111 protein-coding genes, 8 tRNA genes, 1 pseudogene and 2 riboswitches (2 of these 122 only partly in view) are annotated in these 110866 nt (G+C 65.4%); of the genes and pseudogenes, 53 read left to right on the top strand and 67 right to left on the bottom strand.

What is annotated here, in order from left to right; genetic code table 11:
* The 6 genes in view from ACWGQ2_RS07315 to ACWGQ2_RS07290 are tightly spaced (at most 52 nt apart) and all read left to right on the top strand, a layout consistent with a single transcriptional unit that may run on beyond the window.
* Window positions 1–2286: the 3' portion of an aerobic carbon-monoxide dehydrogenase large subunit gene (locus tag ACWGQ2_RS07315; RefSeq protein WP_452015780.1), read on the top strand. The gene continues 105 nt to the left of window position 1, outside the view; the window shows 2286 of its 2391 coding nt (coding positions 106–2391); the start codon falls outside the window, past its left edge; its stop codon occupies window positions 2284–2286.
* Between the two features lie 8 nt (window positions 2287–2294).
* The gene (locus ACWGQ2_RS07310) at window positions 2295–3242 is read left to right on the top strand and encodes an XdhC family protein (RefSeq protein ID WP_452015778.1); all 948 of its coding nucleotides are present in this window, start codon (window positions 2295–2297) and stop codon (window positions 3240–3242) included.
* Window positions 3226–4140: an AAA family ATPase gene (locus ACWGQ2_RS07305; RefSeq protein WP_452015776.1), complete on the top strand. Its 915-nt coding sequence runs from the start codon at window positions 3226–3228 to the stop codon at window positions 4138–4140. The genes ACWGQ2_RS07310 and ACWGQ2_RS07305 overlap by 17 nt, the downstream gene beginning before the upstream one ends.
* Complete coding sequence (locus ACWGQ2_RS07300; protein ID WP_452015774.1) at window positions 4137–5372, top strand: vWA domain-containing protein; 1236 nt, start codon at window positions 4137–4139, stop codon at window positions 5370–5372. The genes ACWGQ2_RS07305 and ACWGQ2_RS07300 overlap by 4 nt, the downstream gene beginning before the upstream one ends.
* Window positions 5362–6246 (top strand): SRPBCC family protein, encoded by an 885-nt coding sequence (locus ACWGQ2_RS07295; RefSeq protein WP_452015772.1) that lies wholly within the window; start codon window positions 5362–5364, stop codon window positions 6244–6246. The genes ACWGQ2_RS07300 and ACWGQ2_RS07295 overlap by 11 nt, the downstream gene beginning before the upstream one ends.
* 52 nt (window positions 6247–6298) lie before the next feature.
* Window positions 6299–7483 carry an XdhC family protein gene (locus ACWGQ2_RS07290; RefSeq protein ID WP_452015770.1) on the top strand — a complete coding sequence of 395 codons (1185 nt, stop codon included), beginning with the start codon at window positions 6299–6301 and terminating at the stop codon, window positions 7481–7483.
* Here ACWGQ2_RS07290 and ACWGQ2_RS07285 read toward each other — a convergent pair.
* Together ACWGQ2_RS07285 and ACWGQ2_RS07280 are read right to left on the bottom strand one after the other, a co-directional pair.
* Window positions 7428–8522: a DNA alkylation repair protein gene (locus ACWGQ2_RS07285; RefSeq protein WP_452015768.1), complete on the bottom strand. Its 1095-nt coding sequence runs from the start codon at window positions 8520–8522 to the stop codon at window positions 7428–7430. The two genes, ACWGQ2_RS07290 and ACWGQ2_RS07285, sit on opposite strands and share 56 nt — an antisense overlap.
* Before the next feature lie 55 nt (window positions 8523–8577).
* The gene (locus ACWGQ2_RS07280; protein WP_452015766.1) at window positions 8578–8910 is read right to left on the bottom strand and encodes a hypothetical protein; all 333 of its coding nucleotides are present in this window, start codon (window positions 8908–8910) and stop codon (window positions 8578–8580) included.
* A 336-nt stretch (window positions 8911–9246) separates the two neighbouring features.
* On the opposite strand from ACWGQ2_RS07280, the gene ACWGQ2_RS07275 reads away from it, so the two are divergent.
* Window positions 9247–9684, top strand: a complete 438-nt coding sequence (locus tag ACWGQ2_RS07275; RefSeq protein WP_452015764.1) for a hypothetical protein — start codon at window positions 9247–9249, stop codon at window positions 9682–9684.
* Here the strand turns inward: ACWGQ2_RS07275 and ACWGQ2_RS07270 are convergent.
* Window positions 9681–10349 carry an MBL fold metallo-hydrolase gene (locus ACWGQ2_RS07270; RefSeq protein WP_452015762.1) on the bottom strand — a complete coding sequence of 223 codons (669 nt, stop codon included), beginning with the start codon at window positions 10347–10349 and terminating at the stop codon, window positions 9681–9683. The two genes, ACWGQ2_RS07275 and ACWGQ2_RS07270, sit on opposite strands and share 4 nt — an antisense overlap.
* Window positions 10350–10635: 286 nt before the next feature.
* A riboswitch (cyclic di-AMP (ydaO/yuaA leader) is annotated at window positions 10636–10809 on the top strand.
* Between the two features lie 3 nt (window positions 10810–10812).
* On the opposite strand from ACWGQ2_RS07270, the gene ACWGQ2_RS07265 reads away from it, so the two are divergent.
* Window positions 10813–11748 (top strand): LysM peptidoglycan-binding domain-containing protein, encoded by a 936-nt coding sequence (locus ACWGQ2_RS07265; protein ID WP_452015760.1) that lies wholly within the window; start codon window positions 10813–10815, stop codon window positions 11746–11748.
* Between the two features lie 355 nt (window positions 11749–12103).
* Window positions 12104–12616, top strand: a complete 513-nt coding sequence (locus ACWGQ2_RS07260) for a CarD family transcriptional regulator (RefSeq protein WP_452015758.1) — start codon at window positions 12104–12106, stop codon at window positions 12614–12616.
* Window positions 12617–12726: 110 nt separating this feature from the next.
* On the opposite strand, the gene hrpB is transcribed toward ACWGQ2_RS07260, so the two are convergent.
* Complete coding sequence (hrpB, locus tag ACWGQ2_RS07255) at window positions 12727–15369, bottom strand: ATP-dependent helicase HrpB (RefSeq protein WP_452016074.1); 2643 nt, start codon at window positions 15367–15369, stop codon at window positions 12727–12729.
* A gap of 149 nt (window positions 15370–15518) precedes the next feature.
* Here hrpB and ACWGQ2_RS07250 point away from each other — a divergent pair, with 149 nt between their 5' ends.
* Window positions 15519–16433, top strand: a complete 915-nt coding sequence (locus tag ACWGQ2_RS07250) for a macrolide 2'-phosphotransferase (RefSeq protein WP_452015756.1) — start codon at window positions 15519–15521, stop codon at window positions 16431–16433.
* Between the two features lie 27 nt (window positions 16434–16460).
* Here the strand turns inward: ACWGQ2_RS07250 and ACWGQ2_RS07245 are convergent, their stop codons facing one another.
* The 3 genes from ACWGQ2_RS07245 to ACWGQ2_RS07235 form a co-directional block, all read right to left on the bottom strand.
* Window positions 16461–16943, bottom strand: coding sequence for a hypothetical protein (locus tag ACWGQ2_RS07245; RefSeq protein WP_452015754.1), 483 nt, complete (start codon window positions 16941–16943; stop codon window positions 16461–16463).
* Between the two features lie 87 nt (window positions 16944–17030).
* Entirely contained in the window at window positions 17031–18209 is a 1179-nt protein-coding gene (locus tag ACWGQ2_RS07240) for a sensor histidine kinase (RefSeq protein WP_452015752.1), read from the bottom strand.
* Between the two features lie 68 nt (window positions 18210–18277).
* A complete protein-coding gene (locus ACWGQ2_RS07235) occupies window positions 18278–18946 on the bottom strand; it encodes a response regulator transcription factor (RefSeq protein ID WP_452015750.1) in 669 nt (222 codons plus the stop codon).
* Between the two features lie 99 nt (window positions 18947–19045).
* On the opposite strand from ACWGQ2_RS07235, the gene ACWGQ2_RS07230 reads away from it, so the two are divergent.
* Window positions 19046–19729 (top strand): TetR/AcrR family transcriptional regulator, encoded by a 684-nt coding sequence (locus tag ACWGQ2_RS07230; RefSeq protein ID WP_452015748.1) that lies wholly within the window; start codon window positions 19046–19048, stop codon window positions 19727–19729.
* Entirely contained in the window at window positions 19713–20456 is a 744-nt protein-coding gene (locus ACWGQ2_RS07225; RefSeq protein ID WP_452015746.1) for an SDR family NAD(P)-dependent oxidoreductase, read from the top strand. The genes ACWGQ2_RS07230 and ACWGQ2_RS07225 overlap by 17 nt, the downstream gene beginning before the upstream one ends.
* A 6-nt stretch (window positions 20457–20462) precedes the next feature.
* Here ACWGQ2_RS07225 and ACWGQ2_RS07220 read toward each other — a convergent pair whose 3' ends face one another.
* Genes ACWGQ2_RS07220 through ACWGQ2_RS07205 form a run of 4 tightly spaced genes read right to left on the bottom strand, consistent with a single transcriptional unit; the run spans window position 20463 to window position 23554 of the window.
* Entirely contained in the window at window positions 20463–21539 is a 1077-nt protein-coding gene (locus ACWGQ2_RS07220; protein ID WP_452015744.1) for a sulfate/molybdate ABC transporter ATP-binding protein, read from the bottom strand.
* Window positions 21539–22384, bottom strand: a complete 846-nt coding sequence (locus ACWGQ2_RS07215; RefSeq protein WP_452015742.1) for an ABC transporter permease — start codon at window positions 22382–22384, stop codon at window positions 21539–21541. The genes ACWGQ2_RS07220 and ACWGQ2_RS07215 overlap by 1 nt, the downstream gene beginning before the upstream one ends.
* On the bottom strand, window positions 22371–23147 hold the full coding sequence (modA, locus tag ACWGQ2_RS07210; RefSeq protein ID WP_452015740.1) for a molybdate ABC transporter substrate-binding protein: 777 nt from the start codon (window positions 23145–23147) through the stop codon (window positions 22371–22373). The genes ACWGQ2_RS07215 and modA overlap by 14 nt, the downstream gene beginning before the upstream one ends.
* A complete protein-coding gene (locus ACWGQ2_RS07205; protein WP_452015738.1) occupies window positions 23144–23554 on the bottom strand; it encodes a TOBE domain-containing protein in 411 nt (136 codons plus the stop codon). Before ACWGQ2_RS07205 ends, modA begins: the two co-directional genes overlap by 4 nt.
* Window positions 23555–23671: 117 nt before the next feature.
* On the opposite strand from ACWGQ2_RS07205, the gene ACWGQ2_RS07200 reads away from it, so the two are divergent.
* A complete protein-coding gene (locus ACWGQ2_RS07200) occupies window positions 23672–24469 on the top strand; it encodes a putative protein N(5)-glutamine methyltransferase (protein WP_452015736.1) in 798 nt (265 codons plus the stop codon).
* Here ACWGQ2_RS07200 and ACWGQ2_RS07195 read toward each other — a convergent pair.
* The 3 genes from ACWGQ2_RS07195 to ACWGQ2_RS07185 all read right to left on the bottom strand — a co-directional run bounded on the left by ACWGQ2_RS07195 (window position 24466) and on the right by ACWGQ2_RS07185 (window position 27934).
* Entirely contained in the window at window positions 24466–25800 is a 1335-nt protein-coding gene (locus tag ACWGQ2_RS07195; protein ID WP_452015734.1) for a pyridoxal phosphate-dependent aminotransferase, read from the bottom strand. The two genes, ACWGQ2_RS07200 and ACWGQ2_RS07195, sit on opposite strands and share 4 nt — an antisense overlap.
* 80 nt (window positions 25801–25880) lie before the next feature.
* Window positions 25881–27308, bottom strand: coding sequence for a YhgE/Pip domain-containing protein (locus ACWGQ2_RS07190; protein WP_452015732.1), 1428 nt, complete (start codon window positions 27306–27308; stop codon window positions 25881–25883).
* Between the two features lie 158 nt (window positions 27309–27466).
* Window positions 27467–27934 carry a MarR family winged helix-turn-helix transcriptional regulator gene (locus ACWGQ2_RS07185; RefSeq protein ID WP_452015730.1) on the bottom strand — a complete coding sequence of 156 codons (468 nt, stop codon included), beginning with the start codon at window positions 27932–27934 and terminating at the stop codon, window positions 27467–27469.
* A 118-nt stretch (window positions 27935–28052) separates the two neighbouring features.
* On the opposite strand from ACWGQ2_RS07185, the gene ACWGQ2_RS07180 reads away from it, so the two are divergent.
* A complete protein-coding gene (locus tag ACWGQ2_RS07180) occupies window positions 28053–28373 on the top strand; it encodes a hypothetical protein (protein WP_452015728.1) in 321 nt (106 codons plus the stop codon).
* A gap of 21 nt (window positions 28374–28394) precedes the next feature.
* On the opposite strand, the gene ACWGQ2_RS07175 is transcribed toward ACWGQ2_RS07180, so the two are convergent.
* A complete protein-coding gene (locus ACWGQ2_RS07175) occupies window positions 28395–28877 on the bottom strand; it encodes a GNAT family N-acetyltransferase (protein WP_452015726.1) in 483 nt (160 codons plus the stop codon).
* 186 nt (window positions 28878–29063) lie between these two features.
* Here ACWGQ2_RS07175 and ACWGQ2_RS07170 point away from each other — a divergent pair, with 186 nt between their 5' ends.
* Window positions 29064–30929, top strand: a complete 1866-nt coding sequence (locus ACWGQ2_RS07170) for an ABC transporter ATP-binding protein (RefSeq protein WP_452016072.1) — start codon at window positions 29064–29066, stop codon at window positions 30927–30929.
* Between the two features lie 59 nt (window positions 30930–30988).
* Here ACWGQ2_RS07170 and ACWGQ2_RS07165 read toward each other — a convergent pair whose 3' ends face one another.
* Both ACWGQ2_RS07165 and ACWGQ2_RS07160 read right to left on the bottom strand, forming a co-directional pair.
* The gene (locus ACWGQ2_RS07165) at window positions 30989–31495 is read right to left on the bottom strand and encodes a MarR family winged helix-turn-helix transcriptional regulator (protein WP_452015724.1); all 507 of its coding nucleotides are present in this window, start codon (window positions 31493–31495) and stop codon (window positions 30989–30991) included.
* A complete protein-coding gene (locus tag ACWGQ2_RS07160; RefSeq protein WP_452016070.1) occupies window positions 31492–33204 on the bottom strand; it encodes an MDR family MFS transporter in 1713 nt (570 codons plus the stop codon). Before ACWGQ2_RS07160 ends, ACWGQ2_RS07165 begins: the two co-directional genes overlap by 4 nt.
* Before the next feature lie 266 nt (window positions 33205–33470).
* On the opposite strand from ACWGQ2_RS07160, the gene ACWGQ2_RS07155 reads away from it, so the two are divergent.
* On the top strand, window positions 33471–34892 hold the full coding sequence (locus ACWGQ2_RS07155) for a cryptochrome/photolyase family protein (RefSeq protein WP_452015722.1): 1422 nt from the start codon (window positions 33471–33473) through the stop codon (window positions 34890–34892).
* Between the two features lie 2 nt (window positions 34893–34894).
* Here the strand turns inward: ACWGQ2_RS07155 and ACWGQ2_RS07150 are convergent, their stop codons facing one another.
* On the bottom strand, window positions 34895–35965 hold the full coding sequence (locus ACWGQ2_RS07150; RefSeq protein WP_452015720.1) for a tartrate dehydrogenase: 1071 nt from the start codon (window positions 35963–35965) through the stop codon (window positions 34895–34897).
* A gap of 192 nt (window positions 35966–36157) precedes the next feature.
* Here ACWGQ2_RS07150 and ACWGQ2_RS07145 point away from each other — a divergent pair, with 192 nt between their 5' ends.
* Both ACWGQ2_RS07145 and ACWGQ2_RS07140 read left to right on the top strand, forming a co-directional pair.
* Window positions 36158–37789 (top strand): SLC13 family permease, encoded by a 1632-nt coding sequence (locus tag ACWGQ2_RS07145; protein ID WP_452015718.1) that lies wholly within the window; start codon window positions 36158–36160, stop codon window positions 37787–37789.
* Window positions 37782–39158 carry an LssY C-terminal domain-containing protein gene (locus ACWGQ2_RS07140; RefSeq protein WP_452015716.1) on the top strand — a complete coding sequence of 459 codons (1377 nt, stop codon included), beginning with the start codon at window positions 37782–37784 and terminating at the stop codon, window positions 39156–39158. The genes ACWGQ2_RS07145 and ACWGQ2_RS07140 overlap by 8 nt, the downstream gene beginning before the upstream one ends.
* Here the strand turns inward: ACWGQ2_RS07140 and gap are convergent.
* Entirely contained in the window at window positions 39127–40137 is a 1011-nt protein-coding gene (gene gap / locus ACWGQ2_RS07135) for a type I glyceraldehyde-3-phosphate dehydrogenase (protein WP_452015714.1), read from the bottom strand. The genes ACWGQ2_RS07140 and gap overlap by 32 nt on opposite strands.
* Window positions 40138–40237: 100 nt before the next feature.
* Between gap and ACWGQ2_RS07130 the strand changes: the two genes are divergently transcribed.
* From ACWGQ2_RS07130 to ACWGQ2_RS07120, 3 genes are all read left to right on the top strand, one after another.
* Entirely contained in the window at window positions 40238–41476 is a 1239-nt protein-coding gene (locus tag ACWGQ2_RS07130) for an ROK family protein (RefSeq protein WP_452015712.1), read from the top strand.
* Window positions 41477–41513: 37 nt separating this feature from the next.
* Complete coding sequence (locus ACWGQ2_RS07125) at window positions 41514–42605, top strand: winged helix DNA-binding domain-containing protein (protein ID WP_452015710.1); 1092 nt, start codon at window positions 41514–41516, stop codon at window positions 42603–42605.
* Window positions 42606–42703: 98 nt separating this feature from the next.
* Entirely contained in the window at window positions 42704–43441 is a 738-nt protein-coding gene (locus ACWGQ2_RS07120) for an SDR family oxidoreductase (protein WP_452015708.1), read from the top strand.
* 58 nt (window positions 43442–43499) lie between these two features.
* Here ACWGQ2_RS07120 and ACWGQ2_RS07115 read toward each other — a convergent pair whose 3' ends face one another.
* The 6 genes from ACWGQ2_RS07115 to ACWGQ2_RS07090 all read right to left on the bottom strand — a co-directional run bounded on the left by ACWGQ2_RS07115 (window position 43500) and on the right by ACWGQ2_RS07090 (window position 50045).
* Window positions 43500–43994: a flavin reductase family protein gene (locus ACWGQ2_RS07115; protein ID WP_452015706.1), complete on the bottom strand. Its 495-nt coding sequence runs from the start codon at window positions 43992–43994 to the stop codon at window positions 43500–43502.
* Window positions 43995–44019: 25 nt separating this feature from the next.
* Window positions 44020–45330, bottom strand: coding sequence for an NtaA/DmoA family FMN-dependent monooxygenase (locus ACWGQ2_RS07110; RefSeq protein ID WP_452015704.1), 1311 nt, complete (start codon window positions 45328–45330; stop codon window positions 44020–44022).
* A gap of 44 nt (window positions 45331–45374) precedes the next feature.
* Complete coding sequence (locus ACWGQ2_RS07105) at window positions 45375–46904, bottom strand: sugar ABC transporter ATP-binding protein (protein ID WP_452015702.1); 1530 nt, start codon at window positions 46902–46904, stop codon at window positions 45375–45377.
* Window positions 46901–47905: an ABC transporter permease gene (locus tag ACWGQ2_RS07100; protein WP_452015700.1), complete on the bottom strand. Its 1005-nt coding sequence runs from the start codon at window positions 47903–47905 to the stop codon at window positions 46901–46903. Before ACWGQ2_RS07100 ends, ACWGQ2_RS07105 begins: the two co-directional genes overlap by 4 nt.
* Window positions 47902–49035 (bottom strand): sugar ABC transporter substrate-binding protein, encoded by a 1134-nt coding sequence (locus tag ACWGQ2_RS07095; RefSeq protein ID WP_452015698.1) that lies wholly within the window; start codon window positions 49033–49035, stop codon window positions 47902–47904. The genes ACWGQ2_RS07100 and ACWGQ2_RS07095 overlap by 4 nt, the downstream gene beginning before the upstream one ends.
* A 302-nt stretch (window positions 49036–49337) precedes the next feature.
* Complete coding sequence (locus tag ACWGQ2_RS07090; protein ID WP_452015696.1) at window positions 49338–50045, bottom strand: GntR family transcriptional regulator; 708 nt, start codon at window positions 50043–50045, stop codon at window positions 49338–49340.
* A gap of 169 nt (window positions 50046–50214) precedes the next feature.
* Between ACWGQ2_RS07090 and ACWGQ2_RS07085 the strand changes: the two genes are divergently transcribed.
* Complete coding sequence (locus tag ACWGQ2_RS07085) at window positions 50215–50706, top strand: NADPH-dependent FMN reductase (RefSeq protein ID WP_452015694.1); 492 nt, start codon at window positions 50215–50217, stop codon at window positions 50704–50706.
* Here the strand turns inward: ACWGQ2_RS07085 and ACWGQ2_RS07080 are convergent.
* On the bottom strand, window positions 50703–51176 hold the full coding sequence (locus tag ACWGQ2_RS07080) for an NUDIX domain-containing protein (protein WP_452015692.1): 474 nt from the start codon (window positions 51174–51176) through the stop codon (window positions 50703–50705). The two genes, ACWGQ2_RS07085 and ACWGQ2_RS07080, sit on opposite strands and share 4 nt — an antisense overlap.
* 215 nt (window positions 51177–51391) lie before the next feature.
* Between ACWGQ2_RS07080 and ACWGQ2_RS07075 the strand changes: the two genes are divergently transcribed.
* Both ACWGQ2_RS07075 and ACWGQ2_RS07070 read left to right on the top strand, forming a co-directional pair.
* Window positions 51392–51532, top strand: a complete 141-nt coding sequence (locus tag ACWGQ2_RS07075; RefSeq protein ID WP_452015690.1) for a hypothetical protein — start codon at window positions 51392–51394, stop codon at window positions 51530–51532.
* Window positions 51519–52133 carry a polysaccharide deacetylase family protein gene (locus ACWGQ2_RS07070; protein ID WP_452015688.1) on the top strand — a complete coding sequence of 205 codons (615 nt, stop codon included), beginning with the start codon at window positions 51519–51521 and terminating at the stop codon, window positions 52131–52133. Before ACWGQ2_RS07075 ends, ACWGQ2_RS07070 begins: the two co-directional genes overlap by 14 nt.
* Window positions 52134–52145: 12 nt before the next feature.
* Here the strand turns inward: ACWGQ2_RS07070 and ACWGQ2_RS07065 are convergent, their stop codons facing one another.
* Entirely contained in the window at window positions 52146–52973 is an 828-nt protein-coding gene (locus tag ACWGQ2_RS07065) for an SDR family NAD(P)-dependent oxidoreductase (RefSeq protein WP_452015686.1), read from the bottom strand.
* Window positions 52974–53055: 82 nt separating this feature from the next.
* On the bottom strand, window positions 53056–54024 hold the full coding sequence (locus ACWGQ2_RS07060; RefSeq protein ID WP_452015684.1) for a bile acid:sodium symporter family protein: 969 nt from the start codon (window positions 54022–54024) through the stop codon (window positions 53056–53058).
* An 86-nt stretch (window positions 54025–54110) separates the two neighbouring features.
* On the opposite strand from ACWGQ2_RS07060, the gene ACWGQ2_RS07055 reads away from it, so the two are divergent.
* Complete coding sequence (locus tag ACWGQ2_RS07055; protein WP_452015682.1) at window positions 54111–55049, top strand: 5'-3' exonuclease; 939 nt, start codon at window positions 54111–54113, stop codon at window positions 55047–55049.
* A gap of 6 nt (window positions 55050–55055) precedes the next feature.
* Here ACWGQ2_RS07055 and ACWGQ2_RS07050 read toward each other — a convergent pair whose 3' ends face one another.
* On the bottom strand, window positions 55056–56006 hold the full coding sequence (locus ACWGQ2_RS07050) for a zinc-binding dehydrogenase (RefSeq protein ID WP_452015680.1): 951 nt from the start codon (window positions 56004–56006) through the stop codon (window positions 55056–55058).
* Between the two features lie 186 nt (window positions 56007–56192).
* On the opposite strand from ACWGQ2_RS07050, the pseudogene ACWGQ2_RS07045 reads away from it, so the two are divergent.
* A pseudogene (locus ACWGQ2_RS07045) lies at window positions 56193–57368 on the top strand (MFS transporter); the annotation flags it as partial.
* Here the strand turns inward: ACWGQ2_RS07045 and ACWGQ2_RS07040 are convergent.
* Complete coding sequence (locus tag ACWGQ2_RS07040) at window positions 57306–57467, bottom strand: hypothetical protein (protein WP_452015678.1); 162 nt, start codon at window positions 57465–57467, stop codon at window positions 57306–57308. The pseudogene ACWGQ2_RS07045 and the gene ACWGQ2_RS07040 sit on opposite strands and share 63 nt — an antisense overlap.
* Window positions 57440–57524: transfer RNA gene (locus ACWGQ2_RS07035), tRNA-Leu, on the bottom strand. The genes ACWGQ2_RS07040 and ACWGQ2_RS07035 overlap by 28 nt, the downstream gene beginning before the upstream one ends.
* A gap of 130 nt (window positions 57525–57654) precedes the next feature.
* On the opposite strand from ACWGQ2_RS07035, the gene ACWGQ2_RS07030 reads away from it, so the two are divergent.
* A complete protein-coding gene (locus ACWGQ2_RS07030) occupies window positions 57655–58260 on the top strand; it encodes an ANTAR domain-containing response regulator (protein ID WP_452015676.1) in 606 nt (201 codons plus the stop codon).
* 69 nt (window positions 58261–58329) lie between these two features.
* Here the strand turns inward: ACWGQ2_RS07030 and pyk are convergent, their stop codons facing one another.
* The 11 genes from pyk to hisI all read right to left on the bottom strand — a co-directional run bounded on the left by pyk (window position 58330) and on the right by hisI (window position 73361).
* Entirely contained in the window at window positions 58330–59841 is a 1512-nt protein-coding gene (gene pyk, locus ACWGQ2_RS07025) for a pyruvate kinase (protein WP_452015674.1), read from the bottom strand.
* A gap of 110 nt (window positions 59842–59951) precedes the next feature.
* A complete protein-coding gene (locus tag ACWGQ2_RS07020; protein ID WP_452015672.1) occupies window positions 59952–61409 on the bottom strand; it encodes a glutamate synthase subunit beta in 1458 nt (485 codons plus the stop codon).
* Window positions 61402–65988: a glutamate synthase large subunit gene (gene gltB, locus ACWGQ2_RS07015; RefSeq protein WP_452015670.1), complete on the bottom strand. Its 4587-nt coding sequence runs from the start codon at window positions 65986–65988 to the stop codon at window positions 61402–61404. Before gltB ends, ACWGQ2_RS07020 begins: the two co-directional genes overlap by 8 nt.
* Window positions 65989–66245: 257 nt before the next feature.
* Window positions 66246–67298 (bottom strand): prolipoprotein diacylglyceryl transferase, encoded by a 1053-nt coding sequence (lgt, locus tag ACWGQ2_RS07010; RefSeq protein ID WP_452015668.1) that lies wholly within the window; start codon window positions 67296–67298, stop codon window positions 66246–66248.
* Between the two features lie 2 nt (window positions 67299–67300).
* Window positions 67301–68101 (bottom strand): tryptophan synthase subunit alpha, encoded by an 801-nt coding sequence (gene trpA / locus ACWGQ2_RS07005; RefSeq protein WP_452015666.1) that lies wholly within the window; start codon window positions 68099–68101, stop codon window positions 67301–67303.
* A complete protein-coding gene (gene trpB, locus ACWGQ2_RS07000) occupies window positions 68098–69450 on the bottom strand; it encodes a tryptophan synthase subunit beta (protein ID WP_452015664.1) in 1353 nt (450 codons plus the stop codon). The genes trpA and trpB overlap by 4 nt, the downstream gene beginning before the upstream one ends.
* Window positions 69451–69524: 74 nt before the next feature.
* Window positions 69525–70358 (bottom strand): indole-3-glycerol phosphate synthase TrpC, encoded by an 834-nt coding sequence (gene trpC, locus ACWGQ2_RS06995; RefSeq protein WP_452015662.1) that lies wholly within the window; start codon window positions 70356–70358, stop codon window positions 69525–69527.
* The gene (locus ACWGQ2_RS06990) at window positions 70359–70649 is read right to left on the bottom strand and encodes an HGxxPAAW family protein (protein ID WP_452015660.1); all 291 of its coding nucleotides are present in this window, start codon (window positions 70647–70649) and stop codon (window positions 70359–70361) included.
* Window positions 70650–70748: 99 nt separating this feature from the next.
* Window positions 70749–71366: a Trp biosynthesis-associated membrane protein gene (locus ACWGQ2_RS06985; protein ID WP_452015658.1), complete on the bottom strand. Its 618-nt coding sequence runs from the start codon at window positions 71364–71366 to the stop codon at window positions 70749–70751.
* A gap of 1 nt (window position 71367) precedes the next feature.
* Window positions 71368–72948 carry an anthranilate synthase component I gene (locus tag ACWGQ2_RS06980; protein ID WP_452015656.1) on the bottom strand — a complete coding sequence of 527 codons (1581 nt, stop codon included), beginning with the start codon at window positions 72946–72948 and terminating at the stop codon, window positions 71368–71370.
* Window positions 72949–72977: 29 nt separating this feature from the next.
* Window positions 72978–73361 carry a phosphoribosyl-AMP cyclohydrolase gene (hisI, locus tag ACWGQ2_RS06975; RefSeq protein WP_452015654.1) on the bottom strand — a complete coding sequence of 128 codons (384 nt, stop codon included), beginning with the start codon at window positions 73359–73361 and terminating at the stop codon, window positions 72978–72980.
* Between the two features lie 90 nt (window positions 73362–73451).
* Between hisI and ACWGQ2_RS06970 the strand changes: the two genes are divergently transcribed.
* Both ACWGQ2_RS06970 and ACWGQ2_RS06965 read left to right on the top strand, forming a co-directional pair.
* A complete protein-coding gene (locus ACWGQ2_RS06970; RefSeq protein ID WP_452015652.1) occupies window positions 73452–74096 on the top strand; it encodes a TIGR03085 family metal-binding protein in 645 nt (214 codons plus the stop codon).
* 41 nt (window positions 74097–74137) lie between these two features.
* The gene (locus tag ACWGQ2_RS06965; RefSeq protein ID WP_452015650.1) at window positions 74138–74464 is read left to right on the top strand and encodes a hypothetical protein; all 327 of its coding nucleotides are present in this window, start codon (window positions 74138–74140) and stop codon (window positions 74462–74464) included.
* A gap of 54 nt (window positions 74465–74518) precedes the next feature.
* Here ACWGQ2_RS06965 and hisF read toward each other — a convergent pair whose 3' ends face one another.
* The 3 genes from hisF to ACWGQ2_RS06950 all read right to left on the bottom strand — a co-directional run bounded on the left by hisF (window position 74519) and on the right by ACWGQ2_RS06950 (window position 76495).
* Entirely contained in the window at window positions 74519–75289 is a 771-nt protein-coding gene (gene hisF, locus ACWGQ2_RS06960) for an imidazole glycerol phosphate synthase subunit HisF (protein WP_325789802.1), read from the bottom strand.
* Window positions 75290–75298: 9 nt separating this feature from the next.
* Entirely contained in the window at window positions 75299–76141 is an 843-nt protein-coding gene (gene hisG, locus ACWGQ2_RS06955) for an ATP phosphoribosyltransferase (protein WP_452015648.1), read from the bottom strand.
* Window positions 76142–76231: 90 nt separating this feature from the next.
* A complete protein-coding gene (locus ACWGQ2_RS06950) occupies window positions 76232–76495 on the bottom strand; it encodes a phosphoribosyl-ATP diphosphatase (protein WP_325789804.1) in 264 nt (87 codons plus the stop codon).
* A gap of 120 nt (window positions 76496–76615) precedes the next feature.
* Between ACWGQ2_RS06950 and ACWGQ2_RS06945 the strand changes: the two genes are divergently transcribed.
* The 4 genes from ACWGQ2_RS06945 (at window position 76616) to ACWGQ2_RS06930 (ending at window position 79768) form a co-directional block, all read left to right on the top strand.
* Window positions 76616–77473, top strand: a complete 858-nt coding sequence (locus tag ACWGQ2_RS06945) for a CPBP family glutamic-type intramembrane protease (RefSeq protein ID WP_452015645.1) — start codon at window positions 76616–76618, stop codon at window positions 77471–77473.
* 111 nt (window positions 77474–77584) lie between these two features.
* Window positions 77585–78007 carry a nuclear transport factor 2 family protein gene (locus ACWGQ2_RS06940; protein ID WP_452015643.1) on the top strand — a complete coding sequence of 141 codons (423 nt, stop codon included), beginning with the start codon at window positions 77585–77587 and terminating at the stop codon, window positions 78005–78007.
* Between the two features lie 37 nt (window positions 78008–78044).
* Window positions 78045–78650, top strand: a complete 606-nt coding sequence (locus ACWGQ2_RS06935; RefSeq protein WP_452015641.1) for a DUF1349 domain-containing protein — start codon at window positions 78045–78047, stop codon at window positions 78648–78650.
* A gap of 572 nt (window positions 78651–79222) precedes the next feature.
* Window positions 79223–79768 (top strand): hypothetical protein, encoded by a 546-nt coding sequence (locus ACWGQ2_RS06930; RefSeq protein WP_452015639.1) that lies wholly within the window; start codon window positions 79223–79225, stop codon window positions 79766–79768.
* 16 nt (window positions 79769–79784) lie between these two features.
* On the opposite strand, the gene ACWGQ2_RS06925 is transcribed toward ACWGQ2_RS06930, so the two are convergent.
* Window positions 79785–81032 (bottom strand): MFS transporter, encoded by a 1248-nt coding sequence (locus tag ACWGQ2_RS06925; RefSeq protein WP_452015637.1) that lies wholly within the window; start codon window positions 81030–81032, stop codon window positions 79785–79787.
* 103 nt (window positions 81033–81135) lie between these two features.
* Between ACWGQ2_RS06925 and ACWGQ2_RS06920 the strand changes: the two genes are divergently transcribed.
* Window positions 81136–81945: a MerR family transcriptional regulator gene (locus ACWGQ2_RS06920; RefSeq protein ID WP_452015635.1), complete on the top strand. Its 810-nt coding sequence runs from the start codon at window positions 81136–81138 to the stop codon at window positions 81943–81945.
* Between the two features lie 94 nt (window positions 81946–82039).
* Window positions 82040–82864, top strand: a complete 825-nt coding sequence (locus tag ACWGQ2_RS06915) for an SDR family oxidoreductase (RefSeq protein WP_452015633.1) — start codon at window positions 82040–82042, stop codon at window positions 82862–82864.
* 35 nt (window positions 82865–82899) lie between these two features.
* Here the strand turns inward: ACWGQ2_RS06915 and ACWGQ2_RS06910 are convergent, their stop codons facing one another.
* On the bottom strand, window positions 82900–83205 hold the full coding sequence (locus tag ACWGQ2_RS06910) for an EthD family reductase (protein WP_452015631.1): 306 nt from the start codon (window positions 83203–83205) through the stop codon (window positions 82900–82902).
* A 188-nt stretch (window positions 83206–83393) separates the two neighbouring features.
* Here ACWGQ2_RS06910 and ACWGQ2_RS06905 point away from each other — a divergent pair, with 188 nt between their 5' ends.
* Window positions 83394–84761, top strand: coding sequence for an MFS transporter (locus ACWGQ2_RS06905; protein ID WP_452015629.1), 1368 nt, complete (start codon window positions 83394–83396; stop codon window positions 84759–84761).
* 12 nt (window positions 84762–84773) lie between these two features.
* On the opposite strand, the gene ACWGQ2_RS06900 is transcribed toward ACWGQ2_RS06905, so the two are convergent.
* Complete coding sequence (locus tag ACWGQ2_RS06900) at window positions 84774–85778, bottom strand: NAD-dependent epimerase/dehydratase family protein (RefSeq protein WP_452015627.1); 1005 nt, start codon at window positions 85776–85778, stop codon at window positions 84774–84776.
* Window positions 85779–86080: 302 nt separating this feature from the next.
* Here ACWGQ2_RS06900 and ACWGQ2_RS06895 point away from each other — a divergent pair, with 302 nt between their 5' ends.
* Complete coding sequence (locus ACWGQ2_RS06895; protein WP_452015625.1) at window positions 86081–86332, top strand: hypothetical protein; 252 nt, start codon at window positions 86081–86083, stop codon at window positions 86330–86332.
* Between the two features lie 28 nt (window positions 86333–86360).
* On the opposite strand, the gene ribH is transcribed toward ACWGQ2_RS06895, so the two are convergent.
* From ribH to ACWGQ2_RS06860, 7 genes are all read right to left on the bottom strand, one after another.
* Window positions 86361–86843, bottom strand: a complete 483-nt coding sequence (ribH, locus tag ACWGQ2_RS06890; protein WP_452015623.1) for a 6,7-dimethyl-8-ribityllumazine synthase — start codon at window positions 86841–86843, stop codon at window positions 86361–86363.
* 28 nt (window positions 86844–86871) lie between these two features.
* The gene (gene ribA / locus ACWGQ2_RS06885) at window positions 86872–87504 is read right to left on the bottom strand and encodes a GTP cyclohydrolase II (RefSeq protein WP_452015621.1); all 633 of its coding nucleotides are present in this window, start codon (window positions 87502–87504) and stop codon (window positions 86872–86874) included.
* Window positions 87501–88136, bottom strand: a complete 636-nt coding sequence (gene ribB, locus ACWGQ2_RS06880) for a 3,4-dihydroxy-2-butanone-4-phosphate synthase (protein WP_452015619.1) — start codon at window positions 88134–88136, stop codon at window positions 87501–87503. The genes ribA and ribB overlap by 4 nt, the downstream gene beginning before the upstream one ends.
* Complete coding sequence (locus tag ACWGQ2_RS06875; protein ID WP_452016068.1) at window positions 88133–88783, bottom strand: riboflavin synthase; 651 nt, start codon at window positions 88781–88783, stop codon at window positions 88133–88135. The genes ribB and ACWGQ2_RS06875 overlap by 4 nt, the downstream gene beginning before the upstream one ends.
* Before the next feature lie 10 nt (window positions 88784–88793).
* Window positions 88794–89852, bottom strand: a complete 1059-nt coding sequence (gene ribD, locus ACWGQ2_RS06870; RefSeq protein WP_452015617.1) for a bifunctional diaminohydroxyphosphoribosylaminopyrimidine deaminase/5-amino-6-(5-phosphoribosylamino)uracil reductase RibD — start codon at window positions 89850–89852, stop codon at window positions 88794–88796.
* Window positions 89853–89854: 2 nt separating this feature from the next.
* Window positions 89855–90538 (bottom strand): nicotinamide riboside transporter PnuC, encoded by a 684-nt coding sequence (gene pnuC / locus ACWGQ2_RS06865; RefSeq protein WP_452015615.1) that lies wholly within the window; start codon window positions 90536–90538, stop codon window positions 89855–89857.
* 104 nt (window positions 90539–90642) lie between these two features.
* A riboswitch (FMN riboswitch) is annotated at window positions 90643–90789 on the bottom strand.
* A gap of 106 nt (window positions 90790–90895) precedes the next feature.
* Window positions 90896–92488 carry an ABC-F family ATP-binding cassette domain-containing protein gene (locus ACWGQ2_RS06860; RefSeq protein ID WP_452015613.1) on the bottom strand — a complete coding sequence of 531 codons (1593 nt, stop codon included), beginning with the start codon at window positions 92486–92488 and terminating at the stop codon, window positions 90896–90898.
* Between the two features lie 136 nt (window positions 92489–92624).
* Here ACWGQ2_RS06860 and ACWGQ2_RS06855 point away from each other — a divergent pair, with 136 nt between their 5' ends.
* Window positions 92625–93455, top strand: a complete 831-nt coding sequence (locus ACWGQ2_RS06855) for an SMP-30/gluconolactonase/LRE family protein (protein WP_452015611.1) — start codon at window positions 92625–92627, stop codon at window positions 93453–93455.
* On the opposite strand, the gene rpe is transcribed toward ACWGQ2_RS06855, so the two are convergent.
* From rpe to ACWGQ2_RS06825, 6 genes are all read right to left on the bottom strand, one after another.
* A complete protein-coding gene (rpe, locus tag ACWGQ2_RS06850; protein ID WP_452015609.1) occupies window positions 93439–94110 on the bottom strand; it encodes a ribulose-phosphate 3-epimerase in 672 nt (223 codons plus the stop codon). The two genes, ACWGQ2_RS06855 and rpe, sit on opposite strands and share 17 nt — an antisense overlap.
* A 14-nt stretch (window positions 94111–94124) precedes the next feature.
* Window positions 94125–95609, bottom strand: coding sequence for an RsmB/NOP family class I SAM-dependent RNA methyltransferase (locus tag ACWGQ2_RS06845; RefSeq protein WP_452015607.1), 1485 nt, complete (start codon window positions 95607–95609; stop codon window positions 94125–94127).
* Window positions 95606–96535 carry a methionyl-tRNA formyltransferase gene (gene fmt / locus ACWGQ2_RS06840; RefSeq protein WP_452015605.1) on the bottom strand — a complete coding sequence of 310 codons (930 nt, stop codon included), beginning with the start codon at window positions 96533–96535 and terminating at the stop codon, window positions 95606–95608. Before fmt ends, ACWGQ2_RS06845 begins: the two co-directional genes overlap by 4 nt.
* Window positions 96536–96543: 8 nt before the next feature.
* Window positions 96544–97116, bottom strand: coding sequence for a peptide deformylase (def, locus tag ACWGQ2_RS06835; RefSeq protein ID WP_452015603.1), 573 nt, complete (start codon window positions 97114–97116; stop codon window positions 96544–96546).
* Between the two features lie 76 nt (window positions 97117–97192).
* Complete coding sequence (locus ACWGQ2_RS06830) at window positions 97193–98083, bottom strand: cytochrome (protein ID WP_452015601.1); 891 nt, start codon at window positions 98081–98083, stop codon at window positions 97193–97195.
* Window positions 98084–98180: 97 nt separating this feature from the next.
* Window positions 98181–98255 (bottom strand) — tRNA-Val (locus ACWGQ2_RS06825).
* A gap of 176 nt (window positions 98256–98431) precedes the next feature.
* Between ACWGQ2_RS06825 and ACWGQ2_RS06820 the strand changes: the two genes are divergently transcribed.
* The 7 genes from ACWGQ2_RS06820 (at window position 98432) to ACWGQ2_RS06790 (ending at window position 99465) form a co-directional block, all read left to right on the top strand.
* Window positions 98432–98505: transfer RNA gene (locus ACWGQ2_RS06820), tRNA-Gly, on the top strand.
* Window positions 98506–98544: 39 nt separating this feature from the next.
* Window positions 98545–98618, top strand: a tRNA-Cys gene (locus ACWGQ2_RS06815).
* Window positions 98619–98644: 26 nt separating this feature from the next.
* Window positions 98645–98716 (top strand) — tRNA-Val (locus ACWGQ2_RS06810).
* Window positions 98717–98750: 34 nt separating this feature from the next.
* Window positions 98751–98824: transfer RNA gene (locus ACWGQ2_RS06805), tRNA-Gly, on the top strand.
* Between the two features lie 48 nt (window positions 98825–98872).
* Window positions 98873–98944: transfer RNA gene (locus ACWGQ2_RS06800), tRNA-Val, on the top strand.
* Between the two features lie 34 nt (window positions 98945–98978).
* Window positions 98979–99052 (top strand) — tRNA-Gly (locus tag ACWGQ2_RS06795).
* Window positions 99053–99207: 155 nt separating this feature from the next.
* On the top strand, window positions 99208–99465 hold the full coding sequence (locus tag ACWGQ2_RS06790) for an antitoxin (RefSeq protein ID WP_452015599.1): 258 nt from the start codon (window positions 99208–99210) through the stop codon (window positions 99463–99465).
* A 75-nt stretch (window positions 99466–99540) separates the two neighbouring features.
* On the opposite strand, the gene zapE is transcribed toward ACWGQ2_RS06790, so the two are convergent.
* Window positions 99541–100596, bottom strand: a complete 1056-nt coding sequence (gene zapE / locus ACWGQ2_RS06785) for a cell division protein ZapE (protein WP_452015597.1) — start codon at window positions 100594–100596, stop codon at window positions 99541–99543.
* A gap of 144 nt (window positions 100597–100740) precedes the next feature.
* On the opposite strand from zapE, the gene ACWGQ2_RS06780 reads away from it, so the two are divergent.
* The 3 genes from ACWGQ2_RS06780 to ybaK are packed head-to-tail and all read left to right on the top strand — an operon-like array spanning window position 100741 to window position 102699.
* Entirely contained in the window at window positions 100741–101646 is a 906-nt protein-coding gene (locus tag ACWGQ2_RS06780) for a sulfurtransferase (protein WP_452015595.1), read from the top strand.
* Window positions 101647–101685: 39 nt separating this feature from the next.
* A complete protein-coding gene (locus ACWGQ2_RS06775; RefSeq protein WP_452015593.1) occupies window positions 101686–102189 on the top strand; it encodes a SufE family protein in 504 nt (167 codons plus the stop codon).
* A gap of 3 nt (window positions 102190–102192) precedes the next feature.
* Window positions 102193–102699 (top strand): Cys-tRNA(Pro) deacylase, encoded by a 507-nt coding sequence (gene ybaK, locus ACWGQ2_RS06770; protein ID WP_452015591.1) that lies wholly within the window; start codon window positions 102193–102195, stop codon window positions 102697–102699.
* Here the strand turns inward: ybaK and ACWGQ2_RS06765 are convergent.
* The 5 genes from ACWGQ2_RS06765 to ACWGQ2_RS06745 form a co-directional block, all read right to left on the bottom strand.
* A complete protein-coding gene (locus tag ACWGQ2_RS06765; RefSeq protein ID WP_452015589.1) occupies window positions 102696–103184 on the bottom strand; it encodes an FBP domain-containing protein in 489 nt (162 codons plus the stop codon). The two genes, ybaK and ACWGQ2_RS06765, sit on opposite strands and share 4 nt — an antisense overlap.
* A 434-nt stretch (window positions 103185–103618) precedes the next feature.
* Window positions 103619–105538, bottom strand: a complete 1920-nt coding sequence (locus tag ACWGQ2_RS06760) for an HNH endonuclease (RefSeq protein WP_452015587.1) — start codon at window positions 105536–105538, stop codon at window positions 103619–103621.
* Between the two features lie 411 nt (window positions 105539–105949).
* On the bottom strand, window positions 105950–106486 hold the full coding sequence (locus tag ACWGQ2_RS06755) for a hypothetical protein (RefSeq protein ID WP_452015585.1): 537 nt from the start codon (window positions 106484–106486) through the stop codon (window positions 105950–105952).
* Window positions 106487–106693: 207 nt separating this feature from the next.
* Window positions 106694–107077: a DUF1304 domain-containing protein gene (locus ACWGQ2_RS06750; protein ID WP_452015583.1), complete on the bottom strand. Its 384-nt coding sequence runs from the start codon at window positions 107075–107077 to the stop codon at window positions 106694–106696.
* A gap of 134 nt (window positions 107078–107211) precedes the next feature.
* Window positions 107212–108459, bottom strand: a complete 1248-nt coding sequence (locus tag ACWGQ2_RS06745) for an alpha/beta hydrolase (RefSeq protein WP_452015581.1) — start codon at window positions 108457–108459, stop codon at window positions 107212–107214.
* A gap of 94 nt (window positions 108460–108553) precedes the next feature.
* Between ACWGQ2_RS06745 and ACWGQ2_RS06740 the strand changes: the two genes are divergently transcribed.
* The 5 genes from ACWGQ2_RS06740 to ACWGQ2_RS06720 all read left to right on the top strand — a co-directional run.
* A complete protein-coding gene (locus ACWGQ2_RS06740) occupies window positions 108554–109045 on the top strand; it encodes a hypothetical protein (protein WP_452015579.1) in 492 nt (163 codons plus the stop codon).
* Between the two features lie 100 nt (window positions 109046–109145).
* Window positions 109146–109586, top strand: coding sequence for a peptide-methionine (R)-S-oxide reductase MsrB (msrB, locus tag ACWGQ2_RS06735; RefSeq protein ID WP_452015577.1), 441 nt, complete (start codon window positions 109146–109148; stop codon window positions 109584–109586).
* 146 nt (window positions 109587–109732) lie between these two features.
* Window positions 109733–110056 (top strand): ferritin family protein, encoded by a 324-nt coding sequence (locus ACWGQ2_RS06730; protein ID WP_452015575.1) that lies wholly within the window; start codon window positions 109733–109735, stop codon window positions 110054–110056.
* Between the two features lie 49 nt (window positions 110057–110105).
* Window positions 110106–110567, top strand: coding sequence for a hypothetical protein (locus ACWGQ2_RS06725; protein WP_452015573.1), 462 nt, complete (start codon window positions 110106–110108; stop codon window positions 110565–110567).
* Window positions 110564–110866, top strand: partial view of a hypothetical protein gene (locus ACWGQ2_RS06720; protein WP_452015571.1) — the beginning only. It continues 723 nt past the right edge of the window; the window shows 303 of its 1026 coding nt (coding positions 1–303); it begins with the start codon at window positions 110564–110566; its stop codon lies beyond the right edge, outside the window. Before ACWGQ2_RS06725 ends, ACWGQ2_RS06720 begins: the two co-directional genes overlap by 4 nt.

The following is a 110866-nucleotide window of genomic DNA, read 5'->3' as shown; positions in this document are numbered from 1 at the left end:
CGCGGACGTTACGTGGACGACATCACCCTGCCCGGAATGCTGCACGGAGCCATCCTCCGTTCTCCCCTTGCCCACGCGCGGATCGTGTCCATCGATCCGTCCGAAGCGCTGGCGCATCCGAAGGTCCGGGCGGTCATCACCGGAGCCGACCTTGAGGGGCTGAACCTGGCCTGGGCGCCCACCCTCTCCGCGGACGTCCAGGCAGTGCTGGCCACGGACAAAGTCCGGTTTCAGGGCCAGGAGGTGGCCTTTGTTGTGGCAGAAGACCGCTATGCCGCCCGTGACGCCCTGGAACTGATCGAGGTCGAATACGAACCGCTGCCGGTAGTCATCGACGCCCGCCGGGCCCTGGACGCGGATGCCGCAGTGGTCCGTGATGAAATGCCGGGTCGCACCGACAATCACATCTTCGACTGGGAAGCCGGAGACTCCGCCGAAACCGACGCAGTGTTCGCCGCCGCCGATGTGGTGATTGAGCAGGAAGTTATTTATCCGCGCGTCCACCCGGCACCGATGGAAACCTGCGGGGCCATCGCGGACTTCGACCCGGTGGACGGAAAGCTCACGCTGTATGAGACCTCCCAGGCCCCGCACGCCCACCGGACCCTGTTCGCGATGGTTGCCGGGATCCCCGAACACAAAATCCGGGTCATCTCCCCGGACATCGGCGGCGGCTTCGGCAATAAAGTGGGCATCTACCCCGGGTACATCCTGGCCGTGGTCGGATCGATCGTTACAGGCAAGCCGGTCAAGTGGATGGAGGACCGTTCGGAGAACCTGATGTCCACGTCCTTCGCCAGGGACTACATCATGAACGGGCAGATAGCAGCCACGGCGGACGGCAAGATCCTGGGCCTGCGGACCAGCGTGCTGGCCGACCACGGAGCATTCAACGCAACCGCTCAGCCCACCAAATACCCTGCAGGCTTCTTCCACATCTTCACCGGCAGCTATGACCTGCAGGCGGCGCACTGCAAAGTAACGGGTGTCTACACCAACAAGGCGCCCGGAGGGGTGGCCTACGCCTGCTCCTTCCGGGTCACGGAAGCCGTCTATCTGGTGGAACGGCTGGTTGACATCCTGGCCCAGCGGCTGGACATGGACCCGGCGGAGCTGAGGCGAAAGAACTTCATTCAGCCCGACCAGTTCCCCTACGCCAACAAAACCGGCTGGGAGTACGACTCCGGGAACTACGAACCGGCCCTGGCCAAGGCACTGGACATGGCCGGCTACGACGAGCTCCGGCGGGAACAGGCAGCCAGGCGCGAACGCGGCGAACTGATGGGAATTGGTATTGCCTTCTTCACCGAGACCGTCGGCGCAGGACCCCGCAAACACATGGACATTGTTGGCCTGGGCATGGCCGACGGCGCTGAACTGCGCGTGCACCCGACCGGGAAGGCGGTGGTCCGCCTCTCCGTGCAGAGTCAGGGGCAGGGACACGAAACCACCTTCGCGCAGATTGTTGCCGAGGAACTCGGAATCCCGCCCGAAGACATCGATGTGGTGCATGGGGACACTGACCAGACGCCGTTCGGACTGGGCACCTACGGCAGCCGGTCCACTCCGGTCAGCGGCGGAGCCGTTGCCCTGGTCTCCCGCAAGGTGCGGGAGAAGGCCCGGCTGATTGCCGCAGCCATGCTGGAAACCAGGCCCGAGGACCTGGAATGGGAGAAGGGCCGGTGGTTCGTCAAAGGCGACCCGTCAGCTTCCAGAACAATGTCCGAAATCGCCATGGCGGCGCACGGCACCATGGAACTGCCCGACGGCGTCGACGGCAACCTGGATGCCGAAGTCACCTATGACCCGCCCAACCTGACCTTCCCCTTCGGCGCGTATATCTGTGTGGTGGATGTGGACCCCGGTACCGGACGCGTAAAAGTCCGCCGGTTCATCGCCGTCGACGACTGCGGCACGCGCATCAACCCGATGATCATCGAAGGCCAGCTGCACGGTGGGCTGGCCGACGGCGTGGGCATGGCGCTGATGGAGTTCATTGAGTTCGACGCCGAGGGCAACAACCTGGGCGGATCTCTGATGGACTACCTCATCCCCACCGCCATGGATGTTCCGGACTGGGAAAGCGGGCATACCGTGACCCCGTCGCCCCACCACCCGATCGGCGCCAAGGGGGTCGGCGAGTCAGCGACCGTGGGTTCGCCGCCGGCGATTGTGAACGCCGTCGTCGACGCATTGGCGCCGTTCGGCATTACGCACATGGACATGCCCTGCACACCCGCCCGGGTCTGGGAGGCAATGCAGGGCCGCCCGCAGCCCCCAATCTGAGGATTCCCATGGAAACGCTTCCAGCAGACCCGGATGCCCGCGCCCGCAGGCTCGAGGAGCTTTGCCTTCCGTTCGTGCGGGCCACGGTGGTGCGGGCCGAGCGGCCCACAAGCGCCCGGCCCGGTGACAGTGCGCTGCTCGACGCCGACGGCGCCCTGTTTGGTTTTGTGGGCGGTAACTGTGTCCAGGGGTCCGTCCGCAAATACGGACTGCAGGCTCTGTCCGCCGGAAATCCGTTGCTCCTCCGTGTGCTGCCCGGTGAACCTGGAGCAGCCGCCGGCGAGGGTGCGGTCGAAGTCCGGAACCCGTGCCTGAGTGGAGGAGCCGTGGAAATTTTCCTGCAGCCGGTCCTGCCGCCGCCACACGTGCTGGTGGTGGGAGACACACCCGTAGCCCACGCGCTCAGTGCGCTTGGCGCATGCCTGGACCTGAGAATCACCCTTCGCCCGCCCGGAGAAGCTGAACCGGTTGCCGCAGACGCGGCGCTGGTCGTGGCCTCCCACGGAACCGGGGAAGAAGCGGCACTGGAAGCGGCGCTCCGGGCCGGGGTGCCCTACGTGGCGCTGGTTGCCAGCCATAAGCGCGCCGCAGAAGTGCTGGCCTCCCTCGACGTCGATCCGGACCAGCGGGGCCGCGTCCACTCGCCCGCCGGGTTGGCCCTTGGTGCGCGGACACCGGCCGAAACGGCGCTGTCCATCCTGGCTGAGTTCACGGCTCTGCGCTCGGAACAGGCAGCTGATGCAGTTTCCGCAGAGGACTCCGGAACCGCGCCCACCCCGGCAGGCGGGAGCTCGGACAACGCCGGCCAGGCGGTAGACCCGGTCTGCGGCATGACCGTGGAGATCGGTGCAGCGACTCCCCGCGCCGACGCCGGCGGAGTCACGTCCTACTTCTGCTGTCCCGGCTGCCGGGCGGCCTTCCAACGGGACCCGGACCGGTATGCAGCCGTTTCCTGATACGGCAGGCATCTCTGCCGCCGAACCCTATCCGGACCCGGAAGCACTGGCCGGTGCTTTGGAACAGCTCGATTACCTGGCCGATCCGGGCCTGGCTACAGCGCTTTTCCTGGCCCTGGGCCTGCCGCAGCCGATCCTTCTGGAAGGCGAACCCGGCGTAGGAAAGACCGAGGCAGCCAAAACACTGGCTCTCCTGCTGGACACGCCGCTGTACCGCCTGCAGTGCTACGAAGGCATCGATGCAGCCGAGGCACTTTACGAATGGAACTATCCCCGGCAGCTGCTGCGCATCCGGGTTGCAGAGTCGGGAGGCGCAGGTATCCGCGAAGAGGACCTCTACTCCCCCGAGTATCTGCTTCGCAGGCCCATCCTCCAGGCGCTGGAACACCCGGGACCCCGGCCTGCCGTCCTACTGCTTGATGAGATTGACCGGGCAGACGCAGAGTTCGAAGCGTTCACCTTCGAGCTCCTTGCCGAAGCAGCCCTGAGCATCCCGGAGCTGGGCACGGTCCGTGCACAGCATCCGCCCATCATCGTCCTGACGTCCAACCGCACCCGCGAGCTGCACGACGCCCTGACCCGCCGGTGCCTCTACCACTGGATTGACTACCCCGCCCCGGAACGCGTAGCCGAAATCATCCGCCGCCGGGTCCCGGCGTCCTCCGCCCCGCTGGCCCTTGAAGCTGCCGAAGCGCTTCGCCGGATGCGCAGCCTGGATCTGGCCAAACCTCCCGGGATTGCCGAAGCCGTCGACTGGGTTTCCGCCCTATCCCTGCTGGACATAGCGCACCTCAGTGCGGATACGGTCCAGGCAACACTCGGCATGGTCCTGAAGAACCGTGAAGACCTGGATACCGTGGCTGCCCGTGGCCCGGCCTGGCTGGCAGGACAGCCGTGACGGCCCCGGTGCAGGGAAACCCCGCCATCGAGACGGCAGCTTTTTCGGCCGGGCTGGGAAGCGCGCTGCGGCGGGCCGGCATCGGGATCCCGCCGGATAAGACCGTTCACCTGGCCCGGGCTCTTGCTCTGGTTCCTCCCTCCTCCCGCAGCCGCCTGTACTGGACCTGCCGCGCCGTACTGCTTAGCCGGGCCGAACAGGTGCCGGTGTTTGACTCCGTGTTCTCCGCGCTTTTCGACGGGATGCTGGACCCGGCCGATACCCGCGGCGAACAGAACGCTCCCCCTCCGGTGGGCTCCGAACCCCGTGCCCGGACGGCACAGGAAACTGCCACCGCACTCTCAGGCACGGAGATGGCATCCAGACTCCACCCTGTCCTTCCGGGCACCGGCGATTCCTCCGGGCAGGACACAGACGCCGTCCTGCTGACTGCCTCAGCGGAGGAGTCGCTCCATGCCAAGAACTTCGCCGGTCTCACCCGGGACGAACTGGCGGATATCAGTGCGCTGGTGCGCAGGATTGTGCTGGCCACTCCGCGCCGGCTTACCCGCCGCACCCGCCGCAGCCCGCACGGCGGGACCCTTGACCTGCGCCGGACCACCCGGGCAGGTTTACGCTCCGGCGGGACTGCCTGCCGTCTGGTAAGGACAGAACGTACGACGGCGGCCCGCAGGCTGGTGCTGCTGTGCGACGTGTCCGCCTCGATGTCGGCACATACACAGGTTTTCCTCTCCCTGATCCAGGGCGCAGTGGGCAGCTCGAATGCTGAGGCCTTTGTGTTCTCCACTGGAATCTCAAGGCTGACACGGCAGCTGGGCGGCCGCAGCGCCGATCGGGCACTGACAGCAGCAGCGGGCAGTACGGCGCACTGGGACAGCGGAACGCTTCTGGCCCGCAGCCTGAAGACATTCCTGGATGACCATGGACGCCGGGGCATGGCCCGGGGCGCCGTCGTCGTCATCTTTTCCGACGGCTGGACCCAGGACGAGCCCGTCGACGTCTCCGCGCAAATGGCACGGCTCCGCCGGCTGGCACACCGGATTGTCTGGGTAAACCCGCGGAAGGCGGCGCCTGGCTTTGAACCCTCTGCCGGCGGCATGGCAGCCGCCCTTCCTTTCTGCGACGCGTTCACCAGCGGACACAGCTATGACTCGCTGACAGAACTTCCCCTGACCCTTGCCGGCACACACCGCCACCAACCCAGAAGAACAGGACTAGCCCATGGACATTGACAGCACGTTCACCGTCGACGCCCCGCCCGCGGAGGTGTGGGAAGCCGTCATGGACTTCGAGTCCGTAGCCGGCTGCATCCCGGGCGCGCAGATCCTCAACAAGCTCAACGACGACGCCTACCAGGTGGGGATGAAGGTTAAACTCGGACCGGTTTCTCTGCAGTACCGGGGCCAGCTGAACGTGCTGGAACGCGACGCCGCGGCGCGCCGGGCTGTGCTGCAGGGCAGCGCCAAGGAAGTCCGGGGCCAGGGAACCGCACAGGCCACGGTGATCCTGAAACTTGAGCAGGCCGGAGAGGGCACCCAGGGGCTGGTCAGCGCCGACATCGGCCTGTCCGGCAAGGCGGCGGCCATGGGTAAAGGCGTGATTGGAAGTGTTACCGAGCAGATGATGGCCGTGTTCGCCGAGAATCTTCAAGCCATGGTCAATGCCAGGTCTGCGGGCTCCGGACCGGCCGGCGGCGCGCAGACCGTTCCCGTCCCCGACACAGTGTCCGGTGCCGCGCAGACTCCGGTCCCCGGCGGTCCGCACACCGGAGGTTTCCCGGGGCCGGACGGCGACGCAGGCCACACCGGCCCGGATCCGGCGGGCAGGCCGGCGGCACAGCGAACTGCTGCCGCCGCACAGCCGGCCGGCACCGCACTGGGCGTGAAGGATCACCGGGAGGCACCGGTGCCGCCACCCCTGCCGCGTCCAGCCATGCAGTCTCCGCCGACCGCGGCGGCAGAAGTCCAGGGGCTCGACGGGCTGGCGCTGATGCGCGGGGTGGTGGGTGAACAGCTGCGCCAACCGGCCGTCCAGCTCTGGCTGTACAGCGCCGTCGCCTTTGCCGCCTACCATCTGGGCAGGCGTGCAGCGCGCCGATCGGCCTGATCGGCCTGATCGGCGGAACGGACCAGTTTGCGATTAAGGAGCAGCACAACCCATGGATGAGGTCCTGACAACCCTGCTGGCCGAGTGGGAGGCCGGCCGGACCGCTGCCCTGGGCACTGTGGTGCGGACCATGGACTCGGCCCCCCGTCCGCCGGGCGCCCAGATGCTGGTAACCGCTGCGGGCACCGTCATCGGCTCGGTATCGGGCGGCTGCGTGGAAGGGGCCGTGTATGAGCAGTCCATGGACTGCATCGGCGGCGCAGGGCCGGTTCTTGCCCGTTATGGCGTAAGCGACGATGATGCGTTCGCCGTTGGCCTCACCTGCGGGGGCACGATTGAGGTCTTCATCGAGGCACTTCCGCCCGGAAGCCGCGCGGTACTGGGTCCGGCCGCGAACGATATCAGCACCGGTGAACCAGTCGGCGTGGCAACGGTGATCGAGCACCCCGATCCCGGGCGGCTGGGCCGGAAGATGGTCATCCTCCCGTCAGGGACCCGCGGTTCCCTGGGAAGCGCCCGCGCTGACCAGGCGGCCGCAGATGATGCGCTGGGCCTGCTGGCTGCCGGACGCAGCGCCGTACTGACCTACGGGCCGGAGGGAGAACGGCTGGATACTGGAATGAGTGTGTTCCTGAACGCCTTTGCCCCGCCCCCGCGGATGCTGGTCTTCGGTGCCATCGACTTCGCTGCGGCACTCTCCCGGCTGGGATCATTCCTGGGTTACCGCGTTACCGTCTGCGACGCACGGCCTGTCTTTGCAACGCCGGCACGTTTCCCGGCGGCGGACGAGGTGGTTGCCTCCTGGCCGCACCTTTACTACCGGGACGAGCTGCAGGCGGGACGGATCGACGGCCGCACGGTGGTCTGCGTACTTACCCATGATCCAAAGTTCGACGTCCCGCTCCTGGCGGAGGTCCTGGCCGGACCGGCGGTTGCCTATGTGGGGGCCATGGGTTCCCGGCGCACGCACATCGACCGTACAGAGCGTCTGCTGGACGCCGGGGTGAGCCCTGAAGCGCTTGCGGCGCTGCGCAGCCCCATCGGGCTTGATCTGGGCGCGCGGACACCGGAGGAAACTGCCGTGTCAATCGCGGCGGAGTTTATTGGTGAGGGATGGGGCGGGACGGGCCTTCCACTGCGCCTGCTGGAGGAGCGCATCCATCATGACGGACCCGGTCCGCTTACGGTTCCGGCAGCCGGACTTCAAAGGCCAGGGCGCCGTGCCGAATCCCGTTGACCTGCAGCTGCAGCTGATGTGCCCCGGCATAGTGACGGCGGGTGGTCATTTGATGGAAGGCATGCGAGCCGGACAGTGCGCGGGCTTCACCCGGTGCCAGTTCAAGAACTGTGAGCTTGAAGACCGCCGGGACTGTTCTGCCGTGCGCTTTGACGTAGTGCACCACGTAGTCCACGGCAAGCCTCGCCGTCGAACTTCCCGTGTTCCTCAGGGTGAAGCTGAACTGGAGCTTTCCCGGAAGGGTGACTACGGGCGTCGGGGTGGAAAGGCCCTGGACTTCCACGTCCGCGGGCGCGAAGCCCAGCAGCTCAAGGGCACCGGGATGAGCTTTCTTGACCAGGGTCCGGAGGCTGTGACGGACGAGCCGCGCCGTCGCGGGGGCCGGGTCCGACAGCCAGCGGGCAGCCGTCTGCACGGTGACCTCGGGGGCATGGCGTGAGATGTCATTCAGGTGGTTCGCCACCGACCGGCGCACGTCCTCGCTGGGATCATCGCGGAGGGCGTCCAGGATAGGCAGGGTCGCGTCCGGGTGCTCCAGCAGCCAGGGCACACGAATTGCCCAGGGAAGGTAAGGCCGGGTGCCCTCGCTGGCCAGCCGCCGAACCGCTGGATCTGCATCCTGCGCCCACGTCTGGATACGGGCCAGTGCGCGTACCGGATCCGCTGCCAGGAGCCGGCGGATGGCGAACTCACTGGTAAGGCGGGGTGTAAGTTCAGCGAGCAGGTCGAGGGCGTCGTCAAAGTCGACAGACCCTGAGCCGGCCAGGGCCAGCGTGACAGCCGATTCGGTGACCGGCCACATCATCCACCCCTTGAACTGCGGGTCTGCCAGGGCAGCCCGGTAAGCGGCTGCCGCTTCCTGGTACGCCGGATATGCGTGGGTCAGTGCCTGGGCCAGAAGGTCAGTCCGCGCGCGGAGCGAAAGCGGCTCGAGCGCCGGCACCGCCGTGAGGAGCTGGGCGAGCCCGGGGGCGGGAGCGGCCGCAGTCAGGCTGCGGTGCAGGCCTGCAACTTCAGCCGGACCCAGCAGATTATCCATGGCACCCATGCTGTCCCCCGCCGTTGTCTGTGCCGGGATTCCCCGGGTTCACAGATTACAGGTTCGCATCGGTGTACCGGCCGCGCTCACTGGTGACGGCACTGGGTGTGCGTCCGGCAGGGCCGAAGGAAGCCGTGTAGCTGTCTACTGCGGCCGCAGAGTGCCGGTGACCCGTGCCGTCGAACCGGGCGGTGTATCCCCAGCCCGCGGCAGGACGGACCGTGTGCTGCTCGGTGGAACGCGGGTGGCCGTAGGCAGCCACATAGTTTCCGCCCAGGGCCGCCCGGCGGGCCGGCAGGGCACGGGTTTCACGGGCGGCGTTGTGGTTCGCGCCGGAGTCCTGGCCCTCGATGGTGAGGGTCGCGGCGATAGTCGTGGTGTCGAACATTGTTCTCCTAAAGGAAGGGTGGGCAAGGCAGCCGGGCAGCACTGAGTGCGCCGGCGCTTTGGCGGCGTTGCAAAAAGTCGGAGCAGCCGGCTCGGAGCCAGGCTGCGGAGGTCCGCGGTTCCCTGCGTGGGAAGCCTGCATGGACGCTGATGCCGAACGGAAGCCGTTCGGTGCTGATAAAGACTCTAGCAGTTATTCTGAGTCATTCATAAAAAGGAGGATGTCGGCTTCGTCTCAGCCTGCTTACTGGAAGCTCCCACCGTCCACTCCTGCCGCCTCGAAGGTGGCGGGACCGGCTGCACAGCGGGCAGCACCTGCGGCGATACAGTTGAGGACATGAGCACCACCCCCGCGCGGACCCGCAGGTCTGTCTTCTTCCTTATTCCGCTGGGCGCGCTGGCAGGCATGGCACTGGCCATGCTGAACTTCCAGCTGAGCTATGCCTCCACCGTTGAGCCCGGGGAGCTGGCAAGCTACGTCTTGTGGACTCTGATCGGCGGTGCGGTGCTGGGCGGGTCCTTTGCCTGCCCGGCTGCCGCCGGAGCCTATCTCAGTGCCGTTTCCGGAAAGTCCGCACGCTTCTGTGCCGGCCTGGCGGGTGGAGCATTGGCGCTCTGCTGGCTGCTCTATGCCGGCGTTTCTGCTTCCGGAGGCAGCCCGGTGACGTGGCTGCTGCCAGCTGCAGCTGTTCTGACGACGGCAGCCGGCATGTGGTTCGTCTGGCTCGTGGCGAGGAACCGAAGCCCGCAGTCCGGCGCAGGATCCGAGCGCTAGCCTCCGTAGGGTCCACCAATAAGGCGTACCAGCGCGCTGGTTGGTGAGGGAATTTCCGCACCGTGGGCAAACAGAATGCGGTCCGGGGCCAGTGCAGCGATGCGCTCCAGGGAATCCTCTGCGCGCGAAGCATCAGAGGTAAAGGCCGCCGGGCTGCGGACAACTTCGGCGTGAACTGTTGCGGCGGCGTCGCCGATAAAGAGCGTTCCGGTACCTTCGTGGAAAATGCTGACATGCCCTGGAGTGTGGCCCGGGGTCGCGAGGATTTGCAGGTCCTGCACAGTGTCCCCCTCCTCCAGGGGCTGCACTTTGCGGGGCGAACGAATGTCCGGTGAGTCGGGACCTCCGGCATAGATGGATGCCAGCGGCGCCTGCTCGGCAATAGAAAACAGTGATCCGATGTGATCCATGTGCAGGTGCGTCAGGACGATGTCCCGGACATCCGCAAAGCTGCCCCCGAGCGCATCAACAGCGTCCGCAATCGCAGCAGCGGCGTCAGGCATTCCTGTGTCAATGACCACAATGCCGGCGGGTTGAGCGACGGCATAGCAGCGCACGTCCGAAATCATAGGTTCCGGGCCGGCTAGACCGGCTGGAATACTCATCTCGCGGACAATTTCCTCAATGGGCAGACGGGGTGTTCCGCTGCTTGGTTCCTGGGCCACGACCGCTCTCCTTCGCCGGAATGCAGGGATTTAAGCGTAGTCCTGCGGAGGCAGCCGCGTCCCGGTTCGGCGGCAGAATTCTGTCTCGGGAGACCAGGCCGAACCCTTTGCCAGTCGGGATACGGGTGGGACCCCTGAGTAGGAAATCGACAGGGGGCTGTCAAATAGCACGGGTGACCTACTCAACACAACGGCAACACGGCGCCGTTACCGAATTGCAATCAAAAAGAGATTGCTGTTAGTGTCCTTGGCATGCCGCAAACCTGATGCGGCGCCCCAGGCTCGTTACCTAACTCTGCCGCTTGCCTGGGGTCCCTTTTGCACTACGACGGCAGGGGCGGGGGAACCAATTTTTTGGGTCCTTTGAATCCTTGGGGTTAAGCCGACCGGATGAGACCGGCGGCCGGGTGACTCCCATCCGAACCCGACAGCTCACCTCGCAGGTATAGGGAGAGGTAATACCTTGTCTTCTAAGAATCGCGGACGTCACTGCGCAGAGTCCAGCATCTGGACCACCATCGCAAAAGCAGCACCCGGCAAAGCCCGCTCCGTCACCGGCACCGCAGCAGCGGTTGTAGCAGGCTCCGGCCTGATGTTCGGTATGGCAGCTCCGGCTCAGGCCAGCGCAGTCATCAACGAGACCCCGGCACCCGCTGCAGCAGCAGCACCTGCCTTCGTCGCCCCGGCAGCCGAAGCCCCCGTTGCCCCGGCAGCCGAAGCCCCGGCTCCGGCTGCAGCCGTGACTCACACCGTAGTTTCGGGTGACACCCTGAGCGAAATCTCCGCGGCTTACGGAGTCACCCTGGACAGCGTCCTGCAGCTCAACGCCCTGTCGCTGGAGTCCATCATCTACCCCGGTGACGTCATTACCGTTTCGGGTGAAGCCGCAGCAGCTCCCGCCGCTGCCGCAGCACCCGCAGCACCGGCAGAGGCGTATGTCCCTGCTGACACCTACGTCGCTCCGGCCCCGGTTGACGCAGCACCTGCTGCCTCGTACACCGATCCCGGCACCTTTACCGGTTACGAGAGCAACGTCACCACCCAGGCCGTTACCCCGGCACCTGCTGCAACGGGTTCCGGCATCGGAGCGATCATGGTCAGCTCCGCCTACGCACAGCTGGGCGCCGTACAGGACTGCACCATCCTCGTGGAGCAGGCACTGCGCGCAGCCGGCCACTCGGTCGGTGACCTGGCCCCGGCGCAGCTGGCTGCCTACGGCACCCCGGTGTCCAACCCCCAGCCGGGTGACATGATCTACTACGCCAACGGCGGAGCCGGTGTCCCCCACATCGCCATCTACATCGGCGACGGCCAGGCCATCCACAGCGGAATGAACGGAAACCAGACCGTCATCGCGACCGCCAACCTCGGCTCCGGCCCCGTCTACTACCGCGCATAGTCCGCGATACTGACGGCTGGTACAGCCTTCAGCAGACGAGGTGCCCCCTCCGGATTCCGGGAGGGGCACCTCGTTTTACTTGTTTTAACAGCTCAGACCGAAACATCCGAGGTCCCGGGCAACCAGCTCCCGCCCGGGCCGGGTACATCTGCCCCGGACGTGAAATAATGGAAACTACCAGACTCGCGGCTTCCGGAACCTTCACCCATGTGCTGGTACCGTCTCCGCGCTTCCGTCACAGCACCCAGCCGTTCCGGGCCTGCGGCGGGACGGCCATCCCCAATGCGTGCCCGCGCCTTCGGCCGCTGCGGAGAGGATGCCGGGTCAGGAATCGAAGCAGCCAGAGGTAAACACATTGACGTTTAACGTAGGTCAAACCGTAGTCCACCCCCACCACGGTCCCGCAGCCATCCGCCGTCTCGACACCCGCAAAGTGCGTGGCGAAGACATGGAGTACCTGGTACTCGAAGTGCATGCGAACAAGCTGGAGGTCTGGGTTCCGCTGGCCAAGGCCGGCGAGGTAGGGCTGCGCCCGGTTCTGGACGGTGCCCAGCTTCAAAAGCTCATGGAAGTCCTCAAGGCCGACGCCGATGCCGAGGAAACCCAGTGGTCCCGCAGATTCAAGGAAAACACCGAACTGCTGGCCAGCGGAAGCATCACCGACGTAGCCCGGGTAGTCAGAAACCTCACCCTCCGGTCCCTTGATAAGGGACTCTCCCACGCTGAACGGGACATGCTGCGGCACGCGCGCCGCCCGCTTCTCACTGAAATCTCACTGTCCCTGGGTGTTAGTGAGGACGAAGCATCAGCAGTGCTCGACGCCGTCTGGTCCGGGCAGGCGGCTTCCCTGGCCGAACCCGTTACCTAAGCCACCCCCCCGCACCAATTCGGCGCGAAAGTCCGGCAACGCTGCAGGCGTTGCCGGACTTTTTTATGACCGGTGTTTGGTGCCGCCGGCACCACGGCCGCTAACTCCGCTCACATCCGCGTCTTTGTCCTGGCCGTTGCCGGCGCACTCCACGGATCCTCCGGCCAGGGATGGCGGGGATACCGTCCGCGCATCTCGGCCCTCACCTGTGCATACGGGCCGGACCAGAAAGAGGCGAGGTCATCTGTCACGGCCAGAGGGCGTCCGGCAGGTGAAAGCAGGTGGAACTGCAGCCGGATCCGCCCTCCTGCCAACAGCGGTGATTCCGCCCAGCCGAAGCACTTCTGGAGTTTGACTGCCAGTACGGGAGGAGCTGCGCCGTCCTCTGCGTCCGGATAGCTGATCCGCTCCTGCGTGCCGCTGGGCACCAGTATCTTTTCCGGAGCCAGTTCATCCAGTTTGGCTGCCTCCGGCCAGGGCAGCAGCCGGCGCAGCGGATCCAGCAGATTGATATCTGCCGCCCGCGTCCCTCCTGCCAGCGCTTCCAGTTCCGGGCCCAACCAGTCCTGAAGCTGCTCCAGCAGCGCCGCCTCTGATACATCAGGCCACGGCGAACCAAGCAGCCGGTGCAGCAGGGCGAGCCGGCGGCGGAGAGCCTCAGCCGCCCCAGACCAGCCGATGGCGCCAAGGCCCTGCTCGGCCAGCGCGTCTGCCATGGCAGAGCGACCCTCAGCCGCGGCGGGACGGACCGGCGTCGAGGAGAGCTCGATCGCACCCAGGCGGCGTACCCGCCGCGCGGACACTCTGCCGCCGTCGAACACGGCTGTAATCTCCGAGGATAGGAGCCCCGAGGCCGCAGCCTCAGCAGTCTCCTCCGCCAGCGGCGCGGCAGCACGGATCACGGCCCCGGTTCCTGCGGCTGCCTTCCCCGCGGCACGGGAAACGTCTGCCACGGCCAGCCAGGTGTGTCCCCGGAGCGGACTCTCCGAGGGAAGCCCGGCACGGGTTCCCGATGCAAGCAGGTACTGTTCCCCTGCAGCGCCCTCCACCCGGCGGGCCACCCGGTCCGGGAAGGCAAGCGCCACGAGTGTTCCCACGGCCTCCTCAGCGCCCGGAGCCCCGGTTGGGTGTTGGGCCGTACCGGCGGACTTCCGATCAGGTTGCACGAACTGCTGCAGGCGCCGGGCCTCACGGGCAAAGGCGCCGGACCCCGGATCCCGTCCAGAGCGCAGAGCGGACAGGAGCCGGACCAGGTCGGCTCCCGGCGGTCGCCGGTCGCCGGACAGCATGGCTGTGACCTCCGCAGCCGTGCGCGGACCAAGCAGCAGGGATCCCTCAGCGAGGGCCCGGGCCAGGCGCGGATCTGCCGGGATGCGCACCAGCCGGTGACCGGTTTCTGTGGCTTTGCCGTCCTGGTCCACTGCACCGATACTGCGCAGGACTGCTTCAGCGTCCGCCAGCGCTGCACCGGGCAGCGCCTGGGGCAGCGCCAGTCCCCGGCCGCCGGGGGTCCCCCAGCAGGCGAGGATCAAGGCTGCGGATGTGAGGTCGGCCGCGGCGGCCTCCGGTGTGGGATGGGCAGGAGAGGCGGCGTACGCAGCTTCCGTGTAGGCGCGGATCACGGTTCCCGGTCCCTGCCTCGCCGCACGTCCGGCACGCTGCTGTGCTGAGGCGCGGGACGCGCTGACGGTGACCAGCCCGCTCATGCCGCGGGCGGCGTCGCGCCGGGGTTCGCGTGCCAGTCCGGAATCGACAACCAGCCGAACGCCGGGAACGGTCAGCGAGGATTCGGCCAGCGATGTGGACACGATGATGCGTGGCTTCTCCCCCGGACCCCGTCCGGAAACCGCCCGGTCCTGTTCGGCCGCCGGGGCCTGGCCGTGCAGTTCCAGCACCTCGGTGCCGGGGCCCGCTTCCTGCCGCAGGACCCTGGCGACGTGGGACACTTCCCGGACACCCGGAGCGAACACCAGAGCGTCAACCGACGCGTCCTCGGCCAGTGCCTGCGCGTGGCCCTGGATGGCAAGCAGGGCCAGTCCGTCCAGGAATCCCGGCGTGACGCCGCGTTCGTCCAGACGCGCGGCGGCCGGCGGCTGCCACAGCACGCGCAGCGGATAAAGCGCTGAAGGACAGTCCACCACGGGGACCGGAGACCCGGGCGCACCAAGCAGTTCCGCGAAGCGGGGTGTGTCCAGCGTGGCAGACATGGCCACCAGCAGAAGGTCCGGGCGCAGCTGGCGGACTTCGGCCAGCATGCCGATAAGCAGGTCGGTTTCGAGTCCGCGTTCGTGAACCTCGTCCAGGACGACGGCGGAAACACCCTCCAGCCCCGGATCGGCCAGCAGGCGTCGCAGCAGGATGCCCGGAGTAACAAACTCAACGAGGGTACGCCCGCTGGTGCGGCTCTCACCGCGGACCGTGTAGCCGGTGCGCTCCCCCACCCCCGTGCCGTCCAGGGCGGCAAGCCTGCGGGCAGCTGCCCGTGCGGCCACCCGGCGCGGCTGGGTAACAATGACCCGCCCGGCCGCCAGATTCGCCACCAGCGGCGGGACCAGCGTGGTCTTGCCGGTTCCGGGCGGGGCCTGCACGACGGCGGCACCGCCGGAGAGCGCGGCACCCGTGGCATCGTCAGCATTGGATGTGCCGCCCCGGAAACCATCAGGGTCCAGAGCCGCCGCAGCGGCGGGCAGCGACGCGGCAAAAACCAGGCCGCGCCCAAGCTCGGCAAGGTTAAAGGGGCCGGCGGGCAGCATTCCGCGCGATTCAGAGGGGCTCACCACTCCATTCTCTCCCGGGATCTGTGTGCCTGCGGATTCCCAAATAGTCCGGCATAAGGAAGGGTTGGAAGGCAGCCGGCTGCATGCCGAAGTCCGCAGTGCACATCAACCCGAAAGAGGAGTTAATGACCCCCGAGACGATGGCTGAAGCCCAGCCGGGCCCCGAGGAAGTGTGTGCCATAGCCGAGTCCCACGGGCTGCATCTGGAGCCGGCAGGCGTGGAGTTCAACGAGGCAGGCCTCGATTACCGGGTGGCGTTTGCCACCGAAAAAGGAAAGGAACAGAAATGGGTGCTGCGGGTCCCCAGACGCCCCGACGTGGCTGCCGGCCAGCCTGGTGAGCGTGCCATCCTGGACTTCGTCCGGCCGCAGCTTGGCGTCGCTGTACCGGACTGGCAGATCCAGGAAGCAGACCTGGTGGCTTACCCGCTCCTTCCGGGAAGGCCGGGCCTGACGGTCGGCCAAGGCAATCAGCCGGACTGGCACTTCGACCCGTCCTCCGCTGAATACCTGGAATCACTGGCGGAGTTGATTGCTTCCCTGCACAGCCTTGACACGGCTGCGGCTGCCGCCGCCGGCATCCGGACCGAAACTCCGGAACAAGTCCGCGGGTACTGGGCGAACGCACTTGATAACGCGCTCGCTGAGTTCCGGATTGATCCCGGGCTGCTCGACGGCTGGCGGCGGTGGCTGGACGATGACGGTCTCTGGCCCCAGCGCACCGTTCTCACACATGGCGAGCTGTATCCGGCGCACCTGCTGCTTGATGAGTCGGACAGGATCGTCTCGGTGCTGGACTGGACTACGGCCAAAGTCAGCGATCCGGCTCTGGAATTTATGTACGTCCAGCTCATTTCGCCCGACTCCTTTGATGAAGTCGTGCGCCGCTGCCAGGACGCGGCCGGCACCGCCGAGCCGCGCCTGGCAGAGCGCTGCACCGCCCTCATTGCGGCCGGGCCGCTGAACTACGCGATGTTTGCGCTGGCTACAGGCCAGCCCGAACACCGCGAAGCTGCGCAGGCCCAGCTGCTGGCGGTCTAGGGACTGCGCCTTGATCCGGGCTTGTACCTAGCTCTGGGCCGGGGCGTCCTCAGCCGGTGCTTCCTCTTCGCTGTCCGGGTGCCCGTGACGGTGTCCGTCGCCGCCGCGTTCCCCGCGGCCGTCCCTGGCGTCCTGCTTGCCGGAATCGTCCCTGCCGGAATCGTCCCTGCCGGGTTTGCCGTCATGGTCCGGCCCGCCGTCATGGTCGGGCCGCTCCGGACGCGCCTCATCGGTGCCCTCGCCGCCGTCGTTCTTCTGGGCGTCCTTCTCCTGTGAGTCGCCGTCCTGTGAGTCACTGTCCTGCCGCTCGCTGTCCCGGGGCAGGTCCGAATGATCCCCGCGCTCGGGGCGCTCGGGGCGTTCGCCGTCGAGTTCCGACGTGACTGAGGCGGGCTCAGTATTGTCCGCAACGGCCATACCCGTGAAGAATGTGCCGGTCAGCAGTCCGGCAGCTGCCAGGCCACTGGCAATCCAGACAATGATCTTCTTGGCTTTGCTGCCAATCTCCATGGTTGCTTTCACCTTCGCAAACAGAGTGTGGATACCTACGCTTTCTATGCAACGCCGTCTTTCTTCGAAGTTTCTTAGAGGCAGGCATCAGTCCAGCGGCAGGCGGACCGTCAATGAAGCACCCCGGCCATGGCTGGGTTCTGCCTGCACCGTACCGCCAAACCGGTTGGCTATTTCAGCAACCAGCGCGAGGCCCAGGCCATAGTGGCGGGTGTGCCCGCCGGAGGTTTCCCGAGCCGAGGAGAAGCGTTCAAACATCCGTCCGCGCAGTTCACGGGGAATTCCCGGGCCGTCATCGGAGACGCGGAGGACGCCGTTGCGCCCGCTTGCCGATACCTGTACCCACACAGTGGACCGGGCATAGTCCGACGCGTTGGCCAGCAGGGCGGTGATGACCCGCTGAACTGCCGCCGGAGCAGCACGGACCCGGACCGGGGAACCTGGAACATCTAGCCTGAGCTCCAGGCCGCGGTCCCGCATGGTGGTGCCAAAGGCCCGGGCAGCCTGTTGCGCGGCGGCGCCCAGGTCAACCGGCTCCGGGGGCCCTGCACGGCGCGGATCCGCGGACTCCAGCAGGTCCTCAAGGATTCCGGTTAGAACACCCGTGTCCGCGATGATTTCATCCAAACCTGACTCCACAAATTTCTGCGGACCGCACTGCGCCTCCGTTCCTCCCCCGTCAGACCGGGAAGCCAGACGACGCCGAAGCAGCTGCGCCCGGGTGCTCAGCAGGGTCAGCGGAGTTCGCAGCTCATGGCTGGCATCGGAGACGAACCTGCGCTGCAGGGCAAGCGCCTCGACCAGGGGACGCATCGCGGCCCGCGCCGCCAGAACGGAGAACAGTGCCGCCACCACCGCGGAAAGCAGCACCGCAGACACCAGGGCCAGTACCAGCCGGTCCAGCTGCCCGCGGGTTTCGGAGGTATCAATCGCCGCCTGGACTATGTCCCTTCCATCAGGTCTGGTCAGCACGCGGAAAGTGGTGCCGGACGCCTCGACGGTCTCTTCAACTTCCCCGCCCCCTGCAGCCACAGCGGCCAGTGACTCTTCAACCGGCAGACCTTCGGGCATGTCCCTCGATACGGTGAGCCTGCCCCGGTCATAAACGGCAAGGAAGATGTCCAGCGGAGCATCCCGCGGGTTATCCAGCGCCGCAGCTGATTCCAGGCGGTCCTGCAGTGCCTGTTCAGCGCCGGCGGCGGCGAGGTAGTAGACAACAACTCCGGCCAGTGAGAGAAGCACAACGATCAGTGCCGTGAACTGCACTGCGAGCCTCCGCGCTGCCCGCCGCGGCTCGGCGTCGTTCCCTTCACCAGCCCCAAACCATCGCCGCCTCACGCCGTCTTGCCCAACCGGTAGCCAATTCCGCGGACCGTCAGGACCGAGGCTTTCCCGAGTTTTCGGCGGAGGTAATGGACGTAGGTGTCCACTACGCCGTCGTCGTCGGCATCCGGAAACACAAGGTCGTGGAGATCCTCCCGGGGAAATACCTGCAGCGGGCGGCGCGCAAGCTCCTCCAGAAGCGCTGACTCCCGCTCGGACAGCACCACCACCGCTCCTCCGGGCTGGGTCACGGTCCGGCCGGTCGTGTCAAACATGCCGCCGGGAACCGGCAGCACCGGCAACTCCTGTGCCGTGCGGCGCCGGAGCACACGAAGCCTGGCCAGCAGCTCCTCGACGTCGAACGGTTTGCCCATGTAGTCCTCCGCGCCGCGGTCCAGGCCTTCCACCCGGTCCGACGGATTCCCGAGCGCGGAGAGTACCAGGGCCGGTACCGCGACTCCCCTGCTCCGCAGCCGGGCCAGGACATCCAGGCCCTCGATGGCAGGCAGTCCGCGGTCCAGCAGGAGGACATCGAAGGAGCCGGTGAGGCCCTCGTGCAGGGCGCGCTGCCCGTCATGGGCAGCGGTCACGGAGTACCCCTCGGATTCAAGGATTTCCGTCAGCATCTGCGCGAGGCGCCGGTCGTCTTCCACCACCAGGATCCGCGGTTGGTCCTCCATCTTCGCGAGTATAGGAGCGGCCGCTGCCGCCTGCGCGCGCAACGGCTGGTATACACTGTAAACACCACCCGATTCCCAGCACCGTCCGGAGGTGACCCGGTGGGAGCGCACCAGCCCCTCAGCCCCTCTGTCATAGCACGGGCCGGTGCCCGGATAGCGGACACCGACGGCCTTGAAGCTGTGAGCATGCGCCGGGTCGCGGGTGATCTCGGCGTCTCCGCCATGGCACTCTACCGCCACGTTGCCGACCGCGGCGCACTGCTGCTGCTTATGGCCGACGCCGTTCGGGAGGACACGCTCGTGCCTGCCGGCGACCACACCTGGCAGTACCTGCTGGCGCACATGGCGAACGTCCAGTGGCGGACCTTCTCGGCGCACCCCTGGCTGCTGAGCATCATCCTGACTCCGCGCCGCCTGGTGAATATGGCAGCTCCGGGCGATGCGGAGCGCCTGCTCTCCACCCTCGCAGCAGCAGGACTGGAGGAAGATGAAGCCTTCGACTGTCTGCTGGGCGTCTCAGCAGCCGTCATCGGAACCGCTGCCATTGCGGCGGCCGCGGGCGACGGGCCGGGCATTTCGCCGCTGCAATCCGGGGACGGAACTGAACCGCATCCCCTGGCCGAACGCTTCCAGCAGCGCGGCATCAATTACCGGACCTCACGGCACTCCCTGGACTATCTGGTGGACAGCTTCATCCGCGGCATCGAGTCCCGCCTCCCCAATTCTCCGGACCCCTCCAAGGACCCGGTTCTACGGAAGGAAAACCATGCAACTGAAGGATAAGACCGCAATCGTCACCGGCGGCGCAGGAGGTATTGGCCAGGGAATCGTCCGGCGGTTCCATGCCGAAGGCGCGAAGGTAGCGATTGTCGACATTGACCAGGCGCAGGGTGAGAAACTGCTGGCGGAGCTGGAAGGTGAAGCCATCTTCATCGCCAAGGACATCTCCGTTGAGGAAAACGCCGCTGCGATTGTCGCCGAAGCCGTCGAGCGCTTCGGCGGCCTGGACATCCTCGTGAACAACGCCCATGCCTCCAAGCAGGCGTCCATTCTGGAAACCACCAAGGAAATCTGGGACCTGTCCTTCAACACCGGGACACTGGCAACGTTCTACCTGATGCGCGCTGCCTATCCGGAATTGAAGAAAACACGCGGCAGCATCATCAACTTTGCTTCCGGTGCCGGCATAAAGGGCCTGCCCAACCAGGTGGCCTATTCGGCTGCAAAAGAGGCAATCCGAGCCATTACCCGCACGGCAGCGAATGAGTGGGCGCCCGACGGCATCCGTGCCAATGTGGTCTCTCCTGTTGCGCTGACGCCGGGCATTGTGCAGTGGAGCAAGGCGTTCCCGGAGGCGTACCAGGAAGTGGTGGACGGCGTTCCCCTGGGCCGGCTCGGCGACCCGGAAACCGACATTGCTCCCATTGTCGCCTTCCTGGCCAGCAAGGATTCCCACTACCTGACGGGCCAGACCCTCATGGCCGACGGCGGCTCCATCAAGCTGTACTAGGCCGCTCTAGCCTGGAACAACCGCTGCGGCGTAGCTGGTAACCGAGGAGGTTGCGAGGAGGAACTCGACCGGCTCACCAACACTCAGCGAGAGCTCTGCTGCCGCAGCGGGACTGATGTCTGCCGCAAGGCCGGCGCCCCGGACCCTGATTCTGTCCCCCTGCGGTTCCAGGTCGGCTACCGCTGCCCGGAGGATCTGCGTCCCCGGGTCCGTGGATCCGGAAGTGCCGGCCCTGCGCACCGAAACGGCCGACGGCGGGAAGACAGCCAGTGCGGCCTCGCCGTCCACTGCTGTGCCCGCCGCGTCCGGCACTGCAAACTGCAGTCCCCCGGGAGTGACCAGACGCCCGCCGCTGAGGTTTCCGCGCACCAGGTTGAGTCCGGCAAGGCTGGCGGTGAAGGCGTTCCGCGGGCGGCTCAGCACCTCTGCGGGCGGTCCGGACTCCACGATCCGCCCGTCCTGCATAATCAGGACCCGATCTGCGAGGGTGAGGGCATCGAGGACATCATGGGTGACAATCAGTGTGCTGCGCCCGGACAGCACACGCTTGAGCAGCCTGCGCATCAGCGGAACGGTTTCCACGTCCAGGGCAGCCATCGGCTCATCCAGCAGCAGCAGGTCCGGCTCTGCGGCGAGGGCCCGGGCCAGCGCAACCCGCTGTGCCTGCCCGCCGGAAAGTTCCCCGGGCCGTTTGGAGGCGAGGGCAGCGGCATCCGCTTCCTCCAGCCAGTGCCGGGCAGCCAGACGGGCCGCCCGGCGGTTTGTTCCCGTGCTGCGCGGACCGAACGCAACGTTGTCCTCGGCACTTAGATGAGGAAAGAGCAGCGCCTCCTGGGCAAGGAGCGCGGTTCCGCGACGGTACGCCGGGAGGGATTCACCTTTGCCGTTCGAAAGGCGGAAGAGTGTGGTGCCGTTCAGCTCGGCCTCGCCGCTCCGGGCCTGGACCAGGCCGGCGAGCAGTGAGATGACGGTCGATTTGCCGGCCCCGTTGGGCCCGAGCAGGGCCACAGTTTCCCCGTCCCCTACCTCAAAGCCGACGTCGATTCCCCGCTCAGGCAGCTCGGCCTGCATCTTGAGACCCATTAGCTTGCTGCTCCGGACGGAGCCCTGCCCCTGGTGGACGGCCGGGCCGCAGCTATTCGCCCCGGGGCGGACCGGTAAGAGAGTCCAACCACAACCACAGCCACCACCACCAGCAGAAGGGAAAGCGCCACCGCGGCGTCGGCGTCGCCCTCCCGCTGAAGGTAGATCTCCAGCGGAAGTGTCCGCGTGACGCCCTGCAGGCTTCCTGCGAAGGCGAGAGTAGCGCCGAACTCGCCCAGGCAGCGGGCAAAGGAGAGCACCGCACCGCTGGCCAGGCCTGGCAGGACCAGCGGCAGCGTAACCCTGCGCAGCGCCGTCCAGGGACGGGCCCCGAGGGTAGCAGCAACGGCTTCGTAGCGGGTTCCGGCGGTCCGGAGTGTTCCTTCGAGGGTCAGGACCAAAAAGGGCAGCGCTACAAAAGTCTGGGCCAGCACTACCGCTGCGGTGGAGAAAGCGACCTGGACTCCCAGGATTTCGAGCGCTCCGCCCAGGAGTCCCTGCCGGCCAAATGTATACAGCAGGGCGATGCCGCCCACTACCGGGGGAAGGACCAGGGGAAGCAGCACCAGGGACCGGAGCAGCCGTTTCCCCGGGAACCGCACCCTGGCCAGGACCAGCGCCAGCGGCACGCCCAGGAGGATGCAGAGCACGGTGCTCGCCGTGGCCGTGCGAAGGCTCAGGGAGAGCGCGGCGAGTGAGGATTCGGACGTCACCAGCGGGATGAACTCCGCCCAGTTAACCTCTGCCGTGACGGCCGCCAGGGGAAGCAGGAGGAACAGAGTCCCGGCCACGGCGGCGGCCAGTACCCAGCGGGGCAGCTCTACCGTGCTGTTAGGGGAGGCCAAAACCGGCCTCCTGAAGGACACTTTGTCCGTCGGCGCCCTGGATATACCGGACAAAGGCGTCCGCAAGGTCCGTATCAGCAGAGCCGGCCAGCCGAACCAGCGGATAACGGTTCACAGCATGCCGCGCTTCGGGAAAAGGTATCTCCTGGACGCTGTCTCCAGCCGCACGTACATCAGTGACGTAAACCAGACCGGCATCGGCTTCTCCCGAAACGACCTTGCCCATCACCCCGGCCACCGAGGTTTCTTCGCTCACCGGCGAGAGACTCACTCCGGCTGCTTCTTCCAACGTGGCGGCAGCAGCGCCGCAGGGAACCTGCACTGCACAGACCACTACCTGCGGCCCGGCCTCAGCCAAGTCCACGAACCCGGTAATTCCCGCCGGGTTTCCGGGCGGGACGGCGATGGTCAGGGTATTGGTTGCAATGTCCTGCGGGTCCCCGGCGGTCAGTCCTGCGTCCACCACCTTGGCCATATTGGCCTCGTCTGCGGAGGCAAAAACGTCGGCCGGCGCACCGGCGACCAGCTGTGCGGCGAGGTCCGCGGAGCCCGCCAGATTCAACCGGACTGATGTGCCGGGGTTGGCGGCTTCGAAGTTCTCCGCCAGTTCGCTAAAGGGTCCGGCCAGCGACGCTGCCGCAAACACCGTTACTTCGCCGCTGCCTGCCTGCGGCTGCGCGGACTGGTTCGAGCAGCCCGCCAGGCTCAGCAGCCCCGTGAGGAGCGATGCGGCGATGACTGTGCCGGAACGGCACCAGTTCACGGCTGCTTCTTTCCCGGCGGCATTTCCACGATGACGTTGGTTGCCTTCACCACGGCGGTGGCAGTGGAACCTGGTTCCAGGCCGAGTTCGCGTACTGCCTCCGAACTCATCAGTGACACCACCCGGAAAGGACCGCACTGCAGTTCCACCTGGGCCATGACCTTGTCCATGACGATTTCAGTCACGAGTCCCACGAACCGGTTCCGGGCTGAGCTGGCGATTTCCGTGGGATCATCCGGCAGCTGCGCCTGCCGGCGGGCGAGCTGGGCCAGTTCGAGGCTGTCGATGATCTGCCTGCCACTGGCGTCCCGGCGCCCCGTCAGGGTACCGTTCTCAATCCAACGGCGCACCGTGTCATCACTGACACCAAGGAACCGTGCCGCTTCGGCAACTCTCAAGCTAGGCATGCTACGACCATAACTCCGCAGATGCGTTCACTTCCACAAATTCAAGGGATATCTGCGGGAGATCTTTTCAGCACGACCGAAAACCACCCACTGATGGAACGGGAAGGAGCGGACGGCATGGAGGCCCAGAAGCACCTCCTTGGACGTTTCAGCGCGCGGCTGGAGGGTGCAGGGTGCGTCTTTCCGTTCGAAGAAGCGGAACTCCTGCTTCGCGGGGCTTCCTCAGCGGCAGAGGCGGAAGCCTTGCTCCAGCGGCGGGTGGACGGGGAACCGCTGGAATACGTGCTCGGCTGGGCAGAGTTTCTTGGCCGGCGGCTGCGGGTGGTTCCGGGTGTGTTTATCCCCCGCCAGCGCACAGAATTCCTGGCCTCAGCGGCACTCGAGTCGGCCTCACGCCGGAGTAATCCTCTCATCCTGGACCTTTGCTGCGGCAGCGGCGCACTGAGCGCGGTCTTTGCCGCTGCACTTCCACAGGCAGAACTTCATGCTGCGGATCTGTCGCCGGCGGCCGTCGCAGCGGCCCGGTCCAACCTCTCCGGGCAGGCCCGGGTCCACCAGGGAGACCTGTTTGAGGCCCTGCCGCGCCGGCTGCGCGGGAGCATCGACGTCGTGGCCGCCAATGCTCCCTACGTCCCTACGGAACAGCTGCCCTTCCTCCCCCGTGACGCCCGCATCCACGAACCTGCCGAGGCTCTGGACGGCGGCTGCGAAGGGCTGGAGCTGCTCCGCCGCATAGCAGCGGACGCGCCTGAGTGGCTGAGCCGGAACGGGGAGCTGCTGGTCGAGTGCAGCAGCGGCCAGGCATCGGACCTGGCCAGGGATTTCGACGCCGCAGGTTTCGACGCCGCAGTCCGCACCGACCCGGACACTGGTACAGCGGTGGTGTCCGGCAGGCTGAAGAGCGGGCTCGGCTAGGCTGCGGGCTTTCCGGCCTGGGCAGTGCCGGCATCCGGGTCAGCTCCGGCGTCGGCCTCAGTTCCTGCTTCATCCGGTTCCGTTCCGGCGTCGGCCTTTGGCGCGGGTTCCGGAGCCGGCTTCCTGTGGCCTGCCAGGTACTCCGCAATCCGGTTCACGGCGTCGCGTATGTCCTCTTCGGCGGGCAGGATCACAAACCGGAAGTGATCCGGCTCAGGCCAGTGGAAGGCCGTTCCCTGCGAGACGAGGATCTTCTGTTCCTCGAGCAGGTCCAGGACGAACTGCTCGTCGTCGTCGAACGGGTACAGCGCACGGTCCAGCTTGGGGAACAGATACATGGCCCCGGAGGCAGGGACGCAGCTGACGCCGGGGATCTCGTTGAGCAGCCGGCAGGCGAGGTCGCTCTGTTCGGCCAGCCGTCCGCCAGGCTTCACGAGGTCATTGATGCTCTGGTATCCGCCCAGGGAGGTCTGAATGGCGTGCTGCGCGGGCACGTTGGCACACAGGCGGAGGGACGCCAGCAGGTCCAGTGACTCCCGGTATCCGGCGGTGTCCGCACGCTTGCCGGTCAGGGCCACCCATCCGGCCCGGTAGCCGGGCATCCGGTAGGCCTTGGAGAGTCCGGAGAAGGTGAGCACCGGAAGGTCACCGGCCACAGATGCAGTGTGAATGTGCTCTGCTCCCCGGTAAACGATCTTTTCGTAGATCTCATCAGAGAAGAGCACCAGATTGTGGCGCCGGGCCAGGTCGGCAAACTGTTCCAGGATCTCCCGGGGGTAGACGGCGCCGGTTGGGTTGTTCGGGTTGATGATCACGATCACCCGCGTGCGGTCCGTAATCTTCTCCTCGACGTCGGCCATGTCCGGCCACCAGTGATTGTCCTCGTCGCAGGCATAGTGCACGGCTTCACCGCCGGAGAGCATCACCGATGCTGTCCACAGCGGATAGTCGGGAGACGGAATCAGCACCTGGTCACCGGGCTCCAGGAAGGCCTGCAGCGTCATTGAAATCAGCTCGCTGACGCCGTTGCCGACCCAGATGTCCTCCACGCCGATCTGCATCAGGCCGCGGGTCTGGTAGTACTGCGAGATAGCGGTGCGGGCAGAATAGATGCCCTTGGAATCGCTGTACCCCTGGGCACCGCGCAGATGGTGGATCATGTCCACCACGATTGATTCCGGAGCCTCCAGCCCGAACGGTGCCGGATCGCCGAGGTTCATCTTCAGGATCCGCTGCCCTGCCGCCTCCATCTGCTTGGCGACCGCTTGTACGGGCCCCCTCAGGTCGTAGCGGATGTTCTGCAAACGGCTGGAATTCTGCATCGGGGGCATAGTCGGATTTTCCCACCACGGGGGCCACGGGCCAAACCGGCTCCGGAAATGACCCCTTCAGCCGGCAGCCGCGGCGCCGCCTACAGTGCGCGGGCTGCCGCGTTTTCCACGTCCGCCGCCGCTTCACGGATACCGCGCGCCCGGTCGTAGAGGACCGAGAACAGCAGCGCCAGCACCACCGCGATGAGGATGATGACGCCCATCCCGATCAGCCCGGCCTGCAGGCCCGCGGAGGCTTCGGCGTCGTAGTAGAGAATCGCCTTGTTGGCGATCGTCATCTGGTACAGGGGTTCACCCCGGGCAATGAAGGCGAAGAAGCCGGGCAGAGTCTCCAGCGGTACCACGCCGGTAGCGGCCGGCAGCCCCATGAACACCACATAGATCAGGGACAGCACCATGCCTGCGCTGCCGAAGATGGTGATCAGCGCGAACGTCACCGCAGAGACCGTCACGATTGAGAGCCAGGTGCTGAAGAAGAACCAGCCGCCGTGCGGGATGGGCATGCCTACGGCATTGGCCACCCACATCATCAGCCCGGCGGTGGGCAGCCCGGCCACGACGGCGATTCCCCACTTGAGCAGGAAGTCCACCCAGCGTGCCGGGAGCAGTTTCGGGCCCAGGACGTAGCGCGGGCCCAGTTCCACAGGCAGCACGCCCACGCGTGAATCCACCAGGAAGTGCAGCGTGACGGACCCGCTCAGGCCCACCACCATCAGCAGGACGGAGTAGAAGAAGGCACCCATGCCCAGCGCCGCGCCGTCGGGAGGTTTCTGGAACGCCGTTTCCGTGATCTGGATCGGATCGCGCAGTGCCTCCGCTGAGGTTCCGGTGATTTTGGGTGCCAGCTGTGCCTGCACTTCGGCGGGCACTCCTGCCTCGGTGAGTTCGGCGTCCTGGCGTTCGGTCGCCTCGCCCTGCGCCTGCCGCGCGGTTTCGTCCAGCTGTTCGCCCAGGCTGGTGCTGGCCTGCTTCAATGCCGGTTCGACGGCGTCGGCTGCCAGTTCGCTGGCCAGCGGGCTCGCCAGCGGATTGGTGTAGAGCGTGATCTGCGGACGGCTGGCATCGCCGTCGGTAAGCGAGGAGGAAACCAGAGAGACCGCGGATTCGGAGAAGTCCTCCTCCACCACTACGGCGGCGAAGACCTGGCCGGTGCGCAGCTGGTGCTGGGCGTCGTCCCAGCTCAGCGGGCGCAGCTCGATCTTGTCCGTCTTAGAGAAGTCCGTCTCCATGGTGCTGGTGAGGTTCTCCCCAAAGTTCTCCTGGCCGGTGGGGGTGTCCGCGCCCTGGTCACGGTTCACGACGGCGACCGGCAGGTGGTTGAGATTGCTCTCCGGACTGCCCAGCCCGCCAATGTACAACGCGGATCCAGCTCCGCCCAGTATGAGCAGGACCAGCAGCGGAAGCAGCCACGTGCGGGGTGAGAAATAGGCTCCCGCCCGGCTGCCGTGCTGCCGGGGGTCTGCGGTGGATTGTGCGCCGCGGCGTGAGCGTGGTTCGTGTGCGGGCATGGGAACTACCTCCCGGGATGCCGCGCGGTGTTACCGCACGTGCCGAACGTTGGGGGAAGCACTATCCCTATTGACGGTACGTGCAGCCTTGTCCGGCGCACAGACTCGGAGTCTCCGGGACCGCTTGTCCGGCTGAAGTTTTCCCTGCCTGGTTCCTGCTAGTCCCTGCCGCGCGGGCCGTGGCGGTGTGGGTTTTCCTCCGCCAGCTTCGCCAGGATCCGCTCAAGTTGGGCGCGGTCTTCGTCGGAGAGAACGGCGAAGTACTCATCCGCCTGCCGTGCACGGTCTTCCCGCACCTCGGAGCGCATGCTCACGCCCTGCTCCGTCAGCGTGATCAGGGTGGCCCGGCGGTCTGAGGGATCGGGTCCGCGCTTCACCAGATCCTTGGCCTCAAGCTGGTCCACCACTTCGGTGGCTGACCGGGGCGCGATGCGGAGCGAGTCTGCCAAGTCCTTCAGCCGCAGGCCGCCGTCGTTCCCGCTCCGTGCCACGGCGTTGAGCGCGCGGAACTGGTGCGGGGTCAGGTCGAACGGTGCCAGCTGCTTGATCCAGCGGCCGCGCAGCCCGCGGAAGGCGGCGTGCATCAGCTCGCCCAGGGTGGCAGAATCTACGGACTGTTGCGGCATGTTCCCCAGTCTAGTCATTCGGTGAGGAGCCACACTGTGAGGTAGCCGCCGTATCTGTGCGCACATGTAGACTCCGGCCAGCGACATAAGCCAGCTGGCCGCCCGAGGAGGAGACCCTTTGCGAGAGTTCCTGAAGCTCCCCCGGCCGGTCTGGAGCTTTGCCGGTTTCCTGATCGGATGGCTGATTCCACTGGGGGTAGTCCGCTTGGTCAAAGCCGATGTTCCGCTGCCCGTGGCTCTGCTAACTCTCCTAGTCGGGATCATATTGGCGGTGATTCTCTACATCCACCGAGCTCAGTGGCGATCCTCCGACCGACTGGCGGACAAACAGCGGGAAGAGGAGGAGCAGCGCCGGCAGGCCATGGCGTACGAGGAAGAGCTCGAAGCGCGAAAGAGGGAGTATGAGGCGTTCCGGCGGCGGAATAGCCCGGATGCCTAGGTGTGACCGGCCGATCCGCGACTAGGCGGGTTTCGGCGGGCTGAAAAGGGCCAGGCTCATAAAGACACTGTTCGGATCCTCCCGGTACTCGCCGAAGGGAGGGCACACCACGAACCCGGCACTCGCATAGAGCCGGCGAGCCGGAGCGAAGAAGTCCATGCTTCCGGTCTCCAGAGAAATCCGCTGAACGGACCTGCCGGCTGCATCCTCCAGCAGATGGTCCAGCATCAACCGGCCCAGCCCCCGGCCACGCAACCCGGGAGCCGTGCGCATTGACTTGAGTTCCTCGTGCCCCGGTTCCAGAGCTGCGAGGGCACCTGTCGCGGCGATGGATTCTCCGTCCCAGGCTACCCACAGTCGAACAGACGGCTGGCTGAGAGCGTTCAGGTCCAGGGCATGCCGGCTCTCGGCCGGCGCAGTGGGCCGCATTTCATCCAGGTGGGACTGCAGGAAGGAAGCCAGGCGCGGATCAGAAAAATCCGCGCGGCACACCGAGATCGTCATACCGTTCAAACTACGGGCAGCTGCCCACTTCACACCTTCTGTGACATCACACTCACATCTGCCCACTAACCACATAATGAGGTAACCTCTATATATCCGGTCGACTGACGCCACCGCGCAGACCCGGATTCGCACAAGGAGGAACCTTTGGCCCTACCCAACACCCGCGAACGCCCAGGCGCCGGAATGCCCGACGGTCCCGGCGCCGTGCCCGGCACCTCCGGACCGGGCGGAGGAGGCGGCGGTGGCGGCGGACGCGGACCGGCCCGCCTAAACCCGGCAGATAAGAAGCAACTGAACCGCCATCCGGTCAGCCTGCGCCGCATCGCCGCACTGTTCGCACCGCACAAGCGGACGATCGCCGTCGTTATTGCCCTGATCTCCGCAGCATCGGTCGTCAACCTCGCCCAGCCGTTCCTGGTCCGCGCCGTGATCGACGACGCGCTGCCCAGCCAGAACCTCCGACTGCTGGTCTTCCTCACGGCCTCGATGGTCGGCGTCGCGGCGCTGACCAGCGCGATCGGCGTCGTGCAGACCTGGCTGGCCACCAAAATGGGCCAGCGCGTCATGCACACCCTGCGGGTGAAGCTCTTCACCCACCTGCAGGCGCAGTCCCTGGGTTTCTTCACCCGCACCCGCGGCGGCGAGGTCCAGTCCCGCCTCACGCACGACATTTCCGGCATGCAGTCCGTGGTCACGACGACGGCGACGGGCGTGGCAGCGAACCTCACCGCCACGATCGCCACGGCCGCCGCCATGGTGGCCCTCTCCCCCGGACTCAGCCTGATTTCCCTGGTAGTGTTGCCGCCCGCCATCTGGCTTTCCCGCAAGGTCGCCCGGCTCCGGCGCACGGTCACCGACGAACGCCAGCGCGAACTCGCCGCCCTGCATACCCAGGTCGAAGAAGGCCTCTCCGTCTCCGGCGTCCGGCTCGCCAAAACGCTGGGAACCATCCCGCGCGACGCCGCACGTTTCACCGCCCGCTCGGAGAACCTGGTGGGTCTGGAACTGCGGAGCCAGCTCGCCGGACGCTGGCGCATGGCCACCATGCAGGTGGTCTTCGCGGCAATCCCCGCCGTGATTTACCTGGCCGCAGGTTTCCCGGCCACGAGCGGCGGCATGACGATCGGAACGCTGGTCGCCTTCACGGGGCTGCAGGCCGCGGTATTCCGGCCCGTGATGGGCCTGCTGGACATTGGCGTCCAGTGGGTCACCGCCCTGGCCTTCTTCAGCCGCATCTTTGAATACCTCGACCTGGAGCCGCAGCTGAAGGCGCCGGAGCATCCGGTGCGGCTGGATCCGGACCGGGTCCGCGGCGAGGTCCGTTTTGAGGACGTGGAATTTGCGTACGACGGCGGCACAGCGGTCCTGCGCGGCATTCACCTGACGCTGGCGCCGGGAACAACCACCGCGGTGGTGGGCGCCACCGGATCCGGCAAGTCGACGCTTGCCTCGCTGGTTCCGCGGCTGAACGATCCCGGACACGGCCGGGTCACCATCGACGGTGTTGACGTGGCCCAGCTGGCGGCGGAAGACCTCTCCCGGATTGTGGGTGTGGTGTCGCAGGAGACGTACCTGATCCATGCCTCGGTGCGGGACAACCTGCTGCTGGCCAAACCCGATGCCTCCGATGAAGAGCTGCTGAAGGCACTCGCTGCAGCGCAGATTGCTGACGCGATCGGCGCACTTCCGGAAGGGCTGGACACACTGGTCGGCGCCCGCGGCCACCGCTTCTCCGGCGGAGAGCAGCAGCGTTTGGCGATCGCACGGACCATCCTCCGCAATCCCCCGGTCCTGGTGCTGGACGAAGCCACCTCGGCCTTGGACAACACCACGGAAGCCCAGGTGCAGCTGGCACTGGAAAGACTCTCAGCGGGCCGGACGACGCTCACCATCGCGCACCGGCTCTCCACGGTGCAGAACGCTGACCAGGTGGTGGTGCTGGACGCCGGGCAGATCGTGGAGCAGGGAACTCCGGCCGAACTGGCAGCGGCCGACGGACCGTTTGCCCGGCTGGCCGCACGCCGGGCCGAGGCGCCCGCGTTGAACTAGAACAGCAGAAGGCTAGCCCTGCTGGGCTGGCCTTCTGCTGTTTATGCCGGGACGTGCGCCTAGGCAGGTTCCTCCAGCACCGCCGTCGAACCCTGTGCCTCCTGCCGGGCCAGGGACTCGCTGATCCCTGGATGCCCGCCGCCGAGCCGGGCAAGGTAGCCGGCGAACCGGTGCAGGTCCTCGGTGGACCAGGAGCCCAGCACGGCCGGATCGAGCATGATCCCCGTCTGCACGGCTGTCACCCGTTCGGCGGCGGCCGGCGTCAGCACCAGTACCCGGGCGCGGCCGTCGGCGGGGTCAGGCTGGACTTCGATCAGGCCCAGTGTCTCCAGCTGGCGCGACTGCCGGCTGATGACACTCTTGTCCACCACCAGCTGTTCAGCCACAGCACCTGAGTGCAGCGGCCCGGACCGTTTGAGCAGTTGGAGTACCTTCAGCCCGAACAGGGACAGCGATGGATCCACTGCCCGGGCGGCCTCGCGCATCCTGGTGCGGACAACCTCGGTGAGCAGGCGGAGGTTCTGCTCAACCTCGCGCTGCGCCTGTTCACGGGAGGGCTTGTTCATTTTCCGGCGCGTTCCGCACCCGGCTGGGCAGAGGGAGCGGACGGGTCAACCAGACCGACGGATCCGGTTGCCGCCCCTGAGAGCGCATGTTCAGCGGATTCCGCCTCAACCGCGCGCTCTGACTTAGCGTCCCCTGGGGCGGTGTCTTCGCCCGCCGCTGCTGGGCGGCCGGCAGCCGCCTTGGCAGCAGCAGCGTTCTTCAGCTGCACGGCATTCTGGCGGCCCAGCTTGGCGTTCGGCAGGAAAACCACGGCAATCAGGGTGATGACGGCCAGCGGCACGCTGTACATGAACACGTGACCGACGCCGACTCCGTAGGCGCTTTCCACCAGTGTGGCGATCGCGGGGGGCAGTTCGGAGATCTTCGGGATGCTGCCACTGCCGAGGGCCGCCGCCGCGGCTGCCTGGTCAGCAGGAGCGAGGGCAGTGATGCCGTCCTTGATCTGCGAAGACACGATCGTGCCGAGCACAGATCCCAGGACTGAAACGCCCACGGTGCCGCCAAGGCTGCGGAAGAACGTGACGGCGCTGGTTGCGACGCCCAGGTTCTTCACCTCGATGGAGTTCTGGACCACCAGCACCAGGTTCTGCATCAGCATGCCCAGACCGGCGCCGAGCACGGCCATGTAGACGCCCACCAACACCAGGCTGGTTTCATACGTCAGCGTGCCCAGCAGGATGGTTCCCATCACGGTGAGCACGCCGCCGGAGATCATGATGGCCTTCCACTTGCCGGTCCGGCTGATGATGCCGCCAAAGAGGGTGGACGCGATCAGCAGGCCGGCCATCATGGGAATGGTCAGCAGGCCGGACTGCGTGGGCGTAGCGCCGCGGGCCAGCTGCATGTACTGGGCCAGGAACACCGAGGTGCCGAACATCGAAACGCCCACCGAGATGCTCGCCACGACGGCAAGCGTGAACGTGCGGTTCTTGAACATGGACAGCGGGATGATCGGCTCCGGGGACTTGAACTCCACCAGGACGGCTGCGATCAGCAGGACGGCGGACCCGGCAACCATCAGGAAGGACGCCAGGGAGGCCCACTCAAACTGGTTGCCTGCCAGGGTTACCCAGATCATCAGCAGCGAAACGCCGCCGGCGATCAGGACTGCGCCGAGGTAGTCGATGTGGACCTTGCGCTTGGCGTGCTTGGGCAGGTGCAGGGTGAGCTGCAGCAGGATGATTGCGGCGATCGCCACGGGAAGGGCGATGAAGAAGTTCCAGCGCCAGCCAAAGGCATCAGTAACGACGCCGCCAAGCAGCGGGCCGCCGACGGTACCGACGGCCATGACGGCGCCAAAGAGTCCGGCGTACTTGCCGCGGTCACGCGGGCTGATGATGTCCGCCATGATGATCTGGCTCAGTGCTGCGAGTCCGCCGGCACCCAGGCCCTGAAGGACACGGAAGACGATGAGCGTGCCGGTGTCCTGCGAGAAACCGGCCAGCGCAGAACCGAGCACAAAGATGCCCAGTGCCAGCTGGATGAGCAGCTTCCGGTTAAACAGGTCCGCGAACTTGCCCCACAGCGGCGTCGAAACCGTCGTCGCGAGCAGTGTTCCGGTGACCACCCAGGTGTATGCCGACTGGTCGCCGTCGAGGTCCGAGATGATCAGCGGCAGCGACGTGGACACCACCGTTCCCGCCAGGATCGAGACGAACATGCCCAGAAGCAGCCCGGAAAGGGACTCAAGCACCTGACGGTGCGTCATGGTTCCGTCGGGTGAAACCGTCCGTTTGGGCGTTTTCGACTTTGTGGGCTTCTGCGGCGGGGTGGAGGTATTAACTGCGGGGGGCATCGGACTCCTGCTGATAGTTGATTTAGGTCAACTATACAACTGGTTGCCTTAGACAACTACTTTCGTGCCGAAGAACACACGGTGCGGTTCCAAGACTGACCGGAACGTGAATCATCCCTGCCCGGCCCCGGCCGCGGGTAGGGTCTGTACTGACGGACATTCTGAGAAAGGACCCGCCCGTGGTCTCCATTGCCTGGTTCCGCGACGACCTGCGGACGGCGGATAACCCCGCGCTGCTGGCAGCAGCACACGAAGGCAGCGCCGTCGCACTCTATGTCCTGGACCAGGAATCACCGGGCATCCGCCCCCTCGGTTCCGCCGCGAAATGGTGGCTGCACCACGCCCTGGCGGACCTCCGGACTGACCTCGAAGCACTGGACATTCCATTGGTCCTGCTCCGGGGCGCAGCCGCATCGACCGTGCCCCGCTTTGTACAGGAGACCGGCGCTGACCACCTCTTCTGGAACCGGCGCTACGGCGGCCCGGAACGCGAGGTGGACACTGAAATCAAGGAATGGGCCGTGGACAACAACGTCCATGCGGAGAGTTTCCAGGCATCGCTGCTGCATGAGCCGTGGACGGTCCGCACCGGCGGAGGCGGACCGTACCGGGTCTTCACGCCGTTCTGGCGCACGGTGTCAGCGATGGATTTCCGCGCCCCGCTGGGTGCCCCCGGCAAGGCGGCCAGGCAACCGGACAATGTGCCCGCCGGAGAGGACCTGGCGGACTGGAACCTGCTGCCGGCGCACCCCGACTGGTCAGCCGGCCTGGCTGAAGCCTGGACCCCGGGCGAAGAAGCAGGGCTGCAGGCGCTTGAGGACTTCCTGGCCGGGCCGGTGCAGGATTACGACGACGGCCGCGACCGTCCGGCGAAGCCCGGAACCAGCCGGCTCTCCCCCTATCTGCGGTGGGGGCATGTGAGCCCGTTCCAGGTTTGGCATGCGCTGGCCCGGGTCCGGGGGAACGGTCCCGGACCCGATGTGTTCGGCACCGAAATCGGCTGGCGCGAGTTCTGCTGGCACCAGCTCTTCCACAATCCGGACCTGGCCACTCAGAACCTGAGGCCGGCGTTCGACGCCTTTCCCTGGGAGTACCCCGAGGCTGCTGGTCCGCAGACCCCGCCGGTGCTGCGCGGAAAGCCGGTGGACACATCGCCGTCGGAATCCAGGCCTGAGAACCTGGATGCGCTCGATGCGTGGAAGGCCGGGCTCACCGGGATTCCGCTCGTTGACGCCGGCCAGCGGCAGCTCTGGAGCATGGGCTGGATGCACAACCGGGTGCGGATGGTCGCCGCCAGCTTCCTGATCAAGAACCTGGGCATCCATTGGCGGGTAGGCGAGGAATGGTTCTGGGAGACCCTTGTGGACGCAGACCCTGCGAGCAATCCGGCCAACTGGCAGTGGGTTGCAGGATCCGGCGCGGACGCCGCTCCCTTCTTCCGGATCTTCAATCCGGAAACGCAGGCGAAGCGCTTTGATCCCGACGCCGCCTACATCTCCCGCTGGGTGCCCGATGCCCTGACCCCGGGCTATCCCGAGCCGCTGGTGGACCTGAAGGAATCCCGCCGGCACGCCCTGGACGCCTACGAAAGCATCCGCTGACTTCACTCCGCCAGGGCAGCGATCACGGCGTCGGTGACTTCCTGCGTTCCGGCGGTGCCGCCGACGTCCCGTGTCTTGATGCCCGACGCCGCCACGGCCGCGATCGCAGCCTCCAGTCTGCGGGCCTCCCCGGGAAGCCCCAGGTGGTCCACCATCAGCGCGGCGCTGGCGATCGCTCCCACGGGATTGGCGATGCCGCGGCCGGCGATGTCCGGAGCGGATCCGTGGACCGGTTCAAACATGGACGGAAACCGGCGCTCGGGATTCAGGTTGGCGCTGGCTGCCAGGCCCAGGCTGCCGGCCAGCGCGGAACCCAGGTCAGAGAGGATGTCCGCGAACAGGTTCGAGGCGACCACCACGGACAGGCTCTGCGGGGCTAGCACAAACCGGGCGCTCATCGCATCCACCAGCACACTCTCGGTTTCGACTGCCGGGTAGTCGGCGGCGACCCGGCGGAACACTTCGTCCCAAAGGACCATGCCGTACTGCTGGGCGTTCGATTTGGTGACCGCGGAGACCTTGGGAACGTTCCGGGTCAGCGCCAGGTCAAAGGCGAACCGGATGATCCGCTCACAGCCGGTGTCGGTAAACAGGGCTGTTTGCACCGCCACTTCATTGCCCGGTCCGCGGCCGGAGAGGTTACGTCCGCCTAGCCCGGCGTACTCCCCCTCGGAATTCTCCCGCACCACAATCCAGTCCAGCTCCGAGGTGTCCATGCGCAGCGGTGAATCGATGCCAGTCAGGAACTTCACCGGGCGGATGTTTGCCCACTGATCGAAGTTCTGGGTGATGTTCAGCCGCAGGCCCCACAGGCTGGTGTGGTCCGGAACGTTCTCCCAGCCAACCGCCCCGAAGTAAATCGCGTCCGAGTCCTGCAGCATTTCCAGGCCCTTGGGGTCCATCATCACGCCGTGCTCCGCGTAGTACGCGCTGCCCCATGGGTAGTGGATCCACTCGAAACCGAAGCTGCGGGCGGTGGCGGCCAGGGCTTCAAGCACCTGCTGCCCGGCAGCGATCACCTCGGCTCCAATTCCGTCACCCGGAATCACTGCGATCCGAAACCTGCGTTCCATCTGCCCTCTCCCCTCCGTCCGCGCCCCGGGCCGGATCTGGGGCCCCCTGGACCCGGGAGCCTAGCCGATTCCACATCCGGGTACCTAAGTTCCCGCGGCCAGCCCGAAAAGCGCACGGCTGCCCTTCCAGCCCGGGCCGGGACGGGACTACCTTTGGCTGCACATCACCCGTGCCGGCCAACGGAGGCAAGGATGTCCCAGGATCTCTCCCCCTCACGGACAGGCGGCGGGCAGCCCCCGGCCCGAACCGACGTCGAAGCGGCACTGCTGGGCGGACGCACCTTCCGGACCTTGAGCGAGCAGACGCTGTCCCCGCGCGAAGAGCGCTTCGAACGGGCCCGGCAGACCATCGGGTTTTTCCTTGCCCCGGCGGTCACCATCATCTTTGCCCTCTGGCCTTCGAACATGGATTCCACCCAGCAGCTGCTGGCCGCCATCCTGCTGGGGGTCATTGTCCTGTGGATCTGCGAGCCGGTGCCGATTCCGATTGGCGGACTGATTGGAGTTGCCGCCGTCGTCATCCTGGGGGTGGCGCCGTCGACGGCGGTACTGGCACCCTTCGGTTCAACCACCATCTTCACCTTCATCGGCGCTTTTATCCTGGCGCAGGCAATGCTGAAGCACGGCCTGGCGCAGCGGCTGGCGTTCGCGGTGCTCTCCCTCCCCGGGGTAGGGCGGTCAACGTACCGGGTGATCATCGCCTTCGGCGCGATTACCTGCCTGCTCTCGGCCTTCGTCTCCAACACGGCCACGGTGGCCATGCTGCTTCCGACGGCGCTGGGCATCCTGGTGGTGATCGCCAAGCTGATGCAGGACCGCGGAGAAGTGAAACCGGACTTTGATCCGCTGCGGCTGCGGGTGGGCGCGGCCCTGCTGCTGATGCTGGCCTACGGGGCGAGCGTGGGCGGGCTCCTGACCCCGGTCGGCTCGCCGCCGAACCTGATCGGCCGCGGCCTGATCGAGGAGGCCACCGGGGAACGGATCTCCTTCGCCCAGTGGATGGCCGCAGCCGCGCCGCTGTGCCTGGGCATGTTCGTGATCCTCGCACTGGTCATGTTCCTGCTGAACCGCCCCGAGGTGCGCCGGATCGAAGGTGTGGAGGAGTACATCCGGGAGCAGAAGGCCAAGCACGGGAAGATGCGCCGGGCGGAAATCAACACGCTCATTGCCTTCGGCACCACGGTGGTCCTGTGGCTGGCTCCGGCGGTCGCGTCCCTGGTGGCCGGAACGGAGTCGGAGGCCTACGCCTTCCTCGATGACCGGCTGGATGAGGGCATCGTGGCTGTGCTCGGTGCCTCGCTGCTGTTCATCCTTCCCACCAGCTGGAAGGAACGCAAGGCAACCCTGACGTGGACTGACGCCGCCAAGATCGACTGGGGAACCATCCTGCTCTTCGGTACCGGCATCATCTTCGGCGCCCTGCTGGCCGAGACCGGTCTGGCGGAAACCATCGGCCGCGCCGCCTCGGACAGCCTGGGCATCACCAGCATCTTCGCCATCACCGCGTTCTCCACGCTGCTGGCCATCCTGATTTCTGAGACGACCAGCAATACTGCCTCCGCCGCCGTCGTGGTTCCGATCGTTATTCCGCTGTGCACGGCCATGGGCCTGGACCCGTTTGTTCCGGCCCTGGCGGCGACCTTCGCTGCGTCGTTCGGCTTTATGCTGCCGGTGTCCACTCCGCAGAACGCCATTGTTTACGGCTCCGGCGCCGTGCCGATCACGCGGATGATCCGCACCGGCCTGGTGTTCGACATTCTGGGTGCAGCGCTGATCATCGCGCTGCTGCCGCTTATGGTTGGCCTGGTCGGGATCGGTGCCTGAGCCCGTACAACGCACACGCCGGGCTTCGCTGGAAGCCGGGGTTGACTGGGCCTTCTTCATTTTCGGCGGCGCGGCAGCAGTCTGGTTCGCCTCACTGCTCCTGGATGAAAGCCTGAACGTCCGGCGCTGGTGGTTCCTGGTGTTCTTCTGGGCCGCACTGGCTTACCTGGTGCTCCCGCGGATCCACCGGATACTGACCCGGATCTATCTGCCGGACTACTTCATGGGACGCACCCGGACCAGCGACGGACTGTTCGGTGATCCGGTGAACCTTGCCCTGAACGGACAGTCCGGGCAGGTGCACGCCGCCATGCGGACCGCGGGCTGGACCATGGCTGATCCCGTGAACCTGGCCAGCAGCCGACGGATCGTCACCGCCACGCTGCTGCGCCGCAGCTACGACGCGGCACCGGTGTCCCCGCTCTTCCTCTTCGAACGCCAGCAGGACTTCGCCTACCAGCAGGAAGTGGACGGCAATCCCGGCAAGCGGCACCATATCCGCTTCTGGAAGTGCCCGGCCGGCTGGAAGCTGCCCGGCGGCATCGCGGTGGACTGGCTGGCCGCTGCCTCCTACGACCGCGCCGTGGGGCTTTCCTACTTCACGCTCCAGGTCACGCATCGGATCAGTGAAGACATCGACGGCGAACGCGACCATGTGGTGAAGTCAGTGCTGGGCGCCTCCCCCGCGGCTGCGGTCTCGGTAATCCAGGATTTTTCCTCCGGCTACCACTCACGCAACGGCGGCGGGGACACCATCCGCACGGACGGAAACCTGCCCGTCCTTGACCTAACCCGGCTGAAGCCGCACCCGGTAGCGTCCGGCGCGCATGCACGCCACCGGCTCCGGCTCCCGGCCCCGGTGCTGGTGGGAGCAGTGCTCGTGCTGTTCCGCGTGCTGGCGGCCCTGGCCGTAGCGGGGCTGTTGTTTACCGGTTCAGCGGAACGGACCTGGGTGGCAGACCTCGCCGGAAGCGACCGGGAGCTGTTCAGCAGTGCCGAGGTGTACGTTCCGGCCGGCGTGGCCCTGCTGGTCTTTTCCCTTTTCGAGTGCACTCTGGCTTTCCTGATCCTGCGCGGAACCAACTGGGCACGGCTGACAGCGATGTCGCTGAGTTCGGTGTCCATCATCCTGCAGGTGACTGCGTTCTTTGCCGGAAATGCGGCCGAGATCCCGCAGAGTGACCGGCCGGCCTACGCCCTGGATGTGCTGATCCTGCTGGCACTCTCCAGCGACCGTGCCCGGATCTTTTCCCACGCCAGGCGGGCAAACAGAAACCGCCGTCCCCGAGGGGACCGGCGGTTTCTGCGTTTTTCGCGGCGGCCGGAGCCGCCGGGGGCTAGCGGAGCTTGGAGGCCACCAGTGCGGTGAGGTCCACCAGGCGGGAGGAGTAGCCCCACTCGTTGTCGTACCATCCGACGATCTTCACCTGGTTGCCCTGAACCTTGGTCAGGCCGGAGTCAAAGATGCAGGATGCCGGATCCCCGACGATGTCCGAGGAGACGATCGGATCTTCGGTGAACGTGAGGATGCCGGACCAGCGGTCGGAAGCGGCGGCGGCACGGAAGGCCTCGTTCACTTCTTCGACCGTGGTTTCGCGGCTGACCGTGACCGTCAGGTCCGTAGCGGAGCCGGTGGGGACGGGAACGCGCATGGCGTAGCCGTCCAGCTTGCCCTGGAGCTCCGGAAGGACCTTGCCAATGGCCTTGGCTGCGCCGGTGGACGTGGGAATCACGTTCAGGGCCGCTGCACGGGCGCGGCGCAGATCCCGGTGCGGGGAATCCTGCAGCTTCTGGTCAGCAGTGTAGGCGTGGATGGTGGTCATCAGGCCCTGCTCGATGCCGAACTCACGGTTCAGCACGTCTGCCATCGGGGCAAGGCAGTTGGTGGTGCAGGACGCGTTGGAGATGATGTTGTGCTTCTCGGGATCGTAGTCGCCGTCGTTCACACCCATCACCACGGTGAAGTCCTCGTCCTTGGCCGGGGCGGAGATCAGGACCTTGCGGGCGCCGGCGGCGATGTGCTTCTCGGCGTCGGCGGCCTTGGTGAACAGGCCGGTGGATTCGATGACGATGTCAACGTCCAGGTCACGCCAGGGCAGGCTCCCCGGATCGCGCTCGGCCAGAACCTTGATGGTCTGGTTGCCTACCTGGAGGTCACCGTCAACGACGCGCACGTCCTCAGCCAGGCGGCCCGCAACCGAGTCGTACTTGAGCAGGTGTGCCAGCTGTTCCGGATCTGCCAGGTCATTGACGGCTACAACCTGGAATCCGTTCTCGCTGTGCAGTGCGGCGCGGAGGAAATTGCGCCCGATGCGGCCAAAACCGTTGATTCCGACTCGAATACTCACAAGGGCCTCCTGAAGGCTTGAGGATTAGATTTAGAGACTAAATATATGAACTAGTACAATTATGCTGTTATTCCCGCCACTCGTCAAAGGGGCCCTAACTTTGGACGTTTCCGCCAGCACTCCGCAGCTGCTGCGCCGCACCAATCTGCGCTCTGTCCTTGATGTGCTGCGTACTGTTCCCTCTGCCACCGGAACGGATCTCATCGAAGCCACCGGACTGACCCGCGCAACGGTGATTGCGGTCTGCGACGACCTGATTGCCCGGGGCTGGGCGCGGGAGGCTGCGTCTCCCCGAATGGGCGGTCAGAAGGGGCGGCCCGCGCGCCGGTTCGAGTTCAATGAGAGTGCCGGATTTGTCCTGGGGCTCGACGTCGGCCTGGCCACCGTCCGGGTGGTGGTTTCCGACCTGGCCGGCAACGTGGTTGGCGGAACCGAGTCGCGGTTCCCGCACCACGGAGGCACTCCGGCTGACCGCAGGTCCGATGTCATTGCTGCCACCCGTGCAGCACTCGACGACGCCGGTGTGCCCGTACCCAGCGTGCTGGGCGTTGCGCTGGGCATCGCCGCCCAGGTCACCCCGGAGGGCACCATCGCACCGGGACAGGAACTGGCTCCGATGTTTGACCTTGGCCTGACCCAGGAGTTCGGCGAAGGCTTCGGCTGGCCCGTGCTCGTCGAAAACGACGCCAAGCTGGCTGCCCTCGCCGAGCGCTGGCGCGGAACCGGAGCGGACGAGAGCAACCTCGCCGTAATCCTCGCCGGCGAACGCCTGGGCACCGGTGTCATCGAATCCGGCAGGCTCGTTCACGGCGCACGGGGGCGCGCCGGAACCATGGGCGGCCTGGAGCTGGTGGAGGGCGTCGGCAACCAGGACGGCATCGCCAAGCTCGCCAGGCTTTGGGGCACCGCTGCACTGGATGCCGGCCACGACGGAATGATCCGCCAGCTGGTGGGCACCCACACCAACCGTGTTTCCGCCCGTTACGTCTTCGAAGCGGCTGCGGCCGGCGATGAGACAGCTGCGGAGATCCTTGAGCGGATCGGCAAACGCATGGCCCGGGTCCTGGCGCTGGTTTCAACGTTCTTCGATCCCCGCCTGATTGTGATCGGCGGAGCCGTTGCTGCTTCCGCCACGGCACTGCTCCCGGTCATGACCGACGAACTGGCGCGCTACGTGCCGGACCCGCCCCGGCTGGCGGTCTCTGAGCTGGGCGAAATGCTGGTTGCCACCGGGGCTGTCCGGCTCGCCCTGGACCATGTGGAGGCGCGGCTGCTTGACCTCCGGCCCGGCGGCGGCGCGCCAGCGGGTCCAGCCACTGAGGCAGACGTTCCGGCCTAGACTTGCGGTGCACTGGCACCGGCACCTCGGAGGACGGATGGAAACCATTGGCCGCACTGAGCTGCTTCGGCGCCGCGCCCACAGCCAGGCGCTGAGCAGGCAAGGCGGGCTCGACGGCGCGCCCGCCGCTGCCAGCCGCCTCTTCGCACTGCAGGGCCAGGACCTCCCCGGTGTGCTCTGGTCATTGGGCGTACGCACGGGAGCCACCCAGGACGAGGTGCGGGCCGCGTTCAATGACGGCACACTGGTGCGGACCTGGCCGTTCCGCGGCACCCTGCATGTTTTGGCGGCCGAGGACGTGCACTGGATCCTGGCCCTGACAGCCGAGCGGACGGTGCGTTCCGCTGCCCGGCGCCGTGCAGAACTCGAACTCGACGAGCAGACCCTGGCACGGGCCCGGGAGGCCGCCGAGGAAGTGCTGGCCGGAGGCCGGGCACTTGGCCGCAGGGACCTCTTAGCCAGATTCGAGTCCGCCGGCATCCCCACTTCCGGCCAGCGGGGCTATCACCTGCTGTGGCACCTTTCGATTACGGGCACCACGGTCCTGGGCCCGTTCGACGGGGCGGAGCAGCAGTTTGCCCTTCTTGAGGAGTGGGTGACAGGGCGCAGGAACCTCGACGGCGACGAGGCCCTGGCTGAGCTGGTCCGGCGCTATCTGGCCGGCCGGTCCCCCGCCACCACTGCGGACCTGACCTGGTGGAGCAAGCTCCCGGTGACCGCCGTCCGGCGCGGAATCGCCGCCTGCGGTGCCGAACTGGAGGGGGTGCAGTACGACGGCGCTGCCTACTGGCAGGCCGCGCAGCCAGAGGCCGATGCCTCACAGCTGCAACCCGTTGTCCTGCTCCCGGGATTCGATGAGTACCTTCTGGGATACACCGACCGCACCGCCGCACTGGCTTCTGAACATGCGCCGCTGACCGTCCCCGGCAGCAACGGGGTCTTCAAACCAACCCTGGTGCTCCGCGGAAAGGTGGCCGGAGTGTGGTCCCGGAAAACCACCCGGAACGGCACGGCCGTCACGCTCAGTCCGTTCGTGCCCCTGAGCGACGGCGACTGGAGCGCCGTCGAACGCGCGGCTGCCGGTTACGGGAGGTTCCTGGGCACCGCGGTCACCGTCGATAGGTCCTGAGCAGGCTCGGGATTCCGGTGTCCCTGTCCGGGACAGCTGTGTCCCGCTAGCGTTGAACGGACCGATTCCGACGCAGGACTGACCGGAGGGACTGCACCATGGGCAGTGAATCAGATGGAACGGGAAAGGTCGCCGTCATTACCGGCGCCTCATCCGGCATAGGTGCGGCGACGGCGCGTGCCCTGCACGCGGAGGGTTATCAAGTTGCCCTGCTGGCCAGGCGGCTGGACCGGCTTCAGGCCCTGGCTTCCGAGCTTGGTCGCGGCGCGCTGGCGGTGGAGGCGGACGTTACCCGCCGCGATGATTTGGTGGAGGCTGCCCGGCGGGTGCGGGCCGAGCTGGGCGGCACGGACGTCCTGGTCAACAATGCCGGCGTAATGCTGCTGGGACCGTTCGGCCCGGAACTCCATTCCGACTACGAGGCGATGGTCAACGTGAACCTTCTCGGCGCCATCACCACCACAGAGGTTTTCCTCGATCAGCTGCGTGAGCGCAGAGGGGACCCGGTCACCATCTCGTCGGTCGCCGGCCGGACCACCCGGCCCGGTGACGCGGTATATGCCGCCACCAAATGGGCCCTGATCGGATTCTCCGACTGCCTCCGCAAGGAGTTCCTGCCGGATTTGCGCGTCACCGTCATCGAACCTGGTGCCGTGGCGACGGAACTGCCCGGCCACATCACTGACCCGCAGGTGCGGGCACGGACTGAGGCCTCCTACGCGGAAGTTTCAATTACTGCGGAGGACGTCGCCGCAGTGGTGGCCTTCGCGGTCACACAGCCGGAGGGCGTGGGACTCAACGAGATCACGGTCCGGCCGCGGAAACAGCTGCACTAGCCCAGCCGGGAGGCCCTGCCGCCAGGACCGGCGGCAGGGCCTCCCACTTGTCCGGTTTCTAAACCGGCGCCAGCTGGCGGAAGGCTGAACCATGAAAGACAAGCGGTTCAGACTCGGGCACATAGCCGATGTTGTGCACCTGAAGGATTACCACTGCGTGGTCGCCTGCAGGGGTCTCACTGACGATGCTGCATTCCATGGATAGCGTCGCCCCACCAACCAGGATGGCCTCTTCCCCGTAGGGGACCATGTCCACTCCCGCGAAACGATCGCCCTGCCGGGATGCCAGCTGGCGGCACACGGCAGAATGACCGTCAGCAAGGATGGATACGCCGAGCCTCCCTGCGGTTCGAAGTACAGGCCAGGTATTCGAGGTGTTCTGGACGGCAAACATCACCAGCGGCGGTTCCAGCGACACCCCGACCGTAAACGACGATGCGACCAGACCTACGGGATTTCCGTCAACGCGTGCGCAGAGCGCGGCAACTCCTGAAGGGAAGCGGGAGAATGCCTGCCGGAGCGCACCCGGATCTGCGGGCAGCAAGTTGGTCATGTTTCTTCCTTTCATCGCAATGCTGTTACTTGAAGGACTTGAGGTTCTGCGCGAGCGTCTTGTAGGCGTAGTCTTCGCGGATCAGTCCCCTGCGCTGGAGCTCAGGGGCAAGCCCATCGGTAACTTCGGCAATGGACTGCCGGCTTACGGGCTGCCCGTAGAACAGGAACCCGTCGCCTCCCACTTCCTGCATCATCTCGTCCATCTGGCTGGCAATAGAGTCCGGTGTTCCCACCAGCTCTGTGGTCTGGACCCTCATACCTGAGAAACCTTCACGGATGGTTCGTCCACCGAGCTGCTTGCGCCAGATCTCCAGCTGGGACTGGTGGCCGTTGGTCGAAACGTCGTCCGGAATTGGCTGATCCGGATCGAACTGAGAGAAATCGATCTCGGTCGTAGCGGCGAAGTGGGCCATCTGGACTTCGAAGTTGTGCTGCTTGCGCGCATACCAGGCAGCGTTCTTCTCCTCGGCTTCCCGCTGGGTCTCGCCAATGATGGGATACACAACAAAGAAACACTTAACATCGTCCGGATCGCGCCCGAACGAAGCAGCCCGGCGGCGAATGTCCTCGCGGTACTCCTTGGCTCCCTGAATGTCCGCAGGAATGCTGAGAATCAGATCCGAGTGTTTGGCGGCGAAATCGCGGCCGCGCGGAGAGCCGCCAGCCTGGCAGATGACAGGGCGCCCGTTCGGGCCCGGCGGAAGATTCAGCGGTCCGCGGGTCTTGTAGAAATCGCCGTCGTAATTGACGGGGTGCACCTTCGTGAAATCGGCGTAGTAGCCGGAATTGGGATCGGCGACGATCGCGCCCTCTTCCCACGATCCCCACAACGCCTTCGCCGCCTTCATGAAGTCCTCAGCCATGTCATAGCGAAGATCGTGTGGCGGAAGTGCATCCATCCCGTAGTTCTTTGCTGCCAGGTCTTCGCTCGAGGTCACGACGTTCCAACCGATGCGGCCTCCGCTGAGATGGTTCAGCGTCGCGAACTGCCGGGCCAGCTGGTACGGATGGTAGAACGTTGTCGACGCCGTCGCGATGATGCCCAGGTTTGTCGTGGCTTTGGCGAGCATGGACGCTGCAGCTACCGGGTCCATCTTGGGTGCGTATCTGGCGTGCTTGAGTTCAATCTCGGCCGTCCCCTGGTAGATGTCCGAAACCATGAGCGAGTCCTCGATCATGATGAAGTCGAAACCAGCCCGCTCCAGGTTGCGGACCATGTCGATGTGGAAGTCTCCGTTGAACCACGACTTTGGATCATTGCCGCTGTAAGGCGACTTCCACTCGGGTGCAGTGAGGTTGCCGAACCAGCCGAGGCGGAAAGGATCTGCGGACATTGGTACTCCTTTGGTTATCTGATGGGAAGGTCGTTAGTTGGCCGTCAGGCCGGGACAAGCGCCGGCACGGGGGCCTCGCTTGCGGCCAGCAGCGCCTCTTCTGAGAGGTCGGGTGCGCTGAGTTCAGCTACCTTGCGGCCTTGGTTGAGCACAATCACGCGGTGGCATATCGCTGCTATCTGCTCGTGGTCACTTGAGCACACCAGGACGGCGGTGCCGTTTGACGCCAGGTCCATGGCCTGAGTCAGCAGTTCCTTTGCTGCTCCTGGGTCGACGCCCTGGGTGGGCTCATCCAGAAGCAACAAACCGGGTCGCAGTTGAAGCCACTTTCCGAAGACGATTTTCTGCTGGTTGCCACCGCTGAACCCGCTCACAGGCAGAGCGGGGTTATGGGGATGAACCGATACCTGGCTCATGAGCTCTTCTGCCCGTAGCGCCAGTTTGCGCTTTTTCAAGCCATGCCATCCGCTGTGGCGTCCGAGTACCGGCAGGGTGATGTTCTCCGCGGCTGTCCCCTCTGCCCAGACGCCGTCCCTCAGCCGGTTTCCCGGTACCAGGGCGACTCCTGCCTTGATGGCTGCCGAAGGGGATCGAAAACTCACTGCAGAGCTGTCCAAAGAGATCTTTCCGGACCGCGGCTTTTGTGCGCCTGCCAGGAGGAGCGGCAGCTCCTCCTGCCCCATGCCTGCCAGACCCGTGACGCCTACGATTTCCCCGGAGCGAACCTGGAAGCTCAGGTCGGTTACTTTGCCACCGCACAAACCGTCGACGGCGAGCCGGGTGGCTGAATCCATAAGCCGGGGAGGCGTGGGGTAAAAGTCATCCATCCGGCGTCCAAGCATGGCCGCAACGATGCTCTCGCGGGTCATTTCCCCCACTGCTCCCGTAGCGACGCTCTGCCCGTTGCGCATGACGGTAACCCGGTCGCAGACTTCCATGACTTCAACAAGCCGGTGGCTGATGAAAATCACTGCAGCGCCTGACTCAGCTACGCTCCGCATCAGGTTCATCACGCGGCGGGCTTCGCTCTGCGGCAGGGATGCTGTGGGCTCGTCCAGGATGAAGAGCTGGTCGCTGCCGTCCCCGCCCATCAGCCTCATCGCCCGCGCCACACCCAGCAGTGCACGCTCCGCGGGTGACAACGTGGAGACCGGAGCGTCCAGGTCGCAGCTGAACTTCAGTCGATCCATCACCTTCAGGTAGATGGATCGCTCTCGCTTCCAGTTGATGCCGGCCAGAAGCCGCGTGCCGAAACGCGCACCGATTGCCAGGTTCTCCAAGACAGTCATGGCGTCTACCAGCCCGATGTCCTGATGAATCACCGCAATTCCATAGCGGTGCGCATCGACCACTGGATTAGGCAGCTGCCGGCCGTTCCAGCGGAGCTGTCCCCCGTCAGGGGATTCGACGCCAGTAAGACACTTGACCAATGTGCTCTTGCCGCATCCGTTCTGCCCGAGCAGGGCATGGACTTCTCCGGGAGCGATGCACAGGTCCATGCCGTCCAGGGCTACAGCACCTCCGTAGCTCTTGCGGAGCCCGCTGACGATGAGCCCGGTTCCCCGCCCGGTCATGTCTTGATCCTGCCCTTGCGGCCCACAAGTTTGGCAGCAGTCACCGAGACCACCAGCGCAGTGCCGTAAAAGACATTGGTAACCCAGGTCTGTCCACCGAGCAGCTGCAGGGCAGTGATACCAACGATGAGCAGATACAGACCAACTACCGTGCCGAGGGCGTTGAAACGCCCGATAGTCAGGGCAGTTGCTCCCAGGTAGGCCGCAGCGAACGGCTGCAGCATGTATTGCCCGCCCACGGCAGGGTCCACGGCGCCGAAATAGCCGATGAAGGCAACCCCGATCAGCGACGCGAGCACCCCGGAGGCCACGTAGCAGCCAACCTGGATACCTGCCACCGGGATTCCCGCGAGACGGGCAGCCTTGTGGTTGCCTCCAATGAAGACCATGTAGCGGCCCAGCGGAGTCCGCTCGTAGAGGTACCACAGGCCTGCGGCCAGCAGCCATGCGTACCAGGTGAGCAGCGGGATGCCAAGGAGGTTGGTTCTCGTGGCTTCCGTGAAAACCGCCGGCACCTGGGAGATCACGCGGCTGTCAGTAATGAGGTAAGCCAGGCCCGCCAACGCTGTGTAGCTGCCCAGCGTGACCACAAAGGAATCCACGCCTACCTTCACCACGAGGATGGCGTTGATGAGTCCGATGACGGCTCCGAGCAGCACTCCTGCACCGACAGCCAGGAGCGGGTGCACTCCGGCCAGGCACAGCTGCGCCACCAATGCTGCCGAAGCGACCATGTTTTGGGATATTGACAAGTCGAAAGCGCCCACCCGGAGTACCACGGTCGCAGTAAGTGCCAGCAGCAGGACCAGGGACTGCGTATTGATCATGGTGGTGAGCAGCGAGGCCGTTCGAAACTGCGGCAACGCGATCATGCAGACCACGAGCAGCACCCCGAGTCCGGCTACGAGTGCCCATCGCTCCGGAGACGGCCTCGTTGCCTGCAGACGGACCGGAAGCGCCGGGACCTCAAGAAGCCTTTCCGTCTTGAGTGCGGCTGTCATTTGGCAGTCCAGGCGGCTTCGAAGGCTGCAGGGTAGTCAACGTAATTCGGTGCCACATCTTCCGGAGATCCCGTACCTACGTTTTCGGCGTCGATGATGCTGGACGGGATGGTATATCCGGGCTGTTCCTCGCCCAGAATGGCCCGGGCAACATCGTCGACCGCGATGTACCCGATCCAGCCGGTTGGAGGCATTGTGACTGTCATGTCCTGTCCGTTCCCAGCCGCAATCATCTGGATACTGGCTTCGATTCCGTCACGGGCACCGACTTTTGCCTTCGAACCGGATGCCGCGATTACTGGATTAGCAAAGGGAACAGCGCTGTCCCAGGCCGCAATGATGTAGTTAATCTCCGGATTTCGCTGCAGGGCGGTCTGTACCTGTGACCCCACGGAGGTGGTCACATTTGCAGCGTCAATGTTCAGAATCTCTGCCGAACAATCCGCACAGTCCTGGATGGCGTCTGCAGCGCCGTTTGCAAACTTGTCCCACACGGGAATACCCGAGGAACTAAGCAGCAGCACATGTGCCTGGCAGCCCGAGTCTGCCATGGCCCACTCTGCTGCCAGGGCTCCGTCTCCGGTGTAGTCCGACGTGAGGTTGCCGTAGGCACCGGCCGGAACAGGGTCGCCTACATCGCCGGTGAGGTTGTTCTGCACCGGGATGCCGGCTGCTTCCGCTTTGAGGAGGGAATTTGTTACCAGCGCCGGGTCAATTCCGAGGAGGATGATGCCGTCGGCGCCCTGGGCAATGGCCTGTTCAATTCCTTCATTGAACCGGTTGGTCTGGTTTTGCCCGTCAAAGACGGTCACGTTCATTCCGAGGGTTTCGCTGGCGGCTTCGATTCCGTCGGCGACGTCAGTGGCGAATTGATTCATGCCCACCGCTATGTACCAAATGTTCCGCCCCTCCAGCTGCTTGAGATCCAGTGCACTGGCCGGGGCGATGAGCTCCATGGGCGCACTGCCCAGGGCAACGGCCTCCTCTGCAGCCTCGACGCATTCTGACTGCGATGCAGTCATTTCCGCGGGATCCGCCGCGTTCGAAGGCGCAGCTGCAGAGGTGCAGCCGGACATGGCCAGCGCCGCGAGACCCATGGCCGCCCCTGTGAAAAGGCTCTTCCGTTTCATGATCCTCCTAGACTGGGTCGGTCCTGCCTGGTCGGCAGCCGATCTGAAACCAGTCAAGTCGGGATGCGTTTCCCTTCAATATTCGATGTGTTAACTGTCCATTCCGCGGCCGGTAGTGCTGGTGGAAATAAAGTTGCGGCCGCGTAAACCGCCTAGTCAGAGCAGCTTTTTTCGGAGATAGCTCCGACCACAGCGGCAAATAACGCCGCCATTGAGATGTTTGGCCGGCTCTAGTCCGTTCTTGAAAACAAAAAGAAAGCCGCCGGTGCGGGACAATCCCTAACCGGCGGCTCACTGGCGGACTATAACTCGAAGGTGGCACCTTGGCGGTAATGGGAGTAGACAAACTCCCTGGGATTTCCCTCAGCGTCTTCTATTACCTGTTCAAGCATCAGAGCCGGGGATCCGGTACGCACCTCCAGCATGGCGGCGACGGTTGGAATACAGGCGGTCACGCTGACGGTGGTGTGCACCTTTCCGAGCCGGACTCCGTACACGCTCTGGAAGGCTTCAGCGAGGGTGGGGCAGCGTTGCCAGCCTTCGGGCTGCTCGTAGGCGGCGTCATAGTAGGCCGTACGTATTCCAACCGGGGTGGGTCCTGAGTAAAAGCAGTGCTCTACCACGCCAACCGTTTCCGCATCAGTTCGCAGCTTCTGGCGAATCAAGGGTGTAGACCGGGTCCGCCGGCAATCAGTTCTGGTGACGGCGAAAGGCATTGTCGAATTACCCGGGACGATGTCTCCCATCGTGAAGGGAACGAGCCTTCGAATGACGTGTGTTCCCTCCCGCCGCTGTCTGCTGATGACGCCTTCCTCAGCCAGGCGGTTGAGCGCTTCCCTAACCGTGGACCTGCCGACCCCCAGAAGAGTCATTAGCCGATCTTCGATGATCTTTTCCTGCACAGGCAGGTCGCCGGTTCCAATCATGGACCGCAGCTGGTCCAGGGTCCGGCGAACGGATTTTTGGCCTGCCGCCTCTTGCACGCGGTCTGGGGAGAGATAACTGCTCATTGGTGCCTCCGGGAAGGATCAGGGAGTCACTACGTTAGACAGTCATTGTTACCCGATCGTTTCATGACTCAGCGTTAAAGGAGCCGTCATATGCAGGGCGCAGACGGCGCAATCTCCGCGAAATGATCTCCATGCAGAATGGCCGCAACCAATAAGAAAGGACTGACTTTTGGATTCGATCGTCATTGCAGGCAATCCAAAGCCCAACTCACGTACCTTGGACGCAGCGACCAGAGTCGCCGCACTCCTCTCGGGTACCCAGCCGAAGGTGGTGGACGTGATCACTCTGGGCCCGGGACTGCTCGGCTGGGGCGATGAGGCCGTGAAAGCCGCCGTCGAAACGGTGGCGTCCGCAAAACTGGCAGTTTTCGCATCCCCCACCTTCAAGGGGACTTACACCGGCGTCCTCAAACTTTTCCTTGACCAGTTTGCGACCGGAGAGGGCCTGCGCGGCGTGACGGCTGTTCCGCTTATGCTAGGAGCATCCCCCGCCCATGCCATGGCAGCCGACCTGACGCTGAAGCCAGTGCTGGTTGAGCTTGGGGCCTGTTGCCCTGCTCCGGGCCTGTATCAGCTGGACAAGGCCTACGCCACAGACGGCACCGCTGAAGCCTTCGTTGAGCGCTGGGGCGCGGCGCTGCTCGCAACCGCGAGCAGCTAGCCCAGCCGCGCCAGCAGCGCGTCCAGCACCTGGATCTGGCCCTTGACCAGCTTGCTCCGGGCCGCCTCAACGGTAAACCAGCCAGCGCGGTCGACTTCGGGAAACTCGCGGAAACTGCCGGAGCGAGGCGGCCACTCGACCGCGAATGTACTGCTGCGGATTTCCCGGTCAGGGAAGTCCGCAGCAGCCGCATAAACCGTGACCGACTTCGCTGAGGACTGCCGGAAGGTTCCCAGCAGTTCGTACTCCGCTTCGGGTGCCGGCCAGCCCATCTCTTCGGCAAACTCACGGAGTGCCGCGGCCAGCGGCTCTTCCGGAGGACTTGACTCGCCCTTGGGCACGGACCACGCATGCTCGTCCTTGCGGGCCCAGAACGGGCCGCCCATGTGCGCAATCCAGACCTCGACGCCGCTACGGGCGGGTGGTGCTCCGGCGCGGCGGTAGAGCAGGATGCCGGCACTGGTGAGCATCTGCTTTGCTCCTTCTGCCCTGATTCGCTGTCCCCGCCATCCATAAGACCATTTCGATCCGCCACGCCGGGGTTTCCGCAGCGGAATCTGTTCTCCATTAAACCCGGGGCCTAGGCTGGGGCGGTGCCAACCAATCCGCCGGACCGTCCGTCCCTGCTCAGCCGCCGCAGCGCGCTGGCGGTCTTTGGAGCGGCAGCCGCAGCCGGGCTGGCCGCATGCAGCGGAACAGAGGCAGCACCGGCGCCAACACCACGCTCCACAAGTCCGCGGCCGGTCCCGTCAACATCAACCCCACCCGGTACACCGGCACCTTCTTCCGTCGAGACTCCCCCACCGCCGCCCGTGTACACCCCTGATTATCAGCTGCCGCCTGCAGTGGACGGCCTTGCGCCGGTGATTACCCGGATTCCCACCGCGCACCCCATCGTGTTCCTAACCATTGATGACGGAATGGTCCGTACACCGCAAGCCCTCGCACTGGTACAGGAATACAACTATCCGGCGTCGATCTTCCTCTCCCGCACGTTCATGGAAGCCGACCCTGGGTATTTCACCCAGTTCCCTCATTCCCGGATTCAGAACCACACCCTGAACCATGACACGCAGATGGTGTACCGGATGGGATACGACCAGCAGTACGCCGAGATCGCCGGCATGCAGGATTACGTCCTGCAGCATTACGGCCGCGCGCCTACACTGTTCCGCCCGCCCGGCGGCGCCTGGTCGCCCGCCATGCAGCAGGCCGTGGCGGCCGCCGGGCTGCAGGCGATCATCACGTGGGAAGCCAAGGCAAGTGCAGGGTCCATGCAGTACCAGGTGGGCAACGGCCTGCGCCCCGGGGATATTGTGCTGATGCACTTCCGCCCCGAGTTCGCGGACGACCTGAACGCTTTCCGTGCCGCGCAGCAGGCGGCGGGACTCGACGTCGTACTACTGGAGGACTTCCTGAACGTTTAGGCGAACGCCTGCCTAGCCTTCCAGCATGGCGACGGACCGGTTCCACAGGTCCAGCGCCAGCAGATGGTCGCCGGCCAGCTTGTTGGCACGGGCCGGCTTGGACCGGACGAAGTACTTGCCGGTGGGGTAATCCGCCCCGGGAGTTCCTTCGGCCAGGAACACCAGTGTCTGTGCACCCTTTTCCGGACTCTGCAGCACAAACCGGCCGAGGAAGGACGTGTAGACCGCCCGCATGGCGGAGCCTTCCGCGCTGGAGAAGCTTGACCCGATGACGCCCGGGTGGAAGGCGGTGGAGGTGGCGCCGGCGGCGCGGTAGCGCCGGTCAAACTCCTCGGTGAAGAGGATCTGCTCCAGCTTTGAATTCCCGTAGGCGCGCTGCGGGGAGTAGTCCTTCTCCTCTTCAAGGTCATCGATGTCCAGCTTGGCGAACAGCCGGTTCGCCGCACTGGAAGTGTTGATCACCGTTCCCCGGGACTCTATGAGCCGGTTGGTCAGCAGGCGGGTCAGCAGGAACGGAGCCAGATAGTTCACCTGGAACGTCATCTCATGGCCGTCCGCGGTGACCTGACGTGCCTTGCCGAAGATGGCTCCGGCATTGTTGGCCAGCACATCGATCCGCCGATAGCGCTGCAGCAGGTCCGAGGCAAGGCTGCGGACCTGGCTCAGGTCAGCGAAATCGGCAGTGAAATACTCACTTCCTATGTCCTCGGCAACGGCAGCTGTTTTCTCCAGGGAGCGGCCCACCGGCACTACGTGGTGTCCGTCTTTGGCGAGCCTGCGTGCGGCCGCGGCCCCCACGCCGTCGGACGCGCCGGTGATCACGATGGTCTTGGGAGCCACACGGGCCTGCTTTCATTGAAATGCCGGGACTGGCTCACCTTAGCTGTGGGAGCGCACCGGGCGGTAGCCGGGCGCGGGCTTTTCAGGACGACGGACGACGCCGCCAGTAGGCAGCCATGAGCGCACCGGAGACGTTGTGCCAGACGGAGAAGACCGCGGCGGGCAGGGCAGCTTCCGGGCTGAAGTACTCCCGGGCCAGACCGGCCGCGAGCCCGGAATTCTGCATCCCCACCTCAACAGCCATGGTGCGCCGCGAGGGGACGGGTAGCCTGAACAGCCGGGCCGCACCATAGCCCAGGTCCAGCCCCAGTCCGTTGTGCAGCACCACTGCCAGAAGGATCAGCCAGCCCGCGGTCAGGATGGCCGCTGCGCTGCCTGCCACCACAGCCACAACCACAAAAGTGATCGCCGCGACGGAGATCCAGGGCAGGACGGGAAGGACCCGGTCCACGGCGCGTGGAATGAGATAGCGGATCAGCAACCCCAGCAGCACCGGGATCAGCACAATCTGGACAATTGAGAGGGCCATTGAGCCGGCGTCTACTGCCATGTACCGGCCGGCGAGCCAGAGGGCCAGCAGCGGCGTGAGCAGCGGTGCCAGCAGGGTGGAGACTGAAGTCATGGCGACGGAGAGGGCAACGTTTCCGCGAGCCAGGTACGTCACGACGTTGGAGGCCGTGCCACCCGGCGCGCAGCCCACCAGGATGACGCCGGCGGCGAGTTCCGGCGGAAGCTGCAGCGCCCACGCGATTCCCAGCCCGAGCAGCGGCATGATGAGGAACTGCGCCACAACGCCCAGGAACACCGGCAGCGGCTGGCGCACCACCATGGCGAAGTCCGGCAGGGTCAGTGTCAGGCCCATGCCGAACATGATCACCATGAGCCCGGGGTTGATCAGCGGTGCCAGCGAGGTAAAGGGCTCCGGGAAGACCAGCGCCACTGCTCCCCCGGCGAGGATCAGCAGCGGAAAGACGGTGACGGCTATCCGTGCGCTGCGCTCTTCGGCGGCCTGGACGGGTTTCGGGACGGTGGTTTTATCGGTTCCGGCCATGGCCAACATGCTGGCATAGCCCGCAGTAGCAGTCCCGAAGACTCGCCGCGGGGCGGGTGCGGCTGATTCATGGCAGGATCTGCGTTATGTCTGAACGCCTGATGCTCCTTGATACGGCCTCACTGTACTTCCGTGCCTTCTACGGGCTCCCGGATTCACTGCGCCGCGCAGACGGGACACCGGTGAACGCCGTTCGAGGACTGGCTGACATGATCGCCCGGCTGGTCACGGAGTTCGAACCTACGCATCTCGTTGCCTGCTGGGACGAGAACTGGCGTCCGCAGTGGCGGGTGGACCTGCTGCCTTCCTACAAGGAACACCGGGTTGCCCGCGTGGTGAAGGACGGACCCGACGTTGAAGAGGTTCCGGACGCACTGGAAGCGCAGATTCCCATGATCCGGAAGGTCCTTGCCCTCGCCGGGATCGCCGTGGTTGGTGCCGAAGACCACGAGGCGGACGACGTAATTGGCAGCTACGCTGCCCGGGCGTCCATGCCGGTGGACGTGGTTACCGGAGACCGGGACCTTTTCCAGGTCATTGACGACGCCAAAGGGGTCCGGGTGCTGTACACCGCGGGCGGCATGAAGAACCTGAAAGTGATGGACGACGCCGCCGTCGTCGCCAAATACCGGGTTCTCCCGGAACAGTATGCCGACTACGCGACCCTGCGCGGCGACAGTTCAGACGGCTTGCCGGGCGTTTCCGGAATCGGAGAGAAGACTGCGTCATCCCTGCTGGCCGAGTTCGGAACGCTCGGCTCGTTGCTGCAGGCTGCAGAAAATAAGGACGGCGGCGTTTCCGCTGCTGTCCGGACCAAGCTGGCCGGTGCCCGGGAATACCTCGAGGCCGCGCCAACCGTTGTGCGGATTGTGCGCGGCCTCGAGCTGCCGTCCCTGGAGGATGCAGGTGCCCGGCTTCAGCCGCCCGGAAAGGACCAACGGGCCGAGCTGACGGAGCTGGCCGGGGAATGGAACCTGGGCAGCTCCGTTAGCCGGCTGCTGCAGGCACTGGACCGGGAGGGCTAAGCGGGTCTAGTACTTCGCGATAAAACGCCCGACGACTCCGCCGGCGCGCAGCTTGTCGATCGCCTCCGGGATTTCGGCCTGGGTGATGATGTTCATCGGCGGGTTCAGCTTGCCGGACTTCATCAGTTCGTAGAGGGCCTCCAGGTCCTCCTTGGTGCCGGACTTGGAGCCCTTGATGCTCAGCTGGTTGATGATGATCGGGTAAGTGTTGATGGTCGCGTCGAGGCGGCCCATCCCCACCTGGACGAGAGTGCCGAACTCAGCAAGGGTCTCGATGGCCTGCGACGTCGTGGTGCCGAAACCGGCGTAGTCCACGATCAGGTCCAGGCCCTTGTCCTTGAACTCAGTGATGGACTCCGCAACGCCGGCCAGGCCGATCTCATCGGCGAGCTCGCGGGTCTCGGCGTTGATCTCAGCTCCGTAGACTTCGGCGCCGGAAAGCACCGCTACACGGGCGCCGATGTAACCCAGGCCGCCGAGGCCGATGACGCCGACCTTCATGCCGGCTTTGGCTCCGCCGACAGCCATGATTGCGTGGTACGCCGTCAGGCCCGCGTCAGTGGCCATTGCGGCGAGGTCGAACGGGACCTCGTCGGGGAGCTTCACCAGGTTGTCATCAGTGGCAACCAGCTTCGGGGCGAAGCCGCCGTCCCATTTGCCGTAGCCCAGGGCATCGCCGTCGCTCATGACCGGGGCGAGGCCCACCCGGTCGCCGACCTTCCAGTGCTCCATCCCGGTACCGACTTCGGTGATCACACCGGCGTTCTCATGGCCCATGGTCCGCGGAAGCTCGAAGAACAGCGGCATCCATCCCGGGTCATCCAGAGCGGTGACATCCGAGTGGCAGACCCCTGCTGCTTTGACTTCCACAACTACCTGTCCGGGGCCGGCGTGGGGTTCGGGGACTTCGTTGAGTTCGAGTGGCTTGTTGGTGCCTGTGAACTGCCATGCCTTCATGGGGCATCTCCTTACTCAGTAGCTTGGCGGAGGCCCTGGTCGAGGTAGCCTCCACATTTTCACCCTACGCCCGCCGGCACACCCGAAAGCGCCGTCCGGGATGTGAAAACAAGCACGTCAGTGCCGGTTTCCGGGTGCCCGCCGGGATATCCTTCCGGAAAGGCAATCGCGCACGAACGGGGAGCAATGCAGAGACACCGGAGAACGGCGCTCACGGGTTCCCAGGCTCCAGTCCTTCCTTCCCAGCGCCGGGTGCTGGGCGTGCTCGTCGCGGGCCAGATCCTGGGCGGAATCGGGATGGGTGCCACACTTTCACTCGGAGCACTGCTGGCGGCCGCGCTGTCCGGCTCGCCCGCCTGGTCCGGAATGGCGGCGACGATGAGCACGCTGGGTGCCGCTGCTGCGGCGGTTCCCCTGGCCCGGCTGGCGCAGGCGCGCGGACGCCGTGTCTCACTGTCCGTGGGTGCCCTGATCTCCGCAGCCGGTGCAGTCACGGCTGTGTCCTCGGCTGTTCTCGGAGTTTTCCCGCTGCTGCTGGCGGGCCTCGCACTGCTCGGTTCCGGCAGCGCCGTGAGCCTGCAGGCACGGTTTGCCGCCGCTGACCTCGCCAGTCCCGGAACGCGGGGACGGGACCTGTCCATTGTCCTGTGGTCCACAACCATTGGTGCGGTGATGGGACCAAACCTTTTTGGCCCTGGTGAGGTCCTTGGGCAGTCCCTTGGGCTGCCACCCCTGACCGGTGCGTTCGTGTTTTCCCTGGCTGCACAGCTGGCTGCTGCCGCTGTTTACCTCACCGGACTGCGGCCGGACCCGCTCCTGGCGCTGAAAGCCCTTCGTGCGGCGGCCGACGAGGCCGAAGGAACTGCACCCGCTCCGCGGCGTTCCGGACTGGCGGTCCTGCGGAGCAACAGGGGCGCCCGGTATGCGGTCGCCGTGATTGCGCTGAGCCATGCGGTGATGGTGGCTTTGATGTCGATGACTCCGGTGCATCTGAGCAGCCACGGCGCAGCGATTAGCGTGGTGGGATTCACGATCAGCCTGCACATTGCCGGGATGTACGCACTCTCACCGGTCTTCGGCTGGCTCTCCGACCGCGCGGGACGGGTCAGGATCATTGTGCTGGGCCAGCTGCTGCTGCTTGGTGCGCTGGTCCTGGCCGGAACCGCATCGGAAACCACTGCCGGCGTAACCGCCAGCCTGATCCTGCTGGGGCTGGGCTGGTCTGCGTCGGTGGTCTCCGCGTCGGCTCTGCTCTCCGAGTCCGTGGCCGTAGCTGAGCGTCCGGCCATCCAGGGGATCTCAGATCTTGGCATGAATGCGGCCGGAGCCCTGGGCGGTGCATTGGCCGGACCGGTGCTGGCGGCCGCCGGCTACTCCGGCCTGGGCTACGCGGCTGTGGCGCTGGTAGCCGTGGTTCTTGCCTGGAGTGCTGCTGGTGCCCGAAGTGGGACTCGAACCCACACACCTTTCGATACTGCATTTTGAGTGCAGCGCGTCTGCCAATTCCGCCATTCGGGCAGGCCCTGTGACGTTGATCAAGCGGATTGATTCCCCGTGTTGGGCGCGAAACCACTCTACATGCAGATAGGCTGTTTTCGTGAACTACCGGCAGCCACCGGTAGTGCTGTCGTCTTTCCTAGGAGCATCTGTGTCTGAGTCATCCGAGTCCGTACCGTCCAATACTCCCGCGCGGCGCGTCCTCGTTGCGGAGGACGAGACGCTGATCCGTCTGGACATCGTCGAGATCCTTACCGGCGAGGGTTATGAAGTTGTCGGAGAAGCAGACAACGGCGAGAAAGCCGTGAAGATGGCCAACGAGCTGAAGCCCGATCTGGTGCTGATGGACGTGAAGATGCCGGTCATGGACGGCATCAGCGCCGCCGAGTCGATCGTGAAGGCCCGGATTGCGCCGGTAGTCCTGCTGACTGCCTTCAGCCAGAAGGAACTCGTTGAGCGTGCCCGCGAGGCCGGCGCGATGGCCTACGTGGTCAAGCCTTTCACCCCCGCAGACCTGATTCCCGCAATCGAGATCGCCCTGTCCCGGCATGAGGAGATCAAGGCACTGGAGAATGAGGTCACCGACCTCAAAGAGCAGTTCGCCACCCGCAAGCTGGTGGAACGAGCCAAGTCGCTGCTGACCACCAAGATGGGGCTCACCGAACCCGAGGCGTTCCGCTGGATCCAGAAGACGTCCATGGACCGCCGCCTGAGCATGCGCGAGGTCGCCGAGACCATCATCAACCAGGTCAACTAAGTCCTTCTGAGAGAACAACAGAAAGCCCCCGCCGTTTCCGGCGGGGGCTTTCTGTTGTCCGGGCGGGCCCTAGATGGCCTTGGCCTTGCCCTTGTTGGATTCCTTGACGGGCCAGGGGCCAACCTTTTCCTTCTCACGGGGCCGGCCGTCGCCGGCCTGGCCGGTGTCTGCGGCGTCGCCGACGCGGTGCACCTTGATCAGGTTGGTGGAGCCTGCCTGTCCGGGAGGCGAACCGGCGGCGATGACCACCATGGCGTTCTCCTGGACAATGCCCTTTTCAAGCAGGGTCTGGTCCACCTGCTCAGTCATCTTGTCCGTGTGCTCAACGAACGGCACCAGCATGGGCTGGATACCCCAGAACAGGGACATGTAGTTGAGGGTGGATTCCACCGGTGTGAACGCGAAGACCGGTTTCTTCGGGCGCAGCCGGGAGAGGCGGCGGGCCGAATCTCCGGACTGCGTGAAGGTGCAGATGCAGGCTGCGTCCAGCTGGTCTGCGATTTCGACGGCGGCACGGGTGATTGCACCGCCGCGGGTACGCGGCTTGCTGCCCAGCGGAGGAACGCGGTTCAGGCCGTGCTCTTCGGTGGATTCGATGATCCGGGCCATGGTCTTGACGGTGTCGATCGGGTATTTGCCCACGGAGGTTTCGCCGGAGAGCATAACCGCATCGGCGCCGTCGAGCACGGCGTTGGCGCAGTCCGACGCCTCAGCGCGGGTCGGGCGCGGGCTGTCGATCATGGACTCGAGAACCTGGGTAGCCACGATGACCGGCTTGGCCCAGCGGCGTGCCAGCTCGATTGCGTTCTTCTGCACCAGGGGAACGTCCTCGAGCGGGAGCTCGACGCCCAGGTCTCCGCGGGCAACCATGATGGCATCAAACGCGTCGATGATCTCTTCGATGGCGGCGACGGCCTGCGGCTTCTCGATCTTGGCGATGACCGGGACGCGGCGGCCTTCTTCGTCCATGATTTCGTGGACGCGGGCAACGTCCACGGCGTTGCGGACGAAGGAGAGGGCAACCATGTCCACGCCGCGGCGGATGGCCCAGCGGAGGTCCTCCTCGTCCTTCTCGCTCATGGCGGGAACGTTCACGGCAACGCCGGGCAGGTTGATGCCCTTGTTGTTGGAAACCGGGCCGGGCACCGTTACTTCGGTGACAACCTTGGTGTCGTCAACGGCCGTGGCACGCAGACCCACCTTGCCGTCGTCGATAAGCAGAGTGTCACCAACGTTCACGTCGCCGGGCAGGCCCTTGTACGTCGTGGAGCAGATGGAGGCGGTGCCGGGAACATCTTCAATCGTGATGGTGAATTCGTCACCGCGGTTGAGGTGGTGCGGTCCGTCCACGAAGCGTCCCAGCCGGATCTTGGGACCTTGGAGATCAGCGAAGATACCGACGGGCTTCCCGAGTTCCTCGGAAGCCCGGCGCACGTTCTCGTAGGTGTTGTTGTGGACCGAGTGGTCACCGTGGCTCATGTTCATGCGGGCTACATCTACCCCGGCACGAAGCACGGCTACGGTGTTCTCGTAACTGGCTATGGCAGGACCAAAAGTGGCAACGATCTTTGCGCGTCTCATATTTCCTAGCCTAGTCTCCTGTGGGTCTTTATGCAGTCCGGGACGGTCCCGGGCCGCCTGCAGCAGAGGCGCCGGACGAAGGTGTCCGGCGCCTCTGCGCTTTGGGTTTCCTACAACGGTGCTATGGCCCGGTCGCTGGGAGCTACGGGTGCCGGCAGGCGGGTGGAGCCTTCGAGCCACTTGTCGACTGCGGCGGCGCAGGCCCGGCCCTCCGCGATGGCCCAGACAATCAGCGACTGTCCCCGGCCCGCATCGCCGGCGGCGAACACGCCTGGCGTGGCGGTCATGTAGTAGCCGTCGCGCTTGACGTTGGAGCGCTCATCGAATTCGGTGTGCACCTGCTCGGCCAGTCCCGCGGGTTCAGGTCCGGTGAAGCCCAGGGACAGGAACACGAGGTCTGCAGGGATGATCCGTTCGGTTCCGGCCTTGGGGAGGCGCTTGCCGTCCACAAACTCGGTTTCGGCGACCTTGACTCCGGTGAGCCGGCCGTTCTCCCCTACAAATTCGACGGTAGAAGCCAGGTAGGTCCGTTCGCCGCCCTCTTCATGGGCGCTGGCTACCTCGAACAGGGTCGGGAACATCGGCCACGGCTGGTGGGCTGCGCGTTCGGCCGGCGGCTGCTTGCCGATCGCCAGCGTGGTTACCGATGCGGCCTGCTGGCGGTGCGCGGTGCCGATGCAGTCGGCACCGGTGTCGCCGCCGCCCAGGATCACCACGTGCTTGCCTTCGGCGTGAATCTGGTTCTTGACCTTTTCCCCGGCCACGGCACGGTTGGACTGCACCAGGTAGTCCATGGCGAAGTGCACGCCGGAGAGTTCGCGGCCGGGGATGGGCAGGTCCCGCGGAACGGTGGCGCCGGTGGCGATGATGACGGCGTCGTAGCGGCGGCGCAGCTGCTCCCAGGAGATGTCCTTGCCAACCTCGACGCCGGTGCGGAAGCGGGTGCCTTCGGCGCGCATTTGCTCCAGGCGCCGGTCCACCTGCATCTTTTCCATCTTGAAATCGGGAATGCCGTAGCGCAGCAGGCCGCCGATCTTGTCATCACGTTCGTAGACGGCCACGGTGTGGCCGGCGCGGGTGAGCTGCTGGGCTGCAGCGAGCCCGGCAGGGCCGGAGCCGACGACGGCGATGGTCTTGTCCGTGAGCCGTTCCGGAGCATGCGGGTGGACCCAGTTCTCATCGAACGCCTGGTCGATGATGGACACTTCAACCTGCTTGATGGTCACCGGCGGCTGGTTGATGCCCAGCACGCAGGAGGCCTCGCAGGGTGCCGGGCAGAGCCGCCCGGTGAACTCGGGGAAGTTGTTCGTGGCGTGCAGCCGTTCGATCGCTTCCTGTCCTTTGTCCCGCCAGGTGAGGTCATTCCACTCCGGGATCAGGTTTCCCAGCGGGCAGCCCTGGTGGCAGAACGGAATACCGCAGTCCATGCAGCGGCCGGCCTGTTCCTTGAGCACGCCCTTTTCCTGGCGCTCATAGACTTCCTTGAAGTCCATGATGCGCACGGAAACGGGCCGGCGGGGCTGGGTTTCGCGTTCCCGTACTTTCAAAAATCCGTGTGGGTCAGCCACCGGTTACCTCCAGAATCTTGGTCCATGCTTCGGCGCCGTCGGGGTCCAGCCCCGCTTCGGCCGCGGAGGCGCGGGCGTCGAGCACAGCTGCGTAATCGCGCGGCAGTACCTTGGTGATGCGGGAAACCGTGGTCTCAAAGTCCTCCAACAGGCTGGCCGCCAGGGGGGATCCGGTTTCTTCCGCGTGTTTGATCAGCAGGCCGCGGATGATGTCCGCGTCCTCGGCGTCGGGCTGCAGCAGCAGCAGTTCACCGTTGTCCAGTGCGTCCTTGTTTACGCGTGCCGGGACCAGGTCCACCACGAAGGCGGTGCCGCCGGACATGCCGGCGCCGAAGTTCCGGCCGGTGGAACCCAGGATCAGGGTCTGCCCGCCGGTCATGTACTCGCAGCCGTGGTCGCCGATGCCTTCAACAACTGCGGTGGCCCCGGAGTTGCGGACCATAAACCGCTCCCCCACCTGTCCGCGCAGGAACATTTCGCCGCTGGTGGCACCGTAGCCGATCACGTTGCCGGCAATGACGTTGCGCTCCGCCGGGAAGACGTTGCTGCGGTCCGGCCGGACAATGATCCGTCCGCCGGAGAGACCCTTGCCCACGTAGTCGTTGGAGTCGCCGTAGAGCCGCAGCGTGATGCCAGCGGGCAGGAACGCGCCCAGGGACTGGCCGGCCTGGCCGGTGAGGGTGATGTCGATGGTGTCCGTGGCCAGGACGTCGGTGCCGAACGTCTTGGTGACGGTGTGGCCCAGCATGGTGCCCACCGAGCGGTCCGTGTTGACCACGTCCAGCGCGATCCGCACCGGCTGGCGGCTGGAGAGCGCATCGGCACTCATTTCGATCAGCTTGTTGTCGAAGTGCTGATCCAGTTCGTGGTTCTGCGGTACCAGGCTGCGCAGCGGCGCACCCGGGTCCACTTCGTGGCCGCGCAGGATCGGCTCCAGGTCCAGCCCGTCGGCCTTCCAGTGGTCGACGGCGGCACGGGTGTCCAGCATTTCGCTGTGACCGATTGCCTCTTCCAGGCTGCGGAAGCCGAGTTCCGCGAGGAGCTCGCGCACTTCCTCGGCCAGGAACTCGAAGAAGTTCACCACGAATTCAGGCTTGCCGGTGAAGCGGGATCGCAGTTCGGGGTTCTGCGTCGCGACGCCCACCGGGCAGGTGTCCAGGTGGCAGACGCGCATCATGATGCAGCCGGAGACCACCAGCGGGGCGGTGGCGAAGCCGAACTCCTCGCCGCCGAGCAGCGCGGCAATAACGACGTCGCGGCCGGTCTTCAGCTGACCGTCCACCTGCACCACCACGCGGTCGCGCAGGCCGTTGAGCATCAGGGTCTGCTGGGTTTCGGCCAGGCCGAGTTCCCAGGGTGCCCCGGCGTGCTTCAGCGAGTTCAGCGGAGAGGCGCCGGTGCCGCCGTCGTGCCCGGAGACCAGTACGACGTCGGCCTTTGCCTTAGTGACGCCCGCTGCCACGGTGCCGATGCCCGCTTCGGAGACCAGCTTCACATGGACCCGGGCGGACGGATTGGCCCGCTTCAGGTCGTAGATCAGCTGGGCGAGGTCTTCGATGGAATAGATGTCATGGTGCGGCGGCGGGGAAATCAGGCCGACGCCGGGGGTGGAGTGCCGGGTGCTGGCAACCCACGGGTACACCTTCTGGGCCATCAGCTGGCCGCCCTCACCGGGCTTGGCGCCCTGCGCCATCTTGATCTGCAAGTCATCGGCGTTGGTCAGGTACAGGCTGGTGACGCCGAAGCGGCCGGAGGCAACCTGCTTGATCGCCGAGCGGCGCTCGGGATCCAGCAGGCGATCCACGTCCTCGCCGCCCTCACCGGTGTTGGACTTGGCGCCCAGCCGGTTCATGGCGATCGCGAGGGTCTCGTGTGCCTCCTTGGAGATGGACCCGTAGCTCATGGCACCGGTGGAGAACCGCTTGACGATCTCGGAGACCGGCTCCACTTCCTCCAGCGGAACCGGGGGCCGTTCTCCGGTCTTGAAGTCCAGCAGGCCACGGAGGGTCATCAGGTTCTTCGCCTGGTCATCCACACCCTGGGTGTAGGCCTTAAACACGTCGTAGCGGCGTTCGCGGGTGGAGTGCTGCAGCCGGAACACTGTCTCTGGGTTGAACAGGTGCGGCGGTCCTTCGCGGCGCCACTGGTACTCGCCGCCGTTTTCGAGGCTGCGGTGCGGTTCCTCGATTTCATCCGCCGGGTAGGCGTGCGTGTGGCGGGCTGCCGCTTCGGCAGCAATAACGTCCAGCCCGACGCCGCCAAGCTGGGTCTGGGTGCCGTGGAAGAATTCATCCACCAGTTCCTGGCCCAGGCCAATGGCCTCGAAGGTCTGCGCGCCGCAGTAGGACGCCACGGTGGAGATGCCCATCTTGGACATGATCTTCAGGACACCCTTGCCCAGGCCCTTGATCAGGTTGGTCACGGCCTGTTCGCGGGTGACACCGGTGATGTCGCCGTTGCGGACCAGTTCCTCGCAGCTTTCCATGGCCAGGTACGGGTTCACGGCGGAGGCGCCGTAGCCGATCAGCACTGCCACATGATGGACTTCGCGGACGTCGCCGGCTTCCACGATCAGGGAGATCTTGGTGCGGTTGGCGCTCTTGAGCAGGTGGTGGTGCACGGCGGAGAGCAGCAGCAGGGACGGGATGGGTGCCCACTGCGCGTTAGAGTCGCGGTCGGAGAGCACAATGTACTGCACGCCGCGGTTCACGGCGCCGGAGACCTTTTCACAGATCTCGCTGATGCGTGCCCGCAGTTCCGACTCGCCGCCGTCGGGCCGGTAGAGCCCGCGGACCTTCAGGGCGACCTTCTCGCCTTCCTCATTCTTGAGGTTGGCGATCTTGGCCAGCTCGTCATTGTTGATCACCGGGAACTTCAGAGCGATCTGGTGTGTCTTCACCTGGCCCAGCGCCAGCAGGTTGCCGTTCGGGCCAATCGAGCTCTGCAGCGAGGTGACCAACTCTTCGCGGATGGCATCCAGCGGCGGGTTGGTGACCTGGGCAAAGGACTGCACAAAGTAGTCAAAGAGCAGCCGGGGCCGCTTGGAGAGCACGGCAATGGGAGTGTCCGAGCCCATGGCACCGAGGGGTTCGGCACCGGTGCGGGCCATCGGGCCCAGCAGGATGCGCAGTTCTTCCTGGGTGTAGCCGAAGGTGCGCTGGCGCCGGTTGATGGAGGCCTTGGTGTGCAGCACGTGCTCACGCTCGGGCAGCTCCTCGAGGGACACCTGGTTTTCCCGGACCCATTCGGCCCAGGGGTTGGCGGCGGCGATCTCAGCCTTGATCTCCGAGTCCTCCACCAGCCGGCCTTCGGCGGTGTCCACGAGGAACATCTTGCCCGGAGAGACGCGGCCCTTGCGGACCACCTTCGCCGGATCGATGTCCACGACGCCCACCTCGGAGGCCAGGACAACCAGGCCGTCCTCGGTGATCCAGTAGCGTGCCGGGCGCAGGCCGTTGCGGTCCAGCACGGCACCCACCTGGTCGCCGTCGGTGAAGGATACTGCCGCCGGCCCGTCCCAGGGCTCCATGAGCATGGAGTGGTACTGGTAGAAGGCGCGGCGGGCGGGATCCATGGTCGCGTGGTTTTCCCAGGCTTCCGGGATCATCATCATCACGGCATGGGTAATGGGACGCCCGGAGAGCATCAGCAGTTCCGCTACCTCATCAAAGGAGGCCGAGTCGGAAGCACCGGGCGTGCAGATCGGGAAGAGTTCCTCGGGGGTCTCCCCCAGCAGCGGACTCTTGAGCTGGGACTGGCGGGCACGCATCCAGTTGCGGTTGCCCTTGACCGTGTTGATCTCGCCGTTGTGCGCAATGGTGCGGAACGGCTGGGCCAGCGGCCAGGACGGGAACGTGTTGGTGGAGAAGCGCGAGTGCACAATGCCGAGCTTGGTCTTGAACCGCGGATCGGAGAGGTCCGGGAAGAACGGCTCCAGCTGGGCCGTGGTGACCATGCCCTTGTAGACCATGGTCTTGGAGGACAGGGACGGGAAGTAGACACCGAACTTGTTCTGGGACCGCTTCCGGACGCGGAAGGCGCGTGCATCCAGATCGGTGCAGCCGTCCTCTTCCGGAGCAAGGAAGACCTGCACGAAGTACGGCATGCAGGCCCGGGACATGGCGCCCACCAGATCGGCCTCCACCGGCACTTCGCGCCAGCCCAGGACCTTGAGCCCCTCGGATTCGGCGATTGCCTCAACCCCGGCGCGTGCGGTTTCCTGCTCCCGCTCTTCGGTGGGCAGGAAGGCCGTGCCGACGGCGTAGCCGCCGGGAGCGGGAAGCTCGAAGCCGGTGACGGCACGGAAGAATTCGTCAGGAACCTGGGTGAGGATGCCGGCTCCGTCGCCGGTGCCTTCATCGGCGCCCACGGCGCCGCGGTGTTCGAGGTTGCGCAGGGCGGTCAGTGCCGCGTCCACGATGTCGTGTCCGGGTTCGCCGCGCAGCGTGGCGATGACAGCCAGGCCGCACGCGTCCTTCTCGTTCTCGGCACGGTAGAGGCCGGAGTCTTCCGGGTAGGCCGCGAACCGCTGGAACGGAGACACCACCTGGGCGGCCTGCGGGGACATTGCGTCAGTCATAGGGTAAGTCCTTCCCCCTGTTGAGCGTTGGGAGGGGACGACGTTGGCCCCACACCGGCGGCATGGACCGTCCGGTGTGTCAGATGATTTTACGGTTATGCCGGTGTGAAAGCCCTGCATGCTGGCATGGGGCCTGCTCACAATTCCCGGAAACCGTCCGGTGTCCTGCCGGGGTTGTCCCCGGCACGGTTACCGTTAGCCGCCACCGCGGTGTGGCATCCGGACCGCAGGCGGGTGGTAACCCGCGCTGGCCGGTCCTACGTGGCTGGGCCCGAGTCTTCGGGCCGCTGAGGCTTGGCTGCCTCGTTTTTTGTCTCTGCGACATTAGCACGCGTGTCACGCGTTTGTGATCCAGATTTCACATCCGGGGAATCTGTTTCGCTCTTGTTATCAAGCGGTGAATTGTTACTCCGGCCAGCGGTTTCAGCAGCCGGCGGGGTGTGTCCGGGCAGCATCAGGGACGGCTCGGGCTGCCTGCGTGCCCGCACGGTGAGGTAGATGAACATACCGATCGAGACCAGCAGAATCAGGATGGAGGTCCAGACATTCAGGCGCTGTGTCATGCCCAGGATGGTGATCATTTCCGCGTCGTCAATGCGCAGCATCTCGATCCAGACGCGGCCAGCCGTGTAGAAGGCCGCGTAGAGCCAGAACAGGCGGCCTCCGCGCAGGCGGAAGCGGCGGTCCAGGACCAGCAGCAGTGCGACGCCGGCGAGGTTCCACAGCGATTCGTACAGGAAGGTCGGGTGGAACAGTGTTCCCGGAGCCGCGCCGTCGGGGAAGTTCGTGTTGTTGGGATCGATCTCGAGGCCCCAGGGCAGATCCGTAGGCCCGCCGAAGAGCTCCTGGTTGAACCAGTTGCCCCAGCGGCCCACCGCCTGGGCCAGCAGCACACCGGGGGCGGCGACGTCGGCGAAGGTGGAGAGCTTGATCCCCGCCCGGCGGCAGCCGATCCAGGCACCCACGGCGCCCAGCGCAATGGCGCCCCAGATGCCCAGGCCGCCGAGCCAGATCTGCGGGATCAGGGCAAGGTTGCCGTTCGGACCGAAGTACGCGTCCGGCGAGGAGATGACGTGGTAGAGCCGGCCGCCGATGATGCCGAACGGTATGGCCCAGATGGCGATGTCCCAGACGGAGTCCGGCGGCAGTCCGCGCCGTTTCCAGCGGACGGAGGTCATCCAAAGCGCCAGGATGATGCCGGCGAGGATGCACAGCGCGTACGCGTGGATGGTCAGCGGCCCCAGGGAGAAGCTGCTGAACTCGGCGGGCGGGCTGGGGATTGCGGCCGGGACCGCCAGGGACATCGGCATAGTCAGTTCTTTCGGGTTCCGGTACTGAGTTCGCGGGTCAGCGCACCGACAGCTGCCGGCCCGCCGTCGCGGAGCGCCGCGACCAGCGCGGTGCCAACAATGACGCCGTCGGCATAGGCGCCGATTTCCCGCACGTGATCGGAGGTGGAGACGCCCAGGCCCACGCAGACGCGTTCGGCACCGGCAGCGCGGGCGGCGCTGACAACGCCTTCAGCGGCGTCGGACACCTGGTTCCGGGTACCGGTCACGCCCATGATGGACACCGCGTAGACAAAACCGCGGCTCGCCTCAACCGTGGCTTTCATGCGGTCTGGAGTCGAGGACGGAGCAACCAGGAAGACCCGGTCCAGCCCGTATTTGTCCGAGGCTTCCATCCATTCACCGGCTTCATCCGGAATGAGGTCAGGCGTGATCAGCCCGGCTCCCCCGGCTTCGGCCAGACGGCGGGAAAACTCGTCCACGCCCATGCGCATAACGGGGTTCCAGTAGGTCATTACCAGCACGGCCGCGTCGGTCTCGGCGGTGATCCCGGCGACGACGTCGAATACCTCGGAAACGCGGAAACCGCTCTCAAGTGCCTGGCTGGTGGCTGCCTGGATCACGGAGCCGTCCATGACGGGATCCGAGTAGGGAATGCCGATTTCGATCAGGTCGGCACCGCCGCGGGCCAGTTCAATGCCGGCGGCAATGGTTTCCTGTACGGACGGGAACCCGGCCGGAAGGTAGCCGACCAGGGCGGCGCGGCCGTCGGCCCGTGCCCGGTCGATTGCGGCGGCGGACTTGCTGGCGGTCGAGACGCTCACAGCTGTTCTCCTTCTTTGCCGATTTCGGCTTCAGCTGACTTCTCATCCAGCAGGTTGAACCATTCAGCGGCGGTGGCTACGTCCTTATCGCCGCGGCCCGAGAGGTTGACCAGAACGATCTTCTCGGATGCATCGCCTTCGGCGGCGAGCCGCTGGCCCACCTTGATGGCGCCGGCCAGGGCGTGGGAGGACTCGATGGCGGGAATGATGCCTTCGGTGCGGCAGAGCAGCTTGAAGGCTTCCATTGCCTCGGTATCGGTGATCGGTTCGTAGGAGACCCGGCCGATGTCTGCGAGGTAAGCGTGTTCGGGGCCTACACCGGGGTAGTCCAGCCCGGCGGAGATCGAGTGGGACTCGATGGTCTGTCCGTCTTCGTCCTGCATCAGGTAGGTGCGGGCACCGTGCAGCACGCCCGGGCGTCCCAGGGTGATGGTGGCAGCGTGGCGCGGAGTGTCTACGCCGTCGCCGCCGGCCTCGAAGCCGTAGATGGCCACCGACGGGTCGTCCAGGAAACCGTGGAAGATGCCGATCGCGTTGGAGCCACCGCCCACACAGGCGCAGACAGCGTCGGGCAGCTTGCCGGCCTGGTCCAGGATCTGTTCACGTGCCTCGTCACCGATGACTTCGTGGAAGTACCGGACCAGGGCCGGGAACGGGTGGGCTCCGGCTGCTGTGCCGAGCAGGTAGTGGGTGGTGGACACATTCGCCACCCAGTCCCTCAGGGCTTCGTTGATGGCGTCCTTGAGCGTCTGGGAACCGTTGGTCACGGGGATGACGGTGGCACCGAGCAGTTCCATGCGGGCAACGTTCAGGGCCTGCCGGCGGCAGTCCTCGGCACCCATGTAGACGACGCATTCCAGGCCCAGCAGGGCCGCCGCGGTGGCGCTGGCAACGCCGTGCTGCCCGGCACCGGTTTCGGCGATGATGCGGGTCTTGCCCATGCGCTTGGCAAGCAGCGCCTGGCCAAGGACGTTGTTGATCTTGTGGGAGCCGGTGTGGTTCAGGTCCTCGCGCTTGAGGAAGATCCGCACTCCCCCGGCGTGCTCGGCAAAGCGCTTGGCTTCGGTGAGCAGCGACGGACGGCCGGAGTAGTTCCGGTTCAGGTCTGCGATCTGGGCGGTGAACTCCGGGTCAGCCTTGGCCTTCTCGAACGTGTCCGTGAGCTCATCCAGAGCAGCAATGAGGGATTCGGGCATCCAGCGGCCGCCGTATTCCCCAAAGTAGGGGCCGGAGGCGTGGCGCAGGGACGGCCCGCCGGCCAGGAAGGATTCAGTCACCTGCCCGTTCACCGTCTGCTCTGGCGTACCTGCCGCGGTGGGAGGGGTGCTGTTTTCCGGGATCCCGGTCATGGAGCCTGTCCTGTCCTGCTCTGGTCCGCGGGCCGCTGAGGGCGGTTTACGGAAGGTGTGTCGAAAGTAAGTCCTCAGCGTCCGCTGGCCTGCAGCCGGCTGGCGATGGCCCCGGCTCCGATTTCCATGAACTCCGCAATGGTGGCTGCAGGGTCATTGTGCTTTACGAGCGCTTCGCCCACGAGCACCGCATTGGCGCCGTGAGCTGCGTAGTGCGCGACGTCGGCCGTGTCACGGACACCGGATTCCGCCACCACAACCGCGCCTGCGGGAATGGATTCGGAAAGCGCGGCGAAGACGGAACGGTCAACGTCGAGAGTCTTCAGGTTGCGGACGTTCACGCCGATGATCCGTGCTCCGGCTGCGCCGGCCCGCTGGATCTCTTCAGCGGTGTGCGCCTCAACCAGGGCGTTCATGCCCAGTTCATGGGTCAGGTCCAGGAATGAACGCAGTTCCTCATCATCCAGGGCAGCCACGATCAGCAGCACCAGGTCAGCTCCGTGTGCCCGTGCTTCCCAGATCTGGTAGGGATCCACGGTGAAATCCTTGCGCAGCACCGGAATGCTCACGGCGGCGCGGACGGCGTCGAGGTCCGCGAGTGAGCCGTTGAAGCGGCGTGCCTCAGTGAGGACACTGATGACGGATGCTCCGCCCTGCTCATAGCGGCGGGCGAGGTCGGCGGGATCCGCGATCTCGGCCAGCGCACCCTTGGAGGGGCTGGACCGCTTAACCTCTGAGATCACGCGAAGCGCGGCGCGGGGGCTGTCATTGCCGCCGAGTGCGGCAAAGGCATCAAGTGCAGGAGCGGCCTGGGCGGCGCGCTCCTGCACCTTTTCCAGCGGCTGCTCCTGCTGCCGCTGTGCCATGTCCTCGCGGACGCCGGCAATGATGTCGTCGAGAACGCTCACTTAGTGACCGTTGCTGGACAGCTTCGAACCGCCGACGCCGTATCCGGCCTTGCGCATGATGAAGCCTACGATCAGGCCGAGAACCATCACGCCGAGGCCGATGTTGAACCAGAGCCAGCTGGCAATGACGAAGCCAATGCTGGAAACCAGGGCACCAGCCATCATGATCAGTACGCAGGTCCAGGCGGCGGGGGTGTTGCCGTGGCCGATGGTCTCGTCATGGATGCTGGCGTGTGCCTCGGCGTCGTTCTCGGGCTTGGTGTCCTGCTGGTCAAGGGCGTTTGTGCTCATGGTAAATCTCCTCGTAAACGGGTCTGGCATCCATTCTGCCATTAGCTGGCAGAAACTCTCGTACTTGTTGCGCCGCGTGCTGCGCGGCCCAGGATCCGCTTAGCGGAAGTTGGTGGGGTCCTCGCCCTTGGTCAGGCGGTCCCAGCTGTCAATCTCATCGATCGGCGGCTGCGTGGACTTCTCCTTGACGGCAGCGCCGGTGGCCGGCTGGGCGGCGTAGCGGCGGGAGACTGCCCAGCTGCGGGAGGCAGCTGCCAGCCACACCGCCGCGGCGGCGATCAGTACGCCCAGGACGGCGGCGAGGTAGGGCACGGCGGTGAGGGTGATGTCCGCTCCGGCACTGCCGCTGACGCCGATTGCCTTGCCGACGGCACCGGCTGCACCCTGGGCCGGATCGGCAATGACTGACACGCTGGCCGCGGTGATTCCGATGCCGGCCACCAGCAGGACAACGGCGACGATCCAGCGTGCCACCTTCCCGGCGATGGACGCAGCCAGGGCTGCGGCAAGAGCGACGACGGCGAACGCTGTCACCGCGGTAGCAGCCTCGCTGCCGGCTACGGCGATGTCAGGGGTTTCCACGGCGGCCTGCGGAAGGACCACGTCAAGCCACGTCTGGGTGGTGGTGCCGAACGCCGCGGCGCCCAGCAGGACAGTTCCCAGAACCACCGTGGACTTGCGCCGCCAGCGCGGGGCGGCGGCCGGTTTGGTGCTCACTTTATTTGTCCTGTCTGTTGAAGATCTGCCTGGCGACGGCCGGGGTCACCGGTTCCAGTCCCCCGGCGATCAGTGCGGCGCGCAGCGGTGCTGCGGCCTTGTTCACCGTCTCCTGGGCTTCGGCTTCGAGGTCCGAGTCTGCGACGATTCCGCCGCCGGCCTGCACGTAGGCCTTGCCGTCCCGCAGGAGCGCAGAGCGGATGGCGATTGCCATGTCCATGTCTCCGGCGAAGTCCAGGTAGCCCACGACGCCGCCGTAGATGCCGCGCCGGTGCGGTTCAAGTTCATCGAGCAGGCTGAGGGCACGCGGTTTCGGGGCCCCCGAAAGCGTGCCTGCCGGGAAGGTGGCGGAGAGGACGTCGTAGGCGGAATTCTGCGGCGCGAGCTCCCCCACCACGGTGGAGACCAGGTGCATGATGTGGCTGAACCGCTCCACCTCCATGAACTGGGTAACGTCCACACTTCCGGGCCGGCAGACCTTGGAGAGGTCGTTGCGGGCCAGGTCCACGAGCATCAGGTGCTCGGCGCGTTCCTTCTCATCGGCCAGCAGTTCCTCGGCCAGCGCGCGGTCCAGTTCCTGGGTTTTTCCGCGCGGCCGGGAACCGGCGATCGGGTGCGTGATGACTTCGCTGCCGGTCACGGTGACCAGCGCTTCAGGTGAGGAGCCGACGACGGCAAACGGGTTGCCCCGGGCGTCCTCGAAGTTGAACAGGTACATGTACGGGCTGGGGTTGGTGTTGCGCAGCACGCGGTACACATCCAGTGCCTCCGCCCGGCAGTCCATCTCGAACCGGCGGGAAATGACCACCTGGAAGACCTCGCCGTCCACGATGGCTTCCTTGCCCCGTTCCACCGCGCGCAGGTAGTCGGGCTTCGGCCAGGATTCCTTGACCCCGGAGGTGAGGGACGCGACGTCCACCGTGCCGCCGTCGAGCACTGTAACGGGCTGCGGCGACTGCGCGGCGAGGCGGTCCAGCATGCTGTGCAGCCGGGCCACGGCGTCCAGCCACGCATCATCCACCCGCTCGTCGGAGCCGTCGAAATTGATGGCGTTGGCCACCAGCAGCACGGTGCCGTCCGAGTTGTCATGAATCGCCATATCCGAGACCAGGTTCATGGCAATTTCCGGCAGGTCCAGGTCATCCACCGGCGGGGACGGGAGCTTCTCCCAGTGCCGCACGGATTCCCAGCCCACAAAGCCGACCAGCCCGGAGGTGAACGGCGGCAGGCCTTCGAAGCGGTCCGTGGCCAGCAGCTGCAGCGTTGCAGCCATCGCTTCCACGGGATTGCCGTCCACGGGCACACCGGCCGGCGGCTCGCCCAGCCAGAACGCATCGCCGTCGCGGGTGGTCAGCGTGGCGCGGGAACGGGCCCCAATAAAGGAGTAGCGGGACCAGACTCCGCCGGATGCGGCGGACTCCATAAGGAAGGTACCGGGTTCACCATTGGTGAGCTTCCGGTAGATGCCGATGGGCGTGTGCGCATCGGCAAGCACCTTCAGGCGGACCGGGACCACGCGCCGGTCAGCAGCCAGCGCCCGGAATTCCTCCAGGGAGGGAGAGATAACACCTAGATCCTGCATGTATTGGGCTTTCGGTTTGGAAGGGAGGTTTAAGCGGAGACCGGAAGGCCGCGGCCTTCGAAGCAGGTCCTGGTGCCTGTGTGGCAGGCAGCGCCCACCTGGTCCACGCGCACAAGCAGCGCGTCGCCGTCGCAGTCCACTGCCACGGACTTCACATACTGCACGTGGCCGGACGTGTCGCCCTTGCGCCAGTACTCCTGCCGGGAGCGGGACCAGAAGGTCACACGGCCGCTGGTCAGTGTGCGGTGTAGTGCTTCGTCGTCCATCCAGCCGAGCATCAGCACCTCGCCGGTGTCATGCTGCTGGATTACCGCTGCAACCAACCCGGCGTCGTCGCGCTTGAGCAGTTCAGCCACGGCAGGGTCCAGTGCGGAGTCCGGGCGGGGGGTCTGGGGGGTGGTGTCTGTTGCCATCGCTTCGATTCTAGTGCGTTTGGCCGCGCCGGAGCCGAATGGCCGCGTTCAGCGGGCAATGCGGGGTGTTCCATGCTAGTTTCAGCAGTGATGCAATTCGTAGAACCCTCACGTGAAGTCTTGGCCGAAACACTGCTTGCGGCCGGTCCCCACGCGCCCACGCTCTGCGAGGGGTGGGAGACCAGGCATCTTGCTGCGCACCTTTACCTGCGCGAGCACCGGCCGGCCTCAGCACTCGGTTTTTTCGTAAAGCCGTTCGCCGCCAAGACGGCTAAGGCCATGGATACCCTCGCAGCCAAGGCGTCCACGTCCGAAGGCTACGCCAAGCTGGTGAAGTCCTTCCGCTCCGGACCGCCGCTGCTCTCCCCCATGCAGATCAAGTCGGTGGACAACAGCGCCAACCTGGTGGAGTACTTTGTGCACACCGAGGACATCCGCCGTGCCGGTGACCGCTGGGCTCCGCGTGCCCTGGATTCCGAATACTCCGAAGCACTTTGGTCCGAACTGCTCAAGCGCGCCGCACTGCTGTACCGCGGCGTCGACGTCGGCATTGTCCTGGTGCGCCCGGACGGGCCGCGGCACGTGGCCAAGCGGGCTGCCGTTTCCGTGGCGATCGTCGGGGAACCGTGCGAGCTGCTGCTGCACGCCCACGGACGCACCCAGCAGGCCCTGGTGATGTTCGAAGGCCAGCCCGACGCCGTTGCGCTGCTTGAAAGCGCCGAGATCGGGCTCTAGCGATTTCCGCTTCCCCGCCCCGTCCGCCTGCCGGCGAAGCCGTGCAGGATCCGAACCAGCGTCCCCGCGTCCTGCCGATAATCCTGCTGGTGGCGGCCAATCTCGTGTTTTTGCTGCTGATCTATCCTGTCTACGCACTGGCCGGATTGAACCAGGACATTTCCGAGTTCAACGGTTCTGAAGCCGGCGGCGAGTGGCTCCTCCTGTGGCCCGGCATGCTCATCATGTGGGGTGCAGCCTGGCTGGGATTTGCGGTCTTCGCTTTGCGGGGCCGGCTGCGGAGCGCGCTGACCGCATTCAACGCAGTGGCCGCTCTGTGGTTTGTCCCCGTGACCGTGTACGTGCTGAGCCTCTTCGCCGGGGCCTGATACGGCAAAGGCGCCCCGCCAAGAGGACGGGACGCCTTTTATCGGTACGCCGGGTTACCGGACGGGGTAGCCTGCGTCGGCAATGGCCTTCTTGACGTCCGCGATGGCATTGTCCGGTCCGAAGTGGAAGATCGATGCGGCCAGGACGGCATCCGCTCCGGCTTCGATTGCCGGCGGGAAGTGCTCCGGCACTCCGGCACCGCCGGATGCGATCAGCGGCACGTTCACGGCAGCGCGGACGGCCCGGATCATTTCCAGATCGAATCCGTCGCGGGTGCCGTCGGCGTCGATCGAGTTCAGCAGAATCTCCCCCACGCCGCGGTCGGCTGCTTCTTTCGCCCAGGCAACGGCGTCGATCCCCGTGCCCTTGCGGCCTCCGTGCGTGGTGATCTCAAAGCCCGACGGCGTTGAACCGTCGTGCGTGCGGCGTGCGTCCACGGAAAGCACCAGCACCTGCGAGCCGAAGTGCCGGGTGATCTCATCGATCACATCCGGCCGGGCGACTGCGGCTGAGTTGATGGAGGCCTTGTCCGCGCCGTAGCGCAGCAGCCTGTCCACGTCCTCAACGGTGCGGACGCCGCCGCCCACGGTTAGCGGAATGAAGACTTCCTCGGCCGTGCGGGAGACGACGTCGAACACGGTTTCGCGTGCGCCGGAAGACGCGGTGACGTCCAGGAACGTCAGCTCATCTGCTCCGGCGCGGTCGTAGCGGTGTGCCAGTTCGACCGGGTCACCGGCGTCGCGCAGGCCTTCGAAGTTGATGCCCTTGACGACGCGTCCGGCATCGACGTCCAGGCAGGGAATGACGCGGATCGCAACACTCATGCCGCTCCCCTAGATCCGGCAGGCGTGGATGGTGCTGACCAGGATGGCGCGGGCGCCCAAGTCGTACAGCTCGTCCATGATGCGGTTGGTGTCCGACTTCTTGATCATGGAGCGCACGGCCACCCAGTCGGAGTCCCGCAGCGGGGAGACCGTGGGGGATTCAAGGCCGGGAGTGAGCGCTGCTGCTGCCTCAACCAGTTCCTTGCGGACGTCGTAGTCCATCATCACGTACTGGCGCGCTACCAGGACGCCCTTGAGGCGGCGCTTGAGCACATCGAGTCCGGCGGGGCTGGCGCCCTTGCGGCCGATCAGCACGGCCTCGGACTTCAGGATGGGTTCGCCGAAGATTTCCATGCCTGCGGCACGGAGCGTGGTTCCGGTTTCTACGACGTCGGCGATCGCGTCTGCGACACCCAGGCGTACGGAGGATTCGACGGCGCCGTCGAGGCGGACGACGGAGGCGTCCACGCCGTGTTCGGCGAGGTAGTCACGCAGCAGTCCGTCGTAGCTGGTGGCTACGCGCTTGCCGTTGAGCTCGTCGAGGGAAGCGAACTCCCCTACCGGTCCGGCGAACCGGAAAGTTGAGGCGCCGAACCCGAGGCTCATCAGTTCCTCGGCCTCTACCTGCGCGTCCAGGAACAGGTCGCGGCCGGTGAGTCCGACGTCGAGCGTTCCGGAGCCGACGTAGACGGCAATGTCCCGGGGACGGAGGAAGAAGAATTCAATGTCATTGTCAGGATCGACCATCACCAGTTCGCGGCTGTCGCGGCGCTGGCGGTATCCGGCCTCGGAGAGCATGGCGGAGGCGGATTCGGAAAGTGCGCCCTTGTTGGGCACTGCTACACGGAGCATGAAGTTGTTTCTTTCGCTGGAAGTCAGATGGGAGCTGGGCCTGCCGGCGGGCCACACACTGTTTGAGGGGTGCTCAAAGGCAGCGCGTGGCTAGAGATGCTTGTAGATGTCCTGCAGGGTGAGGCCTTTGGCCAGCATCAGCACCTGCAGGTGGTAGAGCAGCTGGGAGATTTCCTCGGCGGCGGCTTCATCAGACTCGTACTCGGCGGCCATCCAGACTTCGGCGGCTTCTTCGACTACCTTCTTGCCGATGCCGTGAACGCCTGACTCCAGTTCGGCGACGGTGCGTGAACCGGCTGGCCGGTTCTCCGCCTTCTCACTGAGTTCGGCAAATAGCTCTTCGAAGGTTTTCACAGAATAAGGGTACGCGCTGCGTCACAGTCTGCCCCATTCCGGCCCGCGTGTGTGACGAAGGACGCGTCCCGTGGCGGGTGTGGAGGGCTGGTCAGCAACCGAGCGATATATCGTTGCAGCGTGACGGACTCACGGATCGCATGGCAGTTCACGGCCCTGACCTTCCTGATCGCCTACGGCTTCGCAGGCGCTCTGGTCATCGCCGGACGTTTCGGGTACGAGGTGAACAATGTAGTCACCTCTTTCCCCGAGTTCCTCGCGAACGTGCCGTTCTCGATTTATATCCTCTCCCCCGCCATCGCTTCCTACATCGTCCTCCGAAGGAGCGGCAAGGTATCCGGTGTTCGGGAATGGCTGCGGATCATTTTCTTCGCGAAAGGACGTCCGGCCGGTTTCCTCTTGGTCCTCTCGGCCCTCGTCCTGTACTTCCTGCTTCATCTGCTTGTGTCCGGGCCCTCCTCCTATGCGCTCCCTTGGCTCATGTTTTTCATGTCCCTGCCGGGCAACCTCATTATCGGCGGCATGGAAGAAGCAGGGTGGATGACGGCACTGCAGCCGCAGCTCCAGCGGCGCTGGGGGTTTCTCATTTCTTCCCTCGTGGTCGGGGCCATCTGGCTGGTCTGGCATCTGCCACTGTTCTTCATCCCAGGCACGAATCATGAATCAGGTGTCATTAACTTCTGGATGTTCGCTGTTCAGATCATGGCTTTCCGCTTCCTCTACGGTGCGGTCCTCTCTGTGTCACCCCAAAACGCGGTGTTCCTGTGCGTCCTCTTCCACACCATGTTCAATGCGGCCAGCTTCACCGCCGGGATCCCACCGGCCGCCTGGGCGGGCACCATCACGGCGAACGCTGCCGTGGTGGCTCTCGCTGTTGGCGCCGTGGTCTATTCCCGCAGGCACGCGCAGGGTACTTTCCGTCTCCTGACCTCTGGTTTCACCGGCCGGAGCACCGGTGATGCCGCACGGCAGGACTGATGGGGCACCAGCGACGGCCGGGGCATGAGCCCCATAAGCGTTTCCGGTTATCTGGCTACCATTCTGGGAATGACGAACTTGCTGAATCAACCCGATTGGCACAACACCTCAATGTCAACGGTGATGATCACCCGGGACGAGGCGCAGAAGTGGCTTGATGCCTACGTGACGGCGTGGAAAACCTACGACGAACAAGCAATCGCGGATCTTTGGTCGCAGACCGCTGTGTGGCACTACCCCTTCCAGACGCGGGCATCAGGACGCGAGGACATAGTCGCTGAGTGGATAAGTGAGCGCGATGCTTTCGCAGATGGGTCCTTCGACGCCAAGTACTATCCGGTCGCGGTCGAAGGTGATCGGGTGGTAGCGCATGGGCGGACTGTCTTCTATGAGCCGGACAGTGATCGAGTGGCCACGGCCTACGACAACATCTGGTTCCTGCGGTTCGATGACTCGGGACGGTGTTCCGAGTTCCATGAGTGGTACGCCGGCCGCCCTGAGGACGAACCGGACCGTGCGGTCCCCGAACGGTAAGTCAGCAATCAACTCAGAATTCAAGTGGAAGAGCGTGATGACAGAAATCGAAGAAAGCCGAACAGTCTGGGCCCGGGGAACGTGGCGGAACCCACCGGTGCGAGTCGTCAGTGACGGGCCTAATCTGCAGGTGACTGCGGCCGAGGAAAGTGACGCATGGCGGTACACCTTGTATGGGTTTGTCCATGTCAGTGCACATGCCCTCCTTGCGCCGTTAGGCGCGGAAGGCGCAGTGGAGGTCTCGTTTCTCCTGGACTACGCGGAGCAGTTCGATCAGGCGGGAATCTATCTTCACGTCTCGGAATCGGTGTGGATCAAGGCCGGAGTGGAGATTTCCGACGGGACGCCGCAGGTCGGTGCCGTCGTAACGCGGGAGGTCTCGGACTGGTCGGTGGCACCTGTCCCGGAGTGGAAGGATCGGGAGGTTACAGTGCGGTTGAGCAGATCTGGTGACGCTGTAACCATCAGGGCACGCGCTGACGATGAACCTTTTCGCCTCATCCGGGTCGCTCCCCTGAGTGAGACGGCGAGTGTCGAAGCCGGCCCGTTTTGTGCCTCACCCACACGGGCAGGATTCACGGCCACCTTCACCCGATGGGTCGAAACCGATGCGGATGCCTCGCTCCACCCTGAGCAGGGATAGCGCCGTGCACACTGCGTCAGCGGCGCTGGCCGGAGTTCTATGAGTAAAACGGCAGCTTGTCCTTCTTCTTGACGGGAACGACGTCGAGACTCGGGTCGGTCAGCAGCTGGCCGATCCGGTCCCGGCTGCCCCCAATTCCAGCCCATTGGGAATCAACATCTCATCCGGTCACCCTGTTCCGGGCCTGCCCGGCCCGCACGAAGAGGACGAAGAAGATGCTGGCGATGCAAAGCAGCAGCAGCCCAATTCCCAGCATGCCTGAATAGAAAGGAGTTGCCGGGCACCCGGCCGAAACATCGTCATCAGGGCACGTTAGACCAGGTTGAACCACGCCAACGAACGACGCTGCCAGCCCAGCGAGCAACAGGATTGATCCGAGGATGCCCCCCAGCCAGATTTTCATGCTCCATCACAACACAGCGGCCGGCTTCTCCGCCGCAATGACGGGCCGGACACCAGAACAGTACAGGCGGTTCCCTTAGTGAAGCAGCTGTGTAGACTGCGCGCATGAAGGCCTCCAAAGGCACAGACTTGTCCGCCACCCTTGCTCGGTCACACGGCCGAATAATGGAATGAAGAACTGGATCCGGCTGCACCCTTACCGGGCGCTTGCGCTCGGCTACGTGGTGTTCTTCGTGCTTACAGCCGCCACCCGCTTCGTCATCGGCCCACGTGACCTGTTTGACGCCGTCGTCGGTGCCTTCACATACACCTCGGTGTACTGGCTGTTGGCCCTGGCACAGATTCGGAGTGTCTGGAAAACCAATCAGCGGCTCGAGGAACACGGTCAGTTCAAGGCCTATATCCGCTACCCGGATTCCCGGCCCGGTTCGCTCAACGACATCTGGAACCAAGGTATTGCGACTCCCGGTTCCGGGTCTGTCCGCTTCCAGCCTGCTGTTTATGACAACTTGGTGCCTTCGGGACAAGCAACCGAGTTTACGGTGCTGGAGGTGCTTCCCGGTCGCCGCAAGATCACGGGCAAGGAGCGCAAGTACCTGCAGGCCTACGGATACCTGGCCCTGACTCTGCTGACTGACAAGGGCAAGGTCCAGCTCGCCGCAAGTCCCGAGTCGCTGGACCGGCTCACCGAGGCTCTGGCGCCCGGACTTCCCTAGCCGGCTTGCAGCAGTATCAGGCCTCTTCCGCCGCAGCGATCGCTTTGTCGTTCAGGATGGGCATCATCACAAGCAGCGCCAGGGTAAGCAGCCCCATGATGGCGAACATTGCCCGCAGCCCCAGCCATTGGGCCAGCACTCCCCCGGCCGCCGCTCCGAGCGGCATCGTTCCCCACGCCAGCAGGCGGTAGGCGCTGTTGATGCGCCCCAGCAACCTGGTGGGTGCGATCCGCTGGCGCAGCGTGACCGTGATGACATTCCACAAAACCACCAGCATGCCTCCCACGAAGAAGCTTGCGCCCAGGATGTAGGGGTTGCTGGTAAGCGCCGGAGCTCCCACGAACAGCGCGCAGCCAAAGATGGTGAGCACCAGGGACTTGGAGCGGCCCAGTTTCGCTTCCACTGATTCCGCCATAAAGGACCCAATAAAAGCGCCGATTGCCGACGTCGTCAGGAGTAAACCAAACCCGGCTTCAGACAATCCCATTTCCGAGCCCGGCCCGACGGCGAACAGCACCAGGACAGCGAAGGCGGCATTGGACGCGAAGTTGAGGACACCGGTCATCAGCGCCAGGGTGCGAAGAATTTTCTGGTTCCAGAGGAACTTCAGTCCCTCCTTGATGTCGAACCGAAGTGTTGTCTTTTGTTCCCGCTCCACCCGGAAACTGCCGGGCAGCATAAGCAGGGCTCCGACGGCCGTCAGCCACAGCGCCGCCGGAACTGCCATCCCGGCCACCAGGCCTACACCCACCAGCAGCCCGCCCAGCGGAGGACCAATGAACTGGTTGGCGGTCAGCTCAACGGCATAGAGCCGGCCGTTCGCACGCGAAAGCTGATCCCTGTTCACCACCTGGGGCAGGATCGACTGTGCCGAGGTGTCGTACAGGGTTTCTGCAACCCCCACCATCAGGGCGACCACGTACAGAGCCCAGATGGACCCCAGGTCAAGCAGGATCACCGCGATCAGCAGGGCGGGCAGCATAGCGCGGCTGAAGTTGGCCCACAGCATCAGCTTCCGCCGGTCCAGCCGATCTGCCAGGGCGCCTGCGGTCAGTGCGAAGAGAAGCCACGGGAGCGTCGCGGCGACAGCCAGTCCGGCAACGAGCGTAGGAGACTGCGTGAGCTGAATCGCCATCAAGGGAAGCGCGATCTTTAAGACCCCGTCCGCCAGGTTGGACAGCCCCGATGAAGTCCACAGCTTCCAAAAGGAAGACCCCAGGGGCACGCCATCCGCCGTCGTGGACTGTGGTGCACTGTTGGCCATGACGTGAACCTTCGCACACCGGAGGCTCAAACGGGAAACGAAGAAAGTCCCATGTCAGCGCTACTGTGTATGGATAGCCCGCTGCCCAGGAAGGCACTACCCCATGCACTTCTCCTTTTCTCCGCCCCGGTCGGTCTCGATCGGTGAGGCTGCGTCGCTCGCCAGGACCACGCCGGATAACATCCGCCGCTATCTCGAGGCCGGGCTGCTCCCCTCTCCCGCAAGCGGCAGTGAAGAGCCCCGGTACGGCTACAACGAATTCATCCGGCTGCTCTGGATCGAGAAGATGGTCGGCACAGGTATCGCCCTGGACGACATCCGGAATTCCTTTGCAGACACGGCACCCTCTACCGCCGACGACGACGATGCTCCCGGCCAGCGCATTGGCACCTTCGAGGGCCGGTTGGATTTGCTCTCCGACTTCGTCACCAGCCGTTTGAAAGAGCTGCCCGAAGGTTCGCTGCGCCTGGCAGATCTGGACAGCCTGCTCCTCTCTGAACACACCTTTGGCCCACTTGGCGCTGCAGTTCAAGCCGGCCGCTTCATCGCCCTCGCCACCCACCCGGATCTGAGGGAGGAATCAGACCGCGTCGATGCCGCAGAGGAAGACCTCGATGACACGGTCGCCGTCGATGACCCCCGTGTGGCGCGAGTGGCTGCCAAGCGCCACGCTTTCGAACTGGCATTGGAGACCGTCATCGAGGAGTCCGGACTGGCGGAGAGCAACGAAGCGCTTTTCGATTCCTGGGAGGCGCTGCAGCCTGCTACACCTGACGCATGCCAGCGCGAGCCGGAGGGTTCCATGAGCCTCATGGAGGCGGTCGGAAGAATGCCCTACGACTTCTCCCCTGCTCGCCTGCGCAGCATGGAGCTGGAAATGGAACTTGCCGCGCAGCGCCTGTCAGCTTCATAGGGTCAGCGGCCAGGCGCGCGTTCCTGCGGTCCAAAGTTGTCCGCAATCGCTGCCACGCTAGGAGCCCAGACCCCAGCCAAAGGACTCAGCCCTTATGAACATTCTTGTCACCGGCGCCACAGGCCAGGTGGGCCGACACCTCATCGACCAGCTGCTCGGCAGCGGCCACAACGTCCGTGCACTGACACGCAGCCCCGCGAGGGCAGTGCTGCCGACGGGAGCCGACGCAGTGGCGGGCGACCTCACCGACACTGCAAGCCTGGAAGCGGCGTTCGCGGAAATGGATGCCGTCCACCTGATCACCTTCGGCGGGGACGACGGCGAGGAACTCACCAACGGGGAGGAGATCGTTCACCTCGCAGAGCGCGCAGGGATCCGCCGGGCCACGGTCCTCGGCGGATGGTCCTCCACCGGTGTCGAAGAAGCGCTGAAAGCCAGCTCCATCAGCTGGACGATCCTGCAGCCAGCCGAGTTTATGGGCAACGCACTCGAACTGGTCCCTGAAATCCGCGCCAGGCACACAGTCTCTATGCTGGCCGGGTATCCCAGCGCCGTCGTACACGAAGCCGACATCGCAGGCGTCGCCGCCGTCGCGCTCACCACGGAGGGGCACGCAGGGAAAACCTATCCGCTGACCGGGCCAGAGGCACTAACCCCTGCCGAACGAACAAGCCTCCTCGCCGAAGCAATCGGTGAGCCGATCGGTTTCGTGCAGCTAAGTGAGGACGCGGAGCGCGAACGGCTCCGCAGCTACGGCTACGACGAGGACTTCGTTGAGTTCGGCATCCAGCTTGCCACGAACACTCCCGAGGGTGCCGGGACGGTTCTGCGTACCGTCGAGGAAGTCACCGGACACCCGGCACGAACCTTCACGCAGTGGGCGCACCAGCACGCCGACCAGTTCAGGGCCGTGCCCTGACGGGTGCCGTTCGGTGAGCCTGCGGGGAATCCGCATCACTCGTCCCCGATGTCCGTAAACAGGGCCATGAACGTTGTCCCGGTAGCCTTCAGCTGATCCATGAAGTCCCTGGCCCCGGCAGTTGCCACCGCTGCGGAAGCGTCATCATAGGTGTCGAAGTACAGGTCAAGGGTCCGGTATGCCGGGGTGGGCGAGCCGTTCTCCTTGGGCCAGACCTTTCCTGCTTCGAACCGCTGCAGGCGCGGAAGGTCACGCGCGCTTCCCTCGAAACCCTTGTATGCCGTTTCAAACGCTTCAGGATCTGCCGGGTTGTCGATGATGAAGGTGATCTTGGTGGACATTGTGTTTCTCCCCATGGATAGGTCTGCGGTTGCTGGCGGGTGAGGTGCCATTCTCTGGCATGAACAGCGCGGACGCCACCGCGTTCCGCCGGAGCCTCCTGGTTCACTCTCCCCGAAGCAATGCTGCACGGCGCAGTTGGGTGTGATGATGGGTGCACATGCCATCTGTCCTGAAAGGCGCGCATCATATGGCGGAAACAGCTCCCGCCCCCGCAAGCAAGCGCAGCCGCCTGCTCATCGTCGCGATTCTGGCCTCATTCGTGGCGTTCCTGGATGGCAGCATTGTCACGGTGGCCCTGCCGGCAATCGGCACGGAGCTGGGCGGCGGGCTGGTCACGCAGCAGTGGACGGTTAACGCCTATCTGCTGACACTTGGGGCGCTGATCCTGCTTGCCGGGTCCCTGTCCGACTCCTTCGGCCGGCTTCGTGTGCTGGCCTGGGGGCTGGCGGGTTTTGGCGCAGCCTCCGTCCTGTGCGCACTCGCCTGGACGCCGGAGGTCCTGGTCTTCGCCCGCGCTCTGCAGGGCATGGCCGCCGCTCTGCTGGTGCCGAGCAGCCTGGCGCTGATCACTGCAGGTTATGCCGGACCGGCACGCGCCAGGGCGATCGGAACGTGGACGGCCTGGACCGGAACCGCGGCGATCGTTGGTCCGCTGCTGGGCGGTGTGCTGGTGGACTGGGCGAGCTGGCGGCTGATTTTCGCCGTGAACGTGCTGCCGGTGGCGCTGACCCTCATCCTCATGGCCGGGCTTCAGGACAGCCCACGACGGCGGACGGCGCTGGACATCCCGGGTGCGCTGCTGGCGGTCACCGGGCTGGGCGGGTCGGTGTACGCACTGATCGAACAGGAACGGCTGGGCTGGGGCGATCCGGCAGTCTTTATCCCCCTGGTGGCAGGCCTGGCGGCACTCGCATTGTTCGTTCTCCGCGAGTCACGGGCCAGCGCACCGATGATGCCGCTTGGCCTCTTTCACGCGCGCAACTTCCGCTACGGCAACCTGGTAACAGCCGCGGCGTATGGGGCGCTGTCCCTCGGCACCTTCGCGCTGACCGTCTTTGTCCAGGAGACTGCCGGTTTCAGCGCCATCGAAGCGGGCCTGATCTCCCTGCCGCTGCCGCTGGCAATGCTGGCGTTCTCAACCTACTTCGGAAACCTCGCCGGCAAATACGGGCCGCGGATCTTCATGACCGCCGGACCGGCCATCATGGGCGCAGGATTCCTGCTGATGCTCACGGTCAGCCCGCCGCTGAACTTCCTCACCCAGCTGCTGCCGGGACTGCTGCTGTTCAGCCTGGGGCTTGCCGTGATGGTCGCTCCGCTCACCGCCGCGGTGCTCGGTGCACTGGATGAGACCGATGCCGGCATCGGGTCAGCGGTCAACAACGCCGTCAGCCGCGTGGCCGGTCTGGTCACCGTGGCGCTGATCGGCAGCATTTCCGGCGGTTCCCTCGACTACCCCGGCTTCCAGCGGACAGCCCTTGCGACGGCGGCACTGTTCCTGGCCGCGGGACTCATCGCCTTCCTGGGGATTCGGACGCCGAAACCTGCAAGCTGAGTGCCCTCGTGGTCAGCCGCGGTGATCTTTCGGAGAATTGTCCAGGAGTGCGAGCAGCGCCTGCTCGTCGGCGTCGTTCAGTCCCGCCAGCAATACCTCCGGATCCAGCGGCGGCTCTTCGGCCAGAATGTCCGCCAGCGTGTCGTGCAGCGGTCGCAGTTTGAGGCCTGCAGCGGCAGCCCGCTTGTTTGACCGCGCGTGCATTCCGTACCAGTTCCGGTCCCGCAGCCACAGCGGCAGTGACCGCTCGCCCGCCCATTCACGGATGCCCTGCTGCGCCAGCCACTCTTCGGGGGCCTGAATGACTGGTCCAGTGTGTCCGGCAACCGTCCGGGCGGCGGCAATATGCTCGGCAAACGGAACGGGGTCCCCCATCGCGTTGAAGATGCCGCCCGGACCGGATTCCGCCAGCCGGATCAGCCAGTCCGCCAAATCGCGGACGTCAATGCAGGAGGTTAGCAGGTTCGTCTGCGGCACCAGGACGGCAGACGAGGGCCCGGACGGACGGGCAAACCGGCGGACCCAGTATGTGGTGCGGCCAGTATCATCCCCGGGCCCGGCGATCAGGCCCGAGCGGACGATGACGGCGTTGTCCCCGAAACCTGCCAGCACAGCCTTCTCGCAGGCGACCTTCGCCGGACCGTAGTCCTCCGGGCCGGACATCACGCCCGCTTCCAGCGGTGCGAGGAGTTCGGCATCCTCATCGGCTCCAATCTCGGCCTGGGAGGCATAAACGTTGCCGGTGGACACAAAGATGTAGCGGCCTGCCGCCGCGAGGTCGCGGACAGCCCGGGTCACGTGAATGGGCTGGCGCGCGACGTCGACCACCGCGTCCCACGGCTCCCCGGCCACGGGTGCCAGCCCGGCGTCGTCATCCCGGTCGGCGCGGATTAGCCGCACGCCGTCGGGCACTGCGGTCCCACGGGCCAGGCAGGTGACCTCATGTCCTGCCGCCGCTGCCGTCTTTGCCACCGTATTGCCGAGCCATGCCGTTCCGCCAAGAATCAGGATTTTCATGGTTCCAGACCCTAGAGTTCCGGCGGCGGAATGTCCCGGACCGACACAGGGACGCACCGTTCAACCTCTAAAGTTCCGCTAGGCTCCCGTCATGCCGCTCATCGACAGCTCTCTGGACTCCGCAGCCGAATGTGTCTGGCTTTCCTGGCTGCTGGACGCTCCGCGGGACCGGGTGTGGTGGGGACTCACCGATCCCGAAGCACTGCCGCAGTGGCTGGGCAGACTCGTGAGCGGTTCATTCGAGACCGGGATATCTGAATATCGTCGACAGGGGGAAGGGAAACGGCGTAAAACGTGCACTGATGAAGGCACGGCTGGGCCATTTGCAGGTCTTCGACGCGAAGTACCGGGCGGTCTCCGGAGTTCAAACAATCGAGATTCCAGACGCTGTAACCGCCAGGCGCGTATTTGCCGAGCCCTCCATCCTAGACGGCGTCTACGAACTGGTAATCACGTTGATGCGTCAGAATTCAGCCCCGCTGGGCAAGTCGCATAATCCGCCGCTGGCGGAGGACCTGCTTCGCCGTGCATGGAGTTTCCAGCAGGCAGCATAGAACGCTGGCGGAAGGCCCGGCAGGAGTCCTAAACCCCGGCCCCGCGCAGCACGTCAACGGTGTTCACCGCAGCTGCAAACGCCTCATAACCCTTGTCCTCTGAGGACCCCTCAAGTCCGGCACGGTCCAGGGCCTGCTCCTCGGTGTCACAGGTCAGCACCCCAAACCCGACCGGGGTGCCGGTCCGCACGCTCACCTCGGTCAGGCCCTGCGTCACCGATGAGCACACGTAATCAAAGTGCGGGGTCCCGCCGCGGATGACGACGCCGAGGGCAACAACGGCGTCAAAGTGCGGTGCCAGCCGGGCGGCAGCCACGGAGAGCTCGACTGTGCCCGGAACCCGGATCAGCTTGGGACCGAGCCCGGCGTCGGCGGCTGCGCGCAGCGAGCCTTCGATGAGGCCGTTCATCACTTCGGTGTGCCAGCTGGCGGCAACAATGGCCACTCGAATGTCCAGGCCCTTGGCCTTGATGCTGCTGACGTCGTTTTCGGGGGCGCCGTGTCCGCTCATGTCTGATGTCCTTTGGTAGAAGAAAGAGTTAGCTCTGCTGAACGGGCTGGGCCCGGAGCAGGTTCAGGTGGTGGTTCATGCGGTCCCGCTTGGTCTGCAGATACCGCTCATTTTCGGCCCGGACGGGCACTTCGGAGGGAACCATCGCCTCCACCTCGACGCCGTACGCCTCCAGCCGGTTCCGTTTGACGGGATTGTTGGTCAGCAGCCGGACGCGCGGCGTGCCCATCTGCAGCAGGATCTCCGCTGCCGCCTGGTAGTCCCGCGCGTCAACCGGCAGGCCAAGCTGTTCGTTCGCCTCCACGGTGTCCGCACCGGCCTCCTGTAGCGCATAGGCGCGGAGCTTGTTCGCCAGGCCAATCCCGCGGCCCTCGTGGCCGCGCAGGTACAGCACGGTTCCGCCGTGCAGGCTGATCAGGCCGAGCGCCTGTTCCAGCTGTTCCCCGCAGTCGCAGCGGTAGGAGGCAAATACGTCGCCGGTCAGGCATTCGGAGTGCAGCCGCACCAGCGGGGTTCCGCCGTCAGATTCGGTCCCCGGGGCGGACACGCTCAAATGCTCCGCGCCGGTCCGGGTATCCGTCCAGACCCGCGCCGTGAAGTTCCCGAACGCCGTCGGCAGCTGGACCTCGGGTCCCGGCACTACGTTCTCTTCCCTGTTCACCGCCGGCCCCCTGCAACTGCCGGTGCGATCAGGTACAAAACCAGCTCCTCGATCGACACCAGCGGCAGATCATGCGCGTCCGCGAATTCGCGCAGCGCGGGCAGCCGCATCATGGATCCGTCGTCGTGCACCAGCTCGGCAATCACGCCCACCGGCGTGCAGCCGGCCAGCCGGGCCAGTTCCACTGCCGCCTCGGTGTGACCGCGGCGGGCGCGGACTCCGCCGTCGTGGGCGCGCAGCGGAAAAATGTGTCCCGGCCGGTTCAGGTCCCCGGCAACGGAGCCCGGATTGGCCAGCACCCGGGACGTCAGTGCCCGGTCGGCTGCGCTGATGCCGGTGCTGGTGCCCGCGGCGGCGTCGCAGGACACGGTGTAGGCGGTGCCCTTCGCGTCCTGGTTCACCGCGGTCATGGGCGGCAGGTCCAGCCGGTCGGCCCATTCCCCGGGCAGCGGAACGCACACTACTCCTGAGGTGTAGCGCACGGTGAAGCCCATCAGCTCGGGTGTGGCGTGCTGGGCTGCGAAGATGATGTCGCCTTCGTTTTCGCGGTCCTCGTCATCGACAACGACGACGGCGCCGCCCGCGGCGATGGCCCGGGCCGCCGCTTCGATTGATTCCAGCCGGATGCTCATGAGCGCACCGTCCCTTCATCTGCGGCTTTGGCAGGCGCGGCGAACGCGAGCAGCCGTTCGGCGTATTTCGCCAGTACATCCACTTCCAGGTTCACCGGCGAACCGGGTTCCAGTGCGCCCAGTCCGGTCTCGGCCAAGGTGGTGGGAATCAGCCCAACTTCGAACCACGGCGCGGGATCCTGCGGCGCGCTCACCGCCGTGACGGTGAGGGAAACGCCGTCGACCGCGATCGAGCCCTTCTCCGCGATGTAGCGTGCCAGCCTGACCGGCACACCGAACCGGAGCCGGTCCCAGCTGCCCAGGTCTTCGCGTTCCAGGAGAGTGCCGACCCCGTCAACGTGCCCCTGCACCACGTGGCCGTCCAGCCGCCCGCCGGCGGGAACACAGCGTTCAAGGTTCACCTTGCGGCCGGGGACCAGCTTTCCCGTGGTGGTGCGGTCCAGGGTTTCACCCATCACGTCCAGCGAAATCCGTGTTCCGTCCAGCGCGGTGGCGGTGAGGCAGACGCCGTTGACTGCGATCGATCCGCCCAGGCCCAGCTCTGCGGAGGTGCTCGGAGCGTCGATGACCAGCACCTTTCCGGCGCCGGAGCCGTCAGTATTCAGGGAAACAACGCTGCCCTGTTCAGCGACAATGCCGGTAAACACGTTTGGGTCCTTACTGTTGTTCATTCGTGGGTTCTGGCAGCGGTTCAAGGTGCAGGCGCAGGTCCGGGCCCACGGGGACGGCAGCGCCGCCCCCCGCCGAATCCCAGCGCCACCGCTGAATCTGCGCCATGGTGGTGATGCCAAGTCCGGCGAAGGCCGGAGTGCCCGCGCCCAGCAGGGCCGGCGCCGTGTAGGCGAGCAGCTCATCGGCCAGGCCGGCGCGGAGGAAGGCCCCGGCTACGGTGCCGCCGCCCTCCACCATCAGGTGCCGCGCCCCGCGGGCATACAGTTCCGCCAGTACGACGGCGGGATCATGCGTGGTCAGCTGGAGGAACCTGCCGTCGGTCCCCCGGATGCGGGCGTTGTCGGGAACCGGGGTGTGGCCCATGACCACGCGCAGCGGCTGGTCTTGGGCATCGCTGCCGTCCGGGTTGCGGGCGGTCAGCATCGGGTTGTCAGCCTGGACGGTTCCTGTACCCGCCAGGATGGCGTCTGCCCGCAGACGAAGCTCCTGGGCATCGGCCCGGGCCTCGGGTGCGGTGATCCACTGGCTGGTGCCGTCCGCGGCGGCAGTGCGGCCGTCGAGTGTCTGTGCGGTTTTGACCGTGACGAACGGGCGGTTGGAGGCAACGGCAGCCGCCCAGCGGTGGTTCAGGTCCCGGGATTCCTCCGCCAGCAGGCCGCCCTCAACCTCCACCCCGGCGGCGGCCAGCGTTGCTGCTCCCCCGGCGGCGTCGCCGTTGGTGTCCGCGGCAGCGTAAACCACCCGTGCGATCCCGGCCCGGAGGATCGCCTGGGCGCAGGGCCCGGTGCGTCCGGTGTGGTTGCAGGGTTCCAGGGTGACCACCATGGTTGCCCCGCCCACATCGATGCCGGCCTCAGCCGCGGATGCCAGCGCGTCGGCTTCGGCATGCGGGGTTCCGGCGCCGCGGTGCCACCCCGTGGCCAGGACCTCACTGGACGGAGACAGGATGACCGCGCCCACCAGGGGATTCGCTCCACGCACGCCCCTGCGCGCCAGCGCCAGCGCCTGCTTCATGGCGGTGTGTTCCGCGTCGGAGAAGGCCATGGTCAGCGCACCGTTGGGTCCGGCATGGCCACCTGCACCTTCGGCTTCTCATTGGCTTTGGCCCGCCACCAGACAAAGAAACCGATCAGGGTGAAGATTCCGTAGAACAGGTACATAAACGCCGTCGCGTAGTAGCCGGCGCTGAAGAGCAGCGGGACTCCGACGATGTCCACGGCCACCCAGATGAGCCAGAACTCCACCCAGCCCTTGGCCATGCCGTAGGTGGCCAGCAGCGATCCGACGAAGGTCCACGCATCCGCCCAGACCGGTTCGTAGGAGCCCAGCATGCCGAACACCGGAGTGAGGGCGGCGGTGCCCAGGATCATGCCGGCGACCAGGCCTATCCGTGCACGGCCGGAGGCCCACTGGGGAGTGACGGCGTCCGCTCCGGAGCTTTTGCTGGCCTGCCAGCGGCGCCAGCCGTAGATGGCGACGGCGATGAACATCACCTGGCGTCCGGCCTGGCCGAGCAGGTTGGCGGTGCTGGCATCACCGAAGATGGAGCCGAGGAAAACGGTCAGCAGCAGGACGTTGCCGGCAATGCCCACCGGCCAGGCCCAGATTTTCCGGCGCATGCCGCCGAGGGCGCTGAGCAGCCCGAAGATGTTGCCAAGTACTTCGCGCACCAGCAGGGAAGAGCTCCCCACGGGGATCTGCGCGTCAAAGAGCCACCGCAAAAAATCCAATGTCGTTCCTTATCCCGTAGCGGCGGCTCCGGGGGTACGACAGTGCGGTGCATCGACGCTGAGGGTACCCCTGCGGGTACGCCGAAGCGTCGGTTCAACAAACTGTACGTGCTTCTCCCATCCAGACTTTAACTGTCGGTACCGGAATTTCACCGGTTCAACCGTCCGTCCTGCTGAGGGATCCCAGCTGGACGTGCGGGTCGCGGACTATAACCGCCGGTTCGGAATTACACCGACCCCGGAGCACGTTTGTGTATCCACATTCTTGCACAGGTTGAGGACGCGGATTCAAGTTTTTACCCGGTGTGTGACACGCGGGACATGCGCCGTCATGTTTCGTCTCACCCCGCGGAACGGTCAGGCCACGCGGAGGTCGATTTCACCGGGTGCTCCCCCGCCGGCGCCGAACACCAGCTGCCGGTTGGCGACCTTGTCCGTGAAGAACCGGTCGTGGCTGACCACCACCACGGCGCCCGGGAAGTGCAGCAGCGCCTGTTCCATGACCTGGGTGCTGGAGAGGTCCAGGTGGTTGGTGGGCTCATCGAGCAGCAGCACGGAGGCTCCGGAGAGCAGGGACTGGGCCATTGCCACGCGTGCTTTCTGTCCGCCGGAAAGGTTACCGATCTTCTGCTTGAGGTCCGCTTCGGAGAACTGGAACATTGCCAGGAACCGGTTCACGGATTTCTTCGTCGCCTTCAGCGCCAGGCTGTCCGGCATCGCGTTGACCGCATGGGTGACGGTGTCGGCGTCGTCCAGTTCGGCGAGGACCTGGTTGTAGGAGACCATCCCGGCTCCGTTTGCCCAGAGAACTTTGCCGGTGTCGGGTGTTTCCTCCCCGGTGAGCACCCGCAGCAGGGTGGTCTTGCCGCTGCCGTTGGCGCCCAGGACCACCAGCCGGTCACCGCGCTGGATCTCGAAGGACACACCGCTGAATAGGGTCCGGTCCCCGTAGGACTTGGACACGTCATGCACCCGGCACAGGTTGTCCTTCACATGCAGGCCCGAGTAGATCTCGGTGATGATCTGATCCACCGGCCGCGGCGCGCGGGACTTCTTGATCTTGGCAAGCTTCGCACCGAGGGTACGTCCGCCGGCCTTTGCCGCTTCCCGCCGGTCTGCGATTCCTTCAGCTTCAAAGGCCAGCAGCTCCGATTCATGCACAAACTGGGAGGCCAGGGTCTTGAGCCGGAACTGCTTCTGGATGACGTATTCGGCGAAGTTACCGGGGTATTCGTGGAGGTGGTAGTTCTCCACCTCGATGATCCGGGTCACCACAGCGTCCAGGAACGCCCGGTCATGGGAAACGACGACGGCGGCACCGCGGAAGTCGCGGAACCAGCCTTCCAGCCACTGGACTCCCTCGACGTCGAGGTAGTTGGTCGGCTCGTCCAGCAGCAGCACGTCCGGCGCCTGCAGCAGGATCTTGGCCAGCGCCGCACGGTTGCGCCAGCCGCCGGAGAGCGCGTCGATGGGGCAGGTCCGGTGCGCTTCACTGAAGCCCAGGGTGGTCAGCGCGGCATCGATCCGGCGCGGATAGTCCCATCCGTCCTGGTGGTCCATGGCTTCGAACAGCTCGGCCTGGCGGCGGATGAGTTTGTCCATCGTCTTCTCATCGGGATCGGCACCCAGTGCCTCGTCGATCGAGGCGAGCTCCCCTTCAATCGCCTGAATCTCGGTGAAGAGGCCGTTCAGGACTTCGGTGACCGTGGAGTCGCCGGCCAGTTCGGAGAACTGCGAGAAGTAGCCGATCTTCAGGCCGTCATCCACACTGACCGTGCCGGAGTCCGGTTCCATCTGCTGCAGGATCAGCTTGAGCAGGGTGGATTTGCCGGAGCCGTTCTTGCCGATCAGGCCTACCCGGTCCTTTGGCTCCAGCCGGAAGAAGACTTCCCGGAGGATCTGGTTCTTGTCGAAGCCAACGTTGACGTCCTGCAGCCTGATCAGGCTCATTCGGGTGTGTCCTCTCGGGAAGTAAGCAAGCCACTAATCCTATCGGTCCGTGCCTGTGCCCTGTTCCCGCGCAGGGGCCCCGACGCATACTGAAGGCGTTTGGCAGACCACCTAGCCGATCTCTGGAGGTGCCTCAATGGTGCAGGCAACAACACTGGTTACCGGTCTGGGGATGGGTGAATCCGCCCGCTGGCACGCCGGTGAGTTCTATTTCGCGGACTGGACCGCCGGGACGATTTCCTCCTTGGACGCTGCAGGCAACGTCCGCCGGGTGGCGGGAGTCCCGTCCTTTCCGATCACGTTCGACTGGCTGCCGGACGGCCGCATGACCGTGGTTTCAGGTTCCGACGGCACAGTGCTGGTGGAGGTACCCCACGCCGGGCTGATCCCCCTGGCCAGCCTGCGCGAGCTCTCCCCGTACCCGTGGAACGAAATCGCAGTGCACCCCTCCGGCAACATCTACGTCAATGGAATCGGGCAGGACTATGCCGGGGAGCCGGAGGACAACGGGCTCATCGCGCTGATCCGCCCCGACGGGTCCATCCAGCAGGTCGCAGGGAACCTGGCGTTTCCCAACGGGATGCTGGTCTCCGCCGACGGACGGTCCCTGGTGGTGGCCGAGTCCAATGCCGGACGGCTGACCTCCTTTGAGATCCTCCCGGACGGCACCCTTGCCCCCTCCCAGACATGGGCCAGTCTTGAGGGCAGTGCCCCGGACGGGATCAGCTGGGACGGCAGCGGCGGCATCTGGTTTGCCGAGGTTCCCGGTGAGCGCTGTGTCCGGATCCAGGAAGGCGGCCATGTTCTGCAGACCGTCCAGCTGGATGACGGCTGCTTCTCCTGCGCCGCGGGTGGAGACGACGGCGGACTGCTGTTTATGATGACGGCGCAGTGGCCTCAGGCCATGGATCCCGGCTGGGAGAAAACCGGCCGGGTCATGGTGCAGCGGGTCAGGCCGCCGGCGTAACTGCTTCGGCCTGGGCCCGGAGCTTGGCAATCGCCTCGTTGGGGTCCGGTGTGCCGTAGACCGCTGATCCGGCCACAAAAACGTTGGCACCAGCTTCGGCGGCACGTTCGATCGTGTCAGGTGCAATCCCGCCGTCCACCTGGATGGCGATCGGCAGGCCGGATCCGCGGACAGCCGCAGCAGCCCGGCGGATCTTGGGCAGGGTGACGTCCAGGAACTTCTGTCCGCCAAAGCCGGGTTCAACCGTCATGATGAGCAGCATGTCCAGTTCCGGCAGCATATCCAGGTACGGCTCCACCGGAGTGGCCGGCTTCAGGGCCATGCCTGCCTTCGCGCCGCGGTCGCGCAGCTCACGGGCCAGGCGGATGGGTGCGGCAGCTGCCTCCACATGGAACGTGACAGAGGCCAGTCCTGCTTCGGCGTACGCCGGGGCCCAGCGGTCGGCGTCGGCGATCATCAGGTGCGCGTCCAGCGGCAGCCTGCTGACCTCCTGGATACGCTTGACCACGGGCAGGCCAATCGTCAGGTTCGGCACAAAATGGTTGTCCATGACGTCCACGTGCACGGCGTCGGCGCCGCTGATGCGTTCCAGCTCAGCTTCCAGGTTCACGAAGTCGGCGGACAGGATGCTCGGGTTGATGCAGCAGTTGCTCACGGTGCTCTCCTTGGTCAGATCTTCCGGCGGATCAGGGCCAGGAACATCGCATCGGTCTGGTGAATGTGGGGCCACAGCTGCGCTGTGGACTCATGGCCTGCTTCGAGGGACCCGCTGAGGCTGACCGCGTCCAGTGCGGCACCGGCATCGAGCAGTTCCAAGTCATTGCGCTTCCGGAGGACGTCCGCAACCACGGCCTTGGTTTCGGCGGGATGGGGTGAGCACGTCACATATGCCACCACTCCCCCAGGCTTCACGGCGTCCACGGCGGTGGTCAGCAGTTCACGCTGCAGCGAGCCCAGGTCGCCGACGTCGCCGGGCTGGCGGCGCCAGCGCGATTCCGGACGGCGGCGCAGGGCACCCAGGCCGGTGCAGGGTGCGTCCACGAGGATGCGGTCGAAGGTCTCCGGGTAGTCCTCAGCCACGGTACGTCCGTCTCCGGTGCGCACGTTCCAGGTCTCCCCGGGCACGGCTTCCAGTGCCTGGCGGACCAGCTGCGCGCGGTGCGGGGCCGGCTCATTTGCCAGGATAACCGCACCCTTCTCGTGGGCCAGGGCGGCGAGCAGGGCTGCTTTGCCGCCGGGTCCGGCGCACATGTCCAGCCACTTCTCCACGCCGTCCTCGTCCGGAGAAACGCCGTCGAGGTCCAGTTCGGCCAGGGCGCGGGCTACCAGCTGGGAGCCGGCGTCCTGCACGCGGGTGGTTCCGGCGCGCACGGATTCAAGCCGTCCGACGTCGCCGGCAGCGAAGAGGGCGGAGTCCTGGACCAGTTCGCCGTCCACGGCGCCTGCTTCACGTGCCTCGTCGAGGCTGCCGAGTCCGGGCAGCGCTACCAGGTTCACCACAGGTGCGTCGTTGTCCGCCTGGAGCAGGTCGGTGATCTCCTCGACGCTGCGACCGTGCGCCACGAGCGACTGGCGCAGGGCGCGCACAATCCATTCCGGGTGGCTGTATTCGATGGCCGAGCGCTTCACGGCGTCGGGCTCATCCTCGGTCAGCAGCGCTGTCCATTCGGCAAGGTCCCGTGCCGCGACCTTTCGGAGCACGGCGTTGATCAGGGTGGATGGGCCGGCGCCGATCACCGCGCGGGCCAGGCCAACGGTCTGGTCAAGTGCTGCGTGGGCCGGCACGCGCATGGCCAGGAGCTGGTGTGCGCCGATCCGCAGGGCGTCCAGGACGGCCGGATCGAGTTTTTCAAGCGGTCGGTCCACGCAGCGGGCCAGGATGGCGTCGTAAATGCCCTGTCCGCGCAGTGCCCCGTAGGCAAGCTCGGTGGCGAAACCGGCGTCGCGCTTGTCCAGGCGGTGCTTGCGGATGCTCTTGGGCAGCACGAGGTTGGCGTACGCGTCCTCGCCCGAGACAGCGCGGAGGACTTCGAAGGCCACCAGGCGCGCCGGATCGGCGGCGCGGGTCCGCTGCGACGGGGCAGCCGTTGTCCGGCTGCGGACGGACGGGCGGCTGCGCTGATGTCCCTTGGCGTTGCGGTCGCTGCTGCTCACTTAAAAACCACGTCCTCACGCTGGCCCAGTCCGCGGGCCCAGTCGGCCCCGGACATCATTTTCTTTCCTGCGGGCTGAACCCGCTGCAGTTCCAGGGCACTGCTGCCGGTGCCCACCAGGGCAACGGCGGCGCTGCCGGATCCCAGCCGTACCTGGCCGGGCGCCAGGTCGCTGACGTCGGGGCGCGGAACTGCGGCGCCGATTTTGAATCTCGCTCCGTCCCAGGTTGTCCAGGCTCCGGGTTCCGGGGTGACGCCGTTGATCCGGCGGCGCAGGGCCAGTGCCGGCTGTTGCCAGTCCAGATGTCCGTCTTCAATGGTCAGCTTGGGTGCCAGGCTGACTTCCCCGCTCTGCGGAACCGGCACGGCGCGGCCGGCCTGAATGGCCGCTAGGGTCTGCGCCAGCAGGACGGCACCGCTGTGCGAGAGGCGTTCCAGCAGTTCCCCGCTGGTCAGGGCCGGGTCGACGCTTTCGGTGAGCTGTCCGAAGACCGGACCGGTGTCGAGTCCCTTTTCCAGCAGGAAGGTGCTGGCACCGGTGATCTCATCTCCGGCTATGACGGAGTGCTGGACCGGAGCCGCGCCGCGCCAGGCCGGGAGCAGGGAAAAGTGCAGGTTGATCCAGCCGTGCGCCGGGATAGCCAGCGCCCGCTCCGGGATCAGCGCGCCGTAGGCCACGATCGCGGCAGCGTCCGGGGCCAGCGCGGAGATGGCGGCGACGGCGTCGTCGTCAATCCGGTCTGCCTTGATGACCGGCAGGCCCAGTTCCTCCGCACGGGCTGCTACCGGTGACGGGGTCAGGACGCGCTTGCGGCCCAGCGGCGCGTCGGGCCGGGTCAGGACGCCGACGACGTCGAATCCTGCCTCCAGCAGTGCGTTCAGGGAGGGGACGGCGACGGCCGGAGTTCCGGCGAAAAGTACGCGCATGCCGGCCGCTACGCTCCCGTTGCCTGTCCGAAGGTGCCGAAGCTGGAGCCCACGCTCTGCGCGCGCTGGGCTGTGGTGCGTTCGGTGATTACGTCGTAGTCGGCCATGCGGATGGCGCGCAGTGCTGCCTTGCGGTCATCGCCCTTGAGCCGGTCGATGAACAGCACGCCGTCCAGGTGGTCGGTCTCGTGCTGGAACGCGCGGGCCAGCATGCCTTCGCCTTCCACCGTGACGGGGTTGCCGTCCTTGTCCTGGCCCGCGACCCGGGTCCACCGGCGGCGCGGCACCGGGTAACCGAGGCCCGGGATGGACAGGCAGCCTTCCACCTGGTCCTCCTGGAAGTCCTCGCTGAGTTCCAGGACAGGGTTCACCACGTGGCCTGAAACGCCGTCAATTCGGTACGTGAACACACGGAGGCTGACGCCCACCTGCGGGGCAGCCAGGCCGGCGCCGTCGACGTCGTCCATGGTCTCTTCCATGTCCGCTACCAGCTTGGCGAGTTCCGGACCGAAGTCCGTGACTTCCTCGGCACGGGTCCTCAGGACGGGGTCGCCGATAATCCGAATCGTCAGGATTGCCATCTTAAGAATGTGTCCCTTACTCTCGCGAAGCGCTGCGGGTTTTACCTGCTGCGGGGCAGAAAGCCCGGTAACCAGTCTAGTTGGAAGCGGGCTGACCGGCAGCGACAGCGTGCGAACCGGCTGCCTGCACCGGCGGCGGGGCAATTGGAAGCAGCGCGCGCCCGGCGGCAACGGCGTCGTAACTTGTCTGCCAGAGCCGGCGGAGCGCACAGAATTTGTACCAGTGCTGCGGCAGGACCTCCGGGTTGGCACGCATTGGACGCACTTCTGTCTGTCCCACGGCAACTCCCAGCAGGACCGGACTCTGCCCGTAGGCCCACGGTTCCCACGTTCCGGCAGCGGCGTCGACGAGGGATTCCTCGGCCTTCATTCCGGCAACCAGCTGCATGACCACCTTGTCATCGAGCGGCTTGACCTGGCCGTCGCGGTCAGTGTTTTTGGTCTTGTAGTCGATCAGGCAAAGCCGGCCGCCTATCCTGGCGACCAGGTCCAGGGTTCCGGCGTACCCGAGTTCATGGTTCCAGACGGTAATTTCCGCCGCGACCGGTTCAACCTGGTAGAGCTGCCACCACTCGTCGAAGCGGTCCGCGAACTGGTGTTCCCCGTGCTCGGCCAGGGCAGAGCGTGCCTCCGCGATCTGATGCGGCTGATCCAGGGCCCGCAGGGCGACCTGTTCACAGTAGTAGTGCACACGGGTTCCGCGTTCCGCGGCCGCGTCACGGTAGCGCTCGGAGGCGCGTGAGGCTTCCTGGACAATGGTGCGCAGCTGCGAGGAGTTGCCGATCGCCGCCGGCAGGCCCGGGTGCTTCACGACGGCGCTGGCTGCCATGTAGCTGTGCCAGCCATCCAGTGACGTGCTGCCCTGGGCAATAACCGTGGTGATGGACGGAACCGCCGGGGCTTCGGTGAGGGAGCGCGAGTACATGCGCCCGAACTCTGTTGCGTGGGCCAGTGCTGGTGCAGTCATATAAACAGTCTGCCACCCGGCACTGACAGCAGGACGCACGGCGTCGGGAGCGCACAAAAAAGGCCGCCGCTCTCCATTTCGGAAAGCGGCGGCCTGCTGGTGGGCGATACTGGGTTCGAACCAGTGACCTCTTCGGTGTGAACGAAGCGCGCTACCACTGCGCCAATCGCCCTTGCGGGAGTTGCCTTTGAACTGCTGCAACGTCTAAAGATGCTAGCCCACAATCGCCCCTCGTCAAAACCGGATACCGGCAACGCGCCGCAGCCGCGCCGATTGGACGAACGCCGAATCGTCCTATAGAGTTTTTCTTCGTTGGAAAGCGGCCGAACGCCGCAGAAACGCCAACATGCGGACGTAGCTCAGCTGGCTAGAGCACCACCTTGCCAAGGTGGATGTCGCGGGTTCGAATCCCGTCGTCCGCTCGCAAGTCACTGTATTTCCGGCCCTCAAAAGCTGGTCACGGTGGGGTGGCCGAGAGGCGAGGCAGCGGCCTGCAAAGCCGTATACGCGGGTTCGAATCCCGTCCCCACCTCCACGGTTACATGCAACACCCAGTTATGGGCGCGATTGGCGCAGCGGTAGCGCGCTTCCCTGACACGGAAGAGGTCACTGGTTCGATCCCAGTATCGCGCACGAAGTTCAGAACTTTGTGTATGGACTTTATTTTGCGGACGTAGCTCAGCTGGCTAGAGCACCACCTTGCCAAGGTGGATGTCGCGGGTTCGAATCCCGTCGTCCGCTCTCCTGTACTGCAGAGGCACCGGTCATCCGGAGCCAGGGCAGTATCAGGCGCGATTGGCGCAGCGGTAGCGCGCTTCCCTGACACGGAAGAGGTCACTGGTTCGATCCCAGTATCGCGCACGAAAGAACGGCTTTATCAGCCGGGCTTTTATTTGCGGACGTAGCTCAGCTGGCTAGAGCACCACCTTGCCAAGGTGGATGTCGCGGGTTCGAATCCCGTCGTCCGCTCGGATTACATACAGAAGGAGCAGGCCATCGCGGCCTGCTCCTTCTGCGTTAACGCTGCACCCGGCCCCCGGCCGAACCTTGGCGGTATCCCTCAGTGGGCTTACTATTGTTCTGAACGGGAAACGTCTGGTTTCCCCTGTGGAAGGAGGTGATCCGTGTCTGCATTTGACGCGCTCAAGGGCAAGGCCGGACTGCTGAAGGATAAGGCTGCCGAGTTTGTTGGAGAGAACTCCGACAAGGTCAAGGGCGGCATCGATAAGGCAGGGGACTTCGTCGACCAGAAAACCGGCGGCAAGTACTCGGACAAGATCGACGGTATCCAGAGCAAGGCCTCCGACGCGGTAGACAATCTTGACCGCAAGCAGGGTCCAGACTCTGGCAATACGCCCGGACAGACTCCTCCGACCACCTAAGAGGCCCGAGCACGGCAAAAAGGCCCTGGTTCCGCACTATGCGGGACCAGGGCCTTCGTCGTATGTGGGCTTCTCTTAGGAGGCCTCGCCCGTCTGGCCTTCACGGGCCAGGGCAGTGAGGCGGGAGACGGCGCGGAAGTACTTCTTCATGTATCCGCCGGCCATCATTTCCTTGGTGAAGAGCTGGTCGAACGGCACCCCGCTGGCAAGGATCGGAACGTCCTTGTCATAGAGACGGTCCGCCAGGACCACAAAGCGCAGCGCAACGGACTGCTCCGAAATGGTGTGCACGTTGTGCCAGGCGACGGCGTCGATTCCGTCGATCAGCTGGCGGTAGCGGCTCGGGTGCACATTGGCCAGATGGGACACAAGGTCAGCGAATTCGTCTTCCGCGACGGTCTTGCCGTCGAACTCCGCGGCAATCCGCTCAGCCATGCCGGCGTCGTCCAGCGGCGGAGGGGACTCCGGGAGGCCGCGGTGGCGGTAATCCTCGCCGTCGATCCGTACGACGTCGAACTGGTCCGCCAGTACCTGGATTTCCCGCTGGAAGTCCACGGCCGCGAAGCGGCCCTCGCCCAGCGAACCGGGCAGTGTGTTGGACGTGGCTGCCAGCTTGACGCCGGCGTCGGACAGTTCCCGCATAAGCCGGGACATCAGCACCGTGTCTCCGGGATCATCGAGTTCGAATTCGTCGATGCAGACCAGTTTGTAGGCCGAGAGGGCTTCAACCGTCTTGCGGAAGGAGAGCGCGCCGACGAGGTTCGTGTATTCAACGAAGGTGCCGAAGGCCTTGGGGCCCTCGACTGCGTGGAACAGCGAGGCGAGCAGGTGGGTCTTGCCCACACCGAAGCCGCCGTCGAGGTAGAAACCGGCCTTCGTCTCGGGTTTCTTGGCACCGAAGAGCTTGCGGAAGCCGCTGGGAGCGGGCGTGTCGACGCTCTGAGCGAAGGCGCGCATAGCTGCGACGGCCTCGGCCTGCGAGGGCTGGGACGGGTCGGGAATGTAGCTGTCGAAGGAGACTTCACCGAACCTGGGCGAGGGGAAGAAACCCTTCAGGAGTTCGTCCGTGGAAACCTGGGGAGTCCGCTTAGTCAGCTGCTCCACTTGTCCTGCTGCGCCCAAACCATCCATCCGATTCTGCTAGGGGTACCGGCATTTGCTGCCGTAGCAACGATACGCCACTGCAGCGGGTGGGCAGTCCTCAAGGAAGTTTTAGGACGTGCACATCGTTAGGCTTGGTAGTAAACGTGCCGTCTTACCTAAAGGGGAACACCCATGCCGCTGCCCGCAGATCCGAATCCGAAGTTCGCCGACTACGCCCATCCCGAAAAGCTCGTGTCCACCGACTGGCTGGCCGAGCACCTGGATTCCCCTGATCTGGTGGTCCTGGAGTCCAACGAGGACATCCTGCTCTACGACACCGGCCACATCCCCGGTGCCCGCAAGATTGACTGGCACACGGATTTGAACGACGCCGATACCCGCGACTTCGTTGACGGCGCGGCCTTCTCCAAGCTCATGGGCGAAAAGGGAGTCAGCCGTGACTCCACCGTGGTGATCTACGGCGACAAGAGCAACTGGTGGGCTGCGTACGCGCTCTGGGTGTTTACGCTCTTCGGCCACGAGGACGTGCGGCTGCTCGACGGCGGCCGGGACAAGTGGATCGCCGAGGGCCGCGAGATGACCACTGAAAAGCCGCAGGTCACGGCTACGGATTACCCCGTCGTCGAACGCCGGGACGAGCCTGTGCGTGCATACCTCACCGATGTGATGGCACACCTGGGCAACGGTCCGCTGATCGACGTCCGCTCCCCCGCCGAGTACACGGGCGAACGCACCCACATGCCCGACTACATGGACGAGGGCGCCATGAAGGGCGGCCACATCCCCACCGCCGTCTCCGTTCCGTGGGGCAAGGCAGCAGCAGAAGACGGCACGTTCCGCAGCCGCACCGAGCTGGATGCGCTATACGGCGGAGAAGCCGGGCTCAAGGCGGGCGACGACGTCGTTGCCTACTGTCGGATCGGGGAACGTTCCAGCCATACTTGGTTTGTGCTGAAGCACCTGCTGGGCTTCGAATCGGTCCGCAACTACGACGGGTCCTGGACCGAATGGGGCAACGCGGTGCGTGTGCCGATCGTCCGCGGTGCCGAGCCCGGTGCCGCTCCTGCTTCCCGCTAGAGATCTGCCAGCAATCCACAACCGAAAGTACTTGGTTATATGAGCACCCCTATTCCCTCCTCCGCTGAACCGGCCGTCCCGGAGCAGCTGCAGGAGATTGTTCTCGACTTCCAGGCGATGAGCGAACCGGAGCGGCTCGAACTGCTGCTTGAGTTCTCCCGGGCCCTGCCGGCACTGCCTTCCCGTCTGGCAGACCACCCGGAAATGCTGGAGCAGGTTGTTGAATGCCAGTCTCCGCTGTTCCTGACCGTCGAGGTGGGTGACGCTCCGGAGCATCCGGTGGAGCTGTTCTTCTCTGCCCCGCCGGAAGCGCCTACCACGCGTGGGTTTGCCAGCGTGCTGCACGAAGGCCTGAACGGGCTCCCTGCAGCCGAGATCCTGGCGGTTCCCGCTGATGTTCCGGACCGGCTTGGACTGACCCGCGCTATCACTCCCCTGCGGATGCGCGGAATGTCCGCCATGCTTGGCCGCATCAAGCGGAAGGTTGCCGAGAAGGTTGCTGCCGATTCCGCGGATACGTCCTCCGCAGAGCTGGCGAGGTAGGCCATGGCCGGCAGCAGCAGGAAAGGCGGGCACGGCGCGACGCCGGCTACCCATGCACTGGATGCTGCCGGCGTCGCCTACCGGACCATGAGCTACCACCACGACGCGTCCACTCCGTCCTACGGGCTGGAGGCAGCAGAGAAGCTCGGTGTTCCTGCCGAAGCAGTCTTCAAGACGCTGATGGTGTCGCTGGACAACCGGCTTGCGGTGGCGATGGTTCCTGTAGCTGCCATGCTCGATCTGAAAAAGGTCGCCTCCATGCTAGGTGTGCGTAAGGTTTCCCTAGCCGACAAGGCCGAGGCCGAGCGACGCACCGGATACGTAGTGGGAGGCATCTCCCCACTGGGGCAGCGCCACCACAGCGCGGCCGTGATCGATTCAAGTGCCGAAGCCCTGGATATGATCTACGTTTCCGGCGGCCGGCGGGGCTTTGAGATTGAGCTCTCCCCCTTCGACCTGATCCGCCTTACGGAGGCCCAGACCGGCCGGATTGCCGTCTACAAGGACTAGTCCCGAACCTTCCTGATGAACTGCTCCGTGCGTTCGATGAGCTTGCGGGTTCGTTCGGCTTTGACGAGTTCCGGGTCCGGATGGATCGGAGTCGGCAGGACATCGGCGCGCACATTGCGTGAACAGGTGAACGTGCTGTGGATGAGGGTTCCCACGGAGTTGCCGTTCTTCCCTGCGGCACCCGCTTTCGGTGCGACGAACAGGAACACATCGTCAGTGTCCTCGAGGTCTTCGCAGAGAGCGCACATCGCTTTCCTTCCTGCCGCGACCAATTCGGGCGCACGCAGCAGGATCGTGGTGGGCTTCCCTCCAGACTCGGTCACCAAGTAGGCACGCTGCGGCATCTTGTGGTCCCTCCAGCCGAACTGGTCGATGTTCTCCCAGTCGATCTCGTCGAAGTCGGCAGGGAAATTCACGGCAGCAGTCTGTGACCGGCTGGCGTTGATGAAGGACTTGCGGATGGCAGCTTGGGTTAGGGCTTTCATGTTCAGGCTTTCGTTTCGGTGGCTCGTTGGAGCGGTGGTGCAGGCTGGCTGACTGGGGCGCGGAGGCTTGCGCGACGGCGGGCCTTGCGGCTGGCTTGAGTGTGGGCCGCATACCTAAGTGGGGCCGTGTGCTTTCGTCGGACACCGTGGCATGCGGCGAGCCAGATGGCTGTCGACGTGCCAGGGAGGCGGCTGGACGAGCGCTGAAGGCGCTGTCCAGCGCAGCCCACCACGATGGCGGACGCGGGTCAGCAGTTACAGCTGTGCCTGCGATTTTCTAGAGGCGGGTGCTAGGAGCGTGCCGCACAGCAGGGCCTGAGGCCCACCAGCCCTTCCGCTGCGATGACGCAGCCGGGTACCGAAACAATCATGCGGAAAAGCGTAACAGGTCCGCGCTATCCAAATGGACGTCAGGTTCCCTGCTGCGTAGTTCTCTACAGACCAGTTCCCGGCAGCGGTGGAGCAATGGAGGTGTAGGTGTGGCCGGTTGGCGTGGTGACCCGCACGGTGTGCCGGGTTCCATAGGACGTGCGGGGCCCTGATCCTGGTCCCGATGCCAGACTCTCACCCGGCATGGTCCTGATGGGCGCTGCGTTCCAGCCGGGTGCTTCTTTGGCGTGGTTGCAGGCTTCGCAGAGGCCCTGCCCGTTGGTGTAGCTGGTGGGCCCGCCTTCGGCGTGGGGCTGGACGTGGTCGATGTGCCGTATCGGCGCGTCGCACCAGGGTGTGCGGCAGGTTTGGTCCCGTGTGCGGATCAGTCGTGCCAGCCCGGCAGGGAATGCACGGGCCTTGGACTCCATCGCGGTCAGTTCTCCGGACAATGGGTCCAGGTATAAGCGTCGCAGGCTCACCAGGGACGCTTCTCCTAGTGGAGTCTCCCTGCCGGCGTGTTCTGACGTTTGGCGGCCTGAGTCAGGCGGTCGAGCCACCTGACGGTCTGCGTCAGGCGGTGATGATGCCCGGCTTTCGGTGAGCGGTGGAGCTTCCCGTCGGTTACTGGTGCCTAGCGCGGAGCGGATCAGCTGCCGGGCCCAGGCGCCGGGCACGATCCCGTAGCCGGGGAAATACGCCGGGCTCTCCGGCAGGGTATCCAGCTGGGTGGTGTCCTGGCCTCTGTCCGGAGCTTCCCTTCGCCGCGGGCCCGGAGTGCCTGCCGGAACGTTTCCTGCGCCGTCTGCTGGGTCGTCTGCCGCGCTGTGCGGTGCCCGTGGCTCTGAGCCCTGGTCGTGCGGCGCCTGGCTCTGCCGGATGAGGATCTCGGAGAGCAGGGTCCGGTCGGTGATCACGAGCTGCACCTCAACCGGGACCCGGTCTGCTGTTGTCTGGCCGGTGACGCGTTCGACGAGGGTGTCCGCCATGATCTGGCCCCGCCCGCGTTCATCCCCGGTGGCACGCAGGGAATCCGCTGCCCGGGACAACGCGGCGTACACGGCAACACCCTGCGCGACCGGAAGCAGACCGGTCAGATAGGACATGGTGTCCGGGGCCGGACGGCAGGAGACATACCGGTCAGCCACCGCCTTGGCATTGCGGCGGACCTGCGAGGCAGGATCAATGCCCTGGGTGACCGACCGGATCCTGGCAATGAGTTTCCGGTCGCCTACTCCCTCCAGGCTGGAGGGATCAGCGCAGATCAGTTCATCGACCCGGTGCCGGTCCTGCACATCCAGGCACGCTGTTTCCCGCACTAAAAGGGTTGCCCGCCATTCACTGAGCACACCTAAGGACAGGGCTTTGAGCGTGTGAGGCATCTCGTGGACCAGGGCCTTCCCGAACCCCAGGTGCCGGCTGCCGCGGTGCGGGGAATCCCTGCGGGCCAAGGCAACCTGTGCTCCGACACCGCGGCCGAGCTGGCCAGCCGGAACACCGGCACGGGCCTGCGCCCGGCGCTGGGAAGCATCAAACACAGCAGCAGCACCGGCCTGCACCGCCGCAGCAGCAGACTTCAGTTCTTCCAACGCACGCATCAAATCGATGAGGTGCGAGTCCGTGGTCTCACAAGTATCGGCATCTGCGAGCGCCGCCGAGAAGGTTCGAACGTTCTCTACCGAAACCCTCCCGGGATAGGCAACTCCCTCGAGGGAGCGCAGAGCGGACTCGTCTTTTTTCCATCCAAGTTGTTGCCGATCAAGTTGAGCGCACTCCCTTTGGCCACCCTCATCAGGGTTCCACCCAGTCTGGTCCCATGCAGAGCCTGACTCGCCTTCGGCGGCTTCGAACCGGCCCAGCAGATCCCCCGCATTTGCGCTCATCTCAATCACGCCGGATGTACTTCCGCGGCCACCCGTCCAGCCCGCGGCAATACCCGCGGCAGCGCCTGAGCTTTTGGAACTACCGTCGATTGATTCGAACATGTGTTCGAGTCTAGGATCTGGTGCGCATCATGGAAAGGGCAAACCTACGGGTTCTGATACCCGCTTCAGTCACTTAGAAATGCCTCGTGTCCCCCCGCATGCGCACGCCCAAGCAGGGGTCAAGAGTCACCTCCGGAGGTGGGGATAACCGTTCGCGCCAGGGCCGAATTCTGGGCCTGTGCAGGGCAAGTTCCGTCTGCCAAGGGGCGTGTATGGTTCCGGGCTCCCAGACCCGGCGCGGCCCGTCCTCCATCAGCTCCGGCAAATCCGTCAGCTTCGTCAACACCAAACCCGATCCAGACGTTAAGCCCCGGCCCAGCAGCCCGGCGTGCCAAAGTCATCACGCCCACTGGCCCGGGTTGCCCGCCCTCAGACCGCAGCCAGAAGATTTCGGGCTTCCGTCGCCACACGCTAGGCCGCAGCAAACGCCGCCAGAGCCATGAGCCCAAGCACCGGGAGGACCACCCAGCCGACAGAGAGAAACGTACTCACTACATACGCGGCGAGCGCCATTACGCCAGTCGCCACAGTCAGGGTGTCCCGGGTACGCACAGCCAACGCCAGCAGCGCCGCACCGTATACCCCGCTGAATGTCACGCTCCACAGCGGAGGCGCCAGAAACAGAGAAGCAAAGCCCAGCAGTACGAGCGCACCACGCTGGCGGCGCACGTTCAACCGGTTCTCCGTCCGGGCGACAAAGAAGTATGCGCAGAAGATCAGCAGCGCCGGTAGAAACATCGGCAGGAGCACGGGAAGCGGATGCAGACCCGGAAGGATCCCGGACAGGTCCAGGGGCTCCCACGGCGGACGGAATCCGCCGTTCCCGCTGAGTTCGCAGAGCAACGCGAGTACCGCGCCCATCCCCACGGCACGCAGCAGCCAGGCGCCGGCGGCGGCGTCGGCTATCCGGCCAGCCTCTTCAAGGCCTGTGTCCGGTGCACTGTCCACCCCTGCAACACTCTCTGCTGGAGGCATGGCCCCCGCGGCCGGCCTCCCCATAGCTCTCTCCCCCACGACTTCCCCCGTTGGACTCCCAGCACCACAAATGCGAATGCAGTCCTATCTGGGCGCAATCTAGCACGGGCATAAGGCCCGACGACGGCGCATGCGGACATTGGGAGCCTGGACGGCGTTCCAAGGGGCCTGGTGTCCCCGTCACACCCCCGCGAAAAGAAACACCAGAGCCAGAAGCGCCGGTACAGCCTGGATCAGGGCCGGACGGAGCATACGGGAGTCCTTCAGCAGCAGCACCACACCGGCAAGCATCATGGACGCAGCGGCAAACCCAACCAGGGAGGCACCGACGGCCACATTCCCCATTCCGAGCAGCAGGACGCCAAGGACTGCACCCACAGCAAGGAAGAGGTTGTAAAACCCCTGGTTGTAGGCGAGCGCCTGGGTGTGGGCCGCCTGCTCTCCGTTCGGAATCTGGAACAGTGCCATGGTTGCAGGAGCCGTCCACCGGATGGACTCAAGCACAAAGATGTACACGTGGATGGCAGCGGCTATAAGTGCGAAGACCGATGCGGCTACAAGCATGGTTCCTCCTTGCGGTACCGGAACACCCAGAGACCCGCTTACCCCAATGCTCGCACCCGGCTCAGCGCCCCACAATGAGCCGTGACAATGAAGCGCCGTAAACCCGGAGGAACGCGGAGGAACGCGGAAAGAGACTAGCGGTGCTCAGCCGGACGGCGGGTGCGGCCGAGGGCAGTCTCCAGCCATCCCGCCACTGTGTCTTCCCACCGCGCAGGGTCGACGTTGTATTCGCGGGTATGGCCGCCCTGCGGGAACCGGACGAACGTCACCAGATCGGGATTCTTCTCGGCCAGGTCCGCAGACGGTCCCACCGGAACAAACTCGTCCCGCTCGCTGTGCACAATCAGCACCGGCGTCCGGATCTCCTCGGCCCGGGACACCCAGTCCATGCTCCGCAGATCAAGCGGCGCCGCAAGCCCGGTCAGTGTGCGCCCGGCAGCATTGGAAATCAGCCACTGGCCCAGCCGGCCAACCTGCGCGGGAATCCGGTTCAGCCGCGCGTGGTGGGCCAGGACCTCCACCCAGTTCACCACCGGACCGTCCAGCACGAGCGCGCGGATGTGCCGCTTCAGCGGGGATAGATCGGCAGTCTGCAGCGCAATCGCACCGCCCATGGACCAGCCGAAGAGCACGACGTCGCGTGCACCGTTCTCCAGCGCGTAGCGGATGGCTGCTTCGACGTCGCGCCATTCCGTCAGTCCCAGACCGTACCGGCCGTCTGAGGCGTAGGGGGCTTCGCCGTCGTTCCGGTAGGAAATCAGGAGGCTCGTCATCCCGGCACGCCGGGCGGCCCCCAAACCGCGGAGCGTTTCCGTGCGCTGGGCACCTCGGCCGTGGACCATGATGGCCCACGTTCCTGTGTCGTCCAGCGAGCGCACCAGCCAGGCCGGAGCCTTGCCGTTCTCTACATCGATCTCCACATCCTCCTGCGGGAAACCGGCAGCCGACGGCGACGGATGGATGGCCCCGGACCACCAGCCCCGCACTGCAGTGGCGATGTCACCGGAGTAGACCTGTTCGACGTCGCGCTGCACAGTTCCTTCGCGCGGCACATAGGAACGGATCTCTCCAATGCGGGCATGCCCGGCACCGCGGTCCCAGTACAGGCCGTAGGTCCCGGGAACTGTGGTGTCCTCGTTCGCGGGCAGGATGACCTGCAGGCCGTGCGGGGAGTCGATGACGGCGAGGATTTCGAGGTTCTCGTCGCGGTCCTTGCGCGGGGTGACGATCTGCCGCGCGAAATAAACCGCAAGGCCCGACGTCGCGGCCAGGACGGCGGTAGAGGCCGCAACACCCATCCCCGCACCGAAGGCAGTCCACTTGACCCACGGCGCAGCCAGCCCGGAGGCAGATTCGGTAACGTCGGATGCGATAAGAACCATGCCTTTATTGTTACCGACTTTCTCCCCGGGCAGGTAAACGCCGGTTCAGGACATTCCGGCTGGCACCGGGACGCACAAAAGCTAGGCTGGCGGAATGAACCCAACGATTCTTGTGCTTACCGAAGAAACGCTGAACGAGGCAGATGCCCGCAACCTGGGCTATCTGGCAGAGGACAACCCGGTGCGGTTCGATGTGCTGGTGCCGGCAGATCCGGGGCGGAACATGCTTGTGGACGTGCTGGATAACCTGAGCCTTCTGGACTTCGCCGCCGCCTACCGCAACATCGCCGGCCCGCATCTGAGCCGGAAGCTGGAGGTCAAGGCCGCAGAGCAGGAGCTGGCGGAGTCACTGGACCTGCTGCGCGGATTGGGGTTCGACGCCGAGGGCCGGGTCACGGGCGAGAACCCGGTAGAAGCGGTGGTTCAGGAAGCAAAGCGCGTCCAGGCCCAGCAGGTGGTGGTGATCACCACTCCGCATGCTGTGGAGGACACGTTCGGCACTGACTGGGCGAATGAGGCCCAGGACCGGCTGGGCATCCCGGTGCTGCACCTCTACTCCGGCTCCACCTTCATCGGGGACTCGTAGGAGACTCCAGCCACAAGTGGAAACCGAAACCGGGACTTATTGGCCGGTTCCCGACGTTGTGAGGAACAAGAGCAGTACAGGAACGAACAGGAAGGCGGCAATGAACAGCACCAATGACACCGGCACGCAGTTCCCGGTCCAGAAGTCCGACGACGAGTGGCGCCGCGAGCTGACACCGGCCGAGTACCAGGTACTGCGCAAGGCGGGCACGGAACGCCCGTACACCGGAGAGTACTGGGATACCAAGACCGAGGGCGTGTACGCCTGCCGGGCCTGCGGGGCGGAACTGTTTACCAGCAGCGAGAAATTCGATTCGCACTGCGGCTGGCCCTCCTTCTTTGCGCCGCTGGCAGAAGGCAAGGTGCGCTACCTGCATGACCGCAGCATGGGCATGGACCGCGTAGAGGTCCGCTGCGCGAACTGCGACTCCCACATGGGACACCTGTTCGAAGGCGAAGGGTTCGACACCCCCACCGACCAGCGGTACTGCATCAATTCGATCTCCATCAAGCTGGTCCCCAAGACCGCTGACGGGAACTAACCGGCACACCGCGCAGTTGCCGCCCGGCCATTGTGCCCCCCGGTAGCCCGCCGTACGCTCGAATAACGGGTCAAACACGTTTTCGGCCCAGCGTACGGCGGGCTTTTCCGTGCCCGCGCGCTGGACTGGACAGCCAGGGAGCTGCAATGGGAACAGACCAGTATCACGAGCCGCCGTCGGAACTCTCCGCCGAAACACGCACGTTCGCCAGGATGTGCGCCAGCCTGAGTGAAGAAGCCGAAGCCATTGGCTGGTATGTCCAGCGCATCTCGGTGGAACCGGATGCGGCCTCCCGGGCGATCATGCAGGACTCGCTGGGCGAAGAGTTCAAGCACTTCTCCATGGAACTTGAGTTCCTGCTCCGCAAAACACCCGAATGGCGGGAGATGGCCCGCGGCATCCTCTTTACCGACGGCGACATTGTTGCCCACGGCGAAGCCTCAGAGGCAGCGGCGACCGACAACGACTAGGTCCCAGCGCCGCAGCCACAGGCTGCCGATCCCCGGAGGTGCATGAGCTTTGGCACGGCCAACCATTCTGGACCGGTTCCGTCCGGTGGGGGCACCAGGGCCTTCCGGTCCCGCAGGAGTCCCATCCACGGACCAGGAAGGGCCCGACGCCGAACTGCTGCCCGTCTTCGCGGCATTGAAGCCGGACACCGACGAAGGACGGGCGCAGGTCGAAGCAGCCGCAGCGCAGGCAAGGAACCTGCTGGCCGACGCGCGGCGCCAGGCCGAAGCCGAAGTGGCCCAGGCCCGGCTTGATTCCGGTTCCGTCCGTGCCCGGGCCGCCGAAGAGGTAACCCAGCAGGCCGCAGCCCAGGAGCAGGAACTGCTGGCGCAGGCGAGGAACCGTGCTGAACAGCTCAGCCAGGCAGCGCAGGAACGCCTACCGGCGCTCGCCGCGAAGATCGCCGCGTCCATCCCCCGGGACTACCTCGGAGCTGCGGACAACGGCGGCACGGGAGGGCAAACCCCATGAGGTCGGACTGGGTGGCAGCGACCGTCCGTGCCAAGGCCATGGCCCGCCGGCGGGCCGGCGCCGGGCTCTGCCGCGACGCCGCGGCGCTGGGCACTCTGTCCCAGGCCGTGGAACTCTTCGAACAGACCGGCTACGGCCCGGAGCTGGCTGCGAACAGGAACACTCCGGGGAATTCCGGACGGAGCGGCTCCGGCCCGGAGCTCGCCGCGGCACAGCACGCGACGCGCCGCAGCGTCCTCTGGCAGCTGCGGGTCCTGGCCGGGTGGCTGCCCGTCTCCGGCGCACGGATGGTCCGCGCG

Source organism: Arthrobacter sp. NPDC055585 (genome assembly GCF_053619115.1).
Note: the sequence above shows the minus strand (reverse complement) of the source record. Positions and strands in the feature narration are given on the sequence as shown.

Bases quoted from the DNA above. Each gene is read 5' to 3' on its own strand.
- hisF (WP_325789802.1), bottom strand. From the start codon at position 75,289: ATGAGTGTTGCGATCCGCGTCATTCCCTGCCTGGACGTCGATGCCGGA.
- ACWGQ2_RS06915 (WP_452015633.1), top strand. From the start codon at position 82,040: ATGAACATTCTTGTCACCGGCGCCACAGGCCAGGTGGGCCGACACCTC.
- ACWGQ2_RS07170 (WP_452016072.1), top strand. From the start codon at position 29,064: ATGCCCGACGGTCCCGGCGCCGTGCCCGGCACCTCCGGACCGGGCGGA.
- ACWGQ2_RS07160 (WP_452016070.1), bottom strand. From the start codon at position 33,204: ATGACGCACCGTCAGGTGCTTGAGTCCCTTTCCGGGCTGCTTCTGGGC.
- fmt (WP_452015605.1), bottom strand. From the start codon at position 96,535: ATGCGCGTACTTTTCGCCGGAACTCCGGCCGTCGCCGTCCCCTCCCTG.
- ACWGQ2_RS07060 (WP_452015684.1), bottom strand. From the start codon at position 54,024: ATGGCCGGAACCGATAAAACCACCGTCCCGAAACCCGTCCAGGCCGCC.
- ACWGQ2_RS07090 (WP_452015696.1), bottom strand. From the start codon at position 50,045: ATGAGCAGTTATCTCTCCCCAGACCGCGTGCAAGAGGCGGCAGGCCAA.
- ribD (WP_452015617.1), bottom strand. From the start codon at position 89,852: ATGGCCTTCTCCGACGCGGAACACACCGCCATGAAGCAGGCGCTGGCG.
- ACWGQ2_RS06860 (WP_452015613.1), bottom strand. From the start codon at position 92,488: ATGAGCCTGATCAGGCTGCAGGACGTCAACGTTGGCTTCGACAAGAAC.
- ACWGQ2_RS07100 (WP_452015700.1), bottom strand. From the start codon at position 47,905: ATGACAGCCGCACTCAAGACGGAAAGGCTTCTTGAGGTCCCGGCGCTT.
- ACWGQ2_RS06930 (WP_452015639.1), top strand. From the start codon at position 79,223: ATGAAGAACTGGATCCGGCTGCACCCTTACCGGGCGCTTGCGCTCGGC.
- ACWGQ2_RS07295 (WP_452015772.1), top strand. From the start codon at position 5,362: ATGGACATTGACAGCACGTTCACCGTCGACGCCCCGCCCGCGGAGGTG.
- ACWGQ2_RS07220 (WP_452015744.1), bottom strand. From the start codon at position 21,539: ATGGGTCTCAAGATGCAGGCCGAGCTGCCTGAGCGGGGAATCGACGTC.
- ACWGQ2_RS07075 (WP_452015690.1), top strand. From the start codon at position 51,392: ATGCAGCGGAACAGAGGCAGCACCGGCGCCAACACCACGCTCCACAAG.
- ybaK (WP_452015591.1), top strand. From the start codon at position 102,193: ATGGCCGGCAGCAGCAGGAAAGGCGGGCACGGCGCGACGCCGGCTACC.
- ACWGQ2_RS07205 (WP_452015738.1), bottom strand. From the start codon at position 23,554: ATGCCTAGCTTGAGAGTTGCCGAAGCGGCACGGTTCCTTGGTGTCAGT.
- ACWGQ2_RS06730 (WP_452015575.1), top strand. From the start codon at position 109,733: ATGGGAACAGACCAGTATCACGAGCCGCCGTCGGAACTCTCCGCCGAA.
- ACWGQ2_RS06855 (WP_452015611.1), top strand. From the start codon at position 92,625: ATGGTGCAGGCAACAACACTGGTTACCGGTCTGGGGATGGGTGAATCC.
- hisI (WP_452015654.1), bottom strand. From the start codon at position 73,361: ATGGCAACAGACACCACCCCCCAGACCCCCCGCCCGGACTCCGCACTG.
- ACWGQ2_RS07095 (WP_452015698.1), bottom strand. From the start codon at position 49,035: ATGAAACGGAAGAGCCTTTTCACAGGGGCGGCCATGGGTCTCGCGGCG.
- ACWGQ2_RS06780 (WP_452015595.1), top strand. From the start codon at position 100,741: ATGCCGCTGCCCGCAGATCCGAATCCGAAGTTCGCCGACTACGCCCAT.
- ACWGQ2_RS07235 (WP_452015750.1), bottom strand. From the start codon at position 18,946: ATGGAGGACCAACCGCGGATCCTGGTGGTGGAAGACGACCGGCGCCTC.
- ACWGQ2_RS07310 (WP_452015778.1), top strand. From the start codon at position 2,295: ATGGAAACGCTTCCAGCAGACCCGGATGCCCGCGCCCGCAGGCTCGAG.
- ACWGQ2_RS06910 (WP_452015631.1), bottom strand. From the start codon at position 83,205: ATGTCCACCAAGATCACCTTCATCATCGACAACCCGGCAGATCCTGAA.
- zapE (WP_452015597.1), bottom strand. From the start codon at position 100,596: ATGGATGGTTTGGGCGCAGCAGGACAAGTGGAGCAGCTGACTAAGCGG.
- ACWGQ2_RS06765 (WP_452015589.1), bottom strand. From the start codon at position 103,184: ATGAAAGCCCTAACCCAAGCTGCCATCCGCAAGTCCTTCATCAACGCC.
- hrpB (WP_452016074.1), bottom strand. From the start codon at position 15,369: ATGCTGCCCGCCGGCCCCTTTAACCTTGCCGAGCTTGGGCGCGGCCTG.
- ACWGQ2_RS06990 (WP_452015660.1), bottom strand. From the start codon at position 70,649: ATGAGCACAAACGCCCTTGACCAGCAGGACACCAAGCCCGAGAACGAC.
- ACWGQ2_RS07275 (WP_452015764.1), top strand. From the start codon at position 9,247: ATGAGCACCACCCCCGCGCGGACCCGCAGGTCTGTCTTCTTCCTTATT.
- ACWGQ2_RS06935 (WP_452015641.1), top strand. From the start codon at position 78,045: ATGACAGAAATCGAAGAAAGCCGAACAGTCTGGGCCCGGGGAACGTGG.
- ACWGQ2_RS06740 (WP_452015579.1), top strand. From the start codon at position 108,554: ATGAACCCAACGATTCTTGTGCTTACCGAAGAAACGCTGAACGAGGCA.
- ACWGQ2_RS07055 (WP_452015682.1), top strand. From the start codon at position 54,111: ATGTCTGAACGCCTGATGCTCCTTGATACGGCCTCACTGTACTTCCGT.
- ACWGQ2_RS07115 (WP_452015706.1), bottom strand. From the start codon at position 43,994: ATGACCAACTTGCTGCCCGCAGATCCGGGTGCGCTCCGGCAGGCATTC.
- ACWGQ2_RS06775 (WP_452015593.1), top strand. From the start codon at position 101,686: ATGAGCACCCCTATTCCCTCCTCCGCTGAACCGGCCGTCCCGGAGCAG.
- ACWGQ2_RS07250 (WP_452015756.1), top strand. From the start codon at position 15,519: ATGACCCCCGAGACGATGGCTGAAGCCCAGCCGGGCCCCGAGGAAGTG.
- ACWGQ2_RS07185 (WP_452015730.1), bottom strand. From the start codon at position 27,934: ATGCCGCAACAGTCCGTAGATTCTGCCACCCTGGGCGAGCTGATGCAC.
- ACWGQ2_RS07245 (WP_452015754.1), bottom strand. From the start codon at position 16,943: ATGGAGATTGGCAGCAAAGCCAAGAAGATCATTGTCTGGATTGCCAGT.
- ACWGQ2_RS07125 (WP_452015710.1), top strand. From the start codon at position 41,514: ATGGAAACCATTGGCCGCACTGAGCTGCTTCGGCGCCGCGCCCACAGC.
- ACWGQ2_RS06905 (WP_452015629.1), top strand. From the start codon at position 83,394: ATGGCGGAAACAGCTCCCGCCCCCGCAAGCAAGCGCAGCCGCCTGCTC.
- ribB (WP_452015619.1), bottom strand. From the start codon at position 88,136: ATGAGCATCCGGCTGGAATCAATCGAAGCGGCGGCCCGGGCCATCGCC.
- ACWGQ2_RS07225 (WP_452015746.1), top strand. From the start codon at position 19,713: ATGCAACTGAAGGATAAGACCGCAATCGTCACCGGCGGCGCAGGAGGT.
- msrB (WP_452015577.1), top strand. From the start codon at position 109,146: ATGAACAGCACCAATGACACCGGCACGCAGTTCCCGGTCCAGAAGTCC.
- lgt (WP_452015668.1), bottom strand. From the start codon at position 67,298: ATGCCGATGTCCCTGGCGGTCCCGGCCGCAATCCCCAGCCCGCCCGCC.
- ACWGQ2_RS07290 (WP_452015770.1), top strand. From the start codon at position 6,299: ATGGATGAGGTCCTGACAACCCTGCTGGCCGAGTGGGAGGCCGGCCGG.
- ACWGQ2_RS07050 (WP_452015680.1), bottom strand. From the start codon at position 56,006: ATGAAGGCATGGCAGTTCACAGGCACCAACAAGCCACTCGAACTCAAC.
- ACWGQ2_RS07150 (WP_452015720.1), bottom strand. From the start codon at position 35,965: ATGGAACGCAGGTTTCGGATCGCAGTGATTCCGGGTGACGGAATTGGA.
- gltB (WP_452015670.1), bottom strand. From the start codon at position 65,988: ATGACTGACGCAATGTCCCCGCAGGCCGCCCAGGTGGTGTCTCCGTTC.
- pyk (WP_452015674.1), bottom strand. From the start codon at position 59,841: ATGAGACGCGCAAAGATCGTTGCCACTTTTGGTCCTGCCATAGCCAGT.
- ACWGQ2_RS07195 (WP_452015734.1), bottom strand. From the start codon at position 25,800: ATGCCCCCGATGCAGAATTCCAGCCGTTTGCAGAACATCCGCTACGAC.
- ribH (WP_452015623.1), bottom strand. From the start codon at position 86,843: ATGAGCGGACACGGCGCCCCCGAAAACGACGTCAGCAGCATCAAGGCC.
- def (WP_452015603.1), bottom strand. From the start codon at position 97,116: ATGGCAATCCTGACGATTCGGATTATCGGCGACCCCGTCCTGAGGACC.
- ACWGQ2_RS06970 (WP_452015652.1), top strand. From the start codon at position 73,452: ATGCAATTCGTAGAACCCTCACGTGAAGTCTTGGCCGAAACACTGCTT.
- trpB (WP_452015664.1), bottom strand. From the start codon at position 69,450: ATGACCGGGATCCCGGAAAACAGCACCCCTCCCACCGCGGCAGGTACG.
- ACWGQ2_RS06920 (WP_452015635.1), top strand. From the start codon at position 81,136: ATGCACTTCTCCTTTTCTCCGCCCCGGTCGGTCTCGATCGGTGAGGCT.
- ACWGQ2_RS07175 (WP_452015726.1), bottom strand. From the start codon at position 28,877: ATGACGATCTCGGTGTGCCGCGCGGATTTTTCTGATCCGCGCCTGGCT.
- ACWGQ2_RS07105 (WP_452015702.1), bottom strand. From the start codon at position 46,904: ATGACCGGGCGGGGAACCGGGCTCATCGTCAGCGGGCTCCGCAAGAGC.
- ACWGQ2_RS07120 (WP_452015708.1), top strand. From the start codon at position 42,704: ATGGGCAGTGAATCAGATGGAACGGGAAAGGTCGCCGTCATTACCGGC.
- ACWGQ2_RS06750 (WP_452015583.1), bottom strand. From the start codon at position 107,077: ATGCTTGTAGCCGCATCGGTCTTCGCACTTATAGCCGCTGCCATCCAC.
- ACWGQ2_RS06925 (WP_452015637.1), bottom strand. From the start codon at position 81,032: ATGGCCAACAGTGCACCACAGTCCACGACGGCGGATGGCGTGCCCCTG.
- ACWGQ2_RS06895 (WP_452015625.1), top strand. From the start codon at position 86,081: ATGAAGGCACGGCTGGGCCATTTGCAGGTCTTCGACGCGAAGTACCGG.
- ACWGQ2_RS07285 (WP_452015768.1), bottom strand. From the start codon at position 8,522: ATGGATAATCTGCTGGGTCCGGCTGAAGTTGCAGGCCTGCACCGCAGC.
- ACWGQ2_RS06760 (WP_452015587.1), bottom strand. From the start codon at position 105,538: ATGTTCGAATCAATCGACGGTAGTTCCAAAAGCTCAGGCGCTGCCGCG.
- ACWGQ2_RS06940 (WP_452015643.1), top strand. From the start codon at position 77,585: ATGTCAACGGTGATGATCACCCGGGACGAGGCGCAGAAGTGGCTTGAT.
- ACWGQ2_RS06745 (WP_452015581.1), bottom strand. From the start codon at position 108,459: ATGGTTCTTATCGCATCCGACGTTACCGAATCTGCCTCCGGGCTGGCT.
- ACWGQ2_RS07305 (WP_452015776.1), top strand. From the start codon at position 3,226: ATGCAGCCGTTTCCTGATACGGCAGGCATCTCTGCCGCCGAACCCTAT.
- hisG (WP_452015648.1), bottom strand. From the start codon at position 76,141: ATGCTCCGTGTAGCAGTGCCCAACAAGGGCGCACTTTCCGAATCCGCC.
- ACWGQ2_RS07080 (WP_452015692.1), bottom strand. From the start codon at position 51,176: ATGCTCACCAGTGCCGGCATCCTGCTCTACCGCCGCGCCGGAGCACCA.
- ACWGQ2_RS07200 (WP_452015736.1), top strand. From the start codon at position 23,672: ATGGAGGCCCAGAAGCACCTCCTTGGACGTTTCAGCGCGCGGCTGGAG.
- ACWGQ2_RS07280 (WP_452015766.1), bottom strand. From the start codon at position 8,910: ATGTTCGACACCACGACTATCGCCGCGACCCTCACCATCGAGGGCCAG.
- ACWGQ2_RS06900 (WP_452015627.1), bottom strand. From the start codon at position 85,778: ATGAAAATCCTGATTCTTGGCGGAACGGCATGGCTCGGCAATACGGTG.
- ACWGQ2_RS07190 (WP_452015732.1), bottom strand. From the start codon at position 27,308: ATGCCCGCACACGAACCACGCTCACGCCGCGGCGCACAATCCACCGCA.
- ACWGQ2_RS06980 (WP_452015656.1), bottom strand. From the start codon at position 72,948: ATGCAGGATCTAGGTGTTATCTCTCCCTCCCTGGAGGAATTCCGGGCG.
- ACWGQ2_RS07145 (WP_452015718.1), top strand. From the start codon at position 36,158: ATGTCCCAGGATCTCTCCCCCTCACGGACAGGCGGCGGGCAGCCCCCG.
- ACWGQ2_RS07165 (WP_452015724.1), bottom strand. From the start codon at position 31,495: ATGAACAAGCCCTCCCGTGAACAGGCGCAGCGCGAGGTTGAGCAGAAC.
- ACWGQ2_RS07110 (WP_452015704.1), bottom strand. From the start codon at position 45,330: ATGTCCGCAGATCCTTTCCGCCTCGGCTGGTTCGGCAACCTCACTGCA.
- ACWGQ2_RS06830 (WP_452015601.1), bottom strand. From the start codon at position 98,083: ATGACTGCACCAGCACTGGCCCACGCAACAGAGTTCGGGCGCATGTAC.